This window comes from Deinococcus sp. YIM 134068, from assembly GCF_036543075.1.
Taxonomy (GTDB): domain Bacteria; phylum Deinococcota; class Deinococci; order Deinococcales; family Deinococcaceae; genus Deinococcus; species Deinococcus lichenicola.
In genome coordinates, this window is record NZ_JAZHPF010000003.1 from 1 (window position 1) to 113,658 (window position 113,658).

The 113,658-nt window shown below is 69.8% G+C and carries 106 protein-coding genes and 1 pseudogene (1 of these 107 only partly in view); 45 read left to right on the forward strand and 62 right to left on the reverse strand.

The genetic code is table 11. From position 1 onward, the window contains the following. Positions 1-179 precede the first annotated feature (179 nt). The 3 genes from V3W47_RS04365 to V3W47_RS04375 all read left to right on the forward strand — a co-directional run bounded on the left by V3W47_RS04365 (position 180) and on the right by V3W47_RS04375 (position 2,214). Positions 180-455 carry a DUF2087 domain-containing protein gene (locus V3W47_RS04365; protein WP_331823958.1) on the forward strand — a complete coding sequence of 92 codons (276 nt, stop codon included), beginning with the start codon at positions 180-182 and terminating at the stop codon, positions 453-455. Continuing rightward, positions 448-1,797, forward strand: coding sequence for a DNA repair protein RadA (radA, locus tag V3W47_RS04370; RefSeq protein WP_331823959.1), 1,350 nt, complete (start codon positions 448-450; stop codon positions 1,795-1,797). Before V3W47_RS04365 ends, radA begins: the two co-directional genes overlap by 8 nt. Positions 1,798-1,887: 90 nt before the next feature. After that, positions 1,888-2,214: a WGxxGxxG family protein gene (locus tag V3W47_RS04375; RefSeq protein ID WP_331823960.1), complete on the forward strand. Its 327-nt coding sequence runs from the start codon at positions 1,888-1,890 to the stop codon at positions 2,212-2,214. 76 nt (positions 2,215-2,290) lie between these two features. Here V3W47_RS04375 and clpB read toward each other — a convergent pair whose 3' ends face one another. The 9 genes from clpB to glnA all read right to left on the reverse strand — a co-directional run bounded on the left by clpB (position 2,291) and on the right by glnA (position 14,069). Next, the gene (clpB, locus tag V3W47_RS04380) at positions 2,291-4,849 is read right to left on the reverse strand and encodes an ATP-dependent chaperone ClpB (protein WP_331823961.1); all 2,559 of its coding nucleotides are present in this window, start codon (positions 4,847-4,849) and stop codon (positions 2,291-2,293) included. A 68-nt stretch (positions 4,850-4,917) separates the two neighbouring features. Then, the gene (locus tag V3W47_RS04385; RefSeq protein WP_331823962.1) at positions 4,918-5,460 is read right to left on the reverse strand and encodes an Ig-like domain-containing protein; all 543 of its coding nucleotides are present in this window, start codon (positions 5,458-5,460) and stop codon (positions 4,918-4,920) included. Between the two features lie 197 nt (positions 5,461-5,657). Further along, on the reverse strand, positions 5,658-6,671 hold the full coding sequence (locus tag V3W47_RS04390; protein WP_331823963.1) for a lipocalin-like domain-containing protein: 1,014 nt from the start codon (positions 6,669-6,671) through the stop codon (positions 5,658-5,660). 295 nt (positions 6,672-6,966) lie between these two features. Further along, positions 6,967-7,728 (reverse strand): ABC transporter ATP-binding protein, encoded by a 762-nt coding sequence (locus V3W47_RS04395; protein WP_442877201.1) that lies wholly within the window; start codon positions 7,726-7,728, stop codon positions 6,967-6,969. Beyond that, positions 7,721-8,524 (reverse strand): ABC transporter ATP-binding protein, encoded by an 804-nt coding sequence (locus V3W47_RS04400; RefSeq protein WP_442877202.1) that lies wholly within the window; start codon positions 8,522-8,524, stop codon positions 7,721-7,723. The genes V3W47_RS04395 and V3W47_RS04400 overlap by 8 nt, the downstream gene beginning before the upstream one ends. Continuing rightward, positions 8,521-10,167, reverse strand: coding sequence for a branched-chain amino acid ABC transporter permease (locus V3W47_RS04405; RefSeq protein ID WP_331823964.1), 1,647 nt, complete (start codon positions 10,165-10,167; stop codon positions 8,521-8,523). Before V3W47_RS04405 ends, V3W47_RS04400 begins: the two co-directional genes overlap by 4 nt. Beyond that, on the reverse strand, positions 10,164-11,177 hold the full coding sequence (locus V3W47_RS04410; protein ID WP_331823965.1) for a branched-chain amino acid ABC transporter permease: 1,014 nt from the start codon (positions 11,175-11,177) through the stop codon (positions 10,164-10,166). Before V3W47_RS04410 ends, V3W47_RS04405 begins: the two co-directional genes overlap by 4 nt. 152 nt (positions 11,178-11,329) lie before the next feature. Beyond that, positions 11,330-12,484, reverse strand: coding sequence for a branched-chain amino acid ABC transporter substrate-binding protein (locus V3W47_RS04415; protein ID WP_331823966.1), 1,155 nt, complete (start codon positions 12,482-12,484; stop codon positions 11,330-11,332). A 211-nt stretch (positions 12,485-12,695) separates the two neighbouring features. After that, positions 12,696-14,069 carry a type I glutamate--ammonia ligase gene (glnA, locus tag V3W47_RS04420; RefSeq protein WP_331823967.1) on the reverse strand — a complete coding sequence of 458 codons (1,374 nt, stop codon included), beginning with the start codon at positions 14,067-14,069 and terminating at the stop codon, positions 12,696-12,698. A 319-nt stretch (positions 14,070-14,388) separates the two neighbouring features. Here glnA and V3W47_RS04425 point away from each other — a divergent pair, with 319 nt between their 5' ends. Further along, positions 14,389-16,548 carry a glutamine synthetase III family protein gene (locus tag V3W47_RS04425; protein ID WP_331823968.1) on the forward strand — a complete coding sequence of 720 codons (2,160 nt, stop codon included), beginning with the start codon at positions 14,389-14,391 and terminating at the stop codon, positions 16,546-16,548. 126 nt (positions 16,549-16,674) lie between these two features. After that, entirely contained in the window at positions 16,675-17,478 is an 804-nt protein-coding gene (locus V3W47_RS04430) for an AAC(3) family N-acetyltransferase (RefSeq protein WP_331823969.1), read from the forward strand. 41 nt (positions 17,479-17,519) lie between these two features. Here the strand turns inward: V3W47_RS04430 and V3W47_RS04435 are convergent, their stop codons facing one another. The 5 genes from V3W47_RS04435 to V3W47_RS04455 all read right to left on the reverse strand — a co-directional run bounded on the left by V3W47_RS04435 (position 17,520) and on the right by V3W47_RS04455 (position 21,580). After that, entirely contained in the window at positions 17,520-17,834 is a 315-nt protein-coding gene (locus V3W47_RS04435; RefSeq protein ID WP_331823970.1) for a hypothetical protein, read from the reverse strand. Between the two features lie 3 nt (positions 17,835-17,837). Continuing rightward, a complete protein-coding gene (locus tag V3W47_RS04440) occupies positions 17,838-18,446 on the reverse strand; it encodes a GNAT family N-acetyltransferase (protein WP_331823971.1) in 609 nt (202 codons plus the stop codon). Between the two features lie 96 nt (positions 18,447-18,542). Then, positions 18,543-19,244 (reverse strand): DUF4388 domain-containing protein, encoded by a 702-nt coding sequence (locus tag V3W47_RS04445; RefSeq protein ID WP_331823972.1) that lies wholly within the window; start codon positions 19,242-19,244, stop codon positions 18,543-18,545. Positions 19,245-19,257: 13 nt separating this feature from the next. Beyond that, the gene (locus V3W47_RS04450) at positions 19,258-20,745 is read right to left on the reverse strand and encodes an NAD(P)H-hydrate dehydratase (protein ID WP_331823973.1); all 1,488 of its coding nucleotides are present in this window, start codon (positions 20,743-20,745) and stop codon (positions 19,258-19,260) included. A gap of 1 nt (position 20,746) precedes the next feature. Further along, entirely contained in the window at positions 20,747-21,580 is an 834-nt protein-coding gene (locus V3W47_RS04455; RefSeq protein ID WP_331823974.1) for a tetratricopeptide repeat protein, read from the reverse strand. Between the two features lie 54 nt (positions 21,581-21,634). Between V3W47_RS04455 and rsmA the strand changes: the two genes are divergently transcribed. The 4 genes from rsmA to V3W47_RS04475 all read left to right on the forward strand — a co-directional run bounded on the left by rsmA (position 21,635) and on the right by V3W47_RS04475 (position 26,262). Then, positions 21,635-22,492 carry a 16S rRNA (adenine(1518)-N(6)/adenine(1519)-N(6))-dimethyltransferase RsmA gene (rsmA, locus tag V3W47_RS04460; protein ID WP_331823975.1) on the forward strand — a complete coding sequence of 286 codons (858 nt, stop codon included), beginning with the start codon at positions 21,635-21,637 and terminating at the stop codon, positions 22,490-22,492. Positions 22,493-22,600: 108 nt separating this feature from the next. Then, positions 22,601-23,533: a carbohydrate kinase family protein gene (locus V3W47_RS04465; RefSeq protein WP_331823976.1), complete on the forward strand. Its 933-nt coding sequence runs from the start codon at positions 22,601-22,603 to the stop codon at positions 23,531-23,533. Positions 23,534-24,058: 525 nt separating this feature from the next. After that, complete coding sequence (locus V3W47_RS04470) at positions 24,059-24,670, forward strand: hypothetical protein (RefSeq protein WP_331823977.1); 612 nt, start codon at positions 24,059-24,061, stop codon at positions 24,668-24,670. Then, a complete protein-coding gene (locus V3W47_RS04475; protein ID WP_331823978.1) occupies positions 24,667-26,262 on the forward strand; it encodes a gamma-glutamyltransferase family protein in 1,596 nt (531 codons plus the stop codon). The genes V3W47_RS04470 and V3W47_RS04475 overlap by 4 nt, the downstream gene beginning before the upstream one ends. Positions 26,263-26,274: 12 nt before the next feature. Here V3W47_RS04475 and V3W47_RS04480 read toward each other — a convergent pair whose 3' ends face one another. The 3 genes from V3W47_RS04480 to recG form a co-directional block, all read right to left on the reverse strand. Beyond that, a complete protein-coding gene (locus tag V3W47_RS04480; protein ID WP_331823979.1) occupies positions 26,275-27,285 on the reverse strand; it encodes an extracellular catalytic domain type 1 short-chain-length polyhydroxyalkanoate depolymerase in 1,011 nt (336 codons plus the stop codon). 104 nt (positions 27,286-27,389) lie between these two features. Beyond that, a complete protein-coding gene (locus V3W47_RS04485) occupies positions 27,390-28,214 on the reverse strand; it encodes an SDR family oxidoreductase (RefSeq protein ID WP_331823980.1) in 825 nt (274 codons plus the stop codon). 333 nt (positions 28,215-28,547) lie between these two features. After that, a complete protein-coding gene (gene recG, locus V3W47_RS04490; protein WP_331823981.1) occupies positions 28,548-30,887 on the reverse strand; it encodes an ATP-dependent DNA helicase RecG in 2,340 nt (779 codons plus the stop codon). A 417-nt stretch (positions 30,888-31,304) separates the two neighbouring features. Here recG and V3W47_RS04495 point away from each other — a divergent pair, with 417 nt between their 5' ends. After that, complete coding sequence (locus V3W47_RS04495) at positions 31,305-31,901, forward strand: class I SAM-dependent methyltransferase (protein ID WP_331823982.1); 597 nt, start codon at positions 31,305-31,307, stop codon at positions 31,899-31,901. A 16-nt stretch (positions 31,902-31,917) separates the two neighbouring features. Here V3W47_RS04495 and V3W47_RS04500 read toward each other — a convergent pair whose 3' ends face one another. The 4 genes from V3W47_RS04500 to V3W47_RS04515 form a co-directional block, all read right to left on the reverse strand. Next, positions 31,918-32,712 (reverse strand): Cof-type HAD-IIB family hydrolase, encoded by a 795-nt coding sequence (locus tag V3W47_RS04500; RefSeq protein ID WP_331823983.1) that lies wholly within the window; start codon positions 32,710-32,712, stop codon positions 31,918-31,920. Between the two features lie 59 nt (positions 32,713-32,771). After that, the gene (locus tag V3W47_RS04505; RefSeq protein WP_331823984.1) at positions 32,772-33,473 is read right to left on the reverse strand and encodes a 2-phosphosulfolactate phosphatase; all 702 of its coding nucleotides are present in this window, start codon (positions 33,471-33,473) and stop codon (positions 32,772-32,774) included. 5 nt (positions 33,474-33,478) lie between these two features. Then, positions 33,479-34,369: a PhzF family phenazine biosynthesis isomerase gene (locus V3W47_RS04510; RefSeq protein WP_331823985.1), complete on the reverse strand. Its 891-nt coding sequence runs from the start codon at positions 34,367-34,369 to the stop codon at positions 33,479-33,481. A 76-nt stretch (positions 34,370-34,445) separates the two neighbouring features. Then, positions 34,446-35,066, reverse strand: coding sequence for an NUDIX hydrolase (locus V3W47_RS04515; RefSeq protein ID WP_331823986.1), 621 nt, complete (start codon positions 35,064-35,066; stop codon positions 34,446-34,448). Positions 35,067-35,091: 25 nt separating this feature from the next. On the opposite strand from V3W47_RS04515, the gene V3W47_RS04520 reads away from it, so the two are divergent. Then, entirely contained in the window at positions 35,092-35,844 is a 753-nt protein-coding gene (locus tag V3W47_RS04520; protein ID WP_331823987.1) for a fumarylacetoacetate hydrolase family protein, read from the forward strand. Positions 35,845-35,997: 153 nt separating this feature from the next. Here the strand turns inward: V3W47_RS04520 and V3W47_RS04525 are convergent, their stop codons facing one another. The 5 genes from V3W47_RS04525 to V3W47_RS04545 all read right to left on the reverse strand — a co-directional run bounded on the left by V3W47_RS04525 (position 35,998) and on the right by V3W47_RS04545 (position 40,285). After that, entirely contained in the window at positions 35,998-36,282 is a 285-nt protein-coding gene (locus V3W47_RS04525) for a DUF2171 domain-containing protein (RefSeq protein WP_331823988.1), read from the reverse strand. After that, positions 36,255-36,380 carry a hypothetical protein gene (locus tag V3W47_RS04530; protein ID WP_331823989.1) on the reverse strand — a complete coding sequence of 42 codons (126 nt, stop codon included), beginning with the start codon at positions 36,378-36,380 and terminating at the stop codon, positions 36,255-36,257. Before V3W47_RS04530 ends, V3W47_RS04525 begins: the two co-directional genes overlap by 28 nt. 87 nt (positions 36,381-36,467) lie before the next feature. Further along, positions 36,468-37,901: a glycoside hydrolase family 140 protein gene (locus tag V3W47_RS04535; protein ID WP_331823990.1), complete on the reverse strand. Its 1,434-nt coding sequence runs from the start codon at positions 37,899-37,901 to the stop codon at positions 36,468-36,470. A gap of 271 nt (positions 37,902-38,172) precedes the next feature. Next, positions 38,173-39,324, reverse strand: a complete 1,152-nt coding sequence (gene bshA / locus V3W47_RS04540) for an N-acetyl-alpha-D-glucosaminyl L-malate synthase BshA (RefSeq protein ID WP_331823991.1) — start codon at positions 39,322-39,324, stop codon at positions 38,173-38,175. A 190-nt stretch (positions 39,325-39,514) separates the two neighbouring features. Continuing rightward, positions 39,515-40,285 (reverse strand): methyltransferase domain-containing protein, encoded by a 771-nt coding sequence (locus V3W47_RS04545; RefSeq protein ID WP_331823992.1) that lies wholly within the window; start codon positions 40,283-40,285, stop codon positions 39,515-39,517. A 116-nt stretch (positions 40,286-40,401) separates the two neighbouring features. Here V3W47_RS04545 and V3W47_RS04550 point away from each other — a divergent pair, with 116 nt between their 5' ends. After that, positions 40,402-41,811: an aspartate kinase gene (locus tag V3W47_RS04550; protein WP_331823993.1), complete on the forward strand. Its 1,410-nt coding sequence runs from the start codon at positions 40,402-40,404 to the stop codon at positions 41,809-41,811. Positions 41,812-41,912: 101 nt separating this feature from the next. Here the strand turns inward: V3W47_RS04550 and V3W47_RS04555 are convergent, their stop codons facing one another. After that, positions 41,913-42,737 carry a phosphatase PAP2 family protein gene (locus V3W47_RS04555; protein WP_331823994.1) on the reverse strand — a complete coding sequence of 275 codons (825 nt, stop codon included), beginning with the start codon at positions 42,735-42,737 and terminating at the stop codon, positions 41,913-41,915. Positions 42,738-42,775: 38 nt separating this feature from the next. Between V3W47_RS04555 and V3W47_RS04560 the strand changes: the two genes are divergently transcribed. Continuing rightward, on the forward strand, positions 42,776-42,934 hold the full coding sequence (locus V3W47_RS04560) for a hypothetical protein (RefSeq protein ID WP_331823995.1): 159 nt from the start codon (positions 42,776-42,778) through the stop codon (positions 42,932-42,934). 194 nt (positions 42,935-43,128) lie between these two features. Here the strand turns inward: V3W47_RS04560 and uvrC are convergent, their stop codons facing one another. Beyond that, on the reverse strand, positions 43,129-44,979 hold the full coding sequence (gene uvrC, locus V3W47_RS04565; RefSeq protein WP_331823996.1) for an excinuclease ABC subunit UvrC: 1,851 nt from the start codon (positions 44,977-44,979) through the stop codon (positions 43,129-43,131). A gap of 124 nt (positions 44,980-45,103) precedes the next feature. On the opposite strand from uvrC, the gene V3W47_RS04570 reads away from it, so the two are divergent. The 4 genes from V3W47_RS04570 to V3W47_RS04585 all read left to right on the forward strand — a co-directional run bounded on the left by V3W47_RS04570 (position 45,104) and on the right by V3W47_RS04585 (position 48,639). After that, positions 45,104-45,715, forward strand: coding sequence for a histidine phosphatase family protein (locus tag V3W47_RS04570; RefSeq protein ID WP_331823997.1), 612 nt, complete (start codon positions 45,104-45,106; stop codon positions 45,713-45,715). Between the two features lie 146 nt (positions 45,716-45,861). After that, positions 45,862-46,638 carry an alpha/beta fold hydrolase gene (locus tag V3W47_RS04575; protein ID WP_331823998.1) on the forward strand — a complete coding sequence of 259 codons (777 nt, stop codon included), beginning with the start codon at positions 45,862-45,864 and terminating at the stop codon, positions 46,636-46,638. Continuing rightward, positions 46,635-47,384, forward strand: a complete 750-nt coding sequence (locus V3W47_RS04580; RefSeq protein WP_331823999.1) for an alpha/beta fold hydrolase — start codon at positions 46,635-46,637, stop codon at positions 47,382-47,384. The genes V3W47_RS04575 and V3W47_RS04580 overlap by 4 nt, the downstream gene beginning before the upstream one ends. A gap of 106 nt (positions 47,385-47,490) precedes the next feature. Continuing rightward, the gene (locus V3W47_RS04585; RefSeq protein WP_331824000.1) at positions 47,491-48,639 is read left to right on the forward strand and encodes an alanine--glyoxylate aminotransferase family protein; all 1,149 of its coding nucleotides are present in this window, start codon (positions 47,491-47,493) and stop codon (positions 48,637-48,639) included. Positions 48,640-48,727: 88 nt separating this feature from the next. Here the strand turns inward: V3W47_RS04585 and V3W47_RS04590 are convergent, their stop codons facing one another. Further along, positions 48,728-49,432, reverse strand: coding sequence for a metallophosphoesterase family protein (locus V3W47_RS04590; RefSeq protein ID WP_331824001.1), 705 nt, complete (start codon positions 49,430-49,432; stop codon positions 48,728-48,730). A 148-nt stretch (positions 49,433-49,580) separates the two neighbouring features. Between V3W47_RS04590 and lnt the strand changes: the two genes are divergently transcribed. Continuing rightward, positions 49,581-51,047, forward strand: a complete 1,467-nt coding sequence (gene lnt / locus V3W47_RS04595) for an apolipoprotein N-acyltransferase (protein WP_331824002.1) — start codon at positions 49,581-49,583, stop codon at positions 51,045-51,047. 69 nt (positions 51,048-51,116) lie between these two features. Here the strand turns inward: lnt and V3W47_RS04600 are convergent, their stop codons facing one another. The 11 genes from V3W47_RS04600 to V3W47_RS04650 all read right to left on the reverse strand — a co-directional run bounded on the left by V3W47_RS04600 (position 51,117) and on the right by V3W47_RS04650 (position 63,745). After that, positions 51,117-52,532 (reverse strand): sugar ABC transporter permease, encoded by a 1,416-nt coding sequence (locus tag V3W47_RS04600; protein WP_442877203.1) that lies wholly within the window; start codon positions 52,530-52,532, stop codon positions 51,117-51,119. Beyond that, positions 52,529-53,935: an ABC transporter permease subunit gene (locus V3W47_RS04605; protein ID WP_331824003.1), complete on the reverse strand. Its 1,407-nt coding sequence runs from the start codon at positions 53,933-53,935 to the stop codon at positions 52,529-52,531. The genes V3W47_RS04600 and V3W47_RS04605 overlap by 4 nt, the downstream gene beginning before the upstream one ends. A 166-nt stretch (positions 53,936-54,101) precedes the next feature. Next, positions 54,102-55,286 (reverse strand): sugar ABC transporter substrate-binding protein, encoded by a 1,185-nt coding sequence (locus tag V3W47_RS04610; protein WP_331824004.1) that lies wholly within the window; start codon positions 55,284-55,286, stop codon positions 54,102-54,104. 286 nt (positions 55,287-55,572) lie between these two features. Further along, complete coding sequence (locus tag V3W47_RS04615) at positions 55,573-57,156, reverse strand: tannase/feruloyl esterase family alpha/beta hydrolase (RefSeq protein WP_331824005.1); 1,584 nt, start codon at positions 57,154-57,156, stop codon at positions 55,573-55,575. 2 nt (positions 57,157-57,158) lie between these two features. Next, on the reverse strand, positions 57,159-57,791 hold the full coding sequence (locus V3W47_RS04620) for a 4-carboxy-4-hydroxy-2-oxoadipate aldolase/oxaloacetate decarboxylase (protein WP_331824006.1): 633 nt from the start codon (positions 57,789-57,791) through the stop codon (positions 57,159-57,161). Next, complete coding sequence (locus V3W47_RS04625) at positions 57,785-58,495, reverse strand: PIG-L deacetylase family protein (protein ID WP_331824007.1); 711 nt, start codon at positions 58,493-58,495, stop codon at positions 57,785-57,787. The genes V3W47_RS04620 and V3W47_RS04625 overlap by 7 nt, the downstream gene beginning before the upstream one ends. Next, positions 58,492-59,427, reverse strand: a complete 936-nt coding sequence (locus V3W47_RS04630; RefSeq protein ID WP_331824008.1) for a DUF6282 family protein — start codon at positions 59,425-59,427, stop codon at positions 58,492-58,494. The genes V3W47_RS04625 and V3W47_RS04630 overlap by 4 nt, the downstream gene beginning before the upstream one ends. 86 nt (positions 59,428-59,513) lie before the next feature. Further along, the gene (locus V3W47_RS04635; protein ID WP_331824009.1) at positions 59,514-60,173 is read right to left on the reverse strand and encodes a GntR family transcriptional regulator; all 660 of its coding nucleotides are present in this window, start codon (positions 60,171-60,173) and stop codon (positions 59,514-59,516) included. A gap of 20 nt (positions 60,174-60,193) precedes the next feature. Then, on the reverse strand, positions 60,194-61,168 hold the full coding sequence (locus V3W47_RS04640) for a catechol 2,3-dioxygenase (RefSeq protein WP_331824010.1): 975 nt from the start codon (positions 61,166-61,168) through the stop codon (positions 60,194-60,196). Then, positions 61,165-62,721, reverse strand: coding sequence for a sugar ABC transporter ATP-binding protein (locus tag V3W47_RS04645; protein ID WP_331824011.1), 1,557 nt, complete (start codon positions 62,719-62,721; stop codon positions 61,165-61,167). The genes V3W47_RS04640 and V3W47_RS04645 overlap by 4 nt, the downstream gene beginning before the upstream one ends. Before the next feature lie 13 nt (positions 62,722-62,734). Further along, positions 62,735-63,745 (reverse strand): sugar ABC transporter substrate-binding protein, encoded by a 1,011-nt coding sequence (locus V3W47_RS04650; RefSeq protein WP_331824012.1) that lies wholly within the window; start codon positions 63,743-63,745, stop codon positions 62,735-62,737. A gap of 596 nt (positions 63,746-64,341) precedes the next feature. Here V3W47_RS04650 and V3W47_RS04655 point away from each other — a divergent pair. Next, positions 64,342-65,382, forward strand: coding sequence for a tyrosine-type recombinase/integrase (locus V3W47_RS04655; protein WP_331824013.1), 1,041 nt, complete (start codon positions 64,342-64,344; stop codon positions 65,380-65,382). Positions 65,383-65,395: 13 nt separating this feature from the next. Here V3W47_RS04655 and V3W47_RS04660 read toward each other — a convergent pair whose 3' ends face one another. Beyond that, positions 65,396-66,379: a diacylglycerol/lipid kinase family protein gene (locus tag V3W47_RS04660; RefSeq protein WP_331824014.1), complete on the reverse strand. Its 984-nt coding sequence runs from the start codon at positions 66,377-66,379 to the stop codon at positions 65,396-65,398. Between the two features lie 38 nt (positions 66,380-66,417). Between V3W47_RS04660 and V3W47_RS04665 the strand changes: the two genes are divergently transcribed. The 8 genes from V3W47_RS04665 (at position 66,418) to V3W47_RS04700 (ending at position 74,772) form a co-directional block, all read left to right on the forward strand. After that, positions 66,418-66,786 (forward strand): IPT/TIG domain-containing protein, encoded by a 369-nt coding sequence (locus V3W47_RS04665; protein WP_331824015.1) that lies wholly within the window; start codon positions 66,418-66,420, stop codon positions 66,784-66,786. A 168-nt stretch (positions 66,787-66,954) separates the two neighbouring features. Beyond that, positions 66,955-68,250, forward strand: a complete 1,296-nt coding sequence (gene hisS, locus V3W47_RS04670) for a histidine--tRNA ligase (protein ID WP_331824016.1) — start codon at positions 66,955-66,957, stop codon at positions 68,248-68,250. Next, a complete protein-coding gene (gene aspS / locus V3W47_RS04675; protein WP_331824017.1) occupies positions 68,247-69,980 on the forward strand; it encodes an aspartate--tRNA ligase in 1,734 nt (577 codons plus the stop codon). Before hisS ends, aspS begins: the two co-directional genes overlap by 4 nt. A gap of 176 nt (positions 69,981-70,156) precedes the next feature. Continuing rightward, positions 70,157-71,164, forward strand: a complete 1,008-nt coding sequence (locus V3W47_RS04680) for a dipeptidase (RefSeq protein ID WP_331824018.1) — start codon at positions 70,157-70,159, stop codon at positions 71,162-71,164. Continuing rightward, positions 71,161-72,054 carry a C40 family peptidase gene (locus tag V3W47_RS04685; RefSeq protein ID WP_331824019.1) on the forward strand — a complete coding sequence of 298 codons (894 nt, stop codon included), beginning with the start codon at positions 71,161-71,163 and terminating at the stop codon, positions 72,052-72,054. The genes V3W47_RS04680 and V3W47_RS04685 overlap by 4 nt, the downstream gene beginning before the upstream one ends. Next, positions 72,042-73,070: a dipeptide epimerase gene (locus tag V3W47_RS04690; protein ID WP_331824020.1), complete on the forward strand. Its 1,029-nt coding sequence runs from the start codon at positions 72,042-72,044 to the stop codon at positions 73,068-73,070. Before V3W47_RS04685 ends, V3W47_RS04690 begins: the two co-directional genes overlap by 13 nt. Beyond that, positions 73,067-73,561: an SMI1/KNR4 family protein gene (locus V3W47_RS04695; RefSeq protein WP_331824021.1), complete on the forward strand. Its 495-nt coding sequence runs from the start codon at positions 73,067-73,069 to the stop codon at positions 73,559-73,561. Before V3W47_RS04690 ends, V3W47_RS04695 begins: the two co-directional genes overlap by 4 nt. Beyond that, entirely contained in the window at positions 73,558-74,772 is a 1,215-nt protein-coding gene (locus tag V3W47_RS04700) for a Gfo/Idh/MocA family protein (RefSeq protein WP_331824022.1), read from the forward strand. The genes V3W47_RS04695 and V3W47_RS04700 overlap by 4 nt, the downstream gene beginning before the upstream one ends. A 133-nt stretch (positions 74,773-74,905) precedes the next feature. On the opposite strand, the gene V3W47_RS04705 is transcribed toward V3W47_RS04700, so the two are convergent. The 3 genes from V3W47_RS04705 to fsa all read right to left on the reverse strand — a co-directional run bounded on the left by V3W47_RS04705 (position 74,906) and on the right by fsa (position 77,480). Then, on the reverse strand, positions 74,906-75,328 hold the full coding sequence (locus V3W47_RS04705; RefSeq protein ID WP_331824023.1) for a response regulator: 423 nt from the start codon (positions 75,326-75,328) through the stop codon (positions 74,906-74,908). A 107-nt stretch (positions 75,329-75,435) separates the two neighbouring features. Beyond that, positions 75,436-76,722: a transcription termination factor Rho gene (rho, locus tag V3W47_RS04710; protein WP_442877204.1), complete on the reverse strand. Its 1,287-nt coding sequence runs from the start codon at positions 76,720-76,722 to the stop codon at positions 75,436-75,438. Positions 76,723-76,748: 26 nt separating this feature from the next. Next, positions 76,749-77,480 carry a fructose-6-phosphate aldolase gene (fsa, locus tag V3W47_RS04715; protein WP_331824024.1) on the reverse strand — a complete coding sequence of 244 codons (732 nt, stop codon included), beginning with the start codon at positions 77,478-77,480 and terminating at the stop codon, positions 76,749-76,751. Between the two features lie 521 nt (positions 77,481-78,001). On the opposite strand from fsa, the gene ileS reads away from it, so the two are divergent. Together ileS and V3W47_RS04725 are read left to right on the forward strand one after the other, a co-directional pair. Further along, on the forward strand, positions 78,002-81,283 hold the full coding sequence (ileS, locus tag V3W47_RS04720; RefSeq protein ID WP_331824025.1) for an isoleucine--tRNA ligase: 3,282 nt from the start codon (positions 78,002-78,004) through the stop codon (positions 81,281-81,283). 139 nt (positions 81,284-81,422) lie between these two features. After that, positions 81,423-82,532 (forward strand): hypothetical protein, encoded by a 1,110-nt coding sequence (locus V3W47_RS04725; protein ID WP_331824026.1) that lies wholly within the window; start codon positions 81,423-81,425, stop codon positions 82,530-82,532. Between the two features lie 94 nt (positions 82,533-82,626). On the opposite strand, the gene V3W47_RS04730 is transcribed toward V3W47_RS04725, so the two are convergent. The 4 genes from V3W47_RS04730 to V3W47_RS04745 form a co-directional block, all read right to left on the reverse strand. Then, positions 82,627-83,415 (reverse strand): CopD family protein, encoded by a 789-nt coding sequence (locus V3W47_RS04730; RefSeq protein WP_331824027.1) that lies wholly within the window; start codon positions 83,413-83,415, stop codon positions 82,627-82,629. Positions 83,416-83,425: 10 nt separating this feature from the next. Further along, a complete protein-coding gene (locus V3W47_RS04735; protein ID WP_331824028.1) occupies positions 83,426-83,821 on the reverse strand; it encodes a copper resistance CopC family protein in 396 nt (131 codons plus the stop codon). Positions 83,822-83,924: 103 nt separating this feature from the next. Continuing rightward, positions 83,925-84,380: a DUF1775 domain-containing protein gene (locus V3W47_RS04740; protein ID WP_331824030.1), complete on the reverse strand. Its 456-nt coding sequence runs from the start codon at positions 84,378-84,380 to the stop codon at positions 83,925-83,927. A gap of 104 nt (positions 84,381-84,484) precedes the next feature. Then, positions 84,485-84,853, reverse strand: a complete 369-nt coding sequence (locus V3W47_RS04745; protein ID WP_331824031.1) for a DUF2946 family protein — start codon at positions 84,851-84,853, stop codon at positions 84,485-84,487. A 303-nt stretch (positions 84,854-85,156) separates the two neighbouring features. On the opposite strand from V3W47_RS04745, the gene gap reads away from it, so the two are divergent. From gap to V3W47_RS04780, 7 genes are all read left to right on the forward strand, one after another. Further along, positions 85,157-86,152, forward strand: coding sequence for a type I glyceraldehyde-3-phosphate dehydrogenase (gap, locus tag V3W47_RS04750; RefSeq protein ID WP_331824032.1), 996 nt, complete (start codon positions 85,157-85,159; stop codon positions 86,150-86,152). Between the two features lie 83 nt (positions 86,153-86,235). Beyond that, complete coding sequence (locus V3W47_RS04755) at positions 86,236-87,405, forward strand: phosphoglycerate kinase (RefSeq protein WP_331824033.1); 1,170 nt, start codon at positions 86,236-86,238, stop codon at positions 87,403-87,405. 100 nt (positions 87,406-87,505) lie between these two features. After that, positions 87,506-88,246 carry a triose-phosphate isomerase gene (gene tpiA, locus V3W47_RS04760; protein ID WP_331824034.1) on the forward strand — a complete coding sequence of 247 codons (741 nt, stop codon included), beginning with the start codon at positions 87,506-87,508 and terminating at the stop codon, positions 88,244-88,246. A 154-nt stretch (positions 88,247-88,400) separates the two neighbouring features. Beyond that, on the forward strand, positions 88,401-90,692 hold the full coding sequence (locus tag V3W47_RS04765) for a helix-turn-helix transcriptional regulator (protein WP_331824035.1): 2,292 nt from the start codon (positions 88,401-88,403) through the stop codon (positions 90,690-90,692). Between the two features lie 201 nt (positions 90,693-90,893). Then, the gene (locus V3W47_RS04770; protein WP_331824036.1) at positions 90,894-91,301 is read left to right on the forward strand and encodes a hypothetical protein; all 408 of its coding nucleotides are present in this window, start codon (positions 90,894-90,896) and stop codon (positions 91,299-91,301) included. Positions 91,302-91,432: 131 nt separating this feature from the next. Continuing rightward, positions 91,433-92,785 (forward strand): asparagine--tRNA ligase, encoded by a 1,353-nt coding sequence (asnS, locus tag V3W47_RS04775; protein WP_331824037.1) that lies wholly within the window; start codon positions 91,433-91,435, stop codon positions 92,783-92,785. Positions 92,786-92,924: 139 nt separating this feature from the next. Then, positions 92,925-94,403: a class-III pyridoxal-phosphate-dependent aminotransferase gene (locus V3W47_RS04780; RefSeq protein WP_331824038.1), complete on the forward strand. Its 1,479-nt coding sequence runs from the start codon at positions 92,925-92,927 to the stop codon at positions 94,401-94,403. A gap of 57 nt (positions 94,404-94,460) precedes the next feature. Here V3W47_RS04780 and V3W47_RS04785 read toward each other — a convergent pair whose 3' ends face one another. Beyond that, complete coding sequence (locus V3W47_RS04785; protein WP_331824039.1) at positions 94,461-94,967, reverse strand: hypothetical protein; 507 nt, start codon at positions 94,965-94,967, stop codon at positions 94,461-94,463. A gap of 295 nt (positions 94,968-95,262) precedes the next feature. On the opposite strand from V3W47_RS04785, the gene V3W47_RS04790 reads away from it, so the two are divergent. The 6 genes from V3W47_RS04790 (at position 95,263) to V3W47_RS04815 (ending at position 102,411) form a co-directional block, all read left to right on the forward strand. Beyond that, the gene (locus V3W47_RS04790) at positions 95,263-96,618 is read left to right on the forward strand and encodes an acyl-CoA dehydrogenase family protein (RefSeq protein ID WP_331824040.1); all 1,356 of its coding nucleotides are present in this window, start codon (positions 95,263-95,265) and stop codon (positions 96,616-96,618) included. Positions 96,619-96,666: 48 nt separating this feature from the next. Next, complete coding sequence (locus V3W47_RS04795; protein ID WP_331824041.1) at positions 96,667-97,125, forward strand: DoxX family protein; 459 nt, start codon at positions 96,667-96,669, stop codon at positions 97,123-97,125. 165 nt (positions 97,126-97,290) lie between these two features. After that, complete coding sequence (uvrA, locus tag V3W47_RS04800) at positions 97,291-100,320, forward strand: excinuclease ABC subunit UvrA (protein ID WP_331824042.1); 3,030 nt, start codon at positions 97,291-97,293, stop codon at positions 100,318-100,320. Then, entirely contained in the window at positions 100,317-100,988 is a 672-nt protein-coding gene (locus V3W47_RS04805; RefSeq protein WP_331824043.1) for a hypothetical protein, read from the forward strand. The genes uvrA and V3W47_RS04805 overlap by 4 nt, the downstream gene beginning before the upstream one ends. Before the next feature lie 288 nt (positions 100,989-101,276). Next, a complete protein-coding gene (locus tag V3W47_RS04810) occupies positions 101,277-101,969 on the forward strand; it encodes a DsbA family protein (protein WP_331824044.1) in 693 nt (230 codons plus the stop codon). 4 nt (positions 101,970-101,973) lie between these two features. Continuing rightward, a complete protein-coding gene (locus tag V3W47_RS04815) occupies positions 101,974-102,411 on the forward strand; it encodes a disulfide bond formation protein B (protein ID WP_331824045.1) in 438 nt (145 codons plus the stop codon). Between the two features lie 113 nt (positions 102,412-102,524). On the opposite strand, the gene V3W47_RS04820 is transcribed toward V3W47_RS04815, so the two are convergent. From V3W47_RS04820 to V3W47_RS04875, 12 genes and pseudogenes are all read right to left on the reverse strand, one after another. After that, positions 102,525-103,304: an SDR family NAD(P)-dependent oxidoreductase gene (locus V3W47_RS04820; RefSeq protein ID WP_331824046.1), complete on the reverse strand. Its 780-nt coding sequence runs from the start codon at positions 103,302-103,304 to the stop codon at positions 102,525-102,527. A 65-nt stretch (positions 103,305-103,369) separates the two neighbouring features. After that, positions 103,370-104,566 carry an alanine--tRNA ligase-related protein gene (locus V3W47_RS04825; protein ID WP_331824047.1) on the reverse strand — a complete coding sequence of 399 codons (1,197 nt, stop codon included), beginning with the start codon at positions 104,564-104,566 and terminating at the stop codon, positions 103,370-103,372. 80 nt (positions 104,567-104,646) lie between these two features. Beyond that, positions 104,647-106,515: an MDR family MFS transporter gene (locus V3W47_RS04830; RefSeq protein WP_331824048.1), complete on the reverse strand. Its 1,869-nt coding sequence runs from the start codon at positions 106,513-106,515 to the stop codon at positions 104,647-104,649. Beyond that, entirely contained in the window at positions 106,512-107,021 is a 510-nt protein-coding gene (locus V3W47_RS04835; protein ID WP_331824049.1) for a MarR family winged helix-turn-helix transcriptional regulator, read from the reverse strand. The genes V3W47_RS04830 and V3W47_RS04835 overlap by 4 nt, the downstream gene beginning before the upstream one ends. Before the next feature lie 119 nt (positions 107,022-107,140). Then, on the reverse strand, positions 107,141-107,746 hold the full coding sequence (locus V3W47_RS04840; RefSeq protein WP_331824050.1) for a hypothetical protein: 606 nt from the start codon (positions 107,744-107,746) through the stop codon (positions 107,141-107,143). Between the two features lie 10 nt (positions 107,747-107,756). Next, positions 107,757-108,623: a lysine biosynthesis protein LysX gene (gene lysX, locus V3W47_RS04845; protein WP_331824051.1), complete on the reverse strand. Its 867-nt coding sequence runs from the start codon at positions 108,621-108,623 to the stop codon at positions 107,757-107,759. Positions 108,624-108,706: 83 nt separating this feature from the next. Further along, complete coding sequence (lysW, locus tag V3W47_RS04850; RefSeq protein WP_102127425.1) at positions 108,707-108,880, reverse strand: lysine biosynthesis protein LysW; 174 nt, start codon at positions 108,878-108,880, stop codon at positions 108,707-108,709. A gap of 57 nt (positions 108,881-108,937) precedes the next feature. Then, complete coding sequence (locus tag V3W47_RS04855) at positions 108,938-109,291, reverse strand: hypothetical protein (RefSeq protein WP_331824052.1); 354 nt, start codon at positions 109,289-109,291, stop codon at positions 108,938-108,940. A gap of 23 nt (positions 109,292-109,314) precedes the next feature. Beyond that, positions 109,315-109,818 carry a LeuD/DmdB family oxidoreductase small subunit gene (locus V3W47_RS04860; protein WP_331824053.1) on the reverse strand — a complete coding sequence of 168 codons (504 nt, stop codon included), beginning with the start codon at positions 109,816-109,818 and terminating at the stop codon, positions 109,315-109,317. After that, a complete protein-coding gene (locus tag V3W47_RS04865; protein WP_331824054.1) occupies positions 109,818-110,225 on the reverse strand; it encodes a PIN domain-containing protein in 408 nt (135 codons plus the stop codon). Before V3W47_RS04865 ends, V3W47_RS04860 begins: the two co-directional genes overlap by 1 nt. Then, positions 110,222-110,629, reverse strand: coding sequence for a helix-turn-helix domain-containing protein (locus V3W47_RS04870; protein WP_331824055.1), 408 nt, complete (start codon positions 110,627-110,629; stop codon positions 110,222-110,224). The genes V3W47_RS04865 and V3W47_RS04870 overlap by 4 nt, the downstream gene beginning before the upstream one ends. A 68-nt stretch (positions 110,630-110,697) precedes the next feature. Beyond that, positions 110,698-110,826, reverse strand: a pseudogene (locus tag V3W47_RS04875) (homoaconitate hydratase); the annotation flags it as partial. Positions 110,827-110,861: 35 nt separating this feature from the next. Here V3W47_RS04875 and V3W47_RS04880 point away from each other — a divergent pair. Beyond that, positions 110,862-111,425: a hypothetical protein gene (locus V3W47_RS04880; RefSeq protein ID WP_331824056.1), complete on the forward strand. Its 564-nt coding sequence runs from the start codon at positions 110,862-110,864 to the stop codon at positions 111,423-111,425. Between the two features lies 1 nt (position 111,426). Here the strand turns inward: V3W47_RS04880 and V3W47_RS04885 are convergent, their stop codons facing one another. Further along, positions 111,427-112,695: a 3-isopropylmalate dehydratase large subunit gene (locus tag V3W47_RS04885; protein WP_331824057.1), complete on the reverse strand. Its 1,269-nt coding sequence runs from the start codon at positions 112,693-112,695 to the stop codon at positions 111,427-111,429. A gap of 150 nt (positions 112,696-112,845) precedes the next feature. On the opposite strand from V3W47_RS04885, the gene V3W47_RS04890 reads away from it, so the two are divergent. Both V3W47_RS04890 and V3W47_RS04895 read left to right on the forward strand, forming a co-directional pair. Further along, on the forward strand, positions 112,846-113,334 hold the full coding sequence (locus tag V3W47_RS04890; RefSeq protein ID WP_331824058.1) for a cation:proton antiporter regulatory subunit: 489 nt from the start codon (positions 112,846-112,848) through the stop codon (positions 113,332-113,334). Between the two features lie 132 nt (positions 113,335-113,466). Next, positions 113,467-113,658: the start of a cation:proton antiporter gene (locus V3W47_RS04895; protein WP_331824059.1), read on the forward strand. 975 nt of this gene lie beyond the right edge of the window; the window shows 192 of its 1,167 coding nt (coding positions 1-192); the start codon lies at positions 113,467-113,469; its stop codon lies beyond the right edge, outside the window.

Below are 113,658 nucleotides of genomic sequence, written 5' to 3' on the forward strand. Positions count from 1 at the left end.
CAGTCTGGAGCTGAGCCAGGACAGCCTGGTAGAGTCGAGGAGCGTCCCCGGCGGCATTTTCAGTTGTCACAAACAGAAAGTGTCCCCTACCGGGGACGCTTTCTCATACTTTCTGTCAGGCGGTCAGATCCCCACCCTCTGCACGGTACCTGCCGCGCTGGGCCGCTACCATGCCCCCCATGACGAAGAGCATCGCCGCCTTTCAGGACGAACACGGGCGTATCACGGGCTGGCCCTCCGACCGCCGCCGCGCACATCAACTCGCCATCCTCGATCACCTGACGGGCCTGTTCGAGCCGGGCCGCCGCTACAGCGAGGCCGAGGTGGAGACCATCCTGCGCGACCACAGCACGCTGGAGGAACCGGGCGTGCTGCTCGCCGAACTCGTGGACGGCGACTATCTGGCGACGGGGGACGGCACCTACTGGCGGGCCGACAGCCGACCCAATGGCTAGGCTCACGACCCGCTACATCTGCAATTCCTGCGGCTACCAGTCGGCCAAACCGCTGGGCCGCTGCCCAAACTGCCAGGCGTGGAACTCCTTTGAGGAGGAGGTGCCCACCGCCGCCGTCGGCAAGGTCCGAGCGGGTGGAGCAGGTGGTTATGGCGGCATTTCCGGCGGCAAGCTCACGCCCCTCTCCACCGTCGGACGGCGCGAGGAACCCCGCCTCCCCAGTGGCATCCCCGAACTCGACCGGGTGCTGGGGGGCGGGTTGGTCGCGGGCGGCGTGACCCTCATCGGCGGTGAACCCGGCATCGGCAAGAGCACGCTGCTCCTTCAGGTCGCGGACAAGCTCGCCGTGCAGGGCCAGACGGTCCTCTACGTCGCGGGCGAGGAGTCGCTGGAGCAGATTCGCCTGCGCGCCGACCGCCTCGGCGTCGAGGGCGACATTCACCTCACCCGCGACACGCGGGCCGAGCACGTCGCCGCCCTGATGGCCGAACATAAACCCGCCCTGTGCATCGTGGACTCCATCCAGACGGTGACGGTGGAGGGCGACGGCACTCCCGGCGGCGTGGCCCAGGTCCGCGAGGGGACCGCGCTGCTCACCCGCGCCGCGAAGGAGACGGGCACTGCGACCGTCCTTGTCGGCCACGTGACGAAGGAGGGCACCGTCGCCGGGCCGAAGGTGATGGAGCATATCGTGGACACGACGGTCTTTCTGGAGACGGTCGGCTCGTTCCGGCTGCTCCGTTCTGTGAAGAACCGCTTCGGGCAGGCGGGCGAACTCGGCGTCTTCGAGATGCGGGGCGAGGGCCTCGTCGCCGTGGAGAACCCCTCGGAGGCCTTCCTCGCCGAGCGGCCCGTGGGCGTGCCCGGCTCGGTCGTCGCCGCGACCATCGACGGGCAGCGGCCCATGCTGCTGGAGGTCCAGGCCCTCGCCGCCAAGACGCCCTACCCCAACCCGCGCCGGGTGGTCGTCGGCCTCGACCCCCGGCGGGTGGACGTGGTGCTCGCCGTGCTGGAGCGCCGCCTCGACCTCACATTGGGGGGGCTGGACGTATACGTGAACCTCGCGGGCGGCCTCAAGGTCGCCGATCCCGGCCTCGACCTGCCCGTGGCGCTGGCGGTGTACTCCGCCGTCGTGGGCCGCGCTCTGCCCGGTCACGTCGCCGTCTTCGGGGAGGTCGGGCTGGCGGGCGAGGTCCGCTCCACGCAGGGCAGCCTTCGCCGCGCCGAGGAGGCCACCCGCGCGGGCTACCGCAGCCTCATCGTTCCGCCCGGCCTGGACGGGCGCGAGGGCGTCCGCAGCGTGGAGGAGGCCGTCGCGCTGGTCTGGAAGACGGCGGGCTGAGCGTTTCTTTGCCGCTTGATACAGGATTGGTCAAGGAAAGGGACGCTCCTTGCAATGTGCGGCGGCACGCCCGGAGGCAGACTGTTTCCTATGAAGAATGGAACGCTGAAGCTGCTGGCCCTGACCGCCCTCCTCGCCCTGCCCGTGAGCGCCTTCGCCCAGACGGAAACGGAAGCGACGGGGACCACGACCGAAACGACGACGGATACGGTCACCGACATCACCACCACGGATACCGCGACCGACACCGCAACGGATACGGCGACCGACACGACAACCACCGACACCGCGACGGACACGACCACAACCGAAACCAATACTGACTCCGGAACCGACTGGGGCTGGCTCGGCCTCGCCGGGTTGCTTGGCCTCGCCGGATTGGCGGGCCGGAACGCCGCGAACGCGAACCGCCGCTGAGTCACCCATGAGAAAGCCGCCGCCCGAAGCATGGGCGGCGGCTTGTCTTTTGCTGACGGCTGATTGCTGAAGGCTCTTAGTTCAACACCCCAGTGTCGAACCGGAACTTCTGCCCGTCGTAATCCACCACGAGCGTGGAGTTGTCCTGCACGTGCCCACTCAGAATCTCGCGGGCCAGGGGCGTCTCGACCTCGCGGGCGATGGCGCGCTTGAGGGGGCGGGCACCGAAGGCTGGGTCGTAGCCGATCTGGGCCAGTCGGTCCTTCGCGGTGTCCGTGAGGTGCAGCGTGACGCGGCGCTCGGCGAGCCTCTTGCGGAGGCCCTGCATCTGGATGTCCACGATCTTGTGGAGGTCTGCGGGCGTCAGCGCGTCGAAGACGATGATGTCGTCCACGCGGTTGAGGAACTCGGGGCGGAAGTGCGCTTGCAGGGCACCCATCACCCGGTCCTGGATGCTCTCGGCGCTCTCGCCCAGCGCCTGCGCCTCCAGGATCAGCGGCGACCCGATGTTGCTCGTCAGGATGATCAGCGTGTTGCGGAAGTCCACGGTGCGGCCCTGCCCGTCGGTGAGGCGTCCGTCGTCCAGCACCTGCAGCAGCACGTTGAACACGTCCGGGTGGGCCTTCTCGATCTCGTCGAGCAGGATCACCGCGTAGGGGCGGCGGCGCACGGCCTCCGTCAGTTGGCCGCCCTCCTCGTAGCCCACGTAGCCGGGAGGTGCCCCGATCAATCGGGCGACCGTGTGCTTCTCCATGTACTCGGACATGTCGAGGCGGACCATCGCGTCACTTGAGTCGAACAGGAACTCCGCCAGCGCCTTCGCCAGCTCGGTCTTGCCCACGCCCGTCGGCCCGAGGAACATGAAGGAGCCGAGGGGACGGTTCGGGTCGCTCAATCCCGCCCGCGAGCGGCGGATAGCGTCGGCCACGCTTACGATGGCGCGGTCCTGCCCGATCACGCGCCCGTGAAGCTGCTCCTCCAGCCGCAGCAGCTTCTCGCGCTCGCCCTCCACGAGCTTGGACACCGGAATGCCCGTCCAGCGGCTGATGACGGCGGCGATGTCCTCCTCCGTCACCTCCATGTGGGCGAACTCGGCCCCCTTGAGCTTGCGCTCGAGGTCCTGCACCTCGCGCTCAAGCTGCGGCAGCCGCCCGTACTCCAGCTCGGCGGCCCGCGCCAGGTCGTACTCGCGCCGCGCCTTCTCGATGTCGGTGCGGACCTGATCGAGCGCCTCTCGCTTCTCGCGCAGAACCTGAACCTCCCCGCGCTCCGCCTCCCAGCGCCCCCGCACCTCGGCGAGGTCGTCGGTGACGGCTTTCAGCGTCTCCTCGATATCGAGCAGTCGGTTCTGGCTGTCCTGGTCCTTCTCGCGCTTCAAGGCCTCGCGCTCGATCTCCAGTTGGAGCTTGCGGCGCTGGAGCTGGTCAATGCGCTCCGGGCTGGACTCCAGCGCCATGCGGAGGCGGGCCGCCGACTCGTCGATCAGGTCAATCGCCTTGTCGGGCAACTGGCGGTCGGAGATGTAGCGGTGCGAGAGCTGCGCCGCCGCCACGAGCGCCGGATCGGTGATCTCGACGTTGTGGTGGACCTGATACCGCTCCTTGATCCCGCGCAGGATGGAGATGGTGTCCTCCACGCTCGGCTCGTCCACGAACACGGGCTGGAAGCGCCGCTCCAGGGCGGGGTCCTTCTCGATCTCACGGTACTCGGCGAGGGTCGTCGCGCCGATGAGGTGCAGCTCGCCACGTGCCAGCGCGGGCTTGAGCATGTTGCCCGCGTCGGGACTGCCCTCGGTCTTGCCCGCGCCGACGATGGTGTGAATCTCGTCCACGAAGAGGATGACCTCGCCCGCCGACGCGACCACCTCGTCAATGACGCCCTTGAGCCGTTCCTCGAACTCGCCCCGGAACTTCGCCCCGGCGAGGAGGCTGCCCATCTCCAGCGAGACGATGCGCTTGTCCTTCAGGCCCTCGGGCACGTCGCCCTTCACGATGCGGATGGCGAGGCCCTCGGCGATGGCGGTCTTGCCCACGCCCGGCTCGCCGATCAGGACGGGATTGTTCTTCGTGCGCCTCAAGAGAATCTGCATCGCGCGGCGAATCTCCTCGTCGCGGCCAATCACGGGATCGAACTTGCCGTCTCGCGCCCTCTGCGTCAGGTCGGTCCCGTACTTGTTCAGGGCGTCGAATTGCTGTTCGGCGGTCTTGCTCGTCACGGTCTTTCCTTTCCGGGCCTGGGTGATGGCCCCGCGCAGAACACTTTCGGCGGGAAGGACCTGCCCCCGGTACTCCCCCCGCAGCGCGAGCAGCAGGGCATCGGCGGCGACGAAGGAGTCACCCAATTCCTTCGCCACGCCCTCCGCCTTCTGCAAGGCGCGGTTCAGCGCCGGATCGAGATACAGGTTGTCGCCACCCCCCTGCACGCGCGGGAGCTTGCCGAGTTCGGCATCCAGCGCGGAGCGGAGCGTGGTCAGGTCGCCCCCGGCGGCGGTGATCGCGCGGGCGGCGGTGTCGTTGTCGGTCAGGGCGCGCAGCACGTGTGCGACGGTCAGATTCTGTTGGTGGTTGGATTGTGCCAGCCCCTGCGCGGCGGCGAGGGCCTGCGTCGCGGCTTCGGTGAAACGTTCGGGATTCAAGAGAACCTCCTCAAGTCTCCCTATTCTGAGACTTGAGTGCGGTCATGTCAAGTTTATTGAGGAAGTGGCTAGCGGTCCACCTGTCCCCGCTTGCAGACCATGCCACCGCCGCACCGACCGAAGACGGTGCTGGACTTGTGCCGTGGGTCGGCCTTCAGGGTCGCCGTGATGGTCGTTCGGCCCAGCTCGCGGCTGCACACCGAGCGCAGCATCCCGCCGGAGTCGATGGTCGCCACGTCCGGGCGGCTGGAGGTCCAGATGACCTCGCGGCTGACGCTGCCGGGGGCGTCGAGGAAAGTCGTGTACCGCTGGAAATGGGGCCAATAGCCGACCACCATCAGATTGTCCGAGTTGACGTTCACGATGCGGAACTCGCGAACGGTCGGCGCGTCAGGTGTGGGCTGGAGCCTGACCGTTACGGGCGTGGGCCGCGCTGGGCCGCATTCGTCGTACTGCACAGGAATATTACGAACGGTCTGTGGCTGATACCAGCGGCGCTTGACCGTCACCATATAGCGTCCATCCGGTCCCCGCCGCATCTTGACCCCTGGATTGTTCCCGCCGTCCATATCAGTGAGCCGCGCTAGCACCTGCCCCCGCTCGTTTTTCACGGTGACGAGGAGGGCAGGTCGGCCAATCTCCACACAGACGGCCCACTGCGGCAGAGGCGACGCCGGACGAGAGGCCGTGCTCCTGCCCGCCAAAGGAGTCACAGACAGGGCGAGTCCAACGAGTGGGAGCAACAGCTTCACAATGTCACCCTACTGAGCTGTTCTGACGAGAGAGTGACGCCTCTCCCCAGCCCACCTCACCGCCCCGACGGCACGAACCGCCCCCCCTCCTCCCGCGTCAGCAATCCGCCGATGAACTCGCCCATGCCCTCGGCGGTGATGGCCTGCCCGTCCTGCGTGCCCGTGCCGCGCACCGGCCCCTCCCAGTAGGCGACGGAGGTGTTCTTGAACAGGAGTTCCTGCTCGTCGCGGGCGGCCTCCAGCGTGAGGCTCAGATTGTCGGCCCGGACCTCCCATCCCAGCACGTACTCGCGTCCGCTGGGGCTGCGGTAGACGCGGCCCGGCGTCATCGTCACGTTCGGCACCTCACGCGCCACGCCCGCCGCGTCCACGCGCGAGGCGGCGACCTGCACGACCTTCCCGGCCCCGTCGCGCACCCGGTAGAGCATCAGGTCCGAGCCGTCCGAGAGGTGCAGCCCGAACCAGTCCCAGCGGGCCTGCGCGCCTGGCTGCTGGTCGCCCCACTGGTGGTCGAGCCATACCAGCCCGCGCGCCTCCCGCGTCTCGCCGCCCGGCAGCGCCACAGTCCCGCCCACGTCCATCCGCGTGATGCTCTGGTAGTACAGCCGCCCGACCTCCGGCGTGCCCGAGTAGCCCGGCGGGTGGACGACCGGCCCCTTGCGCGGCGTCAGCGTGAGGTTGAGCGGCCCGGCCTGAAGGCGATAGGCGGCGGCCTCCTGATTCAGCCGCCAGCCCCCCTGCTCCACCAAGAGCGGGGGGAAGCCGAAGCGGGCACGCTGCGACTCGTTCTCGAAGGTGTAGAGCTTGCCCGCCCGCAGGTCGGCAATCGCCACATGCCCGGCGTGGTAAGGAATGCCCCGGTAGTTCACCTTGAACTGCGCCCAGTGAAAGGCCAGCCCCGACTCCGGCAGGAAGCCCGAGACGTAATACCATTCCGTCGCCGAGTTGCGGGATGACAGGTCGGCGGCATCGGGAATCCGCGCCGGGTCGAACACCTGTGGGGCCGGAAGGCAGGACGTGAACAGGGAGGTACAGACGAGGGCCACCGAACCCGTGGTCAGGAGTCGCATGGCTGACCGTACCCAATCCCGGCAGGCGGCGCGGTAGGCGAGGGCACGGAGCGGGGCGAGGAGAGGTGCCTTTGAGTTGCTACGTCGCCCCAGCCCTCTGCTTCGTAATTCTGCGAGTCAGCCACACGGGGAGAGGGAGAACAACACGGCAACGCCGCGTCTTTGCTCCTCCCCCTTGAGGGGGGAGGCCGGGAGGGGGTGAACGAGCCTGGCAGTCCCAGAAACCAATCCGGCACCTCCACCACAAAAGAAGGAGCCGCCCCCAACCGGAGACGGCCCCCTCTTTCTTCAATCCCTACTCGTCGCCCAGGTACGCCTTCCGCACGCTCTCGTCCCGCGCGATCTCCGCCGCCGGGCCGCTGAGCCGGATCTCGCCCGTCTGGAGGACGTAGGCGCGGTGCGCCACCCCCAGCGCCATGCTCGCGTTCTGCTCGACGAGGAGGATCGTCGTGCCACGCTCGCGGTTGAGCCGCTCCACGATGTCGAAGATGGCCTCCACGAACAGGGGCGAGAGGCCCATCGAGGGTTCGTCCAGCAGCAGCAGCTTGGGATTGACCATCAGCGCCCGCGCAATCGCCAGCATCTGCTGCTCGCCGCCCGACATCGTGCCGCCGAGCTGGTTCTCGCGCTCCTTGAGGCGGGGGAAGAGCGCGAAGCCCTCCTGAATCCGCTCCTCGACGAGCTTGCGGTCGGTGATGGTGTACGCCCCGACCTCCAGGTTCTCGCGCACGGAGAGCTGTGGGAAGATGCGGCGGCCCTCCGGCACGTGGCTCATGCCGCGCCCCATGATCGTGTGGGCGGGCACGCCGTTCACCGTCTGGCCGCCGTAGACGACGCTGCCCGTCCTCGGCTTCATCATGCCGCTCACCGTGCGGAGGGTGGTCGTCTTGCCCGCCCCGTTGCCGCCGATCAGCGCCACGATCTCGCCCTCGCCCACGGTCATGTTCAGCCCCTTGAGGGCGTGGATGTGGCCGTAGTACGTATGCAGGTCGCGCAGCTCCAGCAGGGGAGACCCCACCGCCCGCGTTCCTCCGGTGTCGGGTTGAGTGTCAAGCACGCGGCTGCGCCTCCTTTCCGTACTCGCCCGCCGCCGCCCCGCGCCCGAGGTACGCCTCCATCACGCGCGGGTCGTTGCGGACCTGATGCGGCAGCCCCTCGCTGATCTTCGTGCCGTAGTCGAGGACGGTGATGTGCTCCGAGAGGGTCATCACCAGCCGCATGTCGTGTTCGATCAGGACCACCGTCACCCCCAGCTCGTCGCGGATGCGGCGGATCAGGGCCTTGAGGTCTTCCGTCTCGCGCGGATTCATGCCCGCCGCCGGTTCGTCCAGCAGCACGAGCTTGGGCGTGGTCGCCAGCGCGCGGGCAATCTCCAGCTTGCGCTGGTCGCCGTAGGGAAGGTTCGTCGCCAGTTCGCGCCGCCAGCGCCCCAGCCCCACGAAGTCGAGCATGACCTGAGCGACCTCGCGCGCCTCGCCCTCGCTGTCGTGGAAGCGGCGCGTCCGCAGCATGGCGTCCACGAAGCCCGCCTTCAACCGCGTGTGCCGCCCCACCATGATGTTCTCCTCGGCGCTCATGGTGGAGAACAGGCGGATGTTCTGAAAGGTCCGCGCGATGCCGGCGCTCACGACCTGATCGGGGCGCAACCCCACCAGTTCCTGCCCGGCGAGGCGGATGGTGCCCGTGTTCGGGCTGTAGATGCCCGTCACGAGGTTGAAAAAGGTCGTCTTCCCGGCCCCGTTCGGCCCGATGATGCTCACGATGCTCTGCTCGGGCACCTGCATCGTCACGTCGTTCACGGCGGTCAGCCCGCCGAAGGTCTTGGTGACCCCCTGCACGTCGAGGATGTTCACCGCGTCTCTCCCTTCGTGCCGCCCGCCCGGTCCTCCTCGTGCTGCGGCGCGAGGCCGGGGCTGAACACGTCCCCGCCGCCCGCCGTCAGCGCCGGACCCACACCGTGCGCGCTGTCGTCCTCCTGATTGTCGTCGTGGTGCAGCTCCAGCACCCGCCGCCTGTTGGGCAACAGCCCCTCCGGGCGCAGCAGCATGATCGCCACGAGGATGATGCCGAACACCAGCCGCTGGAGCTGCCCCGGATTGACCTGCTGCGGAATCCAGGGAACGTTGGCCGTCGCCTCGCCCAGCCCCGGCAGGATGCGGAGGTTGAGCAGCGTCACCACTGTCGCGCCCAGGATCACGCCGGGAAACGACCCCATCCCTCCCAGGATGACCATGCTCAGCACGCCGATGCTCTGGAAGATGTTGAAGCTCTCCGGGCTGACGAACGTTTGCTTGGCCGCGAAGACCATGCCCATCACGCCCGCGAAGGACGCGCCCGTGGCGAAGGCGATCAGCTTCGTCTGCACGAGCGGCACGCCCATCGCCTGCGCGGCAATTTCGTCGTCGCGGATGGCGATCCACGCCCGCCCGATGCGCGAGCGGTCCAGCCGCACGTTCACGAGCAGGATCAGCGCGACGAGCACGAGGACGAGGACATACAGGAAGAGCAGGTAATACTGGTCCGGCTGGAAGCCCAGCGCCCCCGCCGCCCGGTCGAACCACGGCACCGACGCACTCCTGATCGGCGTGATGCCCTGCGACCCCGCCGAGTACAGGTCGAGGTTGTTCGCCAGCACGCGGATCACCTCGCCCAGCCCCAGCGTGATGATGGCGAGGTAGTCGCCCTTGAGCCGCAGCACGGGCAGACCGATCAGCACGCCCACGACGGCGGCGGCGAACACGCTCAGCGCGAGGAACAGCCAGAAGAAGTTGGGGTCGATGCCGTTCGCCAGCCCGGCGGCCCGCGAGGCGTTCAGCACCAGCAGCGCCCGCCCGACGAGCAGGATGCCCGCCACGAGGCCGAAGCTCGCCAGCCCGAAGCTCCACGTGGAAGCGCGGGTGGGGGCCGTTCGTGCCCCCCGGCGGCGGATGTAGACCATGCTCGCCGCCGTCACCGCCGTCAGGAACAGCCCGAAGGCGAGCGTGGCCGCGTTCGTCCCGCCCGGATTCTCGCCGTAGTAGCGCAGAATTTCCGCGAAACGCGGGCTGGCGAAGATGCCCCACACGTACGCGCCCACCGCAAAGAACGCCACGTACCCCAGGTCGAGCAGCCCCGCGAGGCCGACCACGATGTTCAGCCCCAGCGCGAGCGCCGCGAAGATCATGATCTGGATGCTCAGGTCGAGCAGCGAGGTGTCCTGCTGCCCCGCCCACGGCAGCACGAGCAACAGGCTGCCCAGCCCCACGAGCGCCTTCGCCCAGGGGGCCGCCCGCCACAGGTACGCGAAGAGCACGTTGGCGAGGAACAGAGAGACGATCACCGCCTCCACGATGGGGTTGCGGAGGGTGTCGCCCAATCCGCCCAGCCGCTCCAGCCCGTCGGGGTTGTGCGACACGAGGAGCAGCGCGCTCGTCAGGAGGAAGAGCAGCACGAGCAGGAAGGTCCGGTCGGGGACGGGCAGGGCGCGGCGCGGGGCCGCCGGGTTGACCGCCGTCATACCTTCTCCACGTTGCTCTTGCCGAGCAGGCCGGTCGGCTTGAAGATCAGGATGAGCACGAGCACGAGGAAGGCCCCGATCCGCTGGTAGGAGGCGTCGATGGCCTCCAGGTTGGCAATTCCCAGCAGCCCGCCGAAGATGTTCGTCACGCCGATCAGGTTCTGGATGACGCCGAGGACCAGCCCGCCGAGCACCGCGCCCGGAATCGAGCCGATGCCCCCCAGCACGGCGGCGGTGAAGGCGATGATGCCGGGGTCGAAGCCCGAGTAGGCGTTCACGGTGCCGAACTTCATCCCGAACAGCACCCCGCTGATGCCGCCGAGCGCCCCGCCGATCAGGAAGGTCGCCGAGATCATGCGGTTGGCGTCGATGCCCATCAGTCCCGCCGTCACGCGGTCCTGCGCCACGGCCCGAATCGCCTTGCCCAGCCGCGTACGGTTGACGAGATAATTCAGCACCGCCAGGCTCAGCAGCGACACGACGATCAGGATCACGTCCTTGAGCTGGAGGTCGATGCCCACGGTGCGGAGCACGTTCCCCAGCGCCTCACACGAACTCCCCTCCCCGCAGAACTTGCCGCTGAAGCCAGCAGGCAGCGTGTACGTCAGGTCGAAGCGGCCCTGGAAGCCCTCGATGATCCGCAATACGTCCTGCAAGATGAGCGAGACGCCGATGGCCGTGATGAGGGGCACGAGCTTGGGTGCGTTCCGCAGCGGGCGGTAGGCCAGCCGCTCGATCAGGACATTGAGCAGCCCCGAGACGAGCATCGCGGCGAGCAGGGCGATGATCAGCTTGAGGTAGCCGTTCAGCGGGCTGGGGGCGAGGACCCGGAAGACCTCGAAGCCGACGACGGCCCCGGTCACGAAGACCTCCGAGTGGGCGAAGTTGATGAGTTGCAGCACGCCGTACACCATCGTGTAGCCGAGGGCGATGATCGCGTACACGAAGCCGAGGACGAGTCCGCCCGCGATCACGTTGACGACGAAGGGCAGCAGGGTGGCGAGGTCCAAAGGTCTTCTCCTCTCGGTCTTGCTTCGGGGGTGAACGGGTCAGGCTGGCGTCAGGTCCGGTCCCAGCCGCGCCCACCATAGCGGGCGACTCGACCATAACGAAAGGAGCCGGACAGCACGCCCGGCCCCTCTATGTCGTCCGGCGGCCCCGGTTACTGCTTGGCGGGGCGGACCGGCAGGCTGGTGGAGAGCTTGTACTTGCCGTCCTGCACGTTCATCACGTACAGGGTCGCCGCGCGGCGGTCGCCGACGCTGTTGAACGAGACGTTGCCCGACAGCAGCCCCGTGAAGCTGCCCTTGCGGATGGCCGCCTCGACCTGCTGGCGGGTGGGAGCCTTGTTGCCGTTCGCCCGCGCGGCGGCGAGGATGCCCTGCAAGACCACCTTCGCGGCGTCGTACCCGAAGGCCCCGAAGCCCTGCGCGGCGTCGTTGAAGGTCTTCTGGTAGCTCGCGGCGAAGGTCTTCGCGGCGGGCAGCGCCTCCAGCGGCGCGGCCACCGTCGTGAAGTAGATGTTGCTGGCACCCGCCCCGGCGATGGTCGCCAGCTCGGCGCTGTCCAGCCCGTCGCCGCCGACGACCGGCGCGGTCACGCCCGCCTCGCGCAGCTGCTTGATGAACACGCCCACCTGGTTGTAGATGCCGCCGAAGTAGATCGCGTCGGGCCGCTGGAGGCGAATCTTGGCGACGATGGAGGAGAAGTCGCTCTTCTCTTCCGTGCCCTCGTTGCCCACGACCTGCACGCCCCCCGCCTTCAGCGCCTTCTCGACTTCCAGCGCCAGCCCCTCCCCGTAGGCGGTCTTGTCGTTCAGGACGTAGACCTTCTTGGCCTTGAGGTTGGTGCGGATGAAGTTCGCGCCCGCCGGACCTTGCGCGTCGTCACGCGCCACGATGCGGTTCATGTTGCTCAGGCCCCGGTCAGTCACCTGATTGGCCGTGTTCGCCGGGCTGACCATCGCCACGCGGCTCGCCACGAGCGCCTGCGAGGAGGGAATCGCCACGCCCGAGTTCAGCGTGCCCACCACCGCGAGGATCGAGCGGTCCGACGCGATCTTGCGCGCCTGCGACGTGCCGGTCGCCGGGTCGGCCTGGTCGTCGTACGCGACGAGTTGCAGGTTCATGCCGAGCTTCTGGAACTGCGCCTTGTACTCGTTGAGGGCCACCTGCGCGCCGTTGCGAATCTGGGTGCCCAGGTCGCTCTGCCCGCCCGAGAGGGGCGACAGCGTGGCGATCTTGACCGTCGTCTGGGCGCTCGCGCTTCCCAGGGCGAGGGCGGTGAGGAGGGAAAGGCTCAGGGCGGTTTTCTTCATGGGTCCTCCGGGTGGGGTGCTGTGGAAATTGTCCCAATTCTAGGGACGCCTTTACGCGGTGTCAATGCGAGACTCATGTGAGTATGGGAGGGCGGAAGAGATTCCATCCCCGGATGAGGAAACTGAATTGCTGTCCAGGGGGCAGGTTGGCAATTTTCGTCCTGGCCCGCCGCCTCCCGTCTAGCCGTCTGGGCGGGGGCCAGCCTCCTCCTCAGATCAAGTCCAGATACCGCTCCAGCTCCCAGGCGTGGACGGCGGAGGAATACTCGCGCCACTCGGCCCGCTTGGCGGCGACGAAGTGGTCGAGCACGTGGTCGCCCAGCGCCCCGGCGATCACGGGGTCTTTGGCGAGTTCGTCCACGGCCTCGCGCAGGTCGGAGGGCAACTCGCGGATGCGGTGGTGTCTCTTCTCGCGCACCGTCATGCGGAAGATGTTGCGCTGGATGGCGGGCGGCGGCTCCATCCCCTCGCGGATGCCGTCCAGCCCCGCCGCGAGCATGGCCGCGAGCGCGAGGTAGGGGTTGCACGAGGGGTCGGGCATCCGCATCTCCGCGCGGGTGGCGTTGCCGCGCTTGGCGGGAATGCGGATCAGGGCCGAGCGGTTGCTCGTGCTCCACGCGACGTTCACCGGGGCCTCGTAGCCGGGCACCAGCCGCTTGTAGGAGTTCACGAGCGGGTTGGTGATCGCCGCCATGCCGCCCGCGTGCTCCAGCAGCCCGGCGATGAAGTGCCGCGCGGTGTCCGACAGGCCGTACTCGCCCGCCGGGTCCGCGAAGGCGTTCTGCCTGCCCCGGAAGAGGCTGAGGTGGCAGTGCATCCCCGAGCCGCTGACGCCCGCGATGGGCTTGGGGAGGAAGGAGGCGAGCAGGCCGTACTCCAGCGCCACCCGCTTGACCACGAACTTGAAGGTGGCGATGCGGTCGGCGGTCTCCAGCGCGGGCGCGTAGCGGAAGTCGATCTCGTGCTGCCCCGGCGCGACCTCGTGGTGCGACGCCTCGATCTCGAAGCCCATCTGCACGAGCTTGTTGGCGATTTCCCGGCGGATGCGCTCGCCCTTGTCCACGGGCGCGAGGTCGAAGTACCCAGCCTTGTCGTGCGTGACCGTGCTGCCCCGGCCATCCGCCCCCCGCTCGAACAGGAAGAACTCCGGCTCGGTCCCCACGAACATCTCGAAGCCGAGGTCCCGCGCCCGCCCGATCTGCCGCTTGAGCACCACGCGCGGGTCCCCCTCGAAGGGCGTCCTGTCAGGCAGGGTCACGTCACAGATCAGCCGCGCGACCCGGCCCCGCTCGCCCTCCTCTCGCGAGAACTGCGGGTAGATCAGGAAGGTCGAGAGGTCGGGCGCGAGGAGCATGTCGCTCTCCTCGACGCGGGTGAAGCCCTCCACCGCGCTGCCGTCGAAGGTCACGTCGCCCGCCAGCGCCTTCTCGAACTGCGAGGCGGGCACCTCCACGTTCTTCGTCGTCCCCAGGATGTCGGTGAATTGCAGGCGCAGGAACTTGACGTTCTCGTTGCCCAGCGTGGCGAGGATGTCCGGCGGCGTCCGCGCGGGGCCGCCCGGTGGATTGGAGGTGGCAGGGGTCATGTTTGGGTTGACCGTACTGACTCGCGCGCCCGGACGCAAGCACCACCTCCGGGCCGGTCGTGACACGGGGGGGCGGCCCCGCGCAAGTTGTCTACCTTCCAGCGGACATCCGGCCAGGATGCCGTGGTCAAAGTGCAGAGCCAGTTCGCGGAACCCGCCCTGCCCCCTATCCCACCTGCAACTTGTCCAGCCCCGCGTTGACCCTACTTTTCTCAGACTCCTATACTCCGGCCTAGAGTCGGGTGGAGATCGTCAAGGGGACGGAAAGGGATGCCGCCGTGCCGTGCCCCGGACGAGGCCGACCACAGGGAGAGGAACCATGAACCACGATTTCGATGTGATTTCCGCCGCCCGCAACTGGCGCGTCGACGCCACCCTGCCCCTGACCCCCGCGCAGGTCGTGGACGAGCTGTTCGCGCGGGACGTGCTGACGCTCGAGCAGATCAAGACCCGCCTGAGCAAGCCGGTGTACAAGAGCCTCCAGGCCACGCTGGAGCGCGGCGAGACGCTCGATCCCGGCATCGCCGACACCGTGGCGCTGGCGATGAAGAACTGGGCGATGGAGAAGGGCGCGACCCACTACACCCACTGGTTCCAGCCGCTGACCGGCTCGACCGCCGAGAAGCACGACTCGTTCGTGTCGCCGAACGGGGACGGCCTCGCCATCGCCACCTTCAGCGGCAAGGAGCTGATCCAGGCCGAGCCGGACGCCTCGTCGTTCCCGTCGGGCGGCCTGCGGGCGACCTTCGAGGCGCGCGGCTACACGGCGTGGGACCCGAGTAGCCCCGCCTTCATCATCCGGCACGCGAACGGCGCGACCCTGTGCATCCCGACCGTCTTCGCGTCGTGGACGGGCGAGGCGCTCGACAACAAGACGCCCCTCCTGCGCTCCGTCGAGGCGCTGAACAAGGCCGTCACGCCCGCGCTGCACCTCTTCGGCGCGTCGGAGGGCACGCGCGTGGGCAGCACGCTGGGAGCCGAGCAGGAGTACTTCCTGATCGCCGAGGAGTACTTCTACCGCCGCCCCGACCTCGTGATGACGGGCCGCACCCTCTTCGGGGCGCAGCCGCCGCGCGGGCAGGAGCTGGAGGACCACTACTTCGGCGCGATTCCCGACCGGGTGCTGAGCTTCATGACGGACGCGGAAACGCAGCTCTACGCGCTGGGCATCCCCGTCAAGACCCGCCACAACGAGGTCGCGCCCGGCCAGTTCGAGATCGCCCCGATCTTCGAGCTGAGCAACGTGGCCGCCGACCACCAGCAGCTCACCATGCAGGTGCTCCGCAACACGGCGCGCAAGTACGGGCTGGTCTGTCTGCTGCACGAGAAACCCTTCGCGGGCGTGAATGGCTCGGGCAAGCACTGCAACTGGAGCATGGGCACGAACGCGGGCGAGAACCTGCTCGAACCCGGCGACACCCCGCACGAGAACCTCCAGTTCCTGTTCTTCTGCGCGGCGGTCATCAAGGCCGTGGACGAGCATCAGGACCTCCTCCGCATCTCGGTCGCCTCGGCCAGCAACGACCACCGCCTCGGCGCGAACGAGGCCCCGCCCGCGATCCTCTCGATCTTCCTGGGCAGCGAGCTGACCGACATCTTCGAGCGGCTGGCGAGCGGTCAGGGCGGGCGCGGGCCGGAGGCCGGATTCCTGGGCCTGGGGTCGAGCGTCCTGCCGCCCCTGCCCCGGCACGCGGGCGACCGCAACCGCACCTCGCCCTTCGCCTTCACGGGCAACAAGTTCGAGTTCCGGGCGGCGGGGTCCTCCCAGAGCATCTCCATGCCCATCACGGTCCTGAATACCATCGTGGCCGACGCGGTGCAAAAACTCACGGCGGACCTCGAGGGACGGCTCACGCGCGGCACCGAACTCGACGCGGCGGTCGGCGAACTCGTCAAGGAGACGTACGTGGCCCACCAGCGCATCGTCTTCAACGGCGACGGCTACTCCGAGGAGTGGCACCGCGAGGCCGAGCACGGGCGCGGGCTGCTCAACCTGCGGACCAGCCTCGACGCCATCGAGCACCTGACGGACGAGAAGAACGCGCGACTCTTCGAGCGCTTCGGCGTGCTGTCGGGGCGCGAACTCGCCGCCCGGCAGGAGATCATGTACGACGTGTACTTCAAGACGGTGAACATCGAGGGCGAGACGACCGAATCCATCGCCCAGACGATGATCCTGCCCGCCGCCGTGGAGTACCTGGGCGACCTCGCCGCCGTGAAAACCGCCAGCCGGGCCGTGGAGGCCACCACCGCAGAGGTCGCAGGGGTCACCGACGAGCTGTACGACGCCCTCCAGACCCTGCGCGAGCAGAACAGGGCGCTCGGCGGCGAGGAAATCCACGAGAAGGCCCACCACGTCCGCGACCACGTGCTTCCCGCAATGGGGCAGGTCCGGCAGGCCGCCGACAAGCTCGAAAAGATCGTCTCCGACAAGCACTGGCCGCTGCCGACGTACCGGCAGATGTTGTTCGTGAAGTAAAGCGGTCAGCTCTCAGCCGTCAGCTTTCAGCAGGGACAAAGAGAGGGGCCGTCCGAACGTGGGCGGCTCTCTGTTTCTGTGGCTGACGGCTGACCGCTGAAAGCTGACGGCTGCTAGACTTTCCCCGTGCTGAACCTGCTGCGCAAGCCGCCCGTGACGCCCGCCGACCTCGACGAGGGGCTGGCGGCCCTGGGGCTGGACGGGTCGCAGCACGCTATCGTCCACGCGAGCCTCAAATCCTTCGGGCAGGTGGAGGGCGGGGCGCGGGCGATGGTGGACACGCTGGCGGGGCGCGCGGCGACGGTGGTGGCTCCGGCCTTCACGTACGGCACCCTGTTGCGGCACGCGACCTCGCCCGTCCACGCCCGGTACCGCCGCGACCTGCGGGTGAGCCGGGACATAGGCCGGGTGCCGCAGGACCTCGTGGAGCGGGCGGAGGCGGTGCGCTCCTTCCACCCGACGCTGAGTTTCATCGCGCTGGGGCAGGAGGCGGAGCGGATCACGGGCGTGCAGACGCTCTCCAGCCCCTACGCGCCGATTGGTGCCCTGTACGATCTGGACGGCTTCGCCCTCCTGATGGGCGTGGACTTCGGCAGCAACACGACGGTCCACTACGGCGAGCACGTGGCGGGAATGCCGCTGCTCACGCGCTACGTCCCCATTGACGGCGAGGTGCGGCCCACCGCCTTTCCCAACTGTTCGGCGGACTTCGAGCGGATGGCCCCGCACGTCCACGCCCGCTCGGTGCGGGTGGGCGGCTCCACTCTGCGGCTGTACCGGGTGCGCGACCTCGTGGACGCGACCGTGGCGGCCCTGACCCGCGACCCCGAACTCCTGCTGTGCACCGCGCCGGGCTGCCGCTGTCAGGAGGTGCGGCGGCTCGTGCGGCAGCGTGGCCTGACGCCGAGGCCGCATGGGGGGCTGGGGTAGGAGAGGGGCGGCCAGCGGCCAGCTTCCAGCCGCCAGCGACCCTAAGACACCTGCCGCAACGGTTGACCGTCCGTTCCCTCGAACGTCGCCCCGCACACCTCGCAGCGCCACACGCGCGTGGTGACGATTCTGGGGATGAGGGTCGTCCGCCAGTTCCCGTCCTCGGGCATGGGCGGGCGTGGGGGCGTCACGTCGTGCAGGGTGCCGCGCAGTCCGCAATTCGGGCAGCGCCGTCGGCGCTCCGACCACGCCGCCGCCAGCAGCGCCACGGGCAGCAGGGCCAGCGCCAGCACGAGGAAGAGGGGCAGCGCGAGGAGCAGGAGGAGCTTCAGCGCCGTCTCACGAAGCAGGCTCACGCCCTACAGCCTCAGCCCCATCGTGATTCCGCCGTTCGTCTGCGCCAGTTCCCGAAACCCCAGGTGACGGTAGAAGCCCTGGGCGCGGACGTTGCGCGTGCCCACGCCGAGGTGGACGCCCGGCGACCCCGCCTCCCTGAGCGCGGTGAAGAGGCGGTTCATCATCCGCCGCCCGTGCCCGCCTCCCTGTCCGCGCGGCAGCAGGTCGATGTGGAGGTGGGAGGGGAAGGCGGCCAGCACGGCGGGGTCCGCCCGTCGTGGATGGTGGATGAGGTGAGTCAGCCGCTCGTCGGGCGTCCGCTCCTGCGCGGGGAGGTGGGCGGAATCCCGGTCCTGTTCCCGGAGCCTCGGCCACCACTCCCGCTCCAGCCGCTCCTCGAAGGCCGCCGTGTCCGCCACCCCGAGGACGTAGCCGCACACCTCCCCGCCGCCGTCCTCCAGCACGAAGGTGAACTCCGGCGCGAACGTCAGGTAAGGCCCCGCGTAGATATGCCCGACGAGGAGGGGGTCCCGGTAGAGGTTCGTCGCGTCCGCCCCGCTGTCCGCCGTCTCCAGGCAGATGCGGTACAGGGCCGCCCGGTCGTCGGGGGTGGCGGGCCGGATCGTGAACACGGCCTATTCAACGCCGGGAGGGGAGGGGAGGGCAAGACCCGTGGGTCGGTAGGAAGTGGTCAGTGGACTCGATCTTTTTCACTTCCTCCTGACGACTCACGACAGATACTCCCGCTCCCACACGAGGTCGCGCAGGACCCACCCGCTGCCCGGAAATCTCAGCCCGGCGCGCATCTCCGCCAGGAGGTACTCGCGCACGTCGCGCACGTCCACCCCCCCGGCGATGACCTCGCCGAGGTTGCGGCGACCGTCGAGCGCCTCCGTGACGGTGGTGCGGCGGGCGCGGGGATTGGCCTGAAGCCGCAGGCTGTACCACGCGAAGTCCCCGGTGGGGTCCACCCGCCCCTCCTCCAGTCCGGTGGCGACCTGCTGCGCCACGGCGAAGAGCGTCTGGCCCGACTGCGCGGCGGCCTCGCGCACGCTGCGCCCGGCGGGGCCGATCAGGGGCGGCAGCGCTCCCTGAAAGATGCGGCTGGGGCTGCCGATCACCGCGCAGACCTGCTCCCACTCGTCCGCAGAGCGCGCCCAGTCGGCGGCGAAGTGCCCGTAGGGGGCCAGGGGCGTACCCGTCACCCCGCGCGGGGTGAACTCGAAGCTGCCCTCCGTCGGCAGGAGCGGGCTGGCCTGGATCGCGTCCACCCCCAGCCAGTCGAGGATGCCCCCGCCGACGATCTCCCCGTGGACGAAGGCGACGGTGAAGGGCACCTCCGATTGCACGTCGAGGACGCCCGTCTGCCGGGTCGAGTTGATGAGTTCGAGCACCCCCAGGAGGGGCAGGTCGGAGAGGAGACCCTGCATCTGTGCCCGGAGGCTACCACTCCCCCCGCGACAGTGTGGTGATTCCCCCCATCAAATCGAGCCACGCCCCCCCCAACTCGTGGCTCACGTCCGTCGCGGTGAGGCCGTAGCCATGCCGCGCGCCCGCCCGTTCCCCCGCCCGCGCGTGGAGCCGCACGCCCGCCACCGCCGCGTCGCCCGCCGTCAATCCCTGTCCCAGCAGCGCCGCGACGACCCCGGAGAGCGTGTCGCCCATCCCCGCGCTCGCCATGCCCGGATGTCCGCCCCGGCCCACGTTCAGCCCGCCCGCGTGCGCGACGACGGAGGGGCCGCCCTTGAGGACGACCGCGCCCCCGTACCGCTCCCGCAGCGCGCGGGCGGCGGCGAGAGGGTCCCCCGTCACCGCGCCCGTGCCCACCCCCAGCATCCGGGCGGCCTCGCCGGGGTGGGGCGTCCACACGCAGCCCTCGTGCCCGGCTCCCGCCAGCCCCGGCTGGAGCGCGTCGGCGTCGAGGACGGTCGGCACGCCCCACCCCAATACCACGCGGGCCAGCGCCTCCGCGTCCGGCCCCAGTCCCATGCCGAGGCACACGGCGTCCGGGCGCTCCCGCATCCTACCCAGCGCCCCCGCGAGGTCGTCATGCCGCCGCACCATCAGCTCCGGCGTGACGAGGGGCACGTCCGCCGCCGAGTGGACCGTCACCAGCCCCGCCCCCGCCCGCAGTGCACCCAGCCCCGCCAGCGCCGCCGCCCCCACCGTGCCGGGAGACCCACCGATCACCCACACCCGCCCCGCCGTGCCCTTGTGCGCGTCCGTGCGGCGCACGGGGAGGAGCGCGGCGACCTCGGCATCGGATGGACGGGCGGCCAGCGCCTCCGCTCGCACCCATTCGGGAGGCACGCGCAGCGGTGTGAGAACGACCTCGCCCGCCCGGTGTGCCGCCGATCCGAACAGCAGCGCCGTCTTGTATCCGGTGAGGGCCACCGTGAGGTCGGCCCGCACGCTCTCCTCCGGGGCGTCCGCCCGCGTCGCGTCCAGCCCACTCGGGAGGTCGATGGAGACGACGGCGGCACCCCGCTCCCGCGCCGCGTTCACCGCTCGGACGACTTCTGCCCATGCCGGACGCAACGGCGGCGTGAAGCCCGTTCCCAGCAGCCCGTCCACGATCACGTCTGCTTCTCGCGCGGCCCGTTCGACCTCCTGCGCGGTCAACTCCCCCGGTTCGATCCCGAATGCGGCGAGCCGTTCCGTATTCGACCGGGTGAGTGGGTGGCCTGCCGGGACTGCCAGCACCCGCACCGTCCTTCCCAGCGCCACCAGATGCCGCGCGGCCACAAGCGCGTCCCCGCCGTTCGCCCCGCCCCCGGCGAGGAGCAGGACGCGGGCCGTTGAAAAGCGCGCATGCACCGCGTCCGCCACCGCCCGCCCCGCCTCCTCCATCGCCAGGTCGAGGAGGCCTGCCGCCTCCAGCCGCGCGTCCACGGCGCGCACTCCCTCCGGCGAGAGGACCCACTCGCTCACCTCAGCCCCCCGTCCCGCGCAGGATGAGGAAGAGGACGAGTGCCGCGACCGCAAGCAGCACCCAGCGCAGCAGCCGTAACCGGGCGCTCGTGCGGAACTGCTCGCGCATCTCCGCGCGGGTGTCCTCCTGCGAGCGCCGCACGCTCAGGCGCTGGGCGCGGCGGATGGACCCCACCGCCTCGTGGACCCGTCCCTGCCGCCGCAGCGCCACCCCGAGGTTGTGGTGCGCCCCGTCGAAGTCGGGATTGAACCGCAGCGCCTCGCGGTAACGGGCCTCGGCCTCGGCGGGGTGGCCCGCCTCCAAGTCCAGGTTGCCCAGGTTGGTCAGCGCGCGGTAGTGCCCCGCGTCGGCCCCCAGCGCCTCCCCGAAGCGGGCGCGGGCCTCCTCCGGCTCCTCCCGGAGCGCGTGCAGGACGCCGAGGGCGTTCAGCGCCTCCGCCCTGGTCAGCGGATGCGCGAGGGCCGGGGCAAGTCGCTCCCGCAACGCCTCCGGGTCGCTCTCCCCGCTCGTGCCACGTCCCAGTCCTTCCAAGACGCCCAACGCCGCGCCTAACTCCTCCGGTCCCAGGAGGGAGGTCAGCAGCGCACGTTCCCCACCGCCCAACTCCCTCAACGCCTCCTCCAGCCCCACCCACGCCCGCCGCGCCTGCGGGAGACGCCGGGCACGCACCGCCTCCTGCACGGCGCTGACGCTCCCCAGCACCTCGGTCAGCTCGGCGGGGGCGGTGCCGATCCGCGCGGCGCTCAAGGCCCGGCCCCACTCCCCCGCGCGGGCGAAGGCCGTCCAGTCCGGCGGCGCGGCGGCCCCGGCGGGAGGGGGGGAAACGTCCGTCATGGGCGGAGTATACTGACGCGCCCTTTGTTCCGGCCCCCGGAGAGTGAGACCCCTGTGACCCCACCCGACCCCCCGACCTCTCCGCCCCCCGCCCCGCTGTACTCGCCCGCCCGCGTGCGTGAGCTGCTGAACCGCCACGGCCTGCGCCCCACCAAGAGCCTCGGCCAGAACTTCCTCGTGGACGGCAATATCCTGCGCGCCATCGCCGACGCGGGCGGGGCGGCCCCCGGCGTGCCCGTGCTGGAGGTCGGCCCCGGCCTCGGCGTCCTCACCCGCGAGGTCGCCTCACGCGGGGCGCACGTCACCGCGCTGGAAAAGGACGAGCGATTGAGGCCCGTCCTCGCCGAGACCCTCGCCGGGCTGGACGTGAACGTGGTGTGGGGCGACGCGCTGGACTTCGATTACGGGAGCCTCGCCACGGGCACGCGCGTCATCGCCAACCTGCCGTACTACATCACCGGGGTCCTCCTCTCCCGCTTCATGCACGCGCCCGCCGTCCTCTCGGCCACCGTCCTCGTGCAGAAGGAGGTCGGCCAGCGCCTCGCCGCCCGGCCCGGCGAGGACAACTACGGCTTCCTGAGTGCCTTAACCGCCCTGCACGGCACCGTCCGCCACGTGCGCGACGTGCCGAAGGGGGCCTTTCTCCCCGCGCCCGACGTGACGAGCAGCGTGATGCGGCTGGACTTCGACCGCACCCGCCCGCTGCCCGACCCCGCCTTCCTGCGCTTCGTGGAGACGGCGCTGCAACACCGCCGCAAGACGCTGCGGAACAACCTGCGGCTGGCCGGGCTGGAGGGCGAGGCCATCGACGCGGCGCTCGCGGGGGTGGACCTGCCGCCCGCCGTGCGCGCCGAGGACGTGCCCCTGCCTGACCTGCACGCCCTGGCCGCGCGCCTGGGCGTGGTACGGTAGGGGCCGCGTCACAAACGCTCCTCCCCCTGACTGTAGAAGTGGGCCTTACGCCGCTTCGGGGTGGAGGCATTCATGGGACCGTGCGGACGCGGCCCGGAGGTCTTTTCCGTGAAGTTTTTCGTCATCGGTGACGTGACCGTCGACCATCTCTACCACCTCGACCGCATCCCGGCCCCCGGCCAGGAGGTTTCCCCCACCCGCGCCACGATGGAACCCGGTGGGGCGGGCGGCACCATCTCCGTGACCCTGGCGCGGCTCGGCCACACGGTCACGCTCGCCGCCCGCGTGGGCCAGGACCCCTTCGCCGAGTACGCCCTGGGCCGCGTGCGCGAGAGCGGCGTCGTCCAGACGGCCATTCAGCAGGACCCCGACCTCCTGACGAGCACCATCACCGTCATGCAGACGCCCGACGGCCAGCGCGCCATGATCGGTGACGGGGCCGCCAACCGCCAGCTCGACCCCGCCAAGCTCAAGAAGAAGGACGTGGAGGGTGCCGACGCCGTGATCGTGAGCGCCTACAGCCTCACCGAGGGGCCGCAGCGCGAGTATTCGCTGAAGGCCGTCGAAATCGCGCGGGCGGCCAGGAAGCCCGTCCCCGTCTTCATCGACCTCGGCACGGGGGCCGTGAACCGGGCGGGCACGCGGCTGATGGCGGACGTGATCGGGGCCGACTACCTCACCCTCAACCAGCACGAACTCCTCGCCCTGACGGGCACGACGAGCATCAGCGCGGCGCTCGCCCGGCTCGGTGAGGCGGGGGCGCGGCGGGTCATCGTCAAAGTGGGCCGCATGGGGTCCATCGTCTGGTCCCGCGAGGAGACCGAACTCGTGGACGCCGTGCCGCCCGAGGGGCAGGTCGTGGACACCACGGGCGCGGGCGACACCTTCACCGCCACCTTCGCGCACGCCGTCCTGACCGGCCTGCCCTTCGCCCAGGCCGCCCGCGCCGCCAACGCCGCCGGGGCACTCGCCGCCACGCGCGTCGGCGCGCAGGCCCGCTCCATCACCGCCGACGATCTGGAACAGGCGTTGCGGCGCTAGGGGAGGGGCGGACGGGAGGGGCATGCCCCCCATCGTCTCGTCGGGAAAGAACAACACCGGGGGCGCTCTTGGGACGGATGAGAGACGCCCTCTTTCCTGTGGCCTCCTCCGGGGCGACCGCGGCGAGTTGTCCGTTTGGCTTTTGGGGATGCTTGGCCTACTCACCCCCTTCCAGCCTCCCCCAGGGGACGCTTGATGCGAATTGCAGATCGGGCGGTGGAAGTATTTTTGCCGTCTGGCAGGAGGACGAGCGGTGCTCGTCACCCCTCTCCCCAGCCCTCTCCCGCAGGGGGAGAAGGAGCAAAAAGCACATCCGGCACGCTTATTTCCCAACTCACCTCAAGCGTTCAAGGGGGAGGGGTAGAAGCACAACCTCCACATGGAGATGTAATTATCCATAGAAGGACGTGTGTGAAGCGTCGTTTCAACCTTTGCCCTTCAAGATGAAGTTGAGGTTTGTGGAGGCAGGCGAATGAAGGGATAGGCGACTGGGACGCACCCGCCGCCCCTGCTACCCTACCCTCCATGACCGCCGACCTCCCCCTGACCCGCCTGCTGCACGCGGAGGCCGCCGCCCGTGGTCTGCGCGACCCGGACGCGCCCCTCCCCGACGTGCCGGAGGTGTTCGCCCTCGTGCGCGACATGCCCTACGCGCGGGCGGAAACGCACGACCCGGCAGACATCGTGCGAGGGTGGCGCGGCACGTGCAGCACCAAACACGAGCTGCTGGCCGCCCTCCTCGCCGAACACGGGGTGGGAAGCACCGTCATCGCCTGCACCCAGGAGATCGTCCCGCCGCCCGGCGCGGCCCCCGAACTCCTCGCCCTGAGCGGGAGCGAACCCGTGGTGGACGTTCATAACTACCTGATCGTTCACGCGCCGCAGGGCGACATGGTGGTGGACGCGACGTGGCCGCTCGCCGCCGCCGGGGCTGGACTGCCCGTCAACCCGGCCTGGGTCTGGGGCGAGGACCAGACCATTGCCTGCACGCCCCTCGAATCCTGGCCTGTCCCGGCGGGGGAGAGCGTGGCCGACTTCAAGGACCGCCTGTTGCGCGAGCGGTACACCTCCGAGGTGTTGGAGCGCCGCGACGCCTTCATCCGCGCGGTCGGGCGGCTCTTCCTGGCGGGCGCATGAGCTTTCAGCCGGAGACCCCGACCGTCCGCCGCCCCGTGTACGCCCGGCGGGGCATGGTGGCGACCTCGCAGCCCCTCGCGGCGCAGGCGGGGCTGAGCATCCTTCAGGCTGGTGGCAACGCCGTGGACGCCGCCCTCGCCACCGCCGCCGCCCTCACGGTGGTCGAGCCGACGAGCAACGGCATCGGCGGGGACCTCTTCGCCCTCGTGTGGGCAGGCGGCGAGCTGCACGGCCTGAACGCGAGCGGGGCCGCGCCCGCCGCCCTCTCCCTGGACGTGCTGGGGGAAGGTGAGATGCCGCGCCACGGTTGGACGCCCGTCACCGTCCCCGGCGCGGTGCGTGGCTGGGCCGACCTCCACGCCCGCCTCGGTCGCCTGCCGTTCGAGGAGGTGCTCGCCCCCGCCGTCTCCTATGCGCGGGACGGCTTCCCCCTCTCGCCCGTCCTCGCCACGAATTGGGCGCGGGCCATCGGGATTTATCGCCGCCTGAACCTTCCCATCATGGACGAGTGGTTCCGTGTCTTCGCGCCGGACGGCTTCGCTCCCGTTCCCGGTGCCCTGTGGAGGAGTGAGGCCCACGCCCGCACGCTGGAGGCCATCGCCGCCACGCACGGTTCGGCCTTCTACGAGGGCGAGCTTGCCGACCGGATGGACGCCCACGCCCGCGCGACCGGGGGCCTCCTGCGCGCCTCCGACCTCGCCGCCCACCGCTCCGAGTGGGTCACGCCCATCCACGCCCGGTACGGCGACCACCTCGTCCACGAGATTCCACCCAACGGGCAGGGCATCGCGGCGCTGATCGCCCTGAACGTATTGGACGGCCTACCTCTGCCCGAACGGCGCGACGACCCGGACGGGCTTCACCTTCAGATCGAGGCGATGAAACGGGGCTTTGCGGACGCCCACGCTTTCGTGGCCGATTCCCGACATGTACCCGTGGACGTGGAGCGCCTGCTCAGCTCCAATAACACCGCCGCCCACCGCGCCCTCCTCGGGTACACGGCGCACGACCCGACCACCCGCGCGCCGAGCACGGGCGGCACCGTCTACCTCGCCGCCGCCGACGCGGAGGGGGGCATGGTCAGCCTGATCCAGAGCAACTACATGGGCTTCGGCAGCGGCGTGGTCGTGCCCGGCACCGGGATTGCCCTGCACAACCGGGGCCACAACTTCAGCCTCGTCCCCGCCCACCCCAACGCCCTCGCGCCCGGCAAGCGCCCGTACCACACGATCATCCCCGGCTTCCTGTCGCGCGCGGACGGCACCCCGGTCGGCCCCTTCGGGGTCATGGGCGGCTTCATGCAGCCCCAGGGCCACCTTCAGGTCGTGCTGAACATGGTGCGCTACGGGATGGACCCCCAGCAGGCCCTCGACGCCCCGCGCTGGCAGTGGCACGCGGGGCGGACGGTGGAGGTCGAGCACGCCCTCAGTGCCGAGGTCTCCCGCGCCCTCACCGCACGCGGCCATGAGGTCCGGGTCGGGCTGGATGCGGGGTCCTTCGGTCGGGGTCAGATCATCCGCCGTGATCCGGTGAGCGGCGTGCTGGAGGGCGGGACCGAGAGCCGGGCGGACGGCCATATCGCCGTGTGGTGAGGACCCGTCCCGTCAGAACCCGAAGAACCCCACGGTGAGCGCGGTGGCGTCCGGCCCGCACGGGTCGCTGTACGACCCCGCCGTGCTGCCGCCGGACCAGGCGTGCCCCAGACCGTCGATGACGTACCGCTGCATCACGACGCCGCCCGTCGCGCTGTTGCGGTAATCCGAGCGGGTGTAGGACCGGCAAGCCGTGCCCGTCGCGCTGGCGTCCGCCGTGGCGTCCACGTCGCCGTCGTCCGCGCCGTCATAGGCGAGGTCGTTCGTCTGCGCCCACTGGGCGACGATCTGGGTCGCGTTCCTGGGATTGACCGTCGTGTCCGCCGTGCCGTGGAAGACGAGGGTGGGCACCACCCGCCGCGCCCCGCCCATCTCGCCGTGGCAGGCGGTGCCGCGCCCGTTCGGGTCGTAGAGGCTGCCGCTCCGCATCGCGTCCGTCGCGCCCGTGGCGGTCGTGGCCGCCCCGTACATCACCCCCGCGAAGGCTGCCACCCGGCGGATATGGTCGGGGTAGGTGCAGCCCATGATGCTCGCCATCGCCGCGCCCGCCGACAGCCCGGCCACACCGACGCGGGCGGCGTCCACCCGGTAGTTGGCCTTTACCCACCCGATCATGCCCGCGATCAGGGCGGGTTCCCCGACTCCCCGGCGCTGGTTGGCGGTGGAAAACCAGTTCCAGCAGTCGAAGGCGTTGTAGGCCGTGCCCTGCTCCGGGTACAGCACGAGGAAGTTACGCGCGTCGGCCTGAGCGTTCATGCGGGTGCCCGCCGCGAAGTCATACCCGTCCTGCCCACAGCCGTGCAGCATCACCATCAGGGGCCGCGCGCCCGTGCCGTCGTACCCGCCGGGCACCCACAGGCGGTAGAACCGCGCGCCCGCGCCGCCCGTGTACGTGCCGGAGACCCAGCGCCCCGTCGCCTGCGGGGTCAGGGTAGCTCCGGCCCCCCCGGCGGCGGGGGAGGCGGGCTGCCCACACGCGGCGAGCAGCAGGAGGGAGGGCAGCAGAACGGTGGGACGCTTCATGACACACCTCGCACAGGGGGTCGACCCTCACCGCGCGAACGGTGGGGCCGGGAAGAGGAGCGGTCTGGACCCTCCCACCCTAGCCACGTCCCGTCACCCCGGCGTTACAGCCCGCCCACCGCCTCCTCGCTCAACCGCCACAGCCGCTCCGCCGCCCCGTCGTCCAGCGCCTGCTGGGAGGGGCGGGCCTCGCGCTCATTGGCGAAGTAGCGCCCGCTCACCGTGATTCCCGGATCGGAGGCGAGGTGGATGCTCGTCCGCGCGCCGCGCTCGGGGCTGAGGGCGAGGAGGTCGAACACACGCCAGAACAGCTTGCTTCCCCCGCTGTTGTTGTGCCCGAAGCCCGTGCGGACCCTGCCGGGGTGGAGGCTGTTGCTCTGAATTCCCGGCTCGCGTCGGGCCAGTTCCCGCGCGAAGAGCACGTTCGCCAGCTTGCTCTGGTTGTACGCCCGCCACGCGCCGTACCCGCGCCGAAGTTCCGGGTCGTCGAAGCGCAGACGCGCCAGCATGTGCGCCATCGAGGAGACGGTGACGACCCGCGCGCCCGGCGTTCTCCGCAGCAGGGGCAGCAGCTCGCGCGTCAGCAGGAAGGGCGCGAGGTGGTTCAAGGCCCACGTCATCTCGTGGCCCTCGCGGGTCTCCTGCCGCTTCTCGTACAGCGCCCCCGCGTTGTTCACGAGCACGTCCAGCCGCTCCTGGCGCTCCCGGAACTCGGCGGCGGCCCGGCGCACCTGCGCGAGTTCCGACAGGTCGGCGATGAGCGTTCCCGCCGCCCCGATCTCGGCGGCCACCCGCGCCGTCTTCTCGGGATTGCGTCCCACGATGGTCACCCGTGCCCCCATCCGCGCCAGTTCCCGCGCCGTCACCAGCCCGATACCGTTCGTCGCGCCCGTGACCAGGACCGTCTTGCCGTTCATCCCCCGCGTCATCCGCTCAGCATAGGAGTGGCCCGCGCACGGGGCGGCAAGCGTGAAGACAATGCCCGCGTTCATCTCGTGTCAAAAAAGGTGAGGCTGACCCTTTCGAATCAGCCTCCCGGCGCTGCGAGCTTCACCCGGCCCGCCTGTGTTGTTGTGCGCTGATAGGTTCAATGTACGGATGAGATGTCACAAAGTTGTCACATTCCGGGGTGGGGAGGTCGCCAGTGCCAGGAGAACACCAGTTGACGCTTTGCCTCCGCATTCATCAGGCGTCACAAAGGGACCGATGCCCGGCTGACGGCTGACCGCTGACCGCTGACGGCTGACCGCTGACCGCTCCCCTCAGATCACCTCGCGGAACGCCACGCTTTGACTCCGGTTCTGCAACTCGCCCTTCAGATATTGCAACCTCGGATGTTCCAGCCGGGGGTCGTGCGCGAGGATGTGCTTGGCGAGTTCGCGGGCCTTTTCTATGATCTCCACGTCGCTGGCGAGGTCGCCCAGCCGCAGGTCGGGAATCCCGCTCTGCCGGGTGCCGCGAATCTCGCCGGGACCGCGCAGCTTGAGGTCCGCCTCCGCGATCACGAAGCCGTCGGTGCTGCCCTCGATGATCTTGAGGCGCTGGCGGGTCTTCTTCGAGTGCTCGCCCGCGATCAACACGCAGTAGCTCTGCGCGCTGCCGCGCCCCACCCGCCCCCGAAGCTGGTGCAGTTGCGACAGACCGAACCGCTCTGCGTTCTCGATCACCATGACCGTCGCGTTGGGCACGTCCACGCCGACCTCGATCACGGTCGTGGACACGAGCGCGTCGAACTCCCGCGCCCGGAAGCGGTCCATCACGTCTTCCTTCTCGGCGGCGCTCATCTTGCCGTGGAGGAGGTCAATTCGCGCCTCGGGCAGGATCACCTTGAGGTCGTCCGCCAGTTGCGTCGCCGCCAGCAGCTCCAGATTCTCGTTCTCCTCGATCAGCGCCGTCACCACGAAGGCCTGCCGCCCCTCCCGAATCTGCCGCATGACGAAGCCGTAGGCCTGCTGGCGGTGCGTGTCCTGAATGAGCTTCGTCTCGACCGGAGTTCGGCCCGGCGGCAACTCGTCGATGATCGAGAGTTCAAGGTCGCCGTAGGCCGTCAAGGCGAGGGAGCGCGGAATCGGCGTCGCACTCATCACGAGCACGTCCGGTCGCCCGGCCAACAATCTCCGCCGCTGCATCACGCCGAAGCGGTGTTCCTCGTCCACGACCGCCAGCCCGAGGTTGTCGAAGCGAACGTTCTCCTGAATGAGCGCCTGGGTGCCCACCACCACGTCCACGTCCCCCTCCGCGATACGGGTCTGCATCTCCAGCTTCTGCTTCGGGGTCATCGCACCGATGAGAAGGCCCACCCGCACGTCGAGCTTGCTCAGATACCCGACGAGGTTCGCGTAGTGCTGCCGCGCCAGAATCTCGGTCGGGGCCATCAGCGCCCCCTGGTAGCCGTCGCGCACGGCGAGGTAGAGCGCACACGCCGCCACCGCCGTCTTGCCGCTGCCCACGTCGCCCTGCACGAGCCGCGCCATCTGCCGCTCCGAGCGCATGTCGTCCGTGATCTCCAGCAGCACCCGCCGCTGCGCCCCCGTCAGCTCGAAGGGCAGCGCCGTCTCGAAACGGCGGATGTCCTCGCCCGTCGCCTGGAAGCGTTTGCCCAGCAGCACGGCGTCCTCCCCCTGAAGCAGCACGCGCAGCTCCAGAAACAGGTACTCGTCGAAGCGCAGCCGCGCGTCCGCCCGCGAGAGGTGCGCCTCGTCCTCCGGGAAATGGATGCCCCACAGCGCGTCCCCGAGGTCGGTCAGCCCGTATTTCTGCCGCCAGTGGGCGGGAAGGTAGTCGTCCAGCGGCACGGCCTGGAGCGCCCGGAACGCCGCCCGCCGCAGGAACTCCTGACTGATTCCGTCCTTCGAGTCGTAGACACCGACAATCCGCCCCGTGCTGAGGCTCTCCCGCGCATCCTCCACCGTCTCCAGATGCTCGACGCCGAGCTGCACGCTTTTCCCGAACTTCTTGACCCGGCCCGTGAGGACCAGCCGTGCCCCCTCCCTGAGCTGCCGCTCAATCCACGGTTGGTTGAACCAATTCGCCCGCACCTTCCCACCCGCCGGGGTCTCCAGCGTCACGTCGAGGACGAGCATCCCCGGCTTCGGCGTGCGGCGCGACTTCGCCACGACCCGGCCCTCGACCGTCACCTTCTGCCCCTCCTCGACCTCACTGAGGTCGGGCAGGGCGCGGCGGTCCTCGTGGCGGTGGGGGTAGGCGTGCAGTACGTCACGCAGGGTTCGCAGGCCCAGCGACCCCAGCTTGCGCGCCCCGCCCGGCCCGGTGTCCAGCCGCGTGACCTCGGCGTCCACGGGCAGCCGCTCGCCGGGGGCCGCCGTCGGCACGGCCTTGCGGGTGGGGGCGGGGGGAGCCTTCGCCACGTCGTCCCCTCCACTCAACGCGGCGAGGGCCGCTTTCAGGGCCTCCTCACGCCCCGCCCCGTCCAACCCCGCGTACCCCCGCAGCGCCTCACGCACCACCGGAAAGGGACCCGCCAGCGGCGAGGCGAGGAGGCGTTCCACCCCGCCCGCCACCACCCGGTCCGCGCAGCCCGAGGCGAGTTCCGCCGCGAGCGGACGCCTGAGTCGTTCGCGCATCTCGGCCACCGTCGCCATACGCCGCGCAGGCTAACAGACGGGTGCGGTGGGGTTCGTGGTAGTCGGCTCAGGCGGGGCGGTCGTAGTTCGTTTGGTTGGATATGGAGGAATAGGCGGGGCGTCTTGCCACGGTTTGCCCCCTTCCCCCAGACTTGCAAAGCTGCGAAGCAGAGGGGGCAGGGGGAGCGGCGCTGCGCTGGGCAAGGCGTGGTGGTGGCATGGGGCGTCTACTCCCGGGCAAGCGTCGGTCATCGGGAGTGACGGTTTTTGGAGAGCAGAAGCTCAAGCATCTTTGCTCCCTCTCCCCTCGTGGGTGACTCGAAGAGCTGCGAAGCAGAGGGCCGGGGTGAGGGGGCGTGTGACCATCCCCACCGCACGACCCCCCTCATCATCCATCCCTCATCCCTTGCCCCCGCCCAAGTTACCCTCAGCGTCATGGGAGCCTACGACCGCCTCGCCGCGAGCTATGACCGCCTCTGGGGCCGCTATGCCCGGCGGACCGCCCGCGAGGTGCTGGACGCGCTGCCGCCGCTGGGGTCGGGCACGCTGCTGGATGTGGGCTGCGGCACGGGGACCCTGCTCACGCTCGCCCGCGACCGCTTCCCGGAGGCGCGGCTCATCGGGGCCGAACCCAGCGCGGGAATGCGGGAGGTGGCCGCCCGCACCCTCTCCGGGCGGGGCGTGACGCTCCTCGTCTCCCCCGCCGAGGCCCTCGCCCTGCCGGACGCGTCGGTGGACGCCGTGACCTGCCTGAACGTCCTGCACTACCTCGGGGACCCGGCGGTGGCCCTGCGCGAGTGGCGGCGGGTGCTGCGGCCCGGAGGCACCCTCGCCCTACAGGACTACGTGCCGAACGGTCTGCCCGGCTTCACCCGGCTCGTCTCCCTGAACGACCGCGACCTCGTGCGGGTCTACACGGTGCCGGAGATGGCCGGGCTGCTGGGGGCGGCGGGGTTCGGCGAGGTCACGGCGCGGCCCTTCCGCATCGACCTGTTCTGGCGTGGGGGCCTGGCGCGTGGCGTGCGGGGTTGACGGAGAGGCACGCGAATTACAACGTCAGCGCCAGCCCTACCGCCTCTGCCAGCCCGCCCGCGTCCACATGGGCGACGTGATGACGGGCGGCGGCCCGCGCCTCGGCGTCGGCGTTGCCCATCGCCACGGGGAAACCGACCACGCGCATGGCCGTCACGTCGTTGTGGCCGTCGCCCACCATCATCGTGCGCGTCAGGGGCACGCCGTACTGGGCGGCGATCAGCGACACGGCGCTCCCCTTGCCGACCCCGGCGCGCGTCAGGCTGATGAACAGCGTGTCGGGCATCGTCGGGCTGCCCGCCGGATGCACGTCCAGCCCGGCGTGGGCCTCGGCCAGGACCGCCGCCGCCGCCTCGTGTGGCACGACCCACTGGGCGCGAATGCGGGTGCCCACCAGCGCCTCCGGGCGTTTGGCCGTGTACGGCACCCCCAGCAACTCGGCGTGACGGCGGGAGAGGTCGCCGGGCCGGGTGATCCCGAAGTCGTCGTCGGTGTAGACCTCCAGCAGCCAGCCCGTCTCCTCCGAGCGCGCCAGCAGCCGGGCGAGCGGTTCCTCCGGCATCGGCTCACTCAGGCTCTCCCCGCTGCCCACGTTGAGGATGGACGCCCCGTTCTGGAAGGCGTGCCAGCCGCCCTGGTCCATCCGCCGCGCGTAGGCGAGCGCGTTCCCGAAGGCGGGCCGTCCGCTACACAGCGCGATCCGCACGCCCCTGGCCCGCGCGTCCGCCATCGCCGCCCACACGTCCCCCCGCACCGTGTTGTCGGTCCCGATCAACGTTCCGTCCACGTCCACACAGATCAAGCCGAGCATCGGGGCAGTGTACGCTGCGTTCATCCTCGTTCCGTCCGGGGACTTGGACAGGTGCTCCCTCACCCCGCCGCGTTCACGAACACCCCGTCCACAAGTTGGGGCACGGCGGCGCTCACGTTCAACTCGGCGGCCAACTCCACATCCCCAGGAAAACCGCGTTCCAGCAACTCCCGCCCCGACGTGCAAGCTCGCAGAACTTCGGGGAGACGGTCCCGCAACGCCCGGAAGGTTGCCCGCCCGCCCTCCGCCTCCGGCGACCCGGTGAGGTCCAGAGCGTCCACGACCGCGCCCGCTCCCAGCGCATCCTCAAGGGCGGGGCGCAAGCTGCTGTCCGGCCACCGTTCCCCCGCCGGGACGACGAGCACCCGCTCGAATCTCCCCCGCAGATGTGCGCCTACCGCCGCCGCCTGCCTGCGGAATGCGGCGAAGACGGGTGCCCGCGTGCCCTCGCCCGCCAGCACGCACAGCGCCCCCCCGTTCGGCGAGGGCAGCACCAGCCGCGTTCCTGTTGTGAGGCTGAGCAGCGAGGCAGGGGAGAGCGAGGGGCCGTCCTCCCCGCGTTTCCCGGCCAGAAGCGCCCCCCGTGCCTGCGCGAACGCCTCCGCCCGCCCATCCCGCCACCGGAATGGCAGGACCGCCACCCCGCGACCCACGCCCACGTCCACGCAGGTGCAGAACGACAGCACGTCCACGATCACCACGGCGTCAGCAAAAGGGGCGAGGTGACATCCGCCCGCCTCGCCCCACTCCACCCGTACCACGCGCTTTACCGCCCCGGTGTCCAGTACCCCTCGCGGTCCACGGTGGCGCGGCCCCCCACCCGCACGCACGCAACCGTGTTCGGCCCGGCCAGCGTGACCTCCACCTCCACCTCGCCGGGGGTGCCGAGCGCGTGGCCCTGGTACACCACACCGCACGCCCGCTCCCCGCGCACGGGCAGCCGCCCTTCCCGTGCCAGCAGGGCGAGGAGCGCCCCCGCCGCGCTGCCCGTCACCGGGTCCTCCGGGATACCTACGGCGGGCGCGAAGTCCCGCGCGGCGAAGCGGTTGACTCCCATCGGCGCGTAGGCGTACACGCTGCACACCCCCAGCGCGTCGCTGAGAAGGTGGATGCGGGCGAGGTCCGGCTCCAGCCCGTCGAGAATCACCGGGTCCAGCAGCGGCACGAAGACACTCCACAGCCCCGTACTCGCGCAGGCCAGCGGCAGCCCCCGGTGGACCATCCGCTCGTCCACGCCGAGCGCCTCGGCGAGTTCACCCCGCACGTCCCGCCCGACCGTCCGCGTCTCCAGCCGCCGCTGCTCCATCCACACCCGCGTCGGCACGCCCGCCTCCGCGTCGAGGGTGAGCGGAATGCGGCCCACCAGCGTCTCCAGCACCAGCCGCCCGCCCGTCCAGTGCCCCGCCTGCGCGAGCGTCAGCCCCAGCGCGACCGTCGCGTGGCCGCAGAACTCGATCTCCTGCGTGGGCGTGAAGTAGCGCACCCGCACCGCGCCGCCCCCCATCCGCGTGACGAACACTGTCTCGGGCGCTTCCAGAAAGGCGGCGAGGGCCTGCATCTCCCGCTCGCTCAGGCCCCCCGCGTCCAGCACGACGCCCGCCCGGTTGCCCTGCCCCGGCGTGTCGGTGAAGGCGCTCACCTCACTGTAGGCGATCATGCGGTCAATGTAGAGCATGGGGCGGGGTCAGGATGGGGCCGTGAGGTTGCCCGGTCAGCGGCTCACCGCCCGCCCCCTAATCCACGTCCACGCCCAGCTCCGGGTGCCGCGCCAGCTCCACCATCCGCCGCACCTGTTCCGGCAGGTTGCGCCCGAGGCTCAGCGGTGGCAGCGCGTCCACGGGGAACCACCTGCTGTCGAGGGTCTCAGTGTTGTGCGGGTGTTCGCCCACGTCCTCCAGCAACTCGCACGCCACGAACACCTTGTAGACGGCCCACAGGTCGGGCGGGTGCGCGTGTCTGCCCTTGTCGAGGAGGGCAAGAAGGCGTCCGGCCCGCACCGTTCGCCCCGTCTCCTCGCGCACCTCGCGCACGGCCATCTCACGCGGACTCCCGCCGGGGTCGGCCCAGCCGCCGGGCAGGCTCCACAGGCCGTCCACCCGCTCCCGCGTCAGCAGCACCTCGCCCGCCTCGTTCAGCACCACGGCCCGCACGTCCACTTTCGGGGTGAGGTAGCCCGCCTCCACCCGCAGCAGGCCATGAACCTCGCCCGCCGTCTGCCCGGTGCCCTCCGCCAGCAGCTCCGCCGTCAGCGCGAGCAGCCGCTCGAAGCGGTCTCGGTCGTAGGGGTCGCGGGTGTAGGTCAGGCCCGCCTGGGCGATGGCTTGGAGTTCGCGGAGCTGAGACAGGGTGGGCACGTGCCCCAGCGTATATCCTCCCCCCATGCGTCTTGCCAGGCTGGAGTATGAGGGAGCGGCCCGCTGGGGCCAGATCGAGGGGGACACCGTTCACCTCACGCGCGGATTGAGCGGGGAGCGGACGGGGGAGACCGTCCCGCTGGAGGGGGCCGCCCTCCTCGCCCCCGCCGAGCCGACCAAAATCGTGTGCGTGGGCCGCAACTACGTCAACCACATCCGGGAACTCGGCAACGACACGGGCGGGCTGCCGAAGGAACCCGGCATCTTCCTCAAGGGGCCGAACGCGCTCGCCGAGCCGGGTGGCACCGTGCCCTCTCCCGAATGGACGGAGAGTTTCCACTTCGAGGGCGAACTCGCGCTCGTGATCGGGCGGCGCGCCCGCAATCTCAGGCCCGACGAGGCCCTTGAAGCTGTTCTGGGCTACACCTGCGCCCTCGACCTCACCGCCCGCGACCTCCAGAAGACCGACCTGCAATGGTTCCGCGCGAAGGCCGCCGACCGCTTCTGCCCCCTCGGCCCGTGGATCGAGACCGACCTGACCCCCACCGACCTGCGCGTCGTGACCCGCGTGAACGGCGAGACCCGGCAGGATGGCCGCACGAGCCACATGATCTTCGACGTGGTGCAGATTCTGACCTACCTCACCCGCTACGTGACGCTGGAGCCGGGCGACGTGGTGCTCACGGGCACCCCGGAGGGCGTCGGCCCGCTGCACAGGGGCGACACCGTGGAGGTGGAGGTGGAGGGCGTCGGGACGCTGGTGACGCGGATCAGTTAGGGCAATGCCCCGTCGTCAGCGCGCGGCAACGGCTGGGGGACCCCACCCCCCCCTGTTCTCGCCGCTCGCTTCACCCGGACGACTCGCGGGGCGGCGACAAGCCTTTCGCGCTCCGCCCCGGACGAGTGGGCGTCGTTCCCCCGCACCCCCCGCCTACTGCCGCTCGTTGCGCTCCCCGTGCGCCAGGTGCCGGTGCTCGCCCTTCACGTCACTGCGCTCGTGCCGCCCGTGCAGGTCACTGTGCTCCCCGGCGTTCGGGTCCTCGTCCACCCACGCCGCCGCGATCTCGTCCGCGCCCACCTCCAGGTGGACGTACTGGTCCACGCGCATGATCTGGTCCTCGGCGATCCAGCGCAGGCTGCCGTCCGCCCTCACCTTGACATAGGCACCCTCCACCCGCTCCACGGTGCCTACGTCGGCCCCGTCGATCCCGCGCACGCCCCCATTCCGTGCTGAATCGAGCGCCGAAGCTGCGGCTCCATGCGGCGGGCGAGGGCGCGGCGGTCGTCCTGCGGGTTGTCGCGGTTCTGGTTCATGGGGGGCCTCCACCCCGATTGTTCCCGCCGGGTGCCGTCGGGAGGGTCGGGAAGGTTAAAGGCGGCGCTGGGAAGTGTGACCTGGGGTCAGGGGCTGGCCTCCAGAAGAAGCACCCAGTCGTTGCCACGCCCCGTTGAGGAGGCGGTGAAGGTTCGCTCGCCCGTGTTGGCGAAGGTGCCGATCTCGACCTTCTGGGCCGTGCGGGGGTCGAACCACGAGGCCCGCACCTGAGCGCCCCGTGCCCGCCCGAGCGCGACCGTCACCGGGCCGCCGTCCGGCAGGTAGACCCACACGTAGTCGGGGCCACGCAGCGTCACCACGGGCCGGTCCCCGACGAAGCTGCCCGCGACCAGCGTCTCATCGGGTCCCCGGTCCTCGGCGGGGCGCGACTCCAGCAGCGTCTTGAGATGTCCCAACTGCCGCACCGCCGACGTGTCCAGGAGCCTCAGCCACGCTTTGTCACCGTCATACACGTCGAAGCCGTAGACCTTGCGGTGCCCGTAGGTGTGGCCCGCCCCGCCCGCGAAGACGCTCCAGTACGCAACGTTCCGCACGTCCACCTCGTCTCCCTCCCCGTCCTGGGCCTGGTGGCAGACCGGGTGCCCCTCGTACATCGGCTCCACGTTGATGACCGGCTTGGGGAGGGTCAGCCGGGAGTCCGCCAGCATCCGGGTGGCCGCCTGTTCACCCCGGCAGTGCCCGGTGTGCCAGACGTTGAAGTCGAGCCAGGGTTCGTTGTGGAAATACTCGGCGGAGGACTTGTATCCGCCCGTGTGATAGGTGATCAGCGCTCGGTCGCGCCCCCCCACGCCCTGCTCGATGCCCTCCGCCATCGCCCGCCAGATGGCCTGCACCTCCCCGCCGCCGGGGTGGCGGTCCCCGCCCAGCATCCAGATCACCGGCCTGTCCCGGTACCGCTCGCCCAGGAAGCGCCCGTAGCTCCGCGCCGAGTCGGGCGTGAAGATGGGTTCGTCGCCCAGCGTGGTCACGTTATCCACCCATTTGCCCCAACTCGGCAGCAGGGCGACCGTCAGCCCCAGCGAGGCGGCCTGATCGACCATGAAGTCCATGTGGTCCCAGTAGTCGTACTCCTCGGCGCTGGCCGGGTCGCTTCCCGGCGTGACGGCGGGGCGGGCAGGGTCCTTGCCGACGAGGGGCAGGTCGCCCTGGGGATTATGGACGGTGAGTCCCTTCTCCTCCGCGAGCGCCACGGCCTGGATCACGGTAAAGCCCTGGGCGGCGCGGGTCTGGAGATACTGGCGGGCGTCGTCGCGGTTCAGGCGGTGGAACATCTCCCAGCCCGTATCCGCCCAGTACAGAAAGGGTCGTCCGTCCGCGTAGTGCAGTCGCCGCCCGTCCGCCGTTACGGTCAGGAGGTTCGGATCGGGGGCGGTCGCACCCTCGGTCTCGACGGGGGTGGCACCCGTCACAGGGGACGTCTCCGTCGAGCAGGCCGACAGCAACAGTCCCGTCGTGAGCAGGGCGGAGGCAAGGAAGAGCGGGCGTGGGTCTCGGGGCATGGAATTACTCCTGCATGAGCGAAGGAGACACGTCACACAGGACGTGCCCCAGGCGGGGGCAGGACGGTTGTTCCGCTGCCGGGTCGGTCTCCCAGGGGCGGCCTGAGCAGACCGCGTGGCCCCGGAAGGCTTCAAGCTCAACCTTAAGGGGAGGCGATGAGAAATTTGTCACATTTCCCTGTGACGGCCTCATAAAGCTTCAATGTCAAACGGTTATGACCAACTGGACAGGAACGGGGGTGGGGGTGCCGAGGTGACGACCTGCTCCGCCTTAAGCCGACGCCCCCGCCACCGTGCGCGCGTAGGCGTCCAGGTAGCGCGGCACGATCCGGTCGGGGTGGAAGCGCGTCAGGGCCGCATGCCGCCCCGCCGCCCCCAGCGCGCGGGCGAGGGCCGGGTCGCGCAGAATCCGCAGCGCGGCGTCCGCCATCGCGTCCACGTCCCCCAGCGGCGCGAGAAAGCCCGTCACGCCGTCTTCGACGACCTCGGGGACGCCGCCCGCGCGGGCCGCGACGACCGGGACCTCGCAGCTCATCGCCTCCAGCGCGGCGAGGCCGAAACTCTCGTTGGAACTCGGCAGCAGGAAGAGGTCGCTGAGGCCCAGCACCGTCTGCACGTCGGGAAAGGACCCCAGGAAGTGCGTGCGCCCGCTCACGCCGAGCTGTGCGGCCAGCTCGAAGGCGCGGGGCCGCTCCGGGCCGTCGCCGATCATCAGCAGCCGGGCGGGCAACTCGCTCACCACCCGCGCGAAGACCCGCACCACGTCCTCCACCCGCTTCACCGGGCGGAAATTGCTCACGTGGACGATGAGGGCCTCGTCCGGGTCGGCGAAGCGGGCGCGCACCTCCGGGTCCGCCACCCGCACGAAGCGGTCCGCGTCCACGAAGTTGTGGATCACCTCGATCTCACGCTCCACCCCGAAGACCTCGCGTGTCTGCTCCGCGAGGAAGTGCGACACCGCCGTCACGTGGTCGCTGCGCTCGATGGCGTGCCGGGTCGTGTGCCGAAAGGCGGGTTCGGCCCCCACGAGCGTCACGTCCGTCCCGTGCAGGGTCGTCATCACCCGGCCCCGGCGCGTGATCGCCTGCGCGTGCAGGGCGGCGGTCGCGTGCGGAATCGCGTAGTGCGCGTGGGTGAGGTCCACCCCGTGCTCCAGAATCACCTCCGTCAATGTGTTCGCTATCGCCAGTTCCGGGAAGGGCTGGTCGAACAGCGCGTAGGCGAAGGCGCTGACCTGATGGTAGAAGGGACGGCTCGCCCCCCGCTGCCCCGCCAGCCGGAAGGGCACGGCGGACCCCACGAAATGGACCTCGCGCCCCGATTGCGCGACGAGCAGCCCGAGTTCGGTCGCCACCACCCCGGACCCCCCGGCCCCCGCGTGGCACAGCACAGCGATCTTCTGTGGCGTCGGCGTCCCCGTCATGAACAGGGAGTATACGGCCCCGGTCTTTCCCCACCGGGTGCCCCGCCTCCGCCGGGAAGGACGGGAAGGGGAGAGTCGGCCTGTTCTGATCCCCGCCCCGCGCCCCTCCACCCGAAGTCCGAATCAGGAACGAACGGTCCTTCCCTGGCGACTGGTCACTGGCAACTGGTCACTGGCAACTGGCGACCCCTTACCCCGGTTTCCCCGCCGTGAACAGCACCCGCGTGAAGGCGTAGTACACCCGCCCGCCCGGCCACCGCGCCCGCAGCCGCGCCAGGTACGCCGCCACGAACCGCTCGCCGTCTTCTGCCCCCAGCCGCGTGAGGTAGGGCACGAGCGCCGTGCCGCGCGTCCAGTCGAGCAATCCCTCCGCCCCCGCCAGCACGACCGGGTAGACCCGGCTCAGCGCCGTGACCTCCACCGCGCCCAACCCGTCCAGCGTCTCGGCATACTCCGCCGGGGTCAGGACGGGCGAGTATCCGTGCGCCGTGCCGAAGCGGGTGAAGCCCTCCAGCTCGGGGGCGAACTCCCGCGCCGTCTCGGTGAGGAGGCGGTGGCTGTCGTGGTCGTGGTTGGCGGGCACCTGGACCGCCAGCACCCCGCCGGGCCGCAGCCGCGCCCACAGCCGGGCGAGCAGCGCCGGGTGGTCCGGCAGCCACTGGAGGGCCGCGTTCGAGAAGATCAGGTCAAAGTCCCCCCGCAGCCCCTGGATGTCCCCCCGCTCGAAGCGCAGGTTCGGTGCCGTGTGCCCCTCCGCCCGCGCCAGCATCTCCGCGCTGCTGTCCAGCCCCAGCACCCGCGCCCCCGGAAACCGCCCCGCGAGCGTGAGCGTGTGTTCCCCCGTGCCACACCCGAGGTCCACCACGTCACGGAAGGAGAGGTCAGGAAGCATCGCCAGCAGGTCGCGGGCGGGCGCACTCCGCGCCTCCCGGTGGTGGTACACGTCAGGATTCCAGGTCACGGCCCCACCGTATGCCCGTTCGCGGACCTCCTGTGCGTACCCTGGTGGTGACAAGCTCCACCCTGCCCAGACGCCCGCCCGCGTCCCCGTGGGGTGGGCCGTATCATGCCCTCCATATGGCGCACTCGCTTCTCGTGATGAAGTTCGGCGGCACCAACATGGGGGACGCGAACGCGATCCGCCACAGCGCGTCCCTGGCGGCGCGTTCCATCCGCGAGGGCGTGCGCGTCGTCGTCGTCGTCTCCGCGATGGCGGGCGTGACCAATAGCCTGCTCCGCCTCGCCGACGCCGCCCAGTCCGGGGACATCGCCGCCGCCAACGACGAGATCGCCGCCATGCGAACCCGCCACTTCACGGCGGCCCAGGAACTCGGCGCGGCCCCCGACTCCGGCCCCGTGCGCGAAATCCGCGAACTCCACGAGACCCTGCGCCAGGCGATCTACGGCGTCTACCTCCTGCGCGAACTCACCCCCAGAAGCCGCGACCTGATCGTGGCCTTCGGCGAGCGCCTCAGCGCGCCCCTGATGTCCCTCGCCCTCACCGGACAGGGGGTGCGCGCCCACCATCTCAGCGGCGGGCAGGCGGGCATCGTCACCGACGCGCACTTCGGCAACGCCCGGCCCCTCCCCGGCAGCTATGAGCGGGTGGCCGACCGCCTCGGCGGGCTGCTCAGCGCAGGCGTCACCCCGGTCGTCGCGGGCTTCATGGGCGAGACCGAAAGCGGGGCCATCACCACCCTGGGGCGCGGCGGCACCGACTTCACGGCGACCATCGTGGGCAAGGCCCTGCACGCGGGCGAGGTGTGGGCCTGGAAGGACGTGGACGGCGTGATGAGCGCCGACCCCCGCGTCGTGAAGGATGCCCGCAACATCGAGGTCCTGAGCTACGGCGAGGTGATGGAACTCGCCTACTTCGGCGCGAAGGTCCTCCACCCCCTCGCGGTCACGCCCCTGCGTGAGAGCGGCATCCCCCTGCGCGTCAAGAGCGCCGCCGACCCCGACTTCCCCGGCACCCTCGTGCAGGAGGACGCCCGCGACGACGCCGCGCACCCCGTCAAGGCCGTCACCGCCATCCGGGGGGTCAGCATCATCAACGTCACCGGGGCGGGTGCCCTCGGCGTGCCGGAGGTCGTCGCCAGCTTATTTGACGCCATCGCCCGCGAGAACATCACCCTTCTGATGGTCTCCCAGTCCTCCTCCATGAGCAACGTCTCCCTCGCCGTCCAGAGCGTCTACGCGGCCCGCACCCTCGCCGCCCTGCGGGCCTCCGTCACAGGAGAGTTGCAGGTCGACGAACAGCCCGGCGTCGCCGTCCTCGCCATCGTCGGTGCCGGAATGCGCGGCCAGAAGGGCGTCGCCGCCCGGCTCTTCGGGGCACTCGCGCAAAACGATGTCAACATCCTCATGATCAGCCAGGGATCGAGCGAGCTGAACATCAGTGTCGCCGTCGAGGATGCCCAGGTCGAGGGTGCCACCCGCGCCGTCCACGCCGCCTTCGGGCTGGGGGAGCCGGTCGCGGCGGACTGAGGGGCCTGCCCGCCCCAAGCGGGGGAAGACGACTCTAATTAATACAAAAGTGGAGGAGGTAGAGGGGAGAGGGACCTCTTCGCACCTCTGGCCCAGTTCCCTCAGTCATCCCTTTCTCTACGCATCCTCGGCGACCCCCGCAGCGCCCGCCACCGCCGCCCCAGGATGAGGTACAGCCCCGCCACCCACGCCACCGACGCCGCGAATCCCGCCAGCACGTCGGTCGGGTAGTGAACGCCGAGGTAGTTGCGGCTCAGCCCCACCGCGAGCGCCCACCCACCCCCCACGAGGACGAGCGGCCACCCGCCCCGCGAGCGCCAGAACACGAGGACGAGCGCGAAGCCGAAGGCCATGTTGCTCATCGCGTGCCCGCTGGGAAACGAGTAGCCCGGCACGGTGAGGACGGCCCCCACCTCCTCCGGGCGGGGCCGCTGGAAGATCAGCTTGGCGAGGACGTTCAGCCCCGTCGCACCCCCCACCGCCCCCGCGAGGAACCACGCGTGCGCCCGCGCCCCGAACCGCGCCAGCCCCAGCGCGAGGGCCGCCGTCACCAGCGGCAGCACCCCCAGGCCCCCCAGCACGGCCAGAACTTCCGCCGCCCGCGTCCGCCCCGGCGTGCGGTGTTCGGCGTACCACGCCAGCACCGTGCGGTCCCACGCGAAGCCGCCCCGTACAAACACGTCGTCCGTGAGAAAGGCGAGCAGCACGAGCGGGGTCAGCACCCCCAGCACGAGCAGGGCCACCTGCGTCCAGTTGCGGGCGAGCAGGGCGGGCAGGTCGCGGCGCATCCCGTCCACTGTAGCGGGGTCCAGCGGGCCTGAGCGGTGGGCACTGAGCCATTCGGCGCACCCGCCCTGCGCCACCCCGCCGATGCCCGCCAGGGCAGGGGAGAGGCACCATACGGGCAGCCGGGAAGCCAGCCTCACCCAGAGGAGCGAGCGGACCGACGGGGAGGAAAGACACGATGAATGCTCACCTGAACCACGCTCTCGCCTGCGACCGCCTCCAGGCCCTGCACGCTGAGGCCCAGCGCGACCGTGAGGCCCGCGCCGCCCGACCTGCCCGAAGCGACGCCAAGCCCCGCCCCAACCTCCTCGCCCTCCTGCGCCCCAAGCCCGCATGACTGCGACCGCACTCAACCCGCAGCAACGCCCCCTCTGAGTCTGGAGGGGGCGAGTTCTGTTTCTGTCTCACCGTCTGACGGTCGAACGGTCGAAGGAGAGGGCGGCTGGGTCCGTTCGACGGTTCGACCGTGGACGGTGAGACGCAGTTGGACGGCGAGGATGCGGACGAGACAGCTCTTGCAAAGACCGGCCCTCACACCGGGGCCGCGTTCCCCGCCCGGCTCGCCAGGAAGTCCTTCACGCTCTGCGCGGCCCGCAGGTTCATTCCCGGCACCCGCGCGATGTGCTCCACCGGGGCCGAGGCGAGGTCCTCCAGCGAGGTGAAGTGCTCCAGCAGCGCGTCCCGCCGCTTCTGCCCGATGCCCGGCAGGTCGTCGAAGACGCTCCGCAGCATGTCCTGACCGCGCAGCTTGCGGTGGTAACTCACGGCGTGGTGGTGAACCTCGTCCCGCACGCCGATCAGGACGCGCAGGGCCGGGTGCGTGTGCGGAAGCAGCAACTCGCGGTCCACGCCCACCTCCGTCCCCGCCTCCAGCCACCACTGCGCCCCATACCGCCCCGGCAGGATGATCCGCTCCTCGCGCTTGGCGAGGCCGACCACCGGAACGTGGATGTTCGCCTCGCGCAGCGCGTCGAGGGCCGCGTTCACCTGCCCCCGCCCCCCGTCGATCAGCACGAGGTCCGGCAGCGGCAGCTTGTCCGACAGACTGCCCGTGAAGCGCCGCGTGATCGTCTGCCGCATCGCCGCGTAGTCGTCGGGCTGCTCCAGCCCCTTCACCTTGAAGCGCCGATGCTCGCCCCGCCGCGCCCGCCCCCCCTCGAAGACCACCATCCCGGAGACGATATTCGTGCCGAAGAGGTTGGAGTTGTCGTACCCCTCGATGCGCCAGGGCCGCTCCGGCAGCGCCAGCACCTCGCGCAGGGCGTCCAGGCCGGGATGGTCGCCCCGCCGCTCCAGCAGGGCGAGTTCGGACTCCAGCCCCACCGAGGCGTTGCGCTGCGCCATCTCCACGAGGTCGGCCTTGTCCCCGCGCTTGGGCGTCCGCATCTCGACCCGCCGACCCGCCCGCTCGCTCAGGAACTCGCCCCACACCGGCGCGGCCCCGAACTCGGCGGGCAGCAGGATCAGCCCCGGCACGTGCGTCGCCTGGGTGTAGTAGTCCTGCACGAACGCCTCCACGATCTCGCCCGCGTCCCCGCCCCCCTCCGCGTTCGTCAGGAAGCGCTTGTCGCGGCCCACCACCCGCCCGCCGCGCATGCGGAAGAGCTGCACCATCGCGTACTCGCCCGCCTGCGCCACCCCCAGGAAATCGAGGTCCGTCTCGTCCGAGACGTAGGCGTGCTGCTCGGTCCCGAACAACTTCTCCACCGCCCCCACCCGGTCGCGCACGCGGGCCGCCTGCTCGAAATCCTGCGCCCGCGCCGCCACCCGCATGTCCTCCTTCAGCCGGGCGACGACGTGGGCGGCCCGCCCCTCCAGCAGCGCCTTCACGTCGTCCACCACCCGGCGGTACTCCCCCGCGTCGGCGGCGTCGATGCACGGCCCCAGGCAGCGGCCCATGTGGTAGTTCAGGCAGGGGCGAGGCTTTTTCTGAAGGGGCAGCCCCGAGTTCTTCCGAAGCGGAAACATCGTGTCCACGAGATGCTTCACCCGCCGCACCGCCGAGGCGTCCGGGTACGGGCCGTAGTAGCTCGCCCCGTCCTGCACCACCCGCCGCGTCACCACCAGCATCGGGTACTCCTCGTTCGTCAGCTTGAGGAACGGGTAGTGCTTGTCGTCCTTGAGCAGCACGTTGTAATGCGGGCGGTGCTGCTTGATGAGGTTGGCCTCTAGCACGAGGGCCTCGACCTCGTTCCTGGCCGTGATGAACTCCAGCGCGTCGGCGAGCGCCGTGAACTTGCCGCTCTTGCCCCCCGCCTTGAAGTGCTGCCCCACCCGTGATCTGAGGTTGACCGCCTTGCCGATATAGATCGGCGTCCCCCCCTTGCGGAAGATGTACACGCCGGGACTGGCTGGCAACACGGGCAGATCGTCGAAATGCACGCCCCAGGATAGGGCGCTGGAAGGGGGTCCACCGGATGATCGGTCACGCGGGGGGGAGGGTCGCCAGCTTCCAGTCGCCAGTCGCCAGGAACGGGCAACGCCCGCCCACGTTAGGCTGACCGCCATGCCCGTTCCCCGCCTCTTCCTCGTCCGCCACGGCCAGACCGCCTCGAACGTCGCCCGCCTCCTGCGCGGCCCGTCCGGGGCCGACGATCCCCTCGACCCGGTGGGGGAGACCCAGGCCCGCCGCCTCGCCGCCCACCTCGCCACCCTGGGGCTGCCCGACCCGCGTGTCTACGCCAGCCCCTACCTCCGCGCCCGGCAGACCGCGCAGGCCGTCGCCGACGCCCTCGGCGTGCCCGTCGCCGTGCTGGAGGGCGTCCACGAGATTCACCCCGGCGACTGGGAGGGCCGTCCCTACGAGCACCTCCTCACCCACGCCCACGAGCTGCGGCAGGGGGAAGGCGGCTTCGGCTTCCCCGGCGGCGAGACTCTGGAGCAGGTCGGCACCCGCTTCCGCCGCGCCCTCCACGGCCTGCCCGCGACGGAGACCCCGGTCGTCGTCTCCCACGGCGGTGCCCTCTCCGCCGTCCTCGCCACCCTCCTCGGCGTCGACGCCGCTGACGCCTGGAAGGAACGCCGCTTCGCCCACCCCAACGCCGCCCTCACCGAACTGGGACGCCACGGCGAACGCTGGGAGCTGGTGCGGATGGCGGACGCGGGACATCTGGATTAATACAAGATTTGGAGGTTTTCCTCTCCTGCCAGCCAAGCAACCGTCTCACCGTCGAACTGCACCAACCCCCGCCCTCGACCTTTCGACCGTTCGACGGTTAGACCCTCAGAGCCTCAGACCGTCCGACTCCCAGCCCCCCACACGCTATGCTCCCCCCCGTGCGAGCGCAGACCTACCGGGCCGGGGGTGCCCGCCTCTCCTACCACGTCACGGGCGAGGGCGACCCGATCATCCTCGTCCACGGGCTGAGCGGGTCGGGGCGCTGGTGGCGGCGCAACGTGCCCGCCCTCGCCATTTCACACCGGGTCTACGTCGTCGATCTCGTCGGCTATGGCCGGGCCTACCGCCAGCGGGCGCTCGGGGTGCGGGGGGCGGCGGCCCTGATCGCCGACTGGATGGACGACCTCGGGATGGAGCGCGCGACCCTGATCGGGCACTCGATGGGCGGGCATATCTGCACCCACGTGGCGGCCCTGCGACCTGGCCGGGTGCGCCACCTCGTCCTCGCATGCGCGAGCGGCCTGCTGACCGGCAACATCTACCGGGTCGCGCTGAAGCTGCCCAGGGCCGCCGTCACGGGCCGCCTCACCTTCATGCCGCGCGTGTTCGCCGACGCCGTGCGCGCCGGGCCGCTCAACGTGTGGCGAAGCACCACCGACCTCCTCGGGGACCATGTGGGCGACCTGCTCCCCACCCTCACCGCGCGGACGCTCGTGATCTGGGGGGCGCGCGACGCCCTCGTGCCCGCCCGCATTGGCCGGATGCTCGCGGCGGCCATCCCCGGTGCCCGCTACGAGGAACTGCCCCGCGCCGGGCACGTCGTCATGGTGGACGCCCCCGAACGCTTCAACGCCCTCGTCCTCGATTTCCTCGCGGAGGCCGAGCGTGGGGACGAGGCGGCGGACCGGAGCGCCGGGGCTTGAGCGCCCGCTCGCACTTCACCCGTGTGCGCGGCCTGCGGACCCACGCCCGCGTCCACGGCGAGGGGCCGGCGGTCGTCCTCGTCCCCGGCCTGGGCTGCGCCTCGTGGATGTATGCCCGCGTCGCCCGCGAACTCGCCCGCGAGCGCACCGTCTACCTGTACGACCCCCCCGGCCACGGCCACAGCGCGGCCCCCCCGCACGGCCCCGCCACCCTCGCCGACCTCGCCGACCACCTCGCCGCGTGGCTGGACGCGGCGGACCTGCACGGTGTCCCCCTCTTCGGGCACTCCCTCGGCGCAGAGATCATCTTCGACCTCACCGCCCGGCACCCCGGCCTCTCCCCGGCTCTCATCGCCTGCGCCCCCACCGGCATCCCCGAGAATCCCAGCGTCGCCGGGCAGTTCCTGCGGCTGCTGCGGGACCTTCCGCGCGAGCGCCCCGGCCTCCTGCTGCCCGGCCTCGCCGCCTACGCCCGCTGCGGCCCCACCCGGATGCTCCGCCTCGCCCGCGACCAGAGCGGCCACGAGACCGGCCCCCTGCTCTCCCGCATCCGCGTCCCCACCCTCCTCCTCGACGGCACCGCCGACCCCGTGGTCCGCTCCTGGACCGTCCGCGCCATCCGCCACAGCATTCCCCACGCCACGATCCGCCGCATCGAGGGCGGCACCCACGCCCTCACGGACTCGCATCCGGAGGCGGTGGCACGGGCGACGCTGGAGTTCCTGGGAGACAGGGATGAGGGATGAGGCGTCACTCGCCCCGAAAGCGCAATTGCGTTGCTTAAAAGGGATGGAAAAAGAGGATATAAGCAACCGAGTTGCCGTCTCCGGCCCCAGGCACTACACTCCCCGCATGTTCGAGGACATGCACAACGACCACATTCTCCTGACGCCCGGACCGACGCCGATCCACCCACGGGCGCAGCGGGCGCTGATGCGGGGAATGCTGGGGCATATGGACCCCGAGGTCTTCGCGTTGAACCGGGAGATTCAGGCGGACCTGCGGGTGATGTACGGCACCGAGCCGGAGGCGTTCACGGCGCTGCTGGCCGGGACCGGGAGCCTGGGGATGGAGGCGGGTTTCGCCAATCTCGTCGAGGCGGGGGACGAGGTGCTCGTGTGCGCGAACGGCTCGTTCGGACGGCGCATGGCGGAGATGGCCGCCCGCTACGGGGCGCGGGTGCGGCTGGTGACGGCCCCACTCGGGGAGGCGATCAATCCGGCGGACGTGGCCGCGCACCTGGGTGGCGTGAGCATGGTCGCCGTCGTCCACGGGGAGACGAGCACGGGGGTCCTGAACCCGGTGCCCGAGATTGCCCGGCTGGTGCGCCGCAGCGGGGCGCTGCTCACGGTGGACGCGGTGACGACTGCCGGGATGGAGCCGTTCCACATGGCCGCGTGGGGGGTGGACTACGCCTACACGGGCGCGCAGAAGTGCCTCTCGGCCCCCCCCGGCCTCGCCCCCGTCGCCATCAGCGAACGGGCCTTCGCGCGCTTCAGCGCCCGCCGCTCCCCGACCCCGCTGTGGTACTGCGACTTCGAGGGCCTGCGCGACTACTGGACCCGGCACACCTACCACCACACGGTCCCCGTCAACCTCCACTACGCCTTCCACGCCGCCCTCGGGGCCGCGCTGGAAGAGGGGCTGGAGACCCGGCAGGCCCGCGTCCGCCGCCTCGGGCGGGCCGTCGTGGACACGCTCGCGCCCCTGGGCTTCTCCCACTACGTCCGGGACCCCGCCGCCCGCTTACCCACCGTCCTCGCCCTGAGACTGCCCCCCGGCTTCGACGACGCGGGCATCCGCACGGCCCTGCGGCGGCGCGAGATCAGCGTCACGGGCGGCCTCGGCCCCACGGCGGGCGTGATCTGGCGCTTGGGCCTGATGGGCGAGGCCGCCCACTTCGCCCCCTACCACGCCCTGATGCGCGCCCTGGAGAGCCTGCTCGGCGAACGCGGGCTGGCAGAGCGGTTCGAGGAGGCGTGGGGGGGAGTTCCCGCCTGAGGCGGGCGTCAAACCGTCCAACAGTCGAACCGTCTGACGGCCCCACGGCGGTTCGGTTAGACGGTTCGACCTTTAGCCCTTCGGACCCTCACCCCATCCGCCCCGTCCGGATCACGTCCGCGATCACGGGCGGCAGGTTCCACGCCATGATGTCGAAGGCCGACGACGCGAAGTCGTAGGGCACCTTGTGGAGGCTGACCACCGGGCGGCGGCCCGCGCAGTCCACGAGGGCCACGTCCGCCCCCGGCTCGTGGTTGAGGCTCAGGCCCACGCTGCCGGGGTCCACGAAGGTCGTCTCCCCGATCACCCGCACGAAGGGCACGTGTGAGCCGCCCACCACGAGGACCCGCGCGTTCAGGCCCTCGGCGAGCGCCTCCAGCTCGCGCTCGGGGGCCATCAGGTCGAGCCGACCGGCGGGATCGTGGGGCGCGCCGTGGAAATACCGCACCCGGCCCACCGGGGTCTTGAGGCGGCCCCCCGACGGCAGTCTCCGCAGGAAGTCGAGCTGCTCGGGCGAGAGCACCCGGCGCGTCCAGTTCAGCACCTGCTCGGCCACCCCGCCGCGCCCGGTCCGCTCGCCGAGTTCGAGGGCGACGCGCATGTCGCTGCTGCCCAGCCCGGCGGTCCAGCCCTCGCGCCCCACGAGGTCAATGACTGGCCCCGGCGAGGCCCCGTAGCCCACGAGGTCTCCCACCACGATGACCTCGTGGACCGAGTGCTCCGCCAGAAAGCGTTTCACCGCCGTCAGCGCGTGGATGTTGCCGTGAAGGTCACTCAAGAAGGCCAGTCGCAAGGTGGCCCCATCCTAGAGCATCGGCCCGGAGCACGGCCCCCGCGCGGGACCGGGGCGAAGGGGGGAGGGGTGGCTCGTCGCTTGTGGCCCGTGGCCCGTGGCGTGTCGAGGCCTTCGCCACGGGTCACAAGCTCCCTATCATGGCCCGGTGCCGCCCCTCCCCCCCGTCCCCGTCTCCCTCGCCCTGGGGGCGCTCCTCGCCGCCTGTGGGCTGCCGCTGCCGTGGAGCTTCCTCTCGTACGTCCCGCTCGCGCTGCTGCTCGTCCACGTCACGGGGGCCGCCTCCTCGCGCGGGGTCGCCGCCCGGATGTGGTGGGCGGGCGCGGCCTACAGCGCCGTTCACCTGTGGTGGCTCACCGCCTTCCTCGCCAAGCTCTTCGGAACGCCCGTGCTCGGCGTGCTCGCGTTCGCCCTCTTCGCGCTGGAGGGGGCCTTTCTCGCCGTCATGGCCCTCCTCGCCGCCCGGCTCGTCCGCACGCGGGAGGCGCGGGTGTGGGCCATCGCGGGCGGGTGGGTCGTGCTGGAATGGCTGCGCTTTCTCGGCCCGCTCGCCTTTCCGTGGCCGACGCTGGGGTACACCCTGCTCCCCACCCCCGCCATCCAGATCGCCGACCTCGGCGGGGTGCTCCTCGGCAGCGTCCTCATCGCCGCCACCGCCGCCGCCCTCGTCTCCTTCTGGTGGGGGAGACGGTCCCCCCTCGTCCTCCTCTCCGCCCTGTGGGTCGCCGCCCTCGCCTACGGGGTGACGCGGGTGCCGGGGAGCGGCCCCGTTCAACCCCTGCTCGTGCTGAGAACCGAGTTCGATTCGTTCGGGCGGGCCACCCGCCAGCTCAGCCCCGCCCAGCAACTGGACGTGCAGCGCGCTCTCAGCGCGGCGCGGCGGCCCGGCGAACTCGTGGTCTGGAGCGAGACGGCGGTGACGGCCCCCGGCAATCGCCCCCGCCTGCCCGAGTTCCCCGCCCCCGGCCTCACCGGCGTCGGCACCCCCTACGGGGAGCAACCCCGGCGCAACTCGGTCGTGAGCGTCGCCGCGGGCGGCCAGATCACCGCCCGCAACGAGAAGGCCCGGCTCGTCCCCTTCGGCGAGTATTTCCCGCTGTACGGCACCCTGCGTCCCGTTTACCGGTTGATCGAGGGCGTCCTCGGGTTCAACCTCGGCGGCCTGACCCCCGCCCCCACCCTCACCCCCCTGACCCTGAACGGTGTCTCCTACGGGGCCTACGTCTGCTACGACAGCGTGTTTCCGTGGGTCGCCCGTCAACTCACGCAGAAGGGCGCGCACCTCCTCGTCAACGTCTCCAACGACGGCTGGTACGACGGCTGGGGTGTCACCCAGCACTTCCAGATGGGCCGCGTCCGCGCCATCGAGACCCGCCGCTGGGTCGTCCGCAGCGTCAACGAGGGCGTCGCCGCCACCGTGGACGACCTGGGCCGTCCGGTCCAGACCCTCAGCCGGGGAGAAGGCGTCCTCCACGCCCGCCCCCGACTGCTGACCGGACAGACCCCCTACGTCCGATACGGCGACCTGCCCGCCCTGCTCCTCGCCGCGCTGATGGTGGGCTACGGGGGATGGCTGGGACGGCGGCCAGCGACCAGCGTCCAGCCGCCAGCATGACCAAAAGAAGAGGTGCGGCGACCCGAAAGCCCCGCACCCCCTCATCCCTAGAACCCAACCCCTCACCCCTTACTCCTTGACCCCCCCCGAGACCGTCCCGCCCACGAAGTACCCCTGGAACCCGTAGAACAGCGCGATGATCGGCAGCGCCCCCAGCGTCGCGGCGGCGGCGAAGATGCCCCACTTGGTCGCGAACTGCGCGCTGGTGAAGCTCAGGAGCATCACCCCCACCGTCCACTTCTCCACGCCGGTCAGCAGCACGTTCGCCAGGATGAACTCCGCGTACGTGCCGATGAACTGGTTGAGGAAGATGAATACCAGAATCCCGCCCGACAGCGGCAACACCACCCGCAGGAAAGTCTGCCAGCGGGTCGCCCCGTCCACCATCGCCGCCTCCTCCAGCGACTCGGGCAGCGATTCGACGTACCCCTTGAAAATCCAGGTGTTGAAGGCGATAGCCCCGCCCGAGTACGCCAGGATCAGGCCGGTGAAGGTATTCGTCAGGCCCAGCGCCACCAGCAGGGTATAGACGGCCACCAGCGCCAGGAACACCGGGAACATCTGGATGAAGATGAAGAACAGCAGCGTCTGGAAGCGGCCCGGAAAGCGCAGCCGGGCCATCGCGTACCCCGCCGTGGTCGAGAGCAGGATCGCCAGCACCCCCGTGATGCCCGACACCAGCATGGTATTGCGCACCGAGAGGATGAACTTGCTCTCGTTGCCCTGTCCGGTGAATTGCGCGGGAGTCATGAAGACCACCAGCACGGCCAGCGCAACGACGAGCACGCGCATCACCCAGGCGCGGCTCCGGGCGACGGAAGTCTCGTCGCGCCCGAGCCGCCCCGCCAGCGTGATCAGCAGCAGCGCGGCCAGCGCCGCCCCGCCGATCACGAACAGCACGAGTTGCCACCCCGGAATGACCACCCCGTCGAACAGCCGCCGGAAGTTCTCCAGGCTCAGCACGCCCAGGTCGGGCAGCAGCCCGGTGCGGTAGAAGATGTTGGGGTCGCTGAAGTTGGGAAAGGCGAACAGGCTGTTGCGCGGATCGAACGCCGCCAGCAGCACGTAGAAGATCGGGTAGATCGCCACCAGCACGACCAGCATGAGGAACAGGTGCGTGAGCTGGTCGCCCAGCACCGCCGCGTAGCTGATCTTCCTCCCCGTCCGGGCGATTCCGACCCGCTGCCCGATCAGGCTGGTGAGCGCCAGCAGCCCGCTCGCCGCGAGCAGGAACAGCAGGAAGCTGCGCCAGCCCCCCTCCACGAAGTAGATCGTGAAGCTCCGGGGCCGCCCCGCCATATTTCGTGCCAGAAAGTACCCCAGCACGACGAGGCCGATCACGACGGCGGCGGCGACAAGCCACGGCAGCGCCTTTCTGAGCGCACTCGGTTCCTGATGGACGTACCCGCCGGGCGGCAGGGAAGAGGCGGAGGCGCGGCCAGGGCCGGTGCCGGGGGTCGGATTCGGAGTCGGGGTCGCCGTCACTTGCGGGCCTCCTTGAACACACCTGCGGCGCGGAAGTTCACCACCGAGATCGCCAGCGTCAGGAAGAAGATGATGAGGGCAATCGCACTCGCCAGCGCGTAGTTCTGCCCACCTGACGAGGCGAAGGCCGTGTTGTAGCCCCAGGACAGCAGGATGTCGGTGCTCTGCGCGGTGCTCTCGCGGCCCTCCTGCGCCGGGCCGCCCTGGGTCAGCAGGTAGATGATCCCGAAGTTGTTGAAGTTGAACGCGAACGCCGAGAGCAGGATCGGCGTGAACGACGTTCTCAGCAGCGGCAGCGTGATGTTCGTCACCTGCTGCCAGCGGCTCGCCCCGTCGATGCTCGCCGCCTCGTACAGGTCCTCGTTGATCGTCGCCAGCGCCGAGATGGTCGCCGTCATCATGTACGGAAAGCCCAGCCACAGGTTGACCAGCAGCACGCTGATCTTGGCCCACAGCGGATCGCCCAGCCACGGCACCGCCGTCAGTCCCAGCAGCCCCAGCGTCTTGTTCACGATCCCGAACTGCTGGTTGAACAGCGCCACCCACATCTGCACGCTGATCACGGTCGGAATCGCCCACGGCAAGAAGAGCAGCGTCCGGTAGACGTTGCGCCCCTTGAGCCGCTTGTTGTACAGCAGGATGCCCAGAATCAGCCCCGCCACCGCGTTGAGCACCACCGTCGAAAAGGCGAACACCACCGTCCAGACGAAGACGGGCAGGAGCGCCGTGCTCGCCTTGGAAAGAATCTCCTGGAAGTTCGCCAGCCCCACGTACCCGTAGCGGTTGAGCCGGGTCGCGTTCGCCACCTCCAGGCCCGCCGCCACCGGGGCCGCGAGCGTCACCACGTTCCCCTGCACGCCCGCGATCCGCGCCTGCACGGGCGTCGAGGCCGTCTCGTCGAACAGCACGATGGTATCCCCCGCGCACGTCGCCGCGCGGCAGCGCAGGTAGTCTCGCACCGACGTGGCCTCCGGCGTCTCGGCCAGCGTCACCCTGAGGCGGTCCGCACTCAGGCTCGCCTCCGTCCGCACCCCCGAGTCGGGGTTGCCGCTGTTCTCACCGCTGTAATTCGTGAAGGCGTAGTTCACCGTCAGCACGACCGGCAGCACCGTGAAGGCCGCCAGAAACACCAGCGCCGGAAACAGGTAGAACCAGTTGGTGATCCACGGCACCGCGCGGGCCACCAGCGGCATCCCCACCACCAGCGCCGCGAGCGTGTACACCAGGATCATGTAGGGCGGTGCCCCCGGCACCACGCGCGCCGTGAGGCTGGACAGCAGCCACCCGAGCAACGCGGCACCGCCGAGCAGCAGCATCAACACGAACACCGCAATGAGGACGCCGCGTGTGCCGTCGGGCGGGGTCGTGGAGCGGGAGGAACGTTGGGGCAGGGTCACGGTCATCCGGGGCGGCTCCTTCGCAGATTGAAAGGTCGAACGGTCGAATGGTCGAAGGAGGGGGACGGTTTGACGGTTTGACGGTTTGGCCGTTCGACCCGCCCCCCCCGAAACGAGGGCGGCGGACAGGAACAGCCCTTCCCGGTCCGCCGCCCCCAGCCTCAGGTCCCGGTCACTTGATGTTGGACTCGATCTCGCTGACGGCCTTCTGGAGCAGTCCCGCGTAGTTCGGGCCGGGCTTCTGCACCGCCTGGGCCGTCGCCGCCGCCCACGGCCCCCAGACCGCCCCCATCTCCGAGATGTTCGGCATCGCCGTGCCCGCGCTGATCGCCCGCCCGAAGCCCGCCACCACCGGGTCACTCTTCAGCCGCGCCCGCGCCGAGAGGCTCGCCGGAATCGCCCCGCCCGCCTTGTTGTAGGCCAGCTGCGCCTCGGGACTCGTCAACTGCCGCGCGAGCTGCACCGCCACCGGCTTGTTCTTGCTGTAGGCGTTCACCAGCACCGCCCGCACCCCCACGAATGGACTCCACTTCCCGGTCGCGCCGGGGGGCGTCGGAAAGTTGGCGATCCCGTAGTCGATGCCCGCCTTCTTGATGTCGCCCATGTCCCACGGGCCGGTGTAGAGCATCGCCGCGCGTCCGTCCACGAAGGCACTCTTGGCCGCGTCCTGACTCACGCCCTCCGGCACGAGGTTGTACTTGTAGCGCAGATCGTTCAGGAACCCCAGCGCCTTCGCCGTCCCCGTGTTGTCCAGCCCCACGTCCCCCGTGTTCAGCGTGCCGCCATCGTTCTTGAACACGTACCCGCCATACGCGCTGACAAAGCCGTAGCTCTTGTAGGGTTCGCTGATGTCCGTCAGGTAGCCGAACTTCCCACTGCCGGTATTGGCCTGCGCGGCCTTGAGGAAGGCCGCCCACGTCGTCGGTGCCTGGGGCACCAGCTTCTTGTTGTAGATCAGCGCCACGGCCTCCGCATTCAGCGGCAGCCCGAACAGCTTGCCCTTGTAGGTAAACGCCCCCAGGGCCGTCCGGTCGTAGTCGGACCTGGACGTGACGTACTTATCCAGCGGCTCGATCACGCCCGACGCCGCATACCGCCCCAGGCGGTCGTGGGGTTCGGTGGCGATCAGGTCCGGCCCCTGCCCCTTCGGCGCGCTCTGGATGAACTTGTCCTGCGTCTGCGCGAACGGCACGCTCACCACCGTCACCTTGTGCCCCGTCTTCTTCTCGAACTGCGCGGCCTGCGCCTTGACCCAGGCAATCTCGCCCGCCGCCTCGAACGAGGTCCACATCGTCAGGTTTGCTGCGGAAGCACTTCCAGCCAGACCAACGGTCAGCGCCAACACCACTTTCTTCATAGCGTCTCCCTGGGACCGGGCCGGACTTCTGCGTCCGGTCGGTCGTCTGAAACCTCCTCCAGCCACCCGCCAAGAAGATGGATGGGCCGCCGGGACAGGTCCCACTGTTGAACGGTTGTTCGCCGCTATTCTTCCACTCCCGCCCGCCCGACATCGCGCCCTATACGACCATCCCCTTAAGTGAGCCTTTACCCATACCCGCGTCTGATCCGGCGGCAACAAAAGGGTCTCCCCCCACTCGAACCGGGCGAGCGAAAGGGGAGACCGGGGGAGACTGATCTGTGCGTCAGTACGCCGTGCAGGTGAAGTTGGCCGCGTCGTTTGCCTGGGCCTGCGTCGGGCTGGCCGCGCCGGTGTACTTCGGGAAGCTGCCGTACTCGCACAGCGGGCGGGTGCGGCCATTGGTGGCGGCGGTCGCCTCGCCCGTGTTGCCGTCCACCGCGACGAGGTTTTGCGGGGCGACGCCGCGCTCGACCCAGGCCTCCAGCGCGGAGAGCAGATCGACTTTGGCGTGGAAGAGGCCCTGGCCGTGACCCTTGCCGGGAATCAGGTAGAAGCGCGCGAACCGGTCCACCGCCGCCCGACCGTTCGCCGCCACGAGCCGGTCCCAGTACATGACAGTGTTGTGCGGGGTGATGGAGTCGTCGATGGTGCCGTGCGTGAGCAGCAGCTTGCCGCCGTGGTCCGTGAAGCGGCTGTAGTCGAGGCTCACCGCGTCCGTCCAGCCCGACACCTGCTGAAGGCGCGTTACCCACGCGGACGGGTCGAAGGCCAGCGGGTCGTAGCTCAGGTCCCGCGTGATGAAGCCCGTCACGTCGCCCTTGCCGGGGAAGTACTGAAAGGCCGTACCGTCGGCGACGAAGGGCGTCTTGGCCGGGTCCGCCGTGTTGGTCCGCCCCAGGTGGTTGGAGAGGAAGGTCCCGCCCTCCAGGATCGGCCACCTCGGATACGTGGTGCTGCCCCCGGCGAACGCGAAGCTGAACTGCACGGGCGAGCCGATCTTCTCGATCGCCGTGAGCTGCGCGTCGGAAAAGCAGGTGTCGCCCGTATCGGCCCCGTCCGGGCAGCGCAGGGCGGCCTTGACCGTCTGGACCGTCACCCGCGCGTTGCAGGCCCGCACATCCCCGATGATGCCGTCCTCGGCCCCGTCCAGGCCGTCGCACTGCGTCCGCACGTAGCTCACCAGATTGGCGATCTTGGCCGGGCTGCTCCACGACGCGCTGGGGACGCCCGACCTGTTGCCGTAGCTTGCGTCCGCTTCGATCAACGTTTGGGTGATGTCCGCGCGCAGGGCAGCTTCCGCCTCGGGACCCATCCGGGCCGCCGCTTCGAGAGCTTCCCCGACCGCCGCCGCCAGCCCCTTGAAGAACACGCTGCGGGCCAGCTTGCGCGAGGCCGCCAGCCCCACCGGGCCGTCCAGCACCGTGACGGGGCCATTCAGGGGGCGCAGGAGTTCGGCGAAGCGGGCCGAGCCGGGGCCGGACACCAGCATGGGCGTGCGGATGCCCTTCCCCGGCACCGGACTCATCAGGGCGGCGTCCACGACGAGAGCGTCCGGGCCGAGTACGTCTGCGACCGCCCGTTTCTTGTCAGGTGAGGAGGTGTTCAACTCGGCGTAGACCTGCCCGGCTTGCAAGGCGGACCGCACCCGGCGGGCCACGTCCAGCGACACCCGCGACCAGTTCACGCTGAGGACGATCTGTGAGTCGCCCACCGCGTCCGCCTCGTCCCCGGCGAGGGTCACGCCGTCCACCTGTCTGCTCGGGTCGGGGTCGTAGGCCCGCACCCCCACGCCCGCCGCGAGGAGGTCGCGGGCCATCTCACTCCCCGCCTCGCCCAATCCCAGCAGCGTCACCCGCCGCAGGTCCACGCTCAGCCCTCCACGAGCAGGGGGGCCAGCCCCTCGCGCAGCCCGTACAGGTCGATGGACAGCACGCCGGACTCGAACTTCTCGCGGTTGGTGGCCTCCTTCTGCTCACGCTGCCGGGAGGCGCTGAGTACGTCCTCCACGCGATCTTGCGGGATGACCACTGCGCCGTCGGCATCCATCAGCACGAGGTCGCCGTTGCGAATGGTCGTTCCGCCGAGTTGAACGGGGACGTTCAGCGTTCCGGTGTCCGTGCGTTTTGCCCCACGTGAGCGGATAAAGCGCGACCAGATCGGCAATCCTATCTCGCGCAACGTCTCCACGTCCCGCACCGCCGCGCCGATCAGCATTCCGGCGGCCCCACGCACCTTCGCCTGGGTGGCGAGCAGGTCGCCGACGAGCGCGACGGGTTCCTCTTCTGGCATCACGAGGACCAGCACCTCGCCCGGCCTCACGGCGGCCATCGCCGCGTGGACCATCAGGTTGTCGCCCTGCGCGCAGAGGACCGTGCGGGCCGGACCGCACACGCGGCTGCCGGGAATGATCTGATGGAGTTCGGTGTCCACCAGCCCCTGACGGCCTGACGCCTCGTACACGGTGGAGACGCCGAAGGGGAGGAAGTCCTGCGGCCTCACCATGATTGGATTACCTGCGGCATCACCCGCATGAACGCCTCGGCCTGCTTGATCTCGCTCCTGCCGCTGATGCGCCGGGCGTGGTTGGCGCGGTGTCCCGCCCGCTCGGTGTAGTACGTCTTGAGATAGCCCTGCGCCCCCATCTCGGCCATCGCCGCCTCCTTCTGCGCGAAGACGGGAGTGATATCGAGGAAGGTGGTCGGCACGAAGCCGCACAACTCCGGCTGGTGCGGCTCGAACAGCAGGAATTGGGGCGGCCTGATCGTCTTGAACGCGCTCGCCACGCCCGCCCCGCTCGCCAGTTGCCGCGCCCGCTCGGTGGCGACGTAGGCGACCGGGTGATCGGGGTTGAAGGGGTCCTTTTCCGCGTGCGTGAGCAGCACATCCGGCGCGAAGGAGGTCAGGGCGTCCACCAGGCGGCTGATCGCGGCGTCGTCGATGACGAGCGGGTAGTCGCCGAGGTCGAAGCCCTCGAAGGTCGCGCCGAGGTGCGCGGCGGCGCGGCTGGCCTCCTCGTGCCGGATGCGCTTGACGTTCTCCTCGGTCTGGCCGGGGTCCTTCCACAGCTCGCCGGACTCGCCACGCTCCCCGTAGGAGAGGGCCACGACATGCGCCGTGCCGCCCGCTGCCGTCACGGACGCGATAGCACCCCCCGCCCGCCACACGAAGTCGGCGGCGTGGGCGCTGACCACGAGCAGCCGGGTCACGCGTTCACCGCCACGCCCGCGAGTGAAACGCTGTTCGTCACCGTCATGCGGTGCAGGTCGTCGGCCCCGAACCCCGCCGCGAGGAACTGGTCCACCATGATCGGCAGGCCGTCCTCCACGGGTGGATTCGCGGGCTGCCCGAAGTCGGTGGAGAAGATGGTCCGTTCCGGCCCCACGGCGCGCGTCGCCTCGAACAGCCGTTCCCAGCGCACCTTGCCGCTGTACGACGGGGCGGCGCAACGTTCCATCCACGCCCCCCGCCGGGCGAGTTCCACCTGATCCTCGGCGCTGAGGTTCTGGGTCGGGTAGTCCGGGTGGGTGACGACGATATGTTCCACCCCCTCCTCGTGGGCGGCCTGAACGACCTTGAAAATCTCGCCCCGCGAGAGGTGCCCGGTGGCGAGGACGAGACCGTGAGAGGCGATGACCTGGAGGACCTGACGCAGAGCCTCTTTAACTCTGCCCCCCTCATCCAGCACGGGCACGCTGGGCACGGGCAGCCCACGGGCGCGCAGGTCCTCCTGCAACTTCGCCCACAGCGGCAGCTTCGCCCCGGCGGGACGGGCCGCGTGTTCGTGTGCCTCGTTCTCGGCGTCCACGGTGGGGAGCCAGATGATGCGCGCCCCCTCACGGGCGGCGATTTCCACGGCGAGCGGGTTCAGGCCACCGACGGCGCTGTTCAGCGTCAGCGACCCCAGCGCCTCGATGCCGGGCACGGCGGCCCGCACCACGGAAGCACGTTCGGCGGTGGAGGTGTAGTGCGACTTGAGGACGAAGCCGCGCAGACCACGTTCCAGAAAACGCGGGGCGAGGTCGAGGTCCGTCACCCGGCGCGGAATCACGTCCGGGTCGATGTGAACGTGCAGATCGAACGCGCCCCGCGTGAGGTCGAGCGCCTCGCGGCTGGGGGTGGGATGGGTGGTGGCGGTCATGGGTCCTCCAATCTGTCGACGAGATTGTCTACAGTGTTCGGGCTGAGTTCGGCCCTTCATCCAATCCAGGACGGTATGGCGGGGGATTAGCGCGGCTTTTGCAGGGAGCGCAGCGTCTCCACCACGTGCGCGAGGTGCTGCCGCATGGCCGCCTCCGCCGTGTCGCCGTCCCCCGTCGCCAGCGCGTCCACGATGGCGCGGTGCTCCTGTAGGGACTGCGCGGCCCGGCCCGGCGCGAGCACCGTGCGGAACTGGTGGCGGACGTTCTGCGCGTGCAGGCCGTCGATCAGGCGGGCGACGATGGGCAGCGCGGCCAGCTCCACGATGCGGCGGTGGAGCTGGCTGTTCACGTCGGAGGAGGCGAGCAGGTCGCCTGCGCGGGAGTGTTCCTCCATCCGCCGCAGGAGGGCGCGCAACTCCTCCAGCCCCTCGGGGGTGACGCGCCCCGCCGCGTGCCGGGCGGCCAGACCCTCCAGCACCGATCTGGCCTCCAGAATCTCCACGGCCTCGGCCTCGCTGATCACGCGCACCCGCGCTCCCCGAAAGGGCGACCGCTCCACCAGCCCGTCCTGCTCCAGCCGCGCCAGGGAGGTCCGCACCGCGTTGCGGCCCAGGCCCCAGCGTTCGGCGAGGTCGGTCTCCACCAGCCGCTCGCCGGGCATCAGGTCCCCGCTGCGGATGGCCCGGCGCATCACGGTGTACGCCTCGTCGGCCACGGTCTGCCTGTCGGTCGTGCGGGGACTCACCGCGTCAGCATAGCCCGTCGTCACGGCGTCTCCCCGGTCACGACCGGCGTGCCGTGGGTGTGGAAGGAGGCGATGGTCTGGAGGCCCCACGCCTGCCCCTTCCGGCGCTCGGCCTCGTTCCACACGACCACCTTCCAGTCCGGCGCGAGGATCAGCCGCGCCCCGGCGCTCGCGATCTCGAAGCGGTTGCCGCCCGGCTCGTACACGTAGAGGAAAAACGTCTGGTTGATGCTGTGCTTGTGCGGTCCCGTCTCGATGAACACGCCATGTTCCAGGCAGATGTCGGCGGCCCGCAGCACGTCCTCGCGGCTGTCCACGGCGTAGGTGAGGTGGTGGAGTCGGCCCCGCGCCCCGGAGTGGTCCTCGGAAACGGCGAGGTCGTAACTCTTGGAGTTCATGCTGAACCACGCGGCCTTCTCGCTCCCGTCGTCGAAGACGATCTGCTCCGAGAGGAGCGTGCCCAGCGTGTCCACGAAGAACTCGCGCATGGGCGTGACGCGGGAGGCCAGCAGGTTGAGGTGGTCGATGCGCCGCAGGTTCGCCCCGCGCGCCGGGAAGCGCGACGCCTGGTTCTTCAGGGCGGGCCGCGTGGTCTCGTCCGCCTCGTACCAGCGCGTCTCGTAGTACAGCTCGGCGCGGTGGCCGTCCGGCGTGTGGAAGGCGTAGGCGGGGCCGTGGCCCTGGTCGCCGCCCTGCCAGCCGATGCCCAACCCCTGAGCCTCGATGGCCGCCACCCGCCGTTCCAACGCTTCGGGACTCCCCGCGCGGAAGGCGCAGTGTCCCATGCCGTTCGTCCGCGCCGCCGTGAGCTTCAGGGTGTGGTACTCGTAGTCGTCCCAGCCGCGCAGGTAGACGCTTTCCCCCTCCTGCCCACTGACCTCCAGGCCCATGACCTCGGTGAAGAAGTGCAGGCTCTCCTCGGGGCGCGGCGTGAGGAGTTCGACGTGCGCGAGGTGGGCGAGGTCGTGGGTCCGTCCGGGTCCGTTATGACTCATGCCGCCACCCCCGCCGCCGGGCCGTGGCCCGTATTCATGGCTTCCAGTAACGTCTGGGAGTTCAACGTCTCCCCGCTCAGTTCGGCGCACACGCGGCCAGAGTAGAACACGAGCACCCGGTCGCACAGGCCGCCGGTCAGTTCCTCCAGGTCGGTGGAACACACCAGCGTCGGCGACCCCGCCTCGGCGAGCGCGCGAATCATGCCGTGCATCTCGGCCTTCGCGCCCACATCCACGCCGCGCGTCGGATCGTCCATCAGCAGGAGGCCGGGGCGCGTCTCCAGCCACTTCGCCAGCACGACCTTCTGCTGATTGCCGCCCGAGAGGGAACTCACCGGATGGTCCACCGACCCCACGCGGATGCCGATGCTTCTCACGTACTCCTGGGCGCGACGGCGCAGGGCGGGAACGCTCAGCAGCGGGCCGGTGCGCGCCAGGCCCACCGACTGCACCGCCGCGACGTTCTCCCAGATGGACTTGTCGAGCATCAATCCTAACCGCTTGCGGTCCCCGGTGACGTAAGCCACGCCGCGCGCTATGCCTTCCCGCAGTTCTCGCGGGCCGGGCCGTCCGTCGGGGTAGGTCACCGCCCCGGCCTCCCGGCGGCGCAGCCCTGCGACGGCCTCCAGCACGCTCTGATGTCCCGCACCCATCAGCCCGGTCAGGCCGACGACCTCGCCGGGCCTGACCTCCAGACTCACGTTCCGCGCGCCGCCCTGCACGTTCATGTTGGTGACGGTGAGCGGCCCACCCCCGGCGGCTCCCACCTGCCCCGCGAGCGCCTGCACGCCTGCCCGCGACCCGGCGGCCTCCTCCGCCCGGCGCAGCTTCGCCTTGTCCCCCAGCATCGCCGAGACGATGCCCGACACGCCGAGGGTATGGGTGGGTGCGCTCGGCAACGCTACCTCGCCGTCGCGCAGCACCGTCACCTCGTCGCACAGGTCCATCACCTCCTGAAGGATGTGCGAGACGAAGACCACCGCGACAGACCGCTCCCGCAGCACCCGCAGCGCCGAGAGCAGCCGCGCGGAACTGCTCGCCTCCAGCGCCGAGGTCGGCTCGTCGAGCACGAGGACCTGCGGACTGGTGATCAGCGCGCGGGCGATCTCCACGAGTTGCCGCTCGGCGAGGCTGAGGTCGGCCAGCGGCGCGTTCAGGTCAGGATTCAGGCCGAGGCTGTGCAGCACGGGCAGCGCGAGGCGGCGCATCTCGGGGCGGTCCACGAGCGGGCCGCGCCGCCGCTCACGCATGGGGTAGAGGTTGCTCAGCACGTCCATGTCGGGAAAGAGGCTGAGTTCCTGCGACACCACCGCGACGCCGCTCCTGCCCGCCTCGGCGGTGTTGTGAAAGCGGACCGCCCTGCCGTCGAGCCGCACCTCGCCCGCGTCGGGGCGCTCGGCCCCAGTCAGAATCTTGACGAGCGTGCTCTTGCCCGCGCCGTTCTCGCCCAGCAGGGCGTGGACGCTGCCGGACCGGACGCGGAAGTCCACCCCTTTCAGGGCGTGCGTGCCGCCGTAGGACTTGCGAATACCGATGGCCTCGAAGGTCGCCATAGTCGCCCCCGCCTTACTTGAGGTACGCGCCGGGGTTGGCGAGCTGCCGCCTGGCGACGGGCACAAGCGCCAGGGCACGGGACGCCTCGGTTTTCTGACGGGCGAGCACCTTATCGATGTTGGCCCGCGTGACGACGAGGCCCCCCGTGTTCCAGAAGCCGGTCGGAATCTTCGCCCCGCCCTGCGTCTGGCCGAGCAGGAGCTTCATGGCGACGTAGCCCTTGAGCCAGTGCTCCGGGGACACGAGCACGTCCACGTAGCCGTTCTTCACGGCCTCCAGCGCGGTGGGTTCGAGGTCGCAGCCGCCCACGAGGAACTTCCTGCCGAGCTGGCGCTGAATCAGGGCGAGCTGGCCGGGGTCGGAGTTGGTGGGGGAGAGGAAGGCCAGCGCGTCCGGGTTGGCCCGCACGATGCCGTTCCAGACGGTGAACACGTCCGACGGCGAGCCGGTCTGCCCACGGGTCTCCAGCGGGCCGACGATGGTCACGTTGGGGCGCTCCTTCTTGATGACCTCGATCATGCCCTCCACGCGCGCCTCGATGGGCGGCACGCCGGGATTGCTCGTGCCGATGACGATCTTGCCCCGTGCGTTCGCGGGAATCTTTTTGAGAATCTCGCGCGCCACCTGCCGTCCCAGCTCCACGTTGTCGTTGCTGACGAACAGGTTCACGCCCGCGTTCCTGGGAGGAGGGGCGTCGATGGACACCACCGGGATGCCCGCGTCGGTGGCCGTCTTGATCGGGCGGAGGAACAGGTCGGGCGTCAGGGCCTGGAGTACGATGCCCGATTTCGAGGTCTGGGCCGCCGACTGGAACATGGACACCACCTGCGAGGGGTTGGTGCCGTTCGGCGCGGTGGAGACCAGTTTGGTGCCCCGGCTTTCCTTGACGGCCTGCTTGACGCCCATCGCCATCTCCTGAAAGGCGGCGTTGGCCGTGTTCCAGTACACGAAGGCCACGTTGGCATTCTGCGCGGTGCTCACGCTCAGGGTCAGAGCGGCGGACAGCATCAGGAACTTACGCATGGTGAAACCTCCGGGAAGTGGGGAAGGGGGACGTGGGACGCGGTGTGTTGCCTTTTGCCGTTAGACGGTTCGACGGTTGGACCTTTAGACCCATCTCAAGCCTCCGACGCCTCGCTCCCCCGCCGCCGACAGCAGGAGAGAACGTTCTATTTATTAATACAAGCGAAGTACAGCTCCTTTCCACCTCAGCAGCACAAGCAAGACCCGACGGCCTTGCCCACACCCCCCAGCTTCCGCCATCGCCCACGCTTCAAGCACACGGGCTCACGCACGGGCGATACAGGCGCGTCATCAGGAGGAGAGGTCTCAGTCCCTCGGCGGCACATCCACAGACACACCCGCCCTCCGCCGACGCATAGCATGAGCACCGCATCTTGACCATCCCCCAGGCCGTCCCAGAGCCAGTCTGAGGTCCAGTCCGAGATCCGGCGCATGACCGTGAGCGTGACGAGTTCCTCCGCACATCGCCGCTCTGTGCATCTTTCCCTACAAGCCGTCCAGCCCTACTGTTGAGTGCAGAGCCTCGCTTTCTGCCTAATTGCACTAGTAGCGATTGCCGCTAAGTGTCATTAGCGGCAATTGCTACACTGGACGGCATGGGCACCGAACTCGTCCTCCACTCCCGCTGGGCCGCCCCCGAGAACCGCCGCCGGGAGGCACTCCGCGCCGCGCATGGGCAGGATGCGGCGACGCTGTGCGAGCTGCTCGACTATCACCTGCGGCTCAAGAGTCGCCGGGCTGGGGAGGTCAGCCCGGCCACGCTCCGGGCGTATACGCTCGCCGTGCGCGACTTCCTCGCGTTCGTCGGCCCCCCGGAGGCCCCACGGCACGCGCTGACGCAGCTCGACGCCGAGGCGATCGAGCGTTACCTGATCGGAGTGCGGGACCGGGGGCTGGAGCTGAGCAGCGTCCGCACCTATCTCTACGGGGTGCGGGCGCTGTTCCGGGCACTCGTGTGGGCGGGGGCACGGCGGGACGATCCGGCGCGCGACGTGCGGGCACCCCACGACGCGACGCCCGCCCACACGAAAAAACGCGCCGTGCCCCCGGCTCAGCTGGGGCGGCTTCTCGCGTTGCCCGTGGAGCGGCACGGCGAGGACGAGACCGGCCTGCGCGACCTCACGATCCTCACGCTCGGGGCCACGCTGGGGTTGCGGGCGGGCGAGATCGTGGGGCTGGATGTCGGCGACGTGGACCTGACGCTGGGGGAAGTTCATGTGCGGCGGGGCAAGGGGGGCAAGGCCCGGCGGGTGCCCGTCCCCAGGGCGGGCGCGGGGGTCCTCGCCCGGTGGCTGCGCTCCAGGGAGGCGCTGCGGGTCCGGGGGCAGGTCCGGGAGGACGAGCCGGCCCTCCTCGTCTCCTTCCGGCCCTCGCATTTCGGCACCCGGCTCAGCGTGCGGGGGCTGCGAGAGATCGTGAACGGCTACCTCGCCGGGGCCGGGTTGCCGCGCGACATGTTCGGGGTGCATACGCTCCGGCGCACGGCGGGCACGCGGCTGTACCGGGCCACCCGCGACCTGCACGTCGTGGCGGACATCCTCGGACACGCCAACATCGCCACGAGCGCCATCTACGCCAAGCTGGACACCGACATCCGGCGCGAGGCCCTCGAACGGGTCGAGGACACGGAGGGGTGAACCGCGCCCCTTCCTACGTGTCCAAATCCCCGCGCCGCACCGGTGTGAGAAACTGCACCGCTCCGGGCAGAATGCGCGCGGTGAAGGGTGTGGTCTCGACGTGCAGCTCACCGTCGTATTGGAGGGGAAAGGGGTCCTCGGCCTCCACGGTGACGGTCTTGGCCTCCAGGGTTTCGAGGTTGCCGCTGAACACCGGATCGCCGAGGTTGAACTTGGCCCGCAGGGAGTCGATCAGGTTGGGGACGAGCCGCAGCAGGTTGCCCGCCTTGAGGAGGACGACCGTGAAGCGCCCGTCGGAGGGGCTGATGTCGCCCGTGATGGGCAGCCGGTAGTTCGCCATGCCGAAGTTGGCGACCATGACGCCGATGCCCTCGAAGCTCCGCTGCTCGCCGTCCACGACGAGGCGGAAGGTGGTCTTCTTCGGGTTGAGCTGGCGCATGGCGCTCAGGACGTAGGCGAGCGCCCCGTACTTCTCCTTGAGGTCCTCCGAGTCGCGGATCATGGCGGCGTCGGCCCCGGCCCCCGCGAGCATGGCGAAGCCGCTCCGCTCCCCCTGCACCTCGACCTCCCCGAGGTCCACCCGCACGGCGTTCCCGTCCGCCACGATGGCGGCGAGGTCGTCCGGGTCACGCGGCAGGTCGAGGTTCTGCGCGATCAGGTTGGCGGTGCCCGCCGGGTACGCGAGCACGGGCACGTCCCGGTAGCGCGCGGCGTAGGCGAGGGCACTCACCGTCCCGTCACCCCCCGCCGCGACGAGGCAGTCGAACTCCTCCAGGTCGGTCACGTACTCGGCGAGCGGCGTGTCACGCCCCAGCTCCCGCGCGGTGACGGTGGCCCCACCCTCCCCCAGCCGGGTCACGAAGGCGGGGAGGGTGCTCTCGCCCTGGCCGCTGCGCGGGTTGAAGACGACGAGGACCCGCTTGCCCCGCAGGGCGGCGAGCGGGTCGGTCGTGTCGGCGGGGGTGGGGGCATCGGGGGGGGTGGTTTGACCCGTCATTCGGCACTTATTAGACTGCCCGCACGGAGGCTTTCGGTATGGTGCGTTTCTTCGTTACTTCACTGTTGTTCGCAGGGGTCCTGGCGTCATGCGCGCCGCGCCAGCAGGCCGGGGCGGGCGTCACGGTCACGCCCGTCCTCGTCAAGCTCTCCGAACCCGCCCCGCGCGGCGGCGTCCTCACCGTCCAGGGCCGCTACCTCGGCGGCCCCTCCACGGGCCGCGTGCGGCTGGGAGCCGACGCCACGGGCGCGGGCGGCTACGTCTTCCCCCCTGCGGCGGTCCGGTCGTGGACCGACCAGGAGATCGTCCTGACCCTTCCCAGCGACGCGCCCGTGGGCGGCTCGTGGCTGTTCGTGGAGGTGGGCGGAAAGCTCTCGACGGGGCTGCCGTACAGCGTCAGGCCGTAGGGGGTCGAACCGTCTAAAGGTCGAACGGTCAAACGGCAGTCAGCAGTTAGACGGTTTGACCTCTAGACCGTTTGACGAGCGGACGCCGCTCCCGCGTCCCCTGCGCCCTATAAGTCGCTCCCTGCTGGAAACCGTCCGCTCCCCTCCCCTGCTACACTCCCCTGCGTTATGCCGCTCCAGCGCCCGAAGGGCACCCAGGACCATCTGCCGGAGGGTTCTCCCAAACTCGGTCTCGACGTGCGGGCGTCCGCCTTCGCCCATGTGGAGGACACGGCGCGGCGGGTGCTGGAACGCGCGGGGGCGAGTTTTATAAACACACCACTGTTCGAGGAGGCGGAGGTCTACAAACGCGGCGTTGGCGGGAGCACGGATATCGTCCGCAAGGAGATGTTCACCGTCTATTACTTCGGCACGCACGGTGGGTACGTCCTGCGCCCGGAGGGCACCGCCGGAATCGTGCGCGCCTACCTCCAGAACGGCCTCAAGCAGTTGCCTGCTCCGTTGAAATTGTGGACCCACGGGCCGATGTTCCGCGCTGAGAATGTCCATAAAGGCCGTGAGCGCCAGTTCCATCAGGTCGACTACGAGGTGCTGGGGTCCTCTGATCCCCTCGTGGACGCCGAGGCCATCTGGCTGATGTGGGAGGTCGTGCGCGCCCTGGGTCTGACGGGCGGGCGGATCAAGCTCGGCTCTATCGGCGACCCGGCGGACCGGGAGGGGTACAACGCCTACCTGCGCGAGGTCTTCACCCCACACCTGGACCGGCTCTCGGACGACAGCAGGGACCGACTGGAGCGCAACCCGATGCGGATTCTCGACTCCAAGAGCGGGGGCGATCAGGCGCTGATTCGTGAGTTGGAGGTCCGGCCCATGCTCGACTTCCTGGGGGACGAGGCCCGCGCGCACTTCGGGGCGGTGCAGAACTATCTGACGGCGTGGGGCGTGCCCTTCGACGTGGACCCCTCCATCGTGCGCGGGCTGGACTACTACCGCCGCACGGCATGGGAACTCCACCACGAGGGCGTCGGCGCGAAGTCGGCGCTTGGCGGGGGCGGGCGCTACGACGGGCTGGCCGCGCAACTGGGGGGGCCGGAGGTGCCCGCCGTGGGATGGGCCTTCGGGATCGAGCGGCTGCTCCTCGCGCTGGAGGCGGAGGGGGTGGCGCTGCCGAGGGCGGGCGGCCCGCTGCTCTTCCTCGCCGCGATGGACGAGGAACGGGTCGGGCTGGCGGCTCAGGTGGCCCTCGAAGCCAGAGCCGTCACCCGCGTGGAGTTCGCGTACCGGGCCATGAAGCCGGGCAGCGCCTTCCGGGAGGCCGACCGCCGGGGAGCGGCCCTCGCGGCGGTGATCGGCAGTGAGGAAGCGGCGCGCGGCGTATTGAACGTTAAGACGTTGGCGACCGGGGTTCAGCGTGAGGTGGCGCTGGCCGAACTCAGCGCCTTCTTGGAGTTGGAGCGAGCATGAAGCGGACCTGTTATATCGGCGAGTTGAACGAGCGTCACGTGGGGCAGACCGTCACCCTTCAGGGGTGGGTGAATCGCCGCCGGGACCTGGGCGGGCTGATCTTCATCGAGCTGCGGGACCGCTCGGGGGTCGTGCAGGTGCAGGTGGAGCCGGACTCCCCGGCCTTCGCGGAGGCCGACACCGTGCGCGGGGAGTACGTGGTGGAGGTGGAGGGCCGCTTCCAGCCGCGTCCGGAGGGACAGCGCAAGGGAGGGACGGGCGACTACGAGGTGATCGCCTCGCGGGTCGTGGTGCTGAACCGGGCGAAGACACCGCCCTTCGAGCTGGACAAGGGCGATGCGGTCGCCGAGGACCTGCGCCTGAAGTACCGCTACCTCGACCTGCGCCGCGCGGAGATGACGCGCCACCTGATGCTGCGCTCGAAGGCGGTGGCGGCGGTGACGCAATTTCTCGACGCCTCCGGCTTCGTGCAGGTGGAAACGCCGATGCTCACGCGCTCGACGCCGGAGGGGGCGCGCGACTTCCTCGTTCCCAGCCGCCTGAACCCCGGTGAGGTCTATGCGCTACCGCAGTCGCCACAACTGTTCAAGCAGCTCCTGATGATCGCGGGGCTGGACCGCTACTACCAGCTCGCCCGCTGCTTCCGCGACGAGGACCTGCGCGCCGACCGCCAGCCCGACTTCACCCAGCTCGACATGGAGATGAGCTTCGTGACGCAAGACGACGTGCTGGAGGTGCAGGAACGCCTGATGGCCCACGTCTTCCGCGAGGTGCTCGGCCACGAGCTGCCTCTCCCCTTCCCCCGCCTGACCTACCGGGAGGCGATGGACCGCTACGGCTCGGACAAGCCAGACCTGCGTTTCGGGCTGGAGTTCGCGGACGTGACCGACCTGTTCCGGGGTGGAGAGTTCGCGGCCTTCGCGGACGCGGGGACGGTGAAGGTCCTCGCGGCGGCGGCCCTGACCCGCAAGCAGTTGGGCGAGCTGGAGCGGGTGGCGAAGCAGAACGGGGCGAGAGGGCTGGCGTGGGTGCGGCGGGAGGGTGACACGTTCACGGGTGGGATCAGCAAGTTTGTCGGCGGGCAGACGGCGCTGCTGCTGGAGCGGACGGGCGTGGAGCCGGGCGGCACCCTGCTCTTCGCGGCGGGCGAGTGGAGGGCAGCGGTGACGGCGCTGGGGGCGGTGCGCTTGAGTCTGCGGGACCTCCTCGATCTGGCCTCGGGCGGGCCGAGGTTCCACGTCTCCTGGGTCGTGGACTTCCCGCAACTGGACTTCGACGAGGACAGCGGGAGCTGGACCTACATGCACCACCCCTTCACGGCACCGCACGAGGGCGACGTGGCCCTGTTCGGGACCGGGCGGCAGGGCGAGATTCGCGCGCAGGCGTACGATCTCGTCCTCAACGGTTACGAGGTCGGCGGCGGTTCCATCCGCATCCACGACCCGGCGGTGCAGGCGCGGATGTTCGCGGCCATCGGGTTGTCGGAGGACGAGGCGCGGGACAAGTTCGGCTTCTTCCTCGACGCGCTGGAATACGGCACGCCCCCCCACGGCGGCATCGCGTGGGGCTTCGACCGCCTCGTCATGGTGATGGCGGGGGCGTCGAGCATCCGCGAGGTCATCGCCTTCCCCAAGAACAACCGGGGTGCCGACCCGATGGCCCTCGCCCCCTCTCCCGTGGACGCGGCCCAGCTCGCCGAGGTGGGCCTGCAGGTGCTCGGGGGGGAATAGAGTTCCCTTAAACGTGGGTGCTGGGAACGCAGAAGGCAGAGGACACTTGGTGCCAGCCTTCTGCATGTTTCCATGAATTATTCGAGAAGTAAATTCACAATCCTGTAGCTTGTGAATAAATAATTTATCTCCCTGTCGATCCTCGGAGTCTGTTCACTGGCCGCTACACTCCCGGCGTGACCTCCCCTCCCCTGCTGATCGACGGCCACCTCGACCTCGCCTACAACGCCGGGCTGGGGCGGGACCTGACGCTCGACCTGGGGGCGTTGCGGGCGGCGGACCCGGTGGCCGGGCAGACGGCGACGGTGACGTTCGGGGAGCTGAGGGCGGCGGGGACGCGGGTGTGCTTCGGGACCCTCTTCGCGCTGCCGCGCACGCCGGGGAGTCCGGGCGGGTACACGGATCACGCGGGGGCGCGCGGGCAGGCTTTGGCCCAGCTCGACCGGTACCGCCGCTGGGAGGACGGCGGCCTTGTGCGGCTTCTGCGGACCGGGCGGGAGGTGGAGGCCCACCTCGCCGGGCCGGAGGGGGCGCTGGGGGTCGTGCTGCTGATGGAGGGGGCGGACCCGGTGCGGGACGCGGACGACCTGGGGTTCTGGGTGGAGGCGGGCGTGCGGGTGATCGGCCCGGCGTGGGGGCGCACGCGCTACGCGGGGGGCACGGACGCACCGGGGGGATTGACGGACGCGGGGCGCGACCTCGTGACGGCGATGCGGGGGCTGGGGGTGGCGCTCGACGCCTCACACCTCGACGACGCCGCGTTCTGGGAGGCGCTGGACCTGGGCGGGCGGGTCGTGGCGACCCACGCGAACAGCCGCGCGCTGGTGCCCGGCAACCGGCACCTGACCGATGAGATGGCGCGGGCGGTCGCGGGGCGGGGCGGGGTGATCGGGCTGGTGTTCCTGAGCACCTTCCTGCGGGCGGGGTGGGAGGTCGGGCAGGCGCGGGTGCCGCGGTCCGAGGTCGCGGCCCACGCACGGCACTACGCGGGGCTGGTCGGCTGGGAACACGTCGGGCTGGGGACCGATCTGGACGGCGGGTTCGGGCGGGAGAAGGTGCCGGAGGGGGTGGAGCGGTACCGGGACGTGCTGGGCGTGCTGGACGTCCTCCCCGCCGAACACCGGGTGGCGGTGGCGGGGGAGAACTGGCGGCGGTGGCTGACACGGTATCTTGGGGAGCGATGAACGTTCCGCTGGCGACCCCGGACCTCGACCCGCGCACCCACGCCCTCGACCCGCAGGCCCGCCTCGCCGAGGAGGCGTTGCGCGGGCGGCTGACGGGCGGGGGCTGGCAGTTCGTGACGCCGACGCCCGCGCGGGTGGGGAACGCCCGGCTGAGCCTGCGCGCCCGGCCCGACGCCGTGAGCGCGCAGGTGACGGAGGCGCTGCCCGGCGAGGCGGTGGAGGTCGTGCTGGCGCGGGAGGACGGCTGGGCGTGGGTGCGGACCCTCCACGACCGCTACCTGGGGTGGGCAAGGCTGGAGGGGCTGACCGACACGCCTCCTCCGGCGGGCGGGGCGCTGACGGTGACGGCCCTGCGGGGACACGCCTACGTGGAGCCGAGGATCAGCCGCCCGGTGGTGGCGGAGCTGTGCTTCGGTGCCCGGCTGACCCGCACCCCCGGTGACGAGGCGGTCGAGGACGGGCGGCGCTGGCTGCCCGTCACCCTGCCCGGCGGGGGGGAGGGCTGGGTGCAGGCGGTGACGCTGGCCCCGTGGGAGGAGGGGGACCCGGCAGCCTTCGCGTTGCGCTTTCTGGAGACGCCCTACGTCTGGGGGGGCCGCTCCGCGTGGGGGCTGGACTGCTCGGGGCTGACGCAACTGGCGTACGCGGCGACCGGGCGGGTCCTGCCCCGCGACGCCGATCAGCAGCGGGCCTTTCTGACTCCGGTATCAGCGCCCCGGCGCGGCGACCTCGCCTTTTTTCCCGGCCACGTCGGCATCCTGCTCGACGAGCGGCGCATGATTCACGCGAACGCCACCCACATGCGGGTGACGGTGGAGACCTTCGGGGAGGGCGAGTACGGGGAGCGGCTGGTGGGGTCGCTGCTCGGCTTCGGGCGGTGGCCGGGGTGAGCGTGACGTGGGAGACGCTGGAGCTGCACACGGCCCGGCCCTTCGGGATCGCGCGCTGGACGCACAGCACGTACCCGCGCACCTTCGTGACCTTCGGGCGGGACGGGGTGGTGGGCCGGGGCGAGGCCGCGCCGAACGCCTTTTACGGGGAGACGGGCGGGACGGTGGCGGCGGTGCTGCCCCTCCTGGCGGACGCGCTGACGGACGGGTGGGACTGGGACGGCCTGCATGACCGGCTCACGGCGCGGATGCCGTCGGGCCACCCCTCGGTGAAGTGCGCGCTGGAGATGGCGGCGCTGGAGTGGTCGGCGCGGGCGGCGGGCGTCCCCGTGTGGCGGCTGCTGGGCCTCGCCCCCACCCCGCTGCCCGAGAGCAGCTACACGGTGAGTCTCGGTCCGCTGGAGGACATGAGGGCCGGGGCGCGTGAGGCGGTCTCGCGCGGGCACGGGGTCCTGAAGGTCAAGCTCGGCACGGGGCGGGACGAGGCCATCGTGGAGGCGCTGCGGGCGGAGGCCCCCGGTGTCCGGCTGCGGGTGGACGCCAACGCGGCCTGGGACCGGGCGGGCGCGCGGCGGATGCTGGACGTGCTGGACGCCGCCCGTGTGGAGCTGGTGGAGCAGCCCCTCGCGGCGGGCGACCTGGAGGGGCACGCCGCGCTCCGGCGCGTGAGCCGCCTGCCCCTCGTGGCCGACGAGAGCCTGCATCATGTCTCGGACGTGCCCAGGCTGGCGGGGGCCTTTGACGGGGTGAACCTCAAGCTCGCCAAACTGGGGGGGCCGCTCCGTGCCCTCACCGCGTTGCGGCTGGCCCGTGCCCACGGCCTTCAGGTGATGCTGGGCTGCATGATCGAGAGTTCGCTGGGCATCGCGGCGGCGGCGCACCTCGCGGGGCTGGCGGACTGGGCTGATCTGGACGGGGCGCTCCTGCTCGCGGACGACCCCTTCACGGGCTTGCAGTGGGAGGCGGGGCGGCTCTCGCGTCCAACCGGGGTGGGCTGGGGGGTGGAGCGGGCGTGACGGAGGACGAGTTGATCATGGCGACCAGGGACCGATTGGCGGGTCCGCCCTCCCCCATTTGGGAGGCGCGGGACCCCCGGCCACCCGTGACTGCCGAGGAGTGGTCCACCTTCGAGGCGGCGGTCGGCCTGCCGCTCCCACCTCTCTTGCGCCGGGTCTATATGGAGATCGGGGATGGGGGGTGGGGACCGTGGGCGGGGTTGTGTCCGCTGGGCGTGCGTGGGGATGAGGACGAACCGTGGTTCAGCGTGCTGGGGCAGTGGGAGGGGGGCATCGAGGCTAGGGATGCAGTCGAGGCGGAGGATGAAAGCTACCTGCTGTACTTCTGTAACGGGGGATGCGTCGTGTTCAGCGTCTTCGATACGACCACGGGCCGCGTCGGGCTTCGTGACGGCGAGGAGCCGATCCTCTGGCAGGCCGACTCCCTCCACGACTGGTTCGAGCGGTGGCTGGTGGGCGAACACGTGATGTCCTTTGGGAACCCCGCGTGACCACCGTCGCCATCCTCGGCTGCGGCAACCGGGGCGCGGATGTGTACGCCCGGCACCTCACCGAACAGGGGGCGCGAGTGACGCATCTCGTCGATCCCCACCCGGCCCGGCTCGCGGAGGTGGCCGCGCGGCATGGGCTGGGGCCGCAGGTCTGCTTCCCCGACGTGGACGCCTTCTTCGCCCTCGGGCGGGTGGCGGACGCGGTGGTGGTCGCCACGCCGGACGACGCGCACGTGGGGCCGTGCGTCCAGGCGCTCGCGCTGGGCTACGACGTGCTGCTCGAAAAGCCGGTGTGCCTGGACGAGGCGGAACTGGAAGTCCTGCTCGCGGCGGAGGCGGCCTCGCGGGGCCGGGTGAGCGTGTGCCATGTGCTACGGACGACCCCCTTCTTCCGGGCGGTGCGGGCGGTCCTCGACTCGGGGCGGCTGGGACGGCTCGTCGCCGTCCAGCACGCGGAGAACGTGTCGTCCTGGCACTACGCGCATTCCTATGTGCGGGGCAACTGGCGCGCCTCTCCCCCCGCCGCGCCGTTCGTGCTCGCCAAGTCGGGGCATGACCTCGACCTGTTGCGCTGGTTCGCGGGGGCATCGCCCGCGCGGGTGAGCAGCGAGGGGCAGCTCAACCACTTCCGCCCCCAGGAGGCCCCTCCCGGCGCGGCGGATCGGTGCGTGGTCTGCCCGGTCCCCGATTGTCCCTATGACGCGCGGGTGATCTACGGCGGGCGCGACCCGCACCGCTGGCCCGTCACGGTGCTGACGGCGGGGGGCGTGTCACTGGCGGATGCCCTGGCGTCTGGACCTTACGGGCGCTGTGTCTATCACTCGGACAACGACGTGGTGGACCATCAGGCTGTGACGGTCGTCTTCGGGAACGGGGTGACGGCGCAGCTCACGGTGAGTGCCTTTACCCACGACAACACGCGGACGCTGAAGCTGCTGGGCACCCACGGCGAGTTGCGCGGCCAGATGGAGCGTGGGGAGATCGAGGTCCACAGCTTCCGCACAGGCGGGGTCGAGCGCGTGAGCGTGGACGCGGAGGGCAACCACGGCGGCGGGGACGAGGCGCTGGTCGCCGGGTGGCTCGCCTCCCTGCGCGGGGAGGCGGGGGTGCCCACGCCGCTCGCGGAGTCGCTGGACTCGCACCGGATGGCGTTCGCGGCGGAGCGGGCGCGGGGAAGGGGGACGGTGGAGGAGCTGACCGTCGCGAGGTAGGGCTGGACAGGCGAGGGTGGGGCGGGGGCGGGTGGACTGCTTGGCGGTTGTTCGGCGGTCAGGATTCGGCAGTCAGGAGTTGGCTTGGACGATATGGCACGTGGCTTGTATTAATTACCCTCAGAGTGCCGAATCACTCCGAAGTTCGGGCGGCGACGCGGCGGATGATCTCCACGAGTTGGGAGGGGCGGAAGGGTTTGACGAGGTAGGCGGTGGGGAGGTCGGGGCCGAGGTCGGGGACCTGTTCGGCGCGGCCCACGCCGGAGAGGAAGACGACGGGGGGCAGGCGGGGGCCGAGAGCGGCGTGCAGGCGGCGGATGGTCTCGAAGCCGTCCCAGGGGGTCATGAGGACATCGAGGACGATGACATCGAAGGGCCGCTCCAGGGCGCTGGCGAGGGCCTCGGGGCCGCTGCGGGCGGGGGTGACGCGGAAGCCGTGGAGGCCCAGGGTGAGGCCGAGGAGTTCGAGAATCTGCTCCTCGTCGTCCACGACCAGCAGGCGCAGGGGCAGGCCCAGGTCGGGCGGGGTCTCCCCTGCTTCATCGGGGGCGGTCACAGGGGGAAAGGGGTGGGGAGAGCGGGGGTGGGCACGGGTCTCCAGGGGGAAGGGGGCACCCGAGGGGGAGACTCAGGTGCCCGCGAGGGGTGGGGGGTCGGTGGGGGTCAGCCGCCCGCGAGGGCCTGCAGGAACTCGACGTTGTTGCGGGTCTTGCCCATCCGTTGAAGCAGCATCTCCATCGCGTCGGCGGGGTCCATGTCGGAGATGACCTTGCGAAGGAGCCACATCTTCTTGAGGACCTCGGGCTGGAGCAGCAACTCCTCGCGGCGGGTGCCGGACTTGAGGATGTCGAGCGCGGGGAAGATGCGGCGTTCCTCCAACCTTCGTGACAGGACGAGTTCGGCGTTGCCCGTGCCCTTGAACTCCTCGAAGATCACGTCGTCCATGCGCGAGCCGGTCTCGACGAGGGCCGTCGCCAGGATGGTCAGCGAGCCGCCGTCGCGGATGTTCCTGGCCGCGCCGAGAAACCGCTTGGGCCAGTGCAGCGCGTTGGAGTCCAGGCCGCCCGAGAGGGTGCGCCCGGTGGGCGGCGTGACGAGGTTGTTCGCGCGGGCGAGGCGGGTGATGGAATCGAGGAGGATGACCACGTGGCCGCCGTCCTCGACGATGCGGCGGGCGCGCTCGTGGACGAACTCGGCGACGCGGACGTGGTGCTGGGGCGGCTCGTCGAACGTACTGGCGATGACCTGCGCGCCCTGCACGCTCTCGCGGAAGTCCGTCACCTCCTCGGGGCGCTCGTCCACGAGCAGGACCATCACCGTCACGTCGGGGTAGTTCTTGACGATGGAGTTGGCGATCTTCTTGAGCAGGGTCGTCTTGCCCGCTTTCGGCGGCGCGACGATCAAGGCCCGCTGCCCTCGCCCGATGGGCACGAGGAGGTCCACGACCCGCAGGGAGAGGCCGTCGTCCATGCCGGGGTCCTCCAGCACGAGCTGCGCGTCGGGGAAGGTCGGCGTCAGGTCGTCGAAGCGGGGCCGCCGCCGGGCCGCCTCGGGGTCGAGGCCGTTGACCGCCTCCACCTGCAGGAGGGTGCCGTAGCGTTCGTTCTCGCGCGGTTTGCGGGCGCGACCGATCACGTCGTCGCCCGTGCGCAGGTGGAACTGCTTGATCACCCCCGCCGTCACCAGGGTCGAGCGCGACGCCGGCTCGAGGAGGTCCGACTGGAGGAAGCCGTAGCCGTCCGGGCTGATGTCGAGGTAGCCGCGCGCGAGGCTCTGGCCCTCGGCCCCCGCCTGACGCTCCATGATGGCGAGCGCCAGGGAGTCTTTCTTGAGCTTGCGGTAGTTCTCGATGCCGTGGCTGGCGGCGATGAGGTGGAGTTCGGGCAGGATTTTCTGCTGAAGTTCGTGAAAGGGCAGGGGGCCGGGATGTTGGGGCAGGGGGTCGGTCACTGGGAATCGGTCCTCCGAATCAATTGTTATTTCGTTGGGGCAGGTTCGGGCACCTGGGCACCGGGGGAGGGCTGCGGGTTCGTGCCCGCCTCGCTGGAGGGCGTCTCGGGACTGGCCCCGGCGCGCTTCGCCCAGTCCTTGAGGAAGCCGTCGAGGCCCGCCGTCGTCAGCGGATGCTTGACCATCTGCGTGAAGACCTTGTACGGGATGGTCGCCACGTCCGCGCCCGCGAGGGCCGCCTGCACCACGTGGGTGGGGTGGCGGATGGAGGCGGCGAGAACTTTGGTCGTGATGTCCCCCATCACGTACGCCTCCTTGATCTGGCGGATCAGCTCGATGCCGTCCCAGCCGATGTCGTCCACGCGGCCCGCGAAGGGGCTGATGTAGGTGGCCCCGGCGCGCGCGGCGAGGAGCGCCTGGGGCACGGAGAAGCACAGGGTCACGTTCGTCTTGATGCCCTCGTCGGTCAGGGCGCGGCAGGCCTGGAGTCCGGCGGGCGTGAGCGGCAGCTTGACGACGACGTGCTCGCTCCACGCGGCGACCTCGCGGCCCTCGCGGACCATGCCCGCCGCGTCGAGGGACGTGACCTCCGCGCTGATCGCGCCGCCGACGAGCGCGGCGATCTCCTGAATGACTTCCTTGAACTCTCGCCCCGACGAGGCGACGAGGCTGGGGTTGGTGGTGACGCCCGACAGGACGCCCCAGGCGTTGATCTCGCGCACCTCGTCGACGATGGCCGTATCGATGAAGAATTCCATGTGTTGCCCCCTTGCGTGCATTGTATGGGCTTTCGGACGGGTCCGCCCGGCAAGTCCACGAGTACACCACGTCCGGTCCGCCCCGAAATAGGACGAAGGGCGGATTGACCCCGCCATGCTGCGCCCCTACCATGAGCGTGGCCCCGGCAGCGGGGTGCAGCGACAGCTCAGGCGACCGCGAGACGAGTACGCGGGGAGAGCAGCGAAGAGCGAGTCCGGGAGGGTGAGAGCCGGACGGCCCCGCCCCCCGCCGAAGATCCCCTCCCGCGCCGGACGAAGAAAGGCCGTGTCAGGCCGATTAGACCGTCCCGGACACCCCCCGACAGAGGGTTTGGCAAGGAGACTTCCATGTGAGTGGAAGTGAAGTTGGGTGGTACCACGTGTCTCAGAGGCGCGTCCCAGCAGCGGTGAGGGCTGGGACGTTTTTGTTGTTGTCTGACAGTCCAACCGTCGAACCGTCCGACCTCCCCCTTCCCTCGACTCCTCGACCCCCGACCCCTCGACCCCCGAAGGAGCCACCCATGACCACCACCGACCCCAAACCCGCCTCTCCCCTCTTCCAGTCCGTGACCTCGCAGCCGAACTTCCGGGAGGTGGAGGCGGACGTGCTGGAGTTCTGGCAGCGGGAGGGCATCTTCGGGCGCACGCAGGAGCGGCGTCCCGGGCAGCCCGAGTACGTGTTCTACGAGGGGCCGCCGACCGCGAACGGGCGTCCGGCGCTGCATCACGTCCTCGCGCGGTCGTTCAAGGACCTCTTCCCGCGCTACAAGGTCATGCGGGGCTTCCATGTCACCCGCAAGGGCGGCTGGGACACCCACGGGCTGCCCGTGGAGATCAGCGTGGAGAAAAAGCTGGGCTGGCTGGGGCGCAATCACGGGGCGTCGCGGGCCGAGCTGGAGGAATTTAACCGCCTGTGCCGGACCTCGGTGTGGGAGACGATTCAGGAGTGGAATACCTTCACCGAGCGGCTGGGCTACTGGGTGGACCTCGCTGACCCGTACATCACCTACGAGAACAGCTATGTGGAGAGCGTGTGGAACCTCCTGAAGCGGCTGCACGTTCAGGGGCTGGTCGAGCAGGACTACAAGGTGGTGCCGCTCTCGCCCCGCATCTCGACCACGCTGTCCCGTGCCGAACTCGGGGAGGTGGACTCCTACCGGGAGGTGGACGACCCCTCGGTGTACGTGCGCTTCCCGGTGATCTGGGACACGCTGCCGCTCAGGGCACACGCGGCGTTGAGTGCCCTGAGCGGCGAGGACCGGGGGGGGCTGGCGCTCGTCGTGTGGACGACGACCCCGTGGACGCTGCCGAGCAACACGCTGGCGGCGGTGAACGCGGAGTTGACATACGTGGCGGCGCGGAGTCCGTCGGGCACGGTCATCGTCGCGGCGGACGCGGTGGAGCGGCTTTCGGGGCTGCATAAGGACGCGCCGCCGCTGGAGGTGCTGGCCTCCTTCCCCGGACGTGACCTGGAGGGCGTGGAGTACGAGCCGCCCTTCCCCGACGTGGCGGTGGAACTCGGTGCGGTGAGGACGCTGCACGAGCGGAATGCGGACGGACGCCCGGTGATGCACTTCGTCACGCTGGCGGAGTTCGTGTCGGCGGCGGACGGGTCGGGTGTGGCGCACGAGGCCCCGGCGTACGGCGCGGAGGACCTGGAGTTGGCCCGCAAATACGGCGTGCCGCTGATGTTCGGGGTGGACGATCACGGCATCCTGCGGGTGACGGGGGAGCGGGGCAAGTTCTTCAAGGACGCCGACAAGGGGTTGATCGCCGACCTCAAGGCGCGTGGGCGGATGTTCTGGTCGGGCACGCTGCGGCACCGCTACCCCTTCCACGACCGGACGGGCGACCCGATCCTCTACTTCGCCAAGAAGGGCTGGTACATCCGCACGAACAGCGTCGCCGGGCGGATGCTGGCGACGAACGAGGAGATCAACTGGGTCCCTTTGACTATCAGGAACGGGAGATTCGGCAACTGGCTGGAGGGGAACGTGGACTGGGCCATCTCGCGCGAGCGGTACTGGGGCACGCCCCTCCCCTTCTGGGTGAGCGAGGACGGCGACCTGCGCGTGGTGGGCAGCGTGGCGGAGCTGAGCGAGTTGACCGGGCGGGACCTGTCGGGGCTGGACCTGCACCGTCCGTACATCGACGACGTGACCTTCACGCTGGGGGGCAAGGAGTACCGCCGCGTGCCCGAGGTGCTCGACGTGTGGTTCGACTCCGGCTCGATGCCGTACGCGCAGTGGCATCTGCTCACCGACGAGACGGGCGAGCGGGCGTTGCCGGGCACGGAGGCGAACATGGAGCAGTTCGGGCGGCACTATCCCGCCGACTTCATCTGCGAGGCCATCGACCAGACGCGCGGGTGGTTCTACTCGCTGCACGCGATCTCGACGATGCTGTACGGGCAGCCCGCGTATAAGAACGTGATCTGCCTGGGGCATATCGTGGACGAGAAGGGCGCGAAGATGAGCAAGAGCAAGGGGAACGTGATCGAACCCCTGCCCCTCTTCGACCGCTACGGGGCGGACTCGGTGCGCTGGTACATGTTCATGGCGTCGGACCCCGGCGACCAGAAGCGCTTCTCCGAGCGGCTGGTGGCGGAAGCGCAGCGCGGCTACGTCAATACGCTGTGGAACGTGTATTCCTTCTTCGTGCTGTACGCGAATCTGGACCGCCCGGCGCTGGGGAATGCGCCCGAGGTGGGGGACCGGCCCGAGATCGACCGCTGGCTGCTCGCGCGGCTGGAGGAGACGGTGCGGGACGTGACGGCGAGCCTGGACGCCTACGACGCGCGGGGCGGCGGGCGGTCGCTCGAACGCTTCGTGGACGACCTGAGCAACTGGTACGTGCGGCGCAACCGCAGCCGATTCTGGGGAGAGGGCGGCAAGGTGGACGTGGCCGCGTACGCCACACTGCACGAGGCGCTCGTGGTGGTGTCGCAGCTCACCGCGCCGTTCACGCCCTTCCTCGCGGACGCGATGTACCGCAACCTCACGCGCGGGCAGGGGGCGGAGAGTGTCCACCTCACCCGCTGGCCGGAGGTCAGGGCGGAGCGGCTGGACGAGCGGCTGACCGCCGAGATGGCCGCCGTCATCAAGGTCGTGGAGCTGGGCCGGGCGGTGCGGGGGGCGAACAACCTCAAGACGCGCCAGCCGCTCGCCTCGGTTCAGGTGAGGGCGAACACGCCGGAGCGGACGGACGCGCTGCGGCGGCTGCAAGGGCAGATCGCCGAGGAGCTGAACGTCAAGGCCGTGACCGTGCTGGAGGGCGACACCGACCTCGTGCGCTACAGCCTGCGCCCGAATCTGCCCGTGCTCGGCAAGGTGTATGGCAAGGCGCTGCCAGCGGTGCGCGTGGCCCTGGCAAACGCGGACGCCGCCGCCGTCGCCCGCGCGGTGGGGGCCGGGCAGCCCTTCAGGGTGGAGGCGAACGGGCAGACGTTCGAGCTGACGGGCGAACAGGTCCTCGTGGACGCGCGGGCACCGGAGGGGGTGGCCGCCGCCGAGGACGCCGGGTTCCTTGTCGCCTTCGATACGGCGCTGACGCGCGAGCTGGTGCAGGAGGGGCTGGCCCGCGACCTCGTGCGCTCGCTTCAGGAGGCGCGCAAGGCGGCGGGCTTCGAGGTGCAGGACCGCATCCGCCTCACCCTCGATCTGGTGGGCGACGCGCGGGAGGCGGCGGAGGTGTGGCACGACTTCATCGCCGGGGAGGTGCTGGCGACGGAGCTGACCTTCGGCGCGGGCGCGGGCTTTGCGGCGGAGGTGGAGGGGGGGACGGCGTATCTGGTGAGGGTGTAAGGGTGTGAGGGTCTAACTGTCGAACGGTCTAACCGTCGAACTGCCGTGAAGCTGTTGGACGGTTCGACCTTCGTCTGTTAGACGCGCGCCCGCGCCCACCACATCCTCATCCGGCCCCGCCCTATCAAGAGGATGACAAATGAACAGACTTCTGGTGCCCCTCTTGACGGTTCTCTCGCTCAGCCTGTCGTCGTGTCTGCCTGCCGGGCGGGGGGCGGACGAGACGTGGGTGACGCACCGCCGGGACGGGACGCTGCTGGTGAACGGGCGGCCCTTTTTCCCGTTCGGGTTCTACCATCTGGCGTGGGCGGAGGACGGCACGGCGCAGGGACGGCTGGACGACCTGCGGGAGATCGGGCGGGGGGGCTTCAACGTGGTGTGGACCGAGCCGCTTTCCGGTGCCCAGGAGTTCGGGCCGCTGCTGGAGGCCGCGCGGCGCAGCGGGGTGTACGTGGTGGCGCACGAGCTGGCCCCGGCGGCGGCGCGGGAGGTGGCGGCTCATCCGGCGCTGCTGGGCTTCACGCTGATGGACGACAGCAACCGCCAGAGCACGCCGCGCGCCATCCGCCAGTTGCAGCGGGAGTACAAACGGCTCGCGCCGCGCAAGCTGACTTACATCAGCCTGTCGGTGGGGGTGGACCGGCCCGAGCGGGCGTTTTTCGGCGTGTCGGACGCGGTGGGCAACCAGAGCTACCCGGTGGGCGACCCGGTGGACCGCATCGGTGTGGTGTACCCTGCCATGCGCCAGACGGTGCTGAGTGCCGCCCGGCGGGGGGTGGTGCCCATCGCCAATCTCCAGACCTTCGCGTGGGAACGCCGCGACCTGCCGAGCGAGGCCGAGGTGCGGAACATGACCTATCAGGCGCTGATGGCGGGGGTCAAGGGGGTGGTGTACTACGCCTACCGCACCGAGGGTCACGACATTGGCGAGGACCCGGCGGCGTGGCGCGCGGCGCAAGTGCTGGCGGGCGAGGTGCGGACGCTGGCCCCCACCCTGCTCGACGGCAAGCGCACCGAACTGCTCTCCGGGCGCGGCGACGAGGCGCTCGCCGTCCTCGTGGAGCGGCTGCGCGGCCCGTGGTATCTGTTCGTCCTCAACAACCGGGAGACATCCCGCGAGGTGAGGGTGCGCGTGCCGGGGGTGAGCCGCCTGACCCCCGTCTTCGGCGGCGCGACCCTGGAGATGGAGCGCGGGGTCGTGGAGGGCACGCTTCCCTCCCTGGCCGCGCAGGTGTACGAGGTGCGGTGATGGGTGTGCTGAGGGTCTAACTATCTAACGGTCTAACCGTCGAACTGCCGTGAATCCGTTCGACGGTTAGACCTTCGACCGTTAGACCGCTCCCCTACGGATGCCCCCCGTGTGTCGGCGGCGGCGTGGTTCCCAGCGCGGCGGTCGCGGCCAGCACGCCGAGGAGGAGGGCCGTCTCCAGCGCGAGGGCGGGGCGGATGCGTATCGAATGGGAGAAAGCGCGGCGGACGAGGGCGGCGGCGAGGAGAGCGGCGGCGAGGAGGGCGAGCTTGAGGAGGAGCGTTCTGCCGTACCCGCTCGCCGGGAGGGTGGGGAGCGTGCCCGCGTGCCGGAGGGTGAGGGCCGTGCCGCTCACGGTCAGGAGCGCGACGCAGGCGAGGGCGACCGGGGTGAAGCGGCGGGCCTGGGCGGGGGTGGGGACGGGGTGGGTCAGCAGGGCGGACACGCCGCCGAGCCACAGGCTCATCGCGCCAGCGTGCAGCGCGGTCAGGGTGTGGAGGCCGGGGCCGTGGGTGGCCCCGTGTCCCCCGCCCGCCGCACCCCACAGGAGAACGGCGGCGGGCGGCACGGAGAGAAGGGCGGGCCAGGCGGACAGCTCGGCGGCGAGGAGCACTGCCCCGCCGAGGACGCGGGTGAGGGCCGCGCGACCGGGGGTGGTGTCCGTGACATAGGCGAGGCCGTCCGGGGCGGTGAGGAGACCGAGGTCCCGCAGGGTCCACCCGACCTCCAGCCCGGCACCGAGCACGAGCAGGAGCAGGCCGAGGGCGGGCCAGCGCCGGGGCGGGTGGCCGGGGGTGAGCCAGCGCCGGGCGAGGACGCCCCCCACGAGCAGCACGACGCCCCCGTACTCCAGCAGGTTCGCGGCGGCGAGGGCGGGGATCAAGGGGCGGGCCTCAGCGCACGCGGAAGACGGAGTGGCCGCGCACGGGATGGCCGTCCTCCGAGAGCAAGCGCCACACGACGAGGTAGCTGCCGGGGGTGAGGCCGGGGCGCAGCGGGAGCTGGACGCGGGCGGCCCGGCCCGTCAGCCGGGGCGAGGTATCCGCCCGCTGTGGCGCGTCGTCCCGGCGGGCGAGGACGGCCCCCGCGAGGGCCGCCGCGTCCTCCCCGGTGGGCAGGGGCACGACCTTGAGGGTGGAGAAGCGCAGGTCCACGGGTTCGCTGAAGGTCAGGGTGACGGCGTTGGGCGCGGGGACGGCGGTGCCCGACTTGGGCGTGACGGACGTGACCTCGGTGTGCGCGAGGGCCGACCCGAGGATGAGCGCGAGGAGGAGGGGAAGGAGGCGCAAGGGTGGGGTCCTTTCTACTGTTCTACTCGGCTGGAGCGGAAGGGCTGGCCGCTGGAAGCTGGAAGCTGGCCGCCCCCCACGCTCAGCCCCCGCTTCCGGCGGGTTACTTGAGGGCGATCTTGCTCGCCGGACCCTTTTCCGGGTCGGCGTCGTCCCACGCGACCACGGTGCCGTCGCTGTAGGTCTGGTAGACCTTCCAGCTCAGCTCGCCGACCTCCTCGGGGTTGCGCGCCTGGAAGAAGAAGCGGGCATACTCCAGCGGCTCCACGCGCCCGCGCCACACGACCTCGGTGACGAGACCGGCGGCGTTCGTCCTGACGCTGCGGGTGAAGCCGGGCGTCACCTGGAAGCGGGTGATCGTTACCCCGGCGGGGACGACGAGGCGAATCTCGGTGGTGCTGATGTCCTTTTCGGTGGGGACGTTCAGGCGGTAGGTCTCGCTCTTGCCGACGACGGACTCCGCGAGGCCCGTCTCGGTGCGGACGGTCGCGTGAGCGGCGGCCACGGTCAGCAGCAGGGCGAGGACGAGGGGCAGGACTTGGGGGAAACGGTGCGTCATGGGCGAAACTCCAAAGGGGTCGCCTGCACGTGGACCGGGCAGGGGAAGTCGTTGGGAATGGGCCGGAGGAACCGACCGCTCGGGCGTCCGCATTTCAGAAGGATTCAAATGAGGGGGTGCGAGGGTGGCGCGCGGGCCTGGGGTGGGGACGGCAGGCCGTGGGCGGCGCGAGGCGTGGGCGCACGGTCCACTCTCGGGGCCGGGCCGGTCGGCGGAAGCGTCGGGTCCGGGCCGGGCATCAGCGCGAAGGCACCCGTCAGGCAGAACAGGCAGTGGGCCGCATGTGACGGCAGGGTGGGGATGTCCTGCGCCGCCTCGCCGTGCCTGTGCTCGTGGTGGGCCGCCCCGGTGGGCCGGTGCGTCTCCCCCGCCCCCATTCCCGGACCGAGCCGGAGGGAGTAGGTGAACGCTGCGATCAGCACGAGCAGGGCCAGCAGCGGGCGCATGGGGAGGAGAGGCCTCGGCCACGTCACGGCCCTACTGTAGCGGGGTGGGGGACGGTTGAAGTGGGACATCTCGCCGTTTCAGGCCGGCGGTTGATCGGACCTCGTTCTCTCCATCTCCTGTTCCCCGGCCCTGCTCGTATTAATTAAACACTTGCTGTTCCCGCTCTGCACGATGCTTTCTGGAACTGCGCCGGGGATCATTCACGCTTTCTTGGGCGTGCCGGGCGAACAGAGGGCAGGGAGGGAGAGGTAGGTTACACTCGCGGTTGCGTGGCGTGCCCGCGAGGGGCGGGCGGCCCGAATCCTGAACATTTTGAGGGAGGGCAGAGCATGAAGGTAGGCATCAACGGGTTTGGCCGCATCGGGCGCCTGGTGTTTCGCATTCTGGTGGAGCGGGGCGTGGAGGTCGTGGCGATCAACGACCTGACCGACAACAAGACGCTGGCGACGCTGCTGAAGTACGACTCCACCGCCGGACGCTTCAATGGAACCGTGGAGTACGACGAGGAGGCGCTCACCGTCAACGGGCAGCGCATCGCCGCGCTCGCCGAGCGGGACCCGGCGGCGATCAGGTGGGGGGAGCTGGGCGCGGACATCGTGATCGAGTCCACGGGCATCTTCACCGACCGCGAGGGGGCGGGCAAGCACCTGCAGGGCGGCGCGAAGAAGGTCATCATCACGGCACCCGCCAAGAACGAGGACATCTCCATCGTGCTCGGCGTGAACGAGGAGCAGTACGACCCGGCGAACCACCACATCATCTCCAACGCGAGCTGCACGACGAACTCGCTGGGCGCGCCCATGAAGGTGCTGGACGAGGCGTTCGGGATCGAGAAGGCGATCATGACGACCGTCCACTCGTACACGAACGACCAGCGCGTGCTCGATCTGCCGCACAAGGACCTGCGCCGGGCGCGCGCCGCCGCCGTGAACATCATCCCCACCAGCACGGGCGCGGCGAAGGCCGTGTCGCAGGTGTACCCGGCCTTGAAGGGCAAGTTCGACGGCACCTCGCTGCGTGTGCCCACGCCGGTCGGCTCGATCAGCGACGTGACCGTGGTCCTGGGCCGCGACGTGACCGCGCAGGAGGTCAACGACGTGTTCCGTCAGGCCGCCGAGGGGCCGCTCAGGGGCATCGTCAAGTACACGGAGGACCCCATCGTGCTCCAGGACATCGTGGGCGACCCGCACTCGGCGATCATCGACGGCGGGCTGACGCTGGCGATGGGCAACCTCGTCAAGTTCTTCTCCTGGTACGACAACGAGTGGGGCTACTCCAGCCGTATCGCGGACCTTGTGCAGATGGTGCAGGAAAAGGGAGCGTAAGGAGCCGTCAGCGGTCAGCCGTCAGCCATCAGCTTTCCCGGCTGACCGCTGACGGCTGATGGCTGACCGCCAAAGGAGGACCCATGCAGACCCTCGATGCTCTGGATGTAAGCGGCAAACGCGTCCTCGTGCGCGTGGATTACAACGTGCCCGTCAAGAACGGGGTGGTGCAGGACGACACGCGGGTGACGGCGAGTTTGCCGACGCTGCGGAAGTTGCTGGACGGCGGCGCGTCCGTGGTGCTGATGAGCCATTTCGGCAGGCCGAAGGGGGGGCCGGAGGAGAAGTACAGCCTGCGGCCCGTCGCGCCCGTGCTGGAGGCTGCGCTCGGGCGTCCGGTGCGGTTCATCTCCTCCCTGCCTGCCAGCGAGGAGACGCGGGCGGCGGTGGAGGCGCTGGGGCCGGGCGAGGTCGCGCTGCTGGAGAACGTGCGCTTCGAGGCGGGCGAGGAGAAGAACGACCCGGAGTTGAGCAAGAAGCTCGCTCAGCTCGGGGACGCCTTCGTCCTCGACGCCTTCGGGAGCGCGCACCGGGCACACGCCAGCGTGAGCGGGGTGGCGGACTCGTTGCCGCACGCGGCGGGGCTGCTCCTGGGGACCGAGGTGGACGCCCTCTCGCGGCTGCTGAAGGACCCCGCGCGGCCCTACGTCGTCATCATCGGCGGGGCGAAGGTCAGCGACAAGATCAAGGTGATCGAGAACCTGCTGCCGAAGGTGGACCGGATGCTCATCGGCGGCGGGATGGCGTATACCTTCATCAAGGCGCAGGGCGGGAGCATCGGGGAGTCCATCCACGAGGACGACCAGCTCGATCTGGCGCGCAGGTTGTTGAACGAGTACGGCGAGAAGCTGATGCTCCCCGTGGACGTGATCGCCGCCGACCGCTTCGCGGAGGACGCTCAGACCCAGATCGTCCCCAGCAATGCGATTCCCGACGGCTGGCAGGGTTTGGACGCCGGGCCGGAGACGGTAAAGGCATATAGCGACGCCCTCCAGGGCGCGAAGACCGTCTTCTGGAACGGTCCGCTTGGCGTCTTCGAGTTCGCGGCCTTCGCGGGCGGCACGAACGCCATCGCTCAGGCCGTCGCGGAGTTGGGCGAGGGCGCTTACACGGTGATCGGCGGCGGCGACTCGGTGAGTGCCATCAACAGGAGCGGGCAGGCCGACCGGGTGAGCCATATCTCCACGGGCGGCGGCGCGAGCCTGGAGCTGCTGGAGGGCAAGGCGCTGCCGGGCGTGGAAGCGATGAAGTGAGAGCCGTCAGCGCTCAGCCGTCAGCCGTCAGCACTCAGGGGCGAAAGCTTCCGGCTGTTGAAAGCTGACCGCTGACGGCTGATAGCTCCCTGGAGGAACCATGACCAAACCAAGAACCCTGCTCGCCCTCAACTGGAAGATGAACAAGACGCCCACGGAGGCGAAGAACTGGGCGCGCGAGTTGGCGGGCAGCTTCACGCGCGGGACTGCCGAACTCGCGGTGATGGCCCCGGCGATTGATCTACCCGGCCTCAAAGAGACGTTGCCCGGCGGGGTGGACGTGGGCGGGCAGGACATCTCCCCGCACGAATCGGGCGCGTACACGGGTGAGATCAGCGCGGCGATGTTGCGGGACGTGGGGGCAACTTACGTGGTCGTCGGGCACTCCGAGCGGCGGGAGTACCACGGGGAGACGGACGCGCTCGTGGCAGCGAAGGCGCGGCAGGCGCAATCGGGCGGGCTGACTCCCATCGTCTGCGTGGGCGAGGGGCTGGACGTGCGCGAGCGCGGGGAGCAGGTGCCCTACACGCTGGCGCAACTGCGCGGCAGCCTGGAGGGTGTGGGCGAGAACGTGGTCGTCGCCTACGAGCCGGTGTGGGCCATCGGCACGGGCCGCACGGCCACCGCCGACGACGCGGAGGAACTCGCCGTCGCCATCCGGGACGCCCTGCGGGAGCTGTACGGCGACGTGGCGGACGGCCTGCGCGTCCTGTACGGCGGCAGCGTGAAGCCGGACAACATCGCCTCTATCTGCGCGCAGCCCAACGTGAACGGGGCGCTCGTGGGCGGGGCAAGTCTGAAGGTGGCCGACGTGGTGGGGATGAACGACGCGCTGAAGTAGGACAGGTCCCCTCTCCCCCACTCCGGCCTCGGGTGGGGGTTCTAGCATGGCCTGCAAGTGATTAGATTCACGATGTGAGACGACGTGATTTTCTTAGCCTGACGATTCGATGCTGAATCGGCGTTATGGGAAGCCAGGCTGGCTACACTGGGGGATGGACCGTCGGCTGGCAGCGCCGCTCACGGCAGGGATCGGCCCCCTCCTGGGCCGCGAGCGGGACCTGGTGCATCTCAAAGGACTCCTGGGGAATGGAGTCCGGCTGATCACGTTGCGCGGTCCGGGCGGCATCGGCAAGACGGCCCTCGCCCTGCACCTCGCCCATGCCGTTCGGGACACCTACGATCAGGTCGAGTTCGTGGACCTGACCTCCCTGCGGGACCCGGCGGGGGTGCTCGGCGTGATCGCGGGGGCGCTCCCCACCCCTCCACGGAACTCGGAGGGACTGCGGCGGATTCGTGACTTCGCCGCGCAGGGGACGACATTGCTGGTGCTGGACAATTTCGAGCAGCTTCTTCCCGCTGCGGGACAGCTCGGCGAGCTGATCGCCACGGCAGAAACCCTTCAGGTGGTGGTGACCAGCCGCTCGGCGCTGCACCTGCACGACGAACACGAGTACCCGGTCGGGCCGCTGGCGCTGCCACAGCGCGCCCGGCACGCGGCGGCGAGTCCCGCCGTGCAACTGTTCGTGACGCGCGTTCAGGCCAGCCTGCCCTCCTTCGAGCTGAGCGCGGGCAACCGGGCGGACGTGATGAGGCTCTGCGAGGTGCTGGAGGGCGTCCCGCTGGCCCTGGAACTCGCCGCCGCCCGCCTGCGGACCTATGCGCTGCCGGAACTGCTGGCCCGGCTGGAGCACCCGCTCGGCATTCTGAGGGCGGACTTCCGGGACCGGCCCGAACGCCTGCGCTCGCTGAGGGCCGCCGTGCAGTGGAGTTACGACCTGCTGGACGAGGGGGACCGGGCCGTGTTCGAATGCTGCGCGGTCTTCGAGGGCGGCTTCACCCCGGACGCGCTGGTGGATGTCTGGGGCGGCGAGGACGTGCTCGACCGGATCGAGGCGCTGATCGAGCAGAGCTTCCTGCAACGGCTGGATACGCCGGACACGCGCTGGAGGATGCTGCAACCGCTGCGGGAACTCGCCGCCGGGTACCTGGAGGGCCGTCCGCTGGCCCCGCTCTGGCGCGAACGCCACGCCCTGCACTTCCTGAAGATGATCGAAGACCGCTACCGGCGCTGGTTTCAGACGACCACCGACGACCGGGGAGCGTACCTGGCGCACTATCCCAACATCCGCGCGGGGCTGGTCTGGGCCGTGGAACAGCGCCGGGCAGACCTCGCCTACCGTTACCTCGGAACCATCGGGACGCTGTGGATGCCCTTCGGCCTGCTCGCTCGGGAAGCGCCGCTGGCGGAGCAGGTCCTCGCGCTGCCCGCGCCCGCCGACCGGGAGGTGCGGGTGCGGGCGCTGCAGGTCGGCGCGAGCTGCCTGGGCAACGCCGGGCAGTTCCCGGCGCAGGCCACGCGGCTGCACGAGATTCTGGCGCTGTGCCGCGACCCGGAGGCCCCCGAGAGTGCCGCCTGGGCCAGGCTCAATCTCTCGTGGGTCGAGCGGGAGGCGGGCCGCAGCGCGGAGGCCTGGCAGCTTCTGCAAGAGGTCCTGCGCGAGTACGCGGCGCGGCTGGGGGACCGGACCCCGGACCGCATGCAGCGGATGCTGCACGCCAGCGCCCTGCTGCACGCGGCCCTGAGCCTGCTCGACCTGGGACAGTGCGACCTGGCGCTCGACCACGCGGCCCAGGCCCACGGGCGCTACCGGGACGCCGGGAACAGCGTGTTCGAACTCGAATCGGGGGCCGTGATGGGCCTGCTGATGGTGCATCTGCGCCGACTTCCGGAAGCCCGACTCCGGCTGCTCGCCGGTCTGCACGAGTCGGTCGATAGGGGGTTCCGGGGCGTGGCGGAGGATACCCTGCGCTGGGGATTCACGGCCCTCGCCGCCGAAGGGCAGGAGTGGAAGGTCCTGGTGCAGCTCGTGGCGTTCGTGAACGATCCGGCGCTGGAACGCGCGCAGAGCGCCCCGGACCGCCGGGTTCGGCAGCATCTGGCCCTGGCCCGCGCGGCGCTGGGGGAGGCGGACTTTCGGGAAGCCTGGGAAGCCGGGACGCGCCTGCTGCTGCCGGACGCCGTGGAGCTGGCCGAACGGCTGGCACAGGAGCCGGGTCCGCCCCAGGCCCGCGCCGCCTCCGAGCTGACCCTGACCCCCCGCGAGTGGGAAGTGCTGGCGCTGGTCTCGCAGGGGCACCCGGACCGCCGCATTGCCGGGCGGCTGGGCATCAGTCCGGGCACCGCGAGCAAACACGTCGGCAACCTGCTCGGGAAGCTGGGCCTGCAGAACCGGGTGGAGCTGACCCGCTGGGCCATCGAGCAGGGGCGGGCGGACCAGTCGTAATCCAGACCTACCCTGCCTGGGCCGCGCCACCTACCTAGTCCTGTCAGGGGGCCAGTTCTGGCGATGTGCCGGGCACCGCCCCTCCCTACTGTGAGCCTCAGCCCAGCGTAGGGACCCGGAGAAGAAGGAAAGCCGCCGTCAACGGGACGGGGACTCATCCTGCTTGCGTCACGGGCACAGAAGCGCGGGCGGAGGCGAAGCATGAGCACCTTGAAGCGTTGGACCCGCCGTTCGCAACTTCTGGTGATCGGAGCGGCGCTGCTGAGCGGAGCCGGGCAGACGACCGTGCTGGCGAACGGGCTGCCGACCGTGCAGACCCGTCAGAGCGACACCCTCGGCAGCCGGATGGCAGGAATGTCCGGCACGGGCCTGAGCCTGGCCGAGTGCCGCCAGCGGATGCAGGACGTGGACACCCTGCTTCGCGGGGCGGGCTACGGCAACGTCCAGACCCATACGTTGGAAGACGGCACGCTGGTCGCCCGCTGGTACCACACCGACCGGCAGATGACGGCGCTGGCTTTTTCGGGTCAGCACAGCAGCGGAAACGCCTTCTCGGTGGGGGAATACGCAGGCATCATCCGCTGGAACGAGTTGATCGCTCTCCCCTGAAGCTGGTGGGGCGGTCCTGGAAGATGAGCCTGGGCCGCCCCTCTTCTGGAGCCTGAAGAGACTGCCGGGCCTGGGCCGTTCGCTGGCCGGGCCGGGAAGGGCTGCGGCCCACGCCGCCTATAATTCTGCTCGTGACCGCGACGGATACTGACGTAACAATTCATGACCTCGGGCAGCATGTGGGCGAGACGGTGACGCTCTCCGCCTGGCTGACCGACAAGAGCGGCAAGGGCAAGCTTCAATTCCTGAAACTGCGCGACGGCTCGGGCTTCGTGCAGGCGACGGTGTTCAGGGGGGACGTGACGGAGGAGGTGTTCGAGGCGGCGCGGCGGCTTTCTCAGGAGCAGGCCGTGCGGGTGACGGGCGAGGTGCGCTCGGACGAGCGGGCACCGGGCGGGGTGGAGCTGAGCGTGCGCGACCTCGTGCCCTACGCGGAGAACGGGGGCGAGTACCCCATCACGCCGAAGGAACACGGGATAGAATTCCTGCTCGACCACCGCCACCTCTGGCTGCGGCACCGCCGCCCGTGGGCCGTGCTGCGGGTGCGGGACTGCGTGCAGCGTTCCATCGTGGACTTCTTCCACGGGGAGGGCTTCGTGCGCTTCGACGCGCCCTTCTTCACGCCGAACGCGGCGGAGGGCACGACCGAGCTGTTCGAGATCGACCTCTTCGGGGAGGACCGGGCGTACCTCTCGCAGACCGGGCAACTGCACGCGGAGGCGGGGGCGCTCGCCTTCGGCAAGGTCTACACCTTCGGGCCGACTTTCCGGGCGGAGAAGAGCAGGACGCGGCGGCACCTGCTGGAGTTCTGGATGGTGGAGCCGGAGGTCGCGCCGAGCAGCCATGAGGAGAACATGGCGCTCCAGGAGCGGTTCGTCTCCTTCCTCGTGCGGCGGGTGCTGGAGGAGTGCGGGGCGGAGCTGGAAACGCTGGGGCGCGACGTGGAGAGGCTGCGGCCCGCCGCGTCAGGCAACTACCCGCGCGTGACGTACACGGAGGCGCTGGAGATCATCCGGCAGCATATCGAGGCGGGCGACCTGCCGCCGAACGTGCAACCCGACGTGCAGCCCGTGGAGTGGGGGGACGATCTGGGCGCGCCGCACGAGACGATCCTGGGGTCTCACTTCGACCGGCCCGTCATCGTCGAGAAGTATCCGGCGGCGATCAAGGCGTTCTACATGCAGCCCGACCCAGGGGACGCGCGGCTGGCCCTGTGCGACGACATGATCGCGCCGGAGGGGTACGGCGAAATCATCGGCGGCTCGGAGCGCATCCACGACTACGAGCTGCTGCGGTCGCGGATCGAGCACGAGGGGCTGCCGCTCGAAGCGTTCGACTGGTATCTGGACCTGCGCCGATACGGGAGCGTGCCGCACGCGGGCTTCGGGATGGGGCTGGAGCGGGTCGTCGCGTGGATCACGGGCATCGACCACATCCGCGAGGCGATTCCCTTTCCCCGAATGCTGACGCGGATGGTGCCTTGAGGACAGGCCTGGCGTGACCCGCTTCCCGCCCCCGCAAGGGCGAACTCGCAAAGCCGCGTCGGGAAACCTGAAGACTTGCTGGCCGCCGGCGGCTGGCGGCTGGTCGCCCCCTCCCCACCCGTGGGGCTAGACTGCCGCCGTGACTTCCGGTCCCGCCCCCAGCAGTTTGCCCCCCGGCTTCATCCGCGCGCAGGACGTGCTGGACGAACGCTTCCGCCCCACCCAGGCCCGCGCGCTGGACACCCGCTACGGCAACGAGGAATTGCTGTTCGGCCTGGACCTGCTCGGCCTCGCCGGACCCTTCTACCGGGTGACGCCGTGGGAACTGGAGGACGAGCGGGGCGTGCGGCGCATCAACGCCTCCGGGTACGCGGCGGTGCCGTTCGGGGACATGCCGCCCGTGCTGACGGCCTTCGTGCGCGAGTTTATGGAGAAGAACCGGGCGCAGAGTCTCGCGCAGCAGGCGAGCAGCCCGTGGCGGGCGGCCCTCCAGACGAACCTCATCCGGCTCCTGGCCCGCGAGCTGCCCAGCCACGCCGACTCGCAGGTGTTCTTCTGCTCCAGCGGCACGGAGGCCATCGAGGGGGCCTTGAAGTTCGCGAAGGCGTGGCGGCCACGGGGCAAGTTCTACATCTCCTTTTCCAGCGCCTATCACGGCAAGACGCTGGGCAGCCTGAGCCTGACGCCCAATCCCGAGTATCAGGACGTGTTCCGACCCCTGATTCCCGGCGCGATCACCAGCCCTTATGGGGACGTGAACGCGCTCGCGGCTCTCATCCGGCGGCTGGGGCCTCAGAACGTGGTCGCGGTGATCGTCGAACCCATCCAGGGCGAGGGCGGGGTGAACATTCCCCCGGCGGGCTTTCTCGCGGGCGTGGGCGAGGTGTGCCGCCGCCACGGCATCGTCGTCATCGCGGACGAGATTCAGACGGGGCTGGGGCGAACGGGGAACTGGTTCGAGTCGGCGGCGCAGGGGCTGGACCCCGACATCATCACGCTCGCCAAGCCGCTCGGCGGCGGGATGACGGCGGTGGGCGCGACCCTCGTGCGCCACGCCATCTACAAGAGGATGCTCGGTGGCCTGAGCAGCAAGCGGCACTCCAACACCTTCGGAGGCAACGCGCTGGCGATGGCCGTCGGGCTGAAGTCGCTGGAATACCTGATCGAGCAGGACCTCCCCGCCCGAAGCGCCCGCCTCGGCGCGGTGGGGCTGGAGCGGCTCAGGGGCATTCAACGGCAACACCCCCGCCTCTTCGAGGACGTGCGCGGCCAGGGGATGCTCCTCGCCATGCAGTTCAAACCGATGGTGGGCGTGCCCCTTCCCGGCGTGCTGAAGGAACTCGTGTTCGAGGCGACCGCCATCCTCGCCCTGCGCGAGCTGCACGGGGCGGGCGTGATGGCGAATCTCAGCCTCTCCTCCAAGCGCACCGTTCGCCTGACCCCCGCCCTCGACATTCCCGAGGACGTGTTCGGCACCATCTTCGACCGGGTGGAAGCGTTCGCGGGGCGCAACCCCGCCGCCCGTTCCCTCCTCACGAACACGCCCCCCGCCGTCACCGCGCGGCTGGCAAAGTTCGCGGCGAGCAAGCCGAAGAAGCGGACGACGAGCGACGGGTAGGAGGCGTGTGGCGTGTGGATGCTTGATCCACACGCGACGAGCCACACGCCACAAGCTCTAAGCCAGCCCACACCCCCGCTGCACGAGCAGATGCACCTCGTCCCGCCCCAGCCTTCGCGTCCCCAGGGGCAGATCGGCGGGCAGGGTGCTCAGGCCGGGCACGAGGGGGGCGTACTTGAACTCGGGTTTGGCGATCAGGTCGCGCCCGGCGGTGAAGGCGAGGACGAAGTTCACGCGCAGGTCAAAGTGGGCGTTCAGCTCGGCGCGCAGGGGGGCGGGGTCGCCGCTCAGCAGCGCGAGGAGGGCCGGGTGGGTCTCGAAGCCGTCCTCCAGATGCTCGGTCACGCGGGCGGTGTCGAGGAAGAGGGCCGCGCCGGGCAGGACGTAGCCCGTCACTCGGCGGCGGCACAGCTCGGGCGGGTCGCCGCGTGGGGGCGTCACCTCGCGTCCGGCACGCTGCGCCCCGCCCAGGTACGACCAGAAGCGGCCCAGGGAGCTGTAGCGCGCGAGTTCCACGTACCCGGCGGGCCGCGCGGGCAGGGGGCGGGTGGGCCGGGAGGTCACAGCGGCTCCGGGGAGGGTCGCCGGTCGTCAGGAGCCAGTCGCCAGGGAGAGACGTGGGCGCTCGCCGTCTTTCCTATGAATGTTCTGGTCCGACCTGCTCCCAGGCCAAGCAAGAAAAGACAGGTTCTCCACCGTGAAGAACCCTGCGGCATTCCTTCCGCAAGCAGGGCTGGACGCGGACACCCGATCACCCGGCCATGCTATCCCCCCACCCCCGCCAACGCTCAATGTCCGGTGAACGACCACCCGTGCCCGCCCTCGCAGTCGCCCCCCTTTAGACCGGGTACAACGGGGCATGACCACGCAACCCAGGAACCCGGCGGACCTGCTCGCCCAGCTCGACCCTGACGCCCTGCGGAGATTGAGCGCGCGGGTGGACCTGCCCTCCCTTATCGGCGCGGCCTCGCGCATGAGCGACGCGCAGCTCTCGCACCTGGCGAAGACGCTCGCGGGTGGGGACCGCAAGACGCCCGTGTTGCCGGAGCCGAACGGCGACTTCTTCGGGCAACTGGCCGAGCTGACGGAGGGGCAGCGCGAGGTCGCGGCGGGCGTGCGCGACTTCATGCATCAGCACGTCGCGCCCATCATGAACGAGTACTGGAACCGCGACGAGTTCCCGCGCCAGATCATCCCGGAGATGCGGAAGCTCGACCTGCTGCGCCGCGTCTGGAACGAGGACGGCACCCGGAAGCCGGACGCGACCGTGATGGAGGGCCTGATCACCCTGGAGGCGTGCAAGGTGGACGTGTCCACCGCCGTCTTCTTCGGCGTCCACGCGGGCCTCGCCTTCGCCTCCATCGCGCTGGGCGGCTCGGCGGCGCAGAAGGCGGAGTGGTTGCCGAAGATGCTCGACCTGGAGGCCATCGGTGCCTTCGGGCTGACGGAACCGGAGGGTGGCTCGCAGGTCAGCCAGGGGATGCGGACGACCTGCCGCCGCGACGGGGACGGCTGGGTGCTCAGCGGCGAGAAGAAGTGGATCGGCAACTCGACCTTCAGCGACTTCACGGTGATCTGGGCGCGCGACGTGGACAGCGGGGAGGTGCGCGGCTTCATCGTGCGCGCCGGAACGCCGGGCTACGAGGTGCGGAAGATCGAGGGCAAGATCGCCCTGCGGATCGTGGAGAACGGGCAGGTCACGCTGACGGAGTGCCGGGTGCCGGAGGGCGACCGCCTTCAGGAGGTGCGCGGCTGGCGCACGACCGCCGAGGTGCTGCGGCTCACCCGCGCGGGCGTGGCGTGGCAGGGGGTGGGCTGTGCAATGGGGGCCTACGAACTCGCGCTGAGGTATGCCCAGACCCGCGAGCAGTTCGGCCAGCCCATCGGGAACTTTCAGCTCATCCAGAATCACCTCGTCCACATGCTCGGCAACGTGACGGGGATGCTCTCCATGTGCCTGCGCCTCTCGCAGATGGCCGACACGGGCCAGATGCGCGACGAACACGCGGCGCTGGCGAAGGTGGTCACGGCGGCCCGCTGCCGCGAGACGGTGGCGCTCGCCCGCGAGACCTTCGGCGGCAACGGCATCCTGCTCGAAAACGGCGTCGCCAAGCACTTCGCCGACACCGAGGCGATCTACTCCTACGAGGGCACGAACGAGATCAACACCCTCGTGGTGGGGCGGGCCATCACGGGCTTCAGCGCGTTCGTATGAGCTGACGCGCATGGATGGGGCCGGGGGGCGGCGGGGTACACTCCCCCCATGCCCCCCCGGCCCGAGGTCGCGCTCGCCCTGCTGCGGGTCGTGGTCGGCGGGGTGTTCGCGGCGCACGGGGCGGACAAGATTTTCGGGACGGGCCTGGAGGCGGTCACGGCCAATTTTAGGACGTGGGAAGTGCCCCTCCCCCTCCTCACCGCCCCACTCGTCGCCGTGCTGGAGCTGGCGGGCGGCGTGTTGCTCGCGCTCGGCCTCGGCGCGCGGGCCATCGCGGTCATGCTGGCCGCCGAGATGCTGGCGGCCCTCTGGTTCGTTCACCGGGAGGGCGGGTTCTTCGCGCCGCGCGGGGTGGAGCTGCCGTTGCTGCTGTTTGCCGGGTGCGTGGCGGTGGCGGTCGGAGGGCCGGGCCGCCCAGCATTCGGGCGGTCGGGGAACGGGACCGCGCCGTCGCCCACATCTAAACCGAGGGCAACCGAGTCGCGTGGTGGACGGCAAAAAGGCTGACGCCAGGGCTACGCCCATCCTCCTGTTCAGGCTCGCACCCTCCGCGCGTGAGGTGCTAGAATGGCCCGTTTCAGAGCGAAGGGCGGGGCCGTCCTTACGCACGTGGCAGAATCCAGGGGGCGGTGCGCGGCGCGGCCAGACACCGACTGACAAGGAGTTTCGAGCTTGCAGAACCAGAATCTAGTGGTGCGCGGGGCGCGGGAACACAACCTCAAGAACGTGACGGTGGAACTGCCGCGCGACAAGTTCGTGGTCATCACGGGCGTGTCGGGCAGCGGCAAGAGCACCCTGGCCTTCGACACGATCTACGCCGAGGGCCAGCGCCGCTACGTCGAGAGCCTGAGCGCCTACGCCCGGCAGTTCCTCGGCCTGATGGAGAAGCCCGACGTGGAGGCCATCGAGGGCCTGTCGCCCGCCATCTCCATCGACCAGAAGACGACGAGTCACAACCCCCGGAGCACGGTCGGCACGGTGACGGAGATTCACGACTACTTGCGCCTTCTCTACGCAAGAGTCGGCATCCCGTACTGCCCCATCTGCGGGCGCAAGATCGAGAAGCAGTCGCCGAGCGAGATCACGGACCGGCTGCTCTCGCAGTTCGGGGACGCGCGGGCGATTCTGCTCGCCCCCGTGGTGCGCGGGCGCAAGGGCGAGTACCGCAAGCTCTTGGGCGACCTGCGGCGGGAGGGCTTCGCGCGCGTGCGGGTGGACGGCACCCTCTACGAGCTGGAGGAGGCCGAGAAGCTCAAGCTGGAGAAGTTCGAGAAGCACGACCTCGACGTGGTGGTGGACCGCGTGACCCTGCGCGAGAGCGACCGCAGCCGCATCGCGGAGAGCGTGGAACTCGGTTTGCGCCGGGGTGAGGGTCTGCTGCGCGTCCTGATGCCCGAGGCGGGTGAGGGCGGCACGCCGCTCGAAGAACTCTTCTCCGAGAAGTTCGCCTGCCCGGAACACGGCAGCGTCCTCGAAGAACTCGAACCGCGTTCCTTCTCCTTCAACTCGCCCTATGGCGCGTGCGGCGACTGCGCGGGCCTGGGCAGCAAGCAGGAGTTCTCGCCCGAACTCGTGGTGGACGAGGGGCTGAGCATCGCCGAGGGAGCCATCCTCCCCTGGAGCAAGAAGGGCACGGGCGGCGGCGTGTACTACTGGGACAAGCTCAAGGCGCTCGCCGAGCACCTGGACTTCGACCTCAAGACCCCGTGGCGCGATCTGCCGGAACGGGCGAAGAAGGCCATCCTGGAGGGACCCGGCGAGCCGTTCGAGGTCGTGTACCGCCGCAACGGCAAGGAGACGATGCGCTTCACGACCGAGTTTGAGGGCGTGATTCCCAATCTGGAGCGGAGATTTGCCGACACCGAGTCGGAGTTCATGCGCGAGAAGCTCGAAGAGATGATGGAGCTGCGCCCCTGCCCGACCTGCGACGGCACCCGCTACAAGCCGGAGATTCTGGCCGTGCGCGTGGGCGGCCTGAACATCTCGCAGGCAAGCGGGATGAGCGTGCTGGAGTCGGACGCCTTCTTCGGGCGGTTGCAGGATGGGGACCTGAACCACGAGGCCATCGGGCCTCACCTCGGCGGGCACCTCGGCGGCACCGCGAAGGCCCACCCGCCCCGGCGCTACGAGTACGCCCTCAACGAGTTCGGGGCGGCGGTCGGTGCCCCCATCCTGCGGGCCATCCGCACCCGGCTCAAGTTCCTCGTGGACGTGGGGCTGGATTACCTCTCGCTCGACCGCACGGCGAACACCCTCTCCGGCGGGGAGGCGCAGCGCATCCGCCTCGCCACGCAGGTCGGGTCGGGGTTGACGGGCGTGCTGTACGTGCTGGACGAGCCGAGCATCGGCCTGCACCCGAAGGACAACGGGCGGCTCATCGGCACGCTGAAGAATCTGCGCGATCTCGGCAACACCCTGATCGTCGTCGAACACGACGAGGACACGATGCTGGAGGCCGACTACCTCGTGGACATGGGGCCGGGCGCGGGCGTCCACGGCGGCGAGGTCGTGGCGGTGGGCACGCCCCAGCAGGTGCGTGACAACGAACACAGCCTGACGGGCAAGTACCTGCGCGGCGAGCTGAAGATCGAGGTGCCGTCCACCCGGCGACGGGGCAACGGCAAGCGGCTCAAGGTCATCGGGGCGCGCGAGCACAACCTCAGGGACGTGTCCATCGACATTCCGCTGGGGACGATGACGGTCATCACCGGACCTTCCGGGTCGGGCAAGTCCACCCTGATCCACGACATCCTCCACGCGACCCTCGCCCGCGAGCTGAACGGGGCGAAGACGACGCCGGGCCGCTACGACCGCATCGAGGGCATGGAACATCTCGACAAGGTGATCGAGATCGACCAGTCCCCCATCGGGCGCACGCCGAGGAGCAACCCGGCGACGTACACGGGCGTCTTCACCGAGGTCCGCGACCTGTTCACCCGGACGCCGGAATCCAGACGCCGGGGCTATCAGGCGGGGCGCTTCTCCTTCAACGTCAAGGGCGGGCGCTGCGAGCACTGCAAGGGCGACGGCGTGATGAAGATCGAGATGAACTTCCTCCCCGACATCTACGTGCCGTGCGAGGTCTGCAAGGGTGCCCGCTACAACCGCGAGACGTTGGAGGTCAAGTACAACGGCAAGACGATCTCCGAAGTGCTGGACCTGACGGTGGAGGACGCCCGCGCCTTTTTCGAGAACATCCCCGGCATCGAGCGCAAGATGAGCCTGCTGTGCGACGTGGGGCTGGGCTATATGCGGATCGGGCAGCCCTCGACGACCCTCTCCGGCGGCGAGGCGCAGCGCATCAAGCTGGCGTCGGAGCTGAGCAAGCGGGCGACGGGCAAGACGATCTATATCCTCGACGAGCCGACCACCGGCCTGCACTTCGAGGACGTGCGGCGGCTGATGGAGGTGCTGGAGCGGCTGGTGGAGGGCGGCAACACCCTGCTCGTGATCGAGCACAACCTCGACGTGATGAAGTGCGCCGACCACATCATCGACCTCGGGCCGGAGGGCGGTGTGCGGGGCGGGACGGTGGTGGCGACGGGGACGCCGGAGGAGCTGGCCGCCCACCCCACGAGCCACACGGGCGAGTACCTGCGCCGGGTGCCGGGCATCGTGCCCGCCGGGAGCGGGGAGGACGCCGAGTTGGTGGGGGCCACCTCTGGCCGCAAGACCCGCGCGAAGAAGGCGGTGGGCGCGTGACGGGGACGGCCTCGCCCGCCCGCTCCCGCAGGCGCACCCGCCGCGCGCCGGAGCCGGTGCAGGTGCGCCCGCTGTGGACCTTCCTGCGCTTGCTCGGCGGGTGGGCGACGGTGGCCGTCCTCGCCTACCTGATGTGGACGCCGGGCGACTGGCCGACGCGGCTGCTCGCGTGGGTGGGCCTGACGATCCTCGCCGACGAGTTCGGCGGGTGGTTCGGGTACATCGGGGCGGTGCTGGGGGGGCTGCCCTTCTTCGCGGACGCCGCGCCCCCCGCACAGTGGGCGGTGATCGTGCCGCTGGTGGGTGGGGCGCTTCTCGCGCTGCTGCTCGTCAAGCATTCGGGGGGGGCGTTCGTGCTGCCCTTCGCCGCCGCCGTCTTCGCGCTGCCTCTGGTCGCCGTGGGCCGCTACGGTCGGGCGGTGGACCCCGAACTCACGCTGCCCGCCAACGCGACCTTCCAGCGCACCGCCCTGACCGCGATGCTGGCGGGGCTGGCCTTCAGCTTCGTGCGGCAGCTCGTCGGGGTGGCGTGGCGCTACGGGCGGCGTCGGCGGGCGCGGCGGGCGGCGGTGGCCTCGGCTCCTGTTGTGGTCGTCGAGGAAGAGGTAGAGACGGCGGAGCTTCCGGCACCGACTTCACCGGCTCGCCCGTCGGGGCGGCACGGGTAGGGCTGAGAAAATAAGGCAGGAGTAGAAAGACGCGTTGTTCGGGATGCCATGCCCGTTCCACCCCCTCCCGGCCTCCCCCCTCAAGGGGGAGGGGCCAAAAGAGCAGGAGCTTTTGCTGTTTGCTCCCTCCCTCCTTGTGGGGGAGGGTTGGGGAGGGGGGTGACGAGCAACGCTCGTCCTGCTGCTTGACGGCGAGCATGCCTCCACCGTCCCTGAACAACCCAACCACGCCCCACGCCGGGGCATCCGCCCATCGCCCTCACGGGGGTGGGCGGTAAACTGACGGGCGTGACGAGACTTCAGGGAAACAATTCCAACCGCACGGTGCTGGTGATCGGGACACTCATCGCCGCCGCGCTGATTGCCGTGGCACTGTTCGCCGTGCGCGGCAGGCCCGCCGCCGGAAGTGGGGAGACGGTGAGCTTCAACCTGGCCGGACAGCCCGTGCTGGGGCAGGAGGACGCGCCCGTGACCCTCGTGGTGTTCGAGGACTTCAAGTGCCCCAACTGCAAGCGGTTCGAGGAGGAATTCCTGCCGGAGATCAAGACCCAGTACCTTGACACCGGCAAGGCGAAGCTCGTCTCCATGAACTTCCCCTTCCTCGCGCAGAACGCGGGGCTGCCCACCGACGACAGCAAGCTCGCGGGGCAGGCCGCCGAGTGCGCCTACAAGATCGGCGGCAACGAGGTCCACGAGCGGATGAAGCAGATCATCTTCCGGGCACAGGGGTCCGAGAGCGAGGTCTGGGCCTCCAAGTCGCGTCTCAAGGAACTGGCCGGAAGTGTTGAGGGGCTGGATACGGCGCAGTTTGGCACCTGCCTCGACAATGACGAGACCGCCGCCGCCGTGGACGCCGACGAGCAGCAGGCCGTGAGCGCCCGCGCGACGGGCACGCCCGCCATCTACGTGAATGGCCGGGTGCTGCCGAGCTACGACGCCGCCACGGTCGGGGCCGCCATCGACGCCGCCAGCGCGAACTGAGGGTATGACCCGCGACAACCGCCTCTACCTCGCCTGGGTCGTGGCCCTCACCGCCACCATCGGCAGCCTGTATTTCAGTGAGGTGCGCGGCTTCGTGCCCTGTGTGCTGTGCTGGTTCCAGCGCATCGCCATGTACCCGCTCGCGCTGCTGCTGGGCATTGCCGCCCTGCGCGGCGACCTGGGCATCCGGGGCTACGCGCTGCCGCTCGCCATCGTCGGCTGGCTGATCGCCCTTACGCAAAATCTGGAGGACTGGGGCATCATCCAGACCCTCAAGGTCTGCGGCGTGGGCCAGACGACCGCCGGATGTGACGTGCAGTGGCCCGTGTGGGGAGGCCCCCTCGCCAACCTCAACTCCATTCTTACTATTCCGGTGCTGGCGCTGATCGCCTTTACGCTGGTGATCGGGCTGCTGAGCTGGGGACGGGGGCGGAGGGTGTAGGGGAGCGGTCAGCGATTAGCCGTCAGCTTTCAGCACAAACAAAAGGGGGCGGTCGTCCTATACGGCGGCCCCTTCTTTTGCTGAGGGCTGACCGCTGACGGTGAAGGCTTTCCCTACACCGGCCTCCCCGCCATCATGAAGCTCGCCGTCATTCCCCCATCCACGGGCAGGATCACTCCCGTCAGGAAGCTCGCCTCCGGGCTGCCGAGGAAGTAGATCGCCTGGGCGACCTCGCGCGGCTCGCCGAGGCGGCGCAGGGCGTGGAGGTCCTCGTAGTCGCGGCGGGTCTGGTCGGGGTCCTCGCTGCCCGTGATGGCCTGCATGACGCCCTCGGTGGAGATGGCACCGGGGGCGACGGCGTTCACGCGCACGCCGCGCGGGGCGAGGTCGAGGGCCATCGCGCGGGTGAGGTTGACCAGCCCGCCTTTGCTCGCGTTGTACGCGGCGTTGTTCTGCTCGGCAAAGAGGCCCTGCACGGAGGCGACGTTCACGACGGCGCTTCCCGGCCCCATCATCTCGATCAGGGCGCGGGTGAGGAGGAGCGGCGCGGTGAGGTTGACGCCGATGGCACGCATCCAGCCGCGCTCGCTGACCTCCAGGACGCTGCCGTGGGCACCCTGGTAGGCGGCGTTGTTCACGAGGACGCCCACGGTGCCCAGCGGACGCGCCGCCCGCACGATGCGCTCGCGTCCGGCGGCGGTGCTCACGTCGGCGCGAACGCGGGCGTGGCCCCGTAGCACGGGCGGCAGGCCCAGGTCCACGCTCAGGACCCGGTGCCCCCGCTCCGCGTACAGTTCAGCCACCGCCCGTCCGATGCCGCGCGCCGCCCCCGTCACGACCACCGTGCCGGAGTCCGCCTCTCCCTCCCGGTTGACCCCGCCCTTGCCCGTCATCCTCCCAGTGTGCGGTGCGTGAGGTGGGACGGGGAAAGAATGAAGGGGCGCTCAAGGCAAGACGTTCAGCCGTCCGTCCGTCGTTCGGACAGAATCCGCCGCACCGCCTCGAAGAAGGCTTCAGGCCGTGCAGTCGTCCCCTGCGCGAGGGTGGGCCGTCCGCCGCCCCGACCGCCTGTGACTTTCAGCGCCTGACCTAGCAGGCTTCCTGCGTTCACGTCCTCCCGCCCGCTGCCGATGCCACAACGTCCATCCGAGCTGAGGACGACGACCACCTCGCCCGGCGGCACGTCCGTCAGGGCGGAGGGAAGGAGGGTGGCATCCTCCAGCATCACTTCACGGAGCGTCACACCGCTTACCACGCGCGTCGGGGCTTGACGGACAAGCAGGTGGGCGAGGCGCTGGCGCAGGGCGACGGCCTCCGTCCTCGCGGCGTCCCGCTCGGCGGTGAGGGCTGCCACACGTTCGGGTAGGGTCTCCACGGGGGCGCTGAAGCCTCGGGCGAGGGTACGGGCTTGAACATGGACGCCACTCAGATACTCGGTGGCCTCCTCCCCCGCCATGAAGAACACGCGGGTCAGGCCGCCCCGGATGCGCTCGGTCCGCAGCACGACGACGGGGGCGGCCATCGCCGCTTGGGGAACGTGGGTGCCGCCGCACGCGCTCACATCGAAAGGCACGCCGCTCTCGTCTCGGAAGATCACCAGCCGCACGTTCCCACTCACCTTCGCCTCGCGGCGCAGGGGGTAGCGGTGGAGTTCGGTGTCGGGGACGGTGGGCGTGTCAAGCGTGAGGGGAACGCGGCCCAGCGTCTCACGCAACAGACTTTCGGCGGCGCGCACGTCGGCCTCGGTCGGGTCGCCCTCCAGATCGAGGGTGGACTCCGGGTTCCGCATACTCACCGCCGCCACACGGAAGGCGGGGTTGACCCGGTGGAACGCCTGAGCGAGCAAGTGTTCGCCGCCGTGCCGCTGCGAGTTGCGCCAGCGCCGCGCCGCGTCCACCTCCCCCGTGATGACGGCACCGACCTCCGGCCCCGGTCCTTCCAACTCGTGCCAGACCCTTCCGCCCTCCCCCTTGCGGGTATCGCGCACGCGGGCCTCTCCCCCATCCCAGCGCAACACGCCGCCGTCCCCGTTCTGCCCGCCGCCCTCGGGATAGAAGGCGGTGGCGTCCAGAGCGACGGCCTCCTCCCGGACGGCAGTGACGGTTGCCGTGAAGGTGAGGGGGCCGGGATGGTCGCGGTACAGGGCGCGGGTCATGGGAGGCAGGGTAGAGCGTGGAAGAGCGGTCAACCGCCAGCCGGGGAGCTGAGGGCTGACCGCTGACGGCTAACTGCTCCCTACGCCTCGACGTGCGTCGCCGGAACCCGCTCCCCCCGCTGCCGGGTGGGCATGGACAGGTTGGGCATCATCAGCGTGGCGAGCAAGGCCAGCAGCGCCACGCCGATGCTCCAGCGGTAGATGTTGGCGATGGCCCCCGCGAAGGACTCCTTGACGACCCGCACCGTCTTCTGCGCGGCGGTCTCGAAGGCGGTGAACTGCTCGCCGAGCTGCGCCTGCACGCCCGCGCGGCCCTCCTCGGTGGCGAGGGCGGCGGCGGGGATGCGGCCCAGCCCGTCACGCAGGCCCTGCGGCAGGGCGGGATTCTGCGCGATCTGGCCGAGGGCGGCGGCGTTGCCACTGACCACGGCGGCGTCGATCTCCCGGCGCACCGCCGCGAAGGCCGTCGCCTGATCGGTCCCTCCGCCCGCGCTTCCCTCACCGAAGCCGCCACTCGCGCTCTCGGCGGCGGCCCGCTCGCTCTGGGTCAGGATGGCCTGCACGGCGGGCGGCTGGCCCACCTTCGCCTGCTCGAAATTGCGGGCGAACTGGGTCGAGAGTCCGGCGGTCAGCAGCGCCCCGAAGATCGCCGTGCCGATGGTGCTGCCCATCTGCTGGAAGAACTGACCGGCGCTCGTCGCCACGCCGATCTCCCACGGCTTGACCGAGAGTTGCAGGGCGGTGGTGTACAGCGGCAGCGCGGGGCCGAGGCCGAGGCCCAGCAGCACCATCCGCAGCACCACGCCGCTGTAGGGCGTGTCGGCAGTCAGGGTGCTGAGGCTGAAAAAGCCCAGCGCGGCGGTGATCAGCCCGATCAGCATCAGCGGCTTGTAGCGCCCGATGCGGCTGGCGACCTGCCCGGCGGCAATTGACCCGACGATCAATCCGACCGTGAGCGGGATGGTAGCGGTCCCGGCCTGCGTGGCGCTCACGCCCTGCACGTTCACGAGGTAGAGGCTCAGGAAGAGGATCGCGCCCAGAAAGCCCGCGCCGATCAGGAAGCGCGCGATGGCCCCCCAAGCGAAGGTCGGGTTGCGGAACAGATTGAGCGGCAGGATGGGACTCTCGTGACGGCTCTCCACGAACAGGAACGAGGCGAGCGAGACGGCGGAGAGGGCGAACAGCCCGAGCAGGGTGGGACTCGTCCACGCGTAGGTCCTGTCTGCCCCCCACGTCAGGGCGAGCAGCAGCGGCACGGTGAAGACGAGGATCAGGAACGCGCCCAGCCAGTCCACCTTCGCCTGAAGGCCGGAGGCGAGCCGGGGCATCCGGGTGGCGATGAAGGCCAGCGCGATCAGTCCGATGGGCAGGTTGACGTAGAAGACCCAGCGCCACGAAATCTGGTCGGTGAGGAAGCCGCCGAGCAGCGGCCCGATCACGCTGCTGATGCCGAACACGGCCCCGAAGAGGCCCTGATAGCGGGGCCGGTCCACCGGCTCGAACAGGTCGGCGATGATGGCGAAGGCGACCGACCCGAGCGCCGCCGCCCCGACGCCCTGAAGGCCCCGGAACACGACGAGCTGCATCATCCCGCCGCCGAAGAGGTTGCCGAGGAACGGCTCGCCCGACAGCCCGCACAGCGCCGAGCCGATCAAAAAGACCACGATCCCGAACATCAGGATGGGTTTGCGCCCGTAGAGGTCCGAGAGCTTGCCGTAGATGGGCACGAGCGCCGTGTTCGTCAGCAGGTAGGCGGTCGTGACCCACGAGTACAGGTTCAGGCCCTGAAGCTCGGTGGCGATGCGTGGCATGGCGGTCGAGACGATGGTCTGGTCGAGCGCACTGAGAAAGAGGCCCAGCAGCACGCCGAAGAGAATCACGCGCTTGGTACGCATATCGAGCGTCTGCGCGTAGTTGATGGCCGAGGCGGGGGGTTGGGGTGCGGTCATGGGTTCTCCTGGGAGGGGGGCGGGCAGATGGGGCTGATCTCGGCGAGCAGCGCCCCGATGGCGTCGGCGGCGGCGCGGATGGTCTCGGGCCGGGCGGAGCCGAAGGTGGCCTCGTACGCCCCGATGAAGTGGGCGTCCATGCGGTTCACGATGGCGAGGCCCCCGGCGGTGGGCACGACGAGCTTCTCGCGGCGGTTGTCGGGGTTCTCGCGGCGCTCGGCCAGCCCCCGGCGCACCAGCCGCTCGACGAGGTGGCTCATCGCGGGGAGGCTCAGCCGGGCACATTCCGCCAGCGCCGTCACCGTGAGCGGTGCCCGCGCCCGAAGCTGGTGCAGCGCCGTCATCTGCGTGAACGTCAGGTCGTGGTCCTGCAATTCGTCCTGCATGTGCATCAGCACGCGCCCGCTGATCATGCGGTGGAGGTGCCGCATCTCCTGCCCCAGCCGGGCGGCGTCGCTCTGGTTGTCCCCATTCGGGGCGTTGGGCTGTACTTCGGCTGTTGTCATAGTTGCACGCTTGGAAGGGTCTCAATCACAAGAGGGTATGATGCTCCTCATCATGGGAGAGGTCAAGCGGGAGGCTGGAACTTTGAAGACCCGCTCAAGAGGACACCCGTTGCCAATGCTCAGGACGCTCCGCCTTCCTCCTCCCAACGACGAAATGAGCGGCCCACACGGGTAAATCCGGTGAAGGCCACGCCTGCCAACATCTCCTCCCTCACCTCGTCGTCGAGCGCGAGGGCGTAGGCGAGGGAGCTGTGGCTGGCGCGGCAGGGCGTCGTACCCCGGCAGGCGGAGAGTTCTCGGGCGGCCAGGTCGAGAACACGGGCCGTCAGTTCCTCCCGATACTCCCGCACGAACGCCACGGGAAATTGCACGAGCATGGGTGCGGACTCCGGCGCGTCGTACCGTTTACGGGCGAAGGTCAGGGTGTGGAGCAGGGCGTCCGCCTCCATCTCCATCAACGCGTGCGGGCCGGGGTGGATGAGCCACCACGTCGGCACGTCCTCCACGTCCCGGCCCTTCATCACGATGTAGCGGTTGTTGATCGTCAGGGGCAGGAAGTAGGGGCCGCCCGTGGGGTTGAAGTGGAAACGGCGATCATCCCCTGTCACGGCCAGCCGGGAGAGCAGGTCGCCCACGAGACCGAGGTAAGCGGCGGCCTCCTCTTGACCGGAGAACCGCCGCAGATTCTGAATGAGCCGGGCGTCGAACATGCCCCAGCTTGCCACTTGGGGAGGGTCAGGAGAGAACCGTCTGACCCAGCAGGCTCAGCGCGTACTCGCCCATCTTGCGGGGAATGTCCACGCCCGTCGTGCTGACCGAGTTCTTGAACTCCATCGTGTGATTGATCTCGATGACGAGGAGGCCGCGCTCGGGGTCTTCTACGAGGTCGATGGCGACGATCTCGCCCTGAACGGCAGCGGCAGCCCTCACAGCGAGGTCGGCAATCTCGGGCGTGACCGGGCAGTTGCTCGCCGTGGCCCCGCGCGCCGTGTTCGTGATCCAGTGTTCGGACGTGCGGTAAATAGCCCCGATGCACTCGCCGCCGACCACGAAAGCGCGGATGTCGCGCCCCGGCTTGGCGATCAGCTCCTGCACATAGAAGATGCCGTGCTGTGGGCCGCCCAGCACCTCCTTATGCTCGATGATCGCCTCGGCGGCGTCGCGGTCGTTGATGCGGCTGACCATCCGGCCCCACGAGCCGACGGTGGGCTTGAGGACGACTGGATAGCCCAGTTCCTCAATGAGTTGCAGCGCCGCCTCCCCGTCGAAGGCGACGCCCGTGCGCGGCGTGGGCAGTCCGGCGCGGCACAGCGCGGCATTCGTGGCGAGCTTGTCCCCGCACAGCTCGATGACGTGGGCGGGGTTGACCACCCGCACGCCCAGCCCCTCCAGCGCCCGCGTGACCCCGTGCCCGCGCGACTGGCTGACGCACCGCTCCAGCGCGACGCGCCACGGGGCCGCCGCCCGCCCGGCGTCGTCGAACGTGAGCCTGAGTTGCGGCGCATACACCTTCTCGTAGGGCACGCCCAGAGCGTCGAGCGCCGCGAAGAGCATCTTCTCGTCGGGGCGGACGCGGTCGTAGATGATGGCGAGGTCGGCCATAGGACTCCGGGGGAGCTGTCAGCCGTCAGCGGTCAGCCGTCAGCAAAAGAGCTGAGAGCTGATGGCTGAGAGCTGACCGCTACCTACTCCCCCCAGTCCTCCGCTTCCTGCGGGGCCTGCTCCAGCCGGGGCGGGTCGATGGACACGACCTCGTACTCCACGCCGGTCTCGTCGTCGATGACGAGTTCGCCAAGTTCGGGGTCGGTGAGTTCAATGGTCGCTCCGGTCTCCGGGTTTTCAAATTGAATGGTAGGCATAGTGTTCTCCTTGCGCTTGACAGGTTAGCTCAGGCTGGAGAGAGCATCAACGGTTGCCTAGCGTGAGGCGGCGTCCTCTTCCGGGTCGTCCTCGAACTCCAGCTCGATGCGGGCGCGGCAGTGGGGGCAGGAGATGACGCTCGCCACGCTGCCGCCTTCGCCCTCCACGGTCGGCGCGGCGGCGAGCATGTCGTCGGTCACGTCGAACTCCTCGCCGCAGTTGGGGCAAACGGTGAGGACGCCCAGCAGCTCCAGCTCGAAGTCCTCGCCTCCGGTGTTGCGGGTGACTTCCATCTCCGCGTTGCAGGAGTCGCACACGATCACGTCGCCCACCACCAGCGCGGCGCGGTCCTCGTCGGTGAGTTCGAGGACCTCCGCGCACACGGGGCAGTCGATTTCCAGGGTCGCCATGCCAAGAGTGTAGTGACGCGCGCTCACTCGGTCGAGGAGGGTTCGCCGGGGAAACGTCCGTACTTCTTGAAGAAGGCGAGGATGCTGCCCTCGCGCAGGGCTTCGGTGAGGAAGGCGGGCGGCGGCGGCAGTTGAAAGGTCTGTGCGCCGCGCGTCAGCACGCCGGAGGCCACGTCGAGCGTCACCTCGTCGCCGTCCTCCAGCACGCCCGTCAGGTCGGCCTCGAACGCCGGGATGCCGAGGTTGAGGAGGTTGCGGTAGTGGATGCGGGCGAAAGAAGGCGCGATGATGCCGCCCACCTGCAACTTCTTGAGGGCCTGCGGCGCGTACTCGCGGCTGCTGCCCAGGCCCCAGTTGCGCCCGCCGATCAGCACGTCGCCGGGCCGCACGAGGGAGGCGAACTCCGGGCGGATGTAGTGGAAGGCGAAGGTTTGAAACAGGTCCTCGCCCGCCATGAAGGGCGCGAACTTGCCGGGGAGGATGTCGTCGGTGTTGACCGAATCGCCGAATTTCCAGAGACGGGGCACTAGGAGTCCTCCTGAAAAGAGATGAGGTCGAGACCGCCCAGACCGGCAAAGTCGGCGGCGTTGTTCGTTACCAGGGGGACGCCCACTTCCAGCGCAGTGGCGGCGATCCAGGCGTCGGCGGCGAGCATCCGCCGTCCCGCTCGCCGGGCCTCGTGCATGACGGCGGCCCAACGCCCGGAAATGTCCGGGTCGTGCCCGATCAGGGTGTAGGGTTCCAGAAACGTCTCCAGTTGCCGCCTGCGCCCGGCACTCCAGCCCCGCTCCAGCGCCCAGAACTTCAGCTCGGCGTCGGTCTGGAAGCTGTACAGCACGTTCTTGGACTCCAGGTAGGCGTCGAAGGGCCGGGCGCGTGGGTCTCTCTTGAAGCTGTAGCTGATCACGTCGGTATCCACCAGCACGGTGGTCACGGCCTCACCCGCCCTTCCCGTTCCTCCTGCAAGGTGCGCTGCTCCTCCCGGTAGTCCCTCCAATGCTGCTCGTCCTCGGCGAGTTCCTCGGCGCTCCAGGCGGGGGCCGTTCGCTCGGCGTGTCCGGCGGGCAGGGGCCGGGCGTTCCGTAGCAGGTGGGCGTACTTGGGATTCATCGCCTCCCCGCTCCGCTCCACGAGGTCCAGCAGGGTGACGGGCTGGCCGGTCAGGCTTTGCAGCGCGTCCAGCACGGTCGCCACGCTGTCGAGGTCAATCCGTTGAAGCGGCTTGCGGGCCATGCCGTACACCGTCGCCTCCGACAGCCGCCCCCGCGTCGCCCGCGCCAACTGATACGCGCTGATGTGGTGGCGCTCCAGAAAGGGCTTGAGGTGCAGTCTCATCATAGTATCAACTTAGCACAGTACGCGAAGCTAGGACGCTAGCTCAGCAGGTCTCTGTCTCCAGTTGAGATGAACTCCGAGCGGATGGAGTGGAAGGCGAAGGCTTGAAGTAGGTCCTCATCGGCCATGAAGGGAACGAAGTTGTCAGGGAGGATGTCGTCGGTGTTGACGCTTGGGCCAAATTTCCAGATGCCGGGCACATAGCGCGTCTCCTTCCAATAAGCTAGAATTATTTATGGCTGCCACTTGGAGATTTAACGATCATGCAGAGCATGTCAAAATGTTTTTTGATTGTATAGTAGTGCCTAATTATATGGAGTTTTACGAACTTGGTTTAGAGGGGAGAGACAGATATGGAGACCTACCAAAGAGCGGCTGGAACGCTGCCGCCGCTATATATCATATGTGGGAACACTTAAAAGATGAATGGAGGATAAAATACGAGTCGCAAAAACCTGATGCCTTTAAACTTCTACGAGAAGTGACCAACACTTACAAACATTTCAAAGCCGATAGGGCCGAGAAAATTAAGGAACTTCACACATCTCGGAGTTTCGATGTGTCTATCACCGATGTTGTTCATTTCTCTGATGGCGTTCCTACAAACGCAAAACATAATGATGGCAAAATAAAGGTGTCAATACATTTAAAGATAGAGCTTATAGATGGAACGAAACTTGATATGCAGGATTTGCTTGATCAAATGATGAGATTCTACATTGACATTTTAAATACAGAACTTGGAGAACAGGGAAGTCTACAGGACAGGATAGAGCTTTTTAAAGCTAAACGCGCTTAGTCTATCGAACAAGACCAAGGACATCCTCCGGCAAGGCAATCCGCCCCATCACCGCCGTCGCCGCCGCCACAGCGGGCGAGGCGAGGTAAATCCTGGCGTCCTTGTCGCCCATGCGCCCGATGAAGTTGCGGTTGGAGGTCGAGACGCAGACCTCACCGGGGGCCAGCACGCCCTGATGACGGCCCATGCAGGGACCGCAGCCCGGCGTCCCGAGCACCGCGCCCGCCTGCATCAGCGTGAGGAGGGTGCCGTCGCCCATCGCCGCCTCCATGACCTCGCTGCTCGCGGGAATGACGAGGAGGCGGGTGGAGGGGTTGACCCGCTGGCCGCGCAACACGTCGGCGGCGGCGTGCAGGTCGTCCAGCCGCCCGTTCGTGCAGGTGCCGATGAAGACCTGATCGACCTTCAGGCCGCGCAACTCGGCCACGTCGTGAACGTTGTCCACCTCCGAGGGGGCGCTCATGCGGGGACGCAGGGCGGAGAGGTCGATGGTCACGCTCTGGACGTACTCGGCACCGGGGTCGGGGTAGACCCACTCGGGGATGTCGTAGCCGTAGCCCGTCAGGATTTCGCCACCGGGGACGACGAGGCCCGCCTTCGCCCCGGCCTCCACGCACAGGTTCGCCAGCGTCATGCGCTCGCCGCGCGTGAAGCGGTCCCCGGCGTGAATCTCGACACTCTGGTAGGTCGCGCCGTCGGCCCCGAGGACGCGGATCATCTCCAGCGCCGCGTCCTTCGCCCCCACGCCCGGTCGCAGCTCGCCCGTGAACGTGACCTTGACGCTCTCTGGCACCTTGAGCCAAGTCTTGCCGCTCGCGGCGGCCAGCGCGATGTCGGTCGCGCCCATGCCCGTGCCGAAGGCGGCGACCGCGCCGTAGGTCGTGGAATGGCTGTCGGAGCCGAGGACGATCCAGCCGGGTTGCGCGAGACGTTCCTCCATCAGCACCTGATGGCAGATGCCGCGCCCCACGTCGAAGAGGCGCACGCCCGTCGCGGCGGCGTACTCGCGCGCCTCCTTCTGCGCCTGCGCGACGCTGACGGTGGAGGCGGGGGCCACATGGTCGATGACGATGGAGACGCGCTCGGGGTACTTCGGGCGGGCGGCGAGGTCCTGCTCCATGCGCCCGATGAAGCTCTGCGCGATGGAGTCCACGACCATGACCTGATCGACCTCCACGACGGCGAGGTCCCCGGCGTACACGAGGCGGTCGCCGCGCCGCGAGAGAATCTTCTCCGCCATCGTCTGCGGGCGGGGGGAGGAAACGTTCATGGCCCCAGTTTCGCGCGTCCTGGGGGTGCGTACCGTGAGCTTGCCTGTCCGGGTCGGGGTGACGGCTGGCAAACGACAAGTCACGTTTCCGAGGGACGGAGGGCAACTTCGCTCGCTGCGCGGGGGCGCGTCCCGCCCTATGCTGCCCGTATGGTCAAGCTGGAGGAGACGCACCTGCCCGGCGTGGGCGTGCGGCACGATTTCGACGGGCGGTTCGGCAAGCGGGTGGGGGTGATCACGCACCGGGACGGGCGGCGCGAGATTTTCGTGGCGCGGCGCGACGACCCCGACGCCTGCGCGCAGAGCATCGTGCTGAGCGACGAGGAGGCCGAGGCGGTGGCCGACCTGCTGGGCGGAAGCACGATCACCCGGCACATGAACACGCTGACGCAGGATATCGAGGGTCTGGCGATGGACTGGGTGCCCCTGGCGGCGGGCACGCCCTACGCCGGGCAGCCGCTGGGCGACACGAAGATGCGGACCCGCACGGGCACGAGCATCGTGGCGATCATGCGGGACGGACAGGCAATTGCGGCACCGGGGCCGGAGTTCCCCCTGAAGGTGGGCGATACCGTGGTCGTCGTCGGCACGCCGGGCGGGGTGGTGAGGGCGGCGCGGCTGCTGGGGGGCGAGGGCTGAAAATTCAGACAGCTTCCCCATTCCTATCTTTCTAAAGTCACGACAAGGGCGAAGCTCTCAAGACCCCTTCGCTCCTTGCCCCACCGCTCGCACGCCGCCCCCGGCCTGCCTTTCCGCCCCCGGAGGCCCGACGTGTCCCTCGGTCAACTGCTGCTAGAAATCGGCGCGGTCATCCTCGTGCTGGCGTTCGTGGGCCGGGCTGCCGGACGGCTCGGCATCACGCCCATTCCGCTGTACCTGCTCGCGGGCATCGCACTCGGGGCCGTCGTGCGGCTGGGGGACGAGCCGGGGGAGTTCATCCACATCGGGGCGGAGATCGGGGCC

Coding starts and splice junctions, on each gene's coding strand:
- V3W47_RS04755 (WP_331824033.1), top strand. CDS start 86,236: ATGCAGACCCTCGATGCTCTGGATGTAAGCGGCAAACGCGTCCTCGTG.
- V3W47_RS04535 (WP_331823990.1), bottom strand. CDS start 37,901: ATGCCCCGAGACCCACGCCCGCTCTTCCTTGCCTCCGCCCTGCTCACG.
- lysX (WP_331824051.1), bottom strand. CDS start 108,623: ATGGCCGACCTCGCCATCATCTACGACCGCGTCCGCCCCGACGAGAAG.
- V3W47_RS04725 (WP_331824026.1), top strand. CDS start 81,423: ATGAACAGACTTCTGGTGCCCCTCTTGACGGTTCTCTCGCTCAGCCTG.
- V3W47_RS04765 (WP_331824035.1), top strand. CDS start 88,401: ATGGACCGTCGGCTGGCAGCGCCGCTCACGGCAGGGATCGGCCCCCTC.
- V3W47_RS04655 (WP_331824013.1), top strand. CDS start 64,342: ATGGGCACCGAACTCGTCCTCCACTCCCGCTGGGCCGCCCCCGAGAAC.
- V3W47_RS04560 (WP_331823995.1), top strand. CDS start 42,776: ATGAATGCTCACCTGAACCACGCTCTCGCCTGCGACCGCCTCCAGGCC.
- V3W47_RS04520 (WP_331823987.1), top strand. CDS start 35,092: ATGCGTCTTGCCAGGCTGGAGTATGAGGGAGCGGCCCGCTGGGGCCAG.
- V3W47_RS04870 (WP_331824055.1), bottom strand. CDS start 110,629: ATGATGAGACTGCACCTCAAGCCCTTTCTGGAGCGCCACCACATCAGC.
- V3W47_RS04620 (WP_331824006.1), bottom strand. CDS start 57,791: ATGGTGAGGCCGCAGGACTTCCTCCCCTTCGGCGTCTCCACCGTGTAC.
- V3W47_RS04585 (WP_331824000.1), top strand. CDS start 47,491: ATGTTCGAGGACATGCACAACGACCACATTCTCCTGACGCCCGGACCG.
- V3W47_RS04610 (WP_331824004.1), bottom strand. CDS start 55,286: ATGAAGAAAGTGGTGTTGGCGCTGACCGTTGGTCTGGCTGGAAGTGCT.
- V3W47_RS04530 (WP_331823989.1), bottom strand. CDS start 36,380: ATGAACCAGAACCGCGACAACCCGCAGGACGACCGCCGCGCCCTCGCC.
- V3W47_RS04485 (WP_331823980.1), bottom strand. CDS start 28,214: ATGACGCGGGGGATGAACGGCAAGACGGTCCTGGTCACGGGCGCGACG.
- V3W47_RS04855 (WP_331824052.1), bottom strand. CDS start 109,291: ATGGCGACCCTGGAAATCGACTGCCCCGTGTGCGCGGAGGTCCTCGAA.
- V3W47_RS04770 (WP_331824036.1), top strand. CDS start 90,894: ATGAGCACCTTGAAGCGTTGGACCCGCCGTTCGCAACTTCTGGTGATC.
- V3W47_RS04550 (WP_331823993.1), top strand. CDS start 40,402: ATGGCGCACTCGCTTCTCGTGATGAAGTTCGGCGGCACCAACATGGGG.
- V3W47_RS04405 (WP_331823964.1), bottom strand. CDS start 10,167: ATGACGGCGGTCAACCCGGCGGCCCCGCGCCGCGCCCTGCCCGTCCCC.
- V3W47_RS04455 (WP_331823974.1), bottom strand. CDS start 21,580: ATGACGGACGTTTCCCCCCCTCCCGCCGGGGCCGCCGCGCCGCCGGAC.
- V3W47_RS04820 (WP_331824046.1), bottom strand. CDS start 103,304: ATGACGGGCAAGGGCGGGGTCAACCGGGAGGGAGAGGCGGACTCCGGC.
- V3W47_RS04425 (WP_331823968.1), top strand. CDS start 14,389: ATGAACCACGATTTCGATGTGATTTCCGCCGCCCGCAACTGGCGCGTC.
- V3W47_RS04890 (WP_331824058.1), top strand. CDS start 112,846: ATGGTCAAGCTGGAGGAGACGCACCTGCCCGGCGTGGGCGTGCGGCAC.
- V3W47_RS04650 (WP_331824012.1), bottom strand. CDS start 63,745: ATGCGTAAGTTCCTGATGCTGTCCGCCGCTCTGACCCTGAGCGTGAGC.
- V3W47_RS04835 (WP_331824049.1), bottom strand. CDS start 107,021: ATGACAACAGCCGAAGTACAGCCCAACGCCCCGAATGGGGACAACCAG.
- V3W47_RS04500 (WP_331823983.1), bottom strand. CDS start 32,712: ATGCTCGGCTTGATCTGTGTGGACGTGGACGGAACGTTGATCGGGACC.
- V3W47_RS04495 (WP_331823982.1), top strand. CDS start 31,305: ATGGGAGCCTACGACCGCCTCGCCGCGAGCTATGACCGCCTCTGGGGC.
- V3W47_RS04630 (WP_331824008.1), bottom strand. CDS start 59,427: ATGACCGCCACCACCCATCCCACCCCCAGCCGCGAGGCGCTCGACCTC.
- V3W47_RS04830 (WP_331824048.1), bottom strand. CDS start 106,515: ATGACCGCACCCCAACCCCCCGCCTCGGCCATCAACTACGCGCAGACG.
- V3W47_RS04570 (WP_331823997.1), top strand. CDS start 45,104: ATGCCCGTTCCCCGCCTCTTCCTCGTCCGCCACGGCCAGACCGCCTCG.
- V3W47_RS04815 (WP_331824045.1), top strand. CDS start 101,974: ATGACCCGCGACAACCGCCTCTACCTCGCCTGGGTCGTGGCCCTCACC.
- ileS (WP_331824025.1), top strand. CDS start 78,002: ATGACCACCACCGACCCCAAACCCGCCTCTCCCCTCTTCCAGTCCGTG.
- V3W47_RS04795 (WP_331824041.1), top strand. CDS start 96,667: ATGCCCCCCCGGCCCGAGGTCGCGCTCGCCCTGCTGCGGGTCGTGGTC.
- V3W47_RS04665 (WP_331824015.1), top strand. CDS start 66,418: ATGGTGCGTTTCTTCGTTACTTCACTGTTGTTCGCAGGGGTCCTGGCG.
- bshA (WP_331823991.1), bottom strand. CDS start 39,324: ATGACGGGGACGCCGACGCCACAGAAGATCGCTGTGCTGTGCCACGCG.
- aspS (WP_331824017.1), top strand. CDS start 68,247: ATGAAGCGGACCTGTTATATCGGCGAGTTGAACGAGCGTCACGTGGGG.
- tpiA (WP_331824034.1), top strand. CDS start 87,506: ATGACCAAACCAAGAACCCTGCTCGCCCTCAACTGGAAGATGAACAAG.
- V3W47_RS04605 (WP_331824003.1), bottom strand. CDS start 53,935: ATGACCGTGACCCTGCCCCAACGTTCCTCCCGCTCCACGACCCCGCCC.
- V3W47_RS04575 (WP_331823998.1), top strand. CDS start 45,862: ATGCTCCCCCCCGTGCGAGCGCAGACCTACCGGGCCGGGGGTGCCCGC.
- V3W47_RS04415 (WP_331823966.1), bottom strand. CDS start 12,484: ATGAAGAAAACCGCCCTGAGCCTTTCCCTCCTCACCGCCCTCGCCCTG.
- V3W47_RS04365 (WP_331823958.1), top strand. CDS start 180: ATGACGAAGAGCATCGCCGCCTTTCAGGACGAACACGGGCGTATCACG.
- V3W47_RS04825 (WP_331824047.1), bottom strand. CDS start 104,566: ATGACCCGCGCCCTGTACCGCGACCATCCCGGCCCCCTCACCTTCACG.
- V3W47_RS04375 (WP_331823960.1), top strand. CDS start 1,888: ATGAAGAATGGAACGCTGAAGCTGCTGGCCCTGACCGCCCTCCTCGCC.
- V3W47_RS04390 (WP_331823963.1), bottom strand. CDS start 6,671: ATGCGACTCCTGACCACGGGTTCGGTGGCCCTCGTCTGTACCTCCCTG.
- V3W47_RS04640 (WP_331824010.1), bottom strand. CDS start 61,168: ATGAGTCATAACGGACCCGGACGGACCCACGACCTCGCCCACCTCGCG.
- V3W47_RS04480 (WP_331823979.1), bottom strand. CDS start 27,285: ATGAAGCGTCCCACCGTTCTGCTGCCCTCCCTCCTGCTGCTCGCCGCG.
- V3W47_RS04740 (WP_331824030.1), bottom strand. CDS start 84,380: ATGACGCACCGTTTCCCCCAAGTCCTGCCCCTCGTCCTCGCCCTGCTG.
- recG (WP_331823981.1), bottom strand. CDS start 30,887: ATGGCGACGGTGGCCGAGATGCGCGAACGACTCAGGCGTCCGCTCGCG.
- glnA (WP_331823967.1), bottom strand. CDS start 14,069: ATGACCCCTGCCACCTCCAATCCACCGGGCGGCCCCGCGCGGACGCCG.
- V3W47_RS04885 (WP_331824057.1), bottom strand. CDS start 112,695: ATGAACGTTTCCTCCCCCCGCCCGCAGACGATGGCGGAGAAGATTCTC.
- lysW (WP_102127425.1), bottom strand. CDS start 108,880: ATGCCTACCATTCAATTTGAAAACCCGGAGACCGGAGCGACCATTGAA.
- V3W47_RS04660 (WP_331824014.1), bottom strand. CDS start 66,379: ATGACGGGTCAAACCACCCCCCCCGATGCCCCCACCCCCGCCGACACG.
- V3W47_RS04475 (WP_331823978.1), top strand. CDS start 24,667: ATGAGCTTTCAGCCGGAGACCCCGACCGTCCGCCGCCCCGTGTACGCC.
- hisS (WP_331824016.1), top strand. CDS start 66,955: ATGCCGCTCCAGCGCCCGAAGGGCACCCAGGACCATCTGCCGGAGGGT.
- V3W47_RS04510 (WP_331823985.1), bottom strand. CDS start 34,369: ATGATCGCCTACAGTGAGGTGAGCGCCTTCACCGACACGCCGGGGCAG.
- V3W47_RS04445 (WP_331823972.1), bottom strand. CDS start 19,244: ATGCAGGGTCTCCTCTCCGACCTGCCCCTCCTGGGGGTGCTCGAACTC.
- gap (WP_331824032.1), top strand. CDS start 85,157: ATGAAGGTAGGCATCAACGGGTTTGGCCGCATCGGGCGCCTGGTGTTT.
- radA (WP_331823959.1), top strand. CDS start 448: ATGGCTAGGCTCACGACCCGCTACATCTGCAATTCCTGCGGCTACCAG.
- fsa (WP_331824024.1), bottom strand. CDS start 77,480: ATGGAATTCTTCATCGATACGGCCATCGTCGACGAGGTGCGCGAGATC.
- V3W47_RS04645 (WP_331824011.1), bottom strand. CDS start 62,721: ATGGCGACCTTCGAGGCCATCGGTATTCGCAAGTCCTACGGCGGCACG.
- V3W47_RS04790 (WP_331824040.1), top strand. CDS start 95,263: ATGACCACGCAACCCAGGAACCCGGCGGACCTGCTCGCCCAGCTCGAC.
- V3W47_RS04880 (WP_331824056.1), top strand. CDS start 110,862: ATGGCTGCCACTTGGAGATTTAACGATCATGCAGAGCATGTCAAAATG.
- V3W47_RS04470 (WP_331823977.1), top strand. CDS start 24,059: ATGACCGCCGACCTCCCCCTGACCCGCCTGCTGCACGCGGAGGCCGCC.
- V3W47_RS04685 (WP_331824019.1), top strand. CDS start 71,161: ATGAACGTTCCGCTGGCGACCCCGGACCTCGACCCGCGCACCCACGCC.